Genomic DNA, 91224 nt, shown 5'->3' with positions numbered 1-91224 from the left:
AAGCGTGCGACGCAACAGGAGCGCAATAGCAGCACCACAGCTAAGTACATACACCACACAACCCTATACCCTACGCCCTATACCTTACTCCTTATGCCTCGCAGCTTTTGCAGTTCACCAGGTTCGTGACCATGTCTTTGGAAACACTCTGGCTGCGCTGATAATAGAGCGTTTTAATGCCCAGCTTCCAGGCCTCAATGAGCAATTTGTTAACGTCTTTTACCGGGAGCTCTGCAGGTATGTTGAGGTTAAGACTTTGAGACTGATCAACATATTGCTGACGGATGGATGCCTGCTGAACAATTTCCAGTTGACTGATCTCCTTAAAGGTCTTAAACACTTCTTTTTCTTCCGGGCTCAGCTCTTTCAAATGCTGCACGCTGCCATGGTTGAGCATAATGCCGCGCCAGGTATCTTCATTGTCTATTCCTTTTTGTACCAGCAGCTCCTTAAGATATTTATTCTTACGCATGAAATTTCCTTTAGACAGGCCGGCCTTATAATAGTTGCTGCTAAAAGGTTCTATACCCGGGGAGGTTTGTCCCAGTATCGCCGAAGAGGATGTTGTGGGTGCAATAGCCAGCAGGGTGGTATTTCTTCTTCCATATCCTTTCAGCAGGTCGGGCTCGCCGTAGATCCATGCAAGATCTTTGCTGGCCTTCACCGCTTTTTCCTGGATATCCTGAAATATGGAACTGGTTAATTGCTTTGCCCTTAACCCTTCAAAGGGGATCCTGTTCTTTTGCAGGTAGGAGTGCCATCCTAATACACCTAATCCTAAGGCCCGGTGTCTTTTGGCAAAAGTATTGGCTGCTTTTAAGTAATAGTTATCTTCCGATTTGGCTATAAATTCCTGCAGCACCGCATCAAGAAAAAAGATAGCCAGCTTAACAGCATCGGTGTCTTTCCATTCGTCGTACAGCTCCAGGTTCATAGACGACAGGCAGCAGATAAAGGATTCATCCTCTGAAGAAGGTAACATAATTTCAGAACAAAGATTACTGGCATGAATGGTGAGATTCTTGTCTTTGTATACCTGTGGCTTATTCCTGTTCACATTGTCGGAAAAGAAAATATACGGCAATCCTTTTTGCTGGCGGCTTTCTAACACCTTAGCCCATATTTCCCTTTTCTTCATGTCGCCATCTACCATATCCTGCATCCAGTAATCCGGCACACATACAGCAAAAAAAAGATTCTGAATGGGATGCCCGATATCTTTAATGGAGAGAAATTCGTCAATATCCCCGTGATCAATATCCATATATGCTGCGAATGCACCCCTGCGAACGCCACCCTGGGATATGGTATCCATAGCGGTATCAAACAGGCGCATAAAGCTCACGGCGCCACTGCTTTTGCCATTATCGGTTACCGCGCTTCCCCTTTCCCGTAAGGCGCCAAAATAAGCGGAGGTTCCCCCACCCAGCTTGGTTTGCATGATCACTTCTCCCAGCTTATGCGTAATGCCTTCAATGTAATCGGGAACGTGAACATTAAAGCAGGAGATCGGCAGCCCTCTTTCCGTTCCCATATTTGCCCATATCGGGGAGCTTAAGCTCATCCAGCCACGTTCTACCATCTCTTTAAAAGCCTCCTTCAGTTCCGGCTTGTATAAGCGCTGGGAAGCAGCGGCGCAAATTCTTTCTATGGCGCCTTCAACGGTTTCTCCCTTCAACAAATATCCCCTGTTAAGGATTTGCTCACTTTCTTCGTTCTTCCACCATAATTTCCCGTGTTCATATTTTCCATTGGTATCAAATAGCTGGTCGGTGGCGGGAGCGGTTGCAAATAATGTGGTCATATAAAGTTTATTTTTACAGGTAATGGATAAATGTTAACAGTTGGATCAAAACAAATCGTATGCAGAGATGCTTTTGTCGAATTTGGTATATTCTACCGGACGTTTGGCAAAAAAGTCATCCAGACTGTTGGAGAACACTTCTTCTTCAAACCATAGCATGGCGGCGCCTTCTTTTGCACTGATATTGAAAATGGGGGGAATGCCAATCTGTTTCAGGCTGTCATCGGCTCTTTGCTTCATGAAGTTGGTCAGGTCATTTTTGTTGATGATATCAATTTCACCGGCGCCGAAAATCCATTCTAATATCCGCACTTCCGTAGCGATAGACTGCTGTACAACAGCGCATACATGATCAATCATCTCCGGGGAAAAAATTTCAGGATACTCCTCTTTTAACTTGTTGATAAGGAAGATGCCGGCATTGGCATGGATCTGCTCGTCTACAGAGGTCCACGCAATAATATTACTCACATTTTTCATCAACCCTTTAAATCTTGTAAAAGCAAGGATAATGGCGAACTGGCTGAACAGGCTCACGTTTTCAATGAGCAGGCTGAACAGGATAAGAGAAACGGTATATTCCTTTTTATCTGTAGATTTCGCGTTTTGAAGCGCTGCCGATAAATATTGAATACGCTCTTTCATTACGGGCACTTCAACCAGGCTCTCAAACTGGTTATTATAGCCCAGCACTTCCAACAGGCGGGAATAGGCTTCCGAATGCCTGAATTCGCATTCTGCAAAAGTGGAACCCAGTCCGTTCATCTCCGGCTTGGGAAAATGATGGTATAAATTACCCCAGAAGGACTTCACCGCAACTTCTATCTGCGCGATGGCCAGGAGGCTGTTCTTTATGGCGTTTTGTTCCGCTACCGACAAGTGCGCATGAAAATCCTGAACATCGGCTGTAAAATCTACCTCGGAATGCACCCAAAATGATTTATTGATAGCTGCTGAAAACCGGAGCACCTCCGGGTATTCGAATGGTTTGTACTGTACTCTTTTATCAAAAAGACCCATAGTAAATGAATTTAGATAAGACAAACCTTCCACGCTCCATATTGCTATAAAGTGGAAAGATCAGTATTTTAATAATTGGAATTTTTCGTCCTGTATCTGAGATAAAGTTCACAATTAATTATTTTCCGGAACCCGAAAGAAATTAACAGCATGTGTATAAGTAATCTTTCTTTTTACAAAGTCATGACGGCTGCCAGCTCTTACAGGCAGGCTCTATTACATTAGCAAAGATGCATTCATTTGGAGCTCTCCCGGACAGCAAATGATCGTCATTTATAAATTATTATATACTACTTTTGCGGTATCCTGGCATCCTTAACTACATATAAACAGTTTAGTGTATTCCTTCTTCTTACCGCCCTGCTTGTTCAATCTTTCAGCAGGATGCTGGTTATAGGCGATTATTATATTAACACTACAAGCTATGCCGTTAATTGTGAGAATAAGGCGGTGGTAGAGCTGCATTGTAGTGGTAAATGCCAAATGACCAAAAAGCTTAAACAAGAGGACGAAAAAGATAAAAAGAATCCCCAGAGAAAAATTGAAAATCACAACGAATTCTTCCTTTTTGATTACCGTTCCACCGGTCTTTCACCTGCCGTTTTTTATAGTGATAAACAAAACTTTCCATTGTTACCGGATCCTCAGACAATAGATCGTCCGCACTGCATTTTCAAGCCGCCTGCCGCATAACATTTCATTCATACGCTACAGGATCAACTCTTCCCCGAAACGGACAGGGCATATAAGCCTGTGGCTGCAATTTTTATTTTCACATAAAAAAAGCATGTGCGCGAACACATGCTCCATTTTCAATGAAAGGAGAAAAAATTCAACCTTTCTTAAAAATTGTATTCAATGAAATTACTAAAATATTTGCTGGTACTCCTTACTGTATTTCCCGGCATAAAGGCAAATGCACAATATATTGTTAAGGGTTATATTTACGACCTCCAGGGGCGCCAGGCGTTAAGCGCTGCAACAATAGAAACACCCGATAAGCTTTCTCACGCTATCTCCAATGATGCGGGATATTTTGAAATAGGAGTAGCCAGGGCAGAAGGCACGTTGCAGGTATCTATGGCAGGTTACAGAAAACAAATGGTGCGTTATAACCACCAGGATACATATCTTAATATTCAATTAGAAGCGGATGCGGTTTCGTTAAATGAAGTTAGGGTAACCGCATACAGCGGTAACAAAACCAATAAGGAAACTGCCGGCGCTGTTGCCAGTATCAGCGGCAGCCAGATACGGCAGGGAAATGGCGTGTCGTTACAACCTGCCCTCAACAGTGTTCCCGGCGTTCGGATGGATCAGAGCACATTGTCTGAGTCACGCATTTCTATAAGAGGGAACGGGGTAAGGTCTCCCTGGGGGATCCGCAATATAAAAATTTATGTAAACGATATTCCCGTAACCGAGGCCGATGGCACTTCCCGCATAGAGGCGTTAGACGTAAACGATATTGGGAAGGCAGAAATTATAAAAGGCCCCGCATCCAGCATCTATGGCGGGGGAACGGGGGGTGTGATCAATTTTCAACTGCAGCGTTCGCCTTACCAGGAGCAAAGTTTCGAAATTTCAAGTCTTGCCGGTTCTTACGGCCTGAGGCGTTTGGCCACTACCTATCGCTACGGTGGTGATAAAATGAACAGTTATCTTTCCTTTGGCTGGCAGCAATACAACGGATACAGGGAACACAGCAATGATATGCGGCGTTTTCTCGCGGGCAATTTCCAGTTCTTCCCATCCGAAAAGCAAACCATTACCGTGCTGTTAAACAGAACTACCCAGCATGCTCAAATTCCGGGATCGCTTACCCGGCAGCAGGTGGAAGATAATCCCAAACAGGCCAATCCTTCCAATACGGATAAGCAGGCAGGACGTTACCAGAACTGGACAAGAATAGGAATAGGCCAGCAGTATCTTTTCAACAGCCGGTTTTCAAACGCTACCAGCATTTTTACTTATTTCTATGATCTGAACCATCCCCTTCCTTACGCTTATATCCGCAATTACTACGAGAGCTATGGCGGCCGCACACGGTTTAGCTATGATGCCGGCTTTGCCGTACTCCCTACTAAATTTACCCTGGGAGCAGAGTTTAACCAGGCCAATACCAAAGGCACGCAATATGTGAATGAACACGGCAATGAAGGCGCCATTAACGGAAATACCGATTATAAAAACACGTTGTATTCGCTGTTTTACCAGTCGGAAACTTTTATAAGTTCAAAAACAACGCTGGCAATGGGGCTTAGCTATAATGGCCTTACTTATGATGTTAGTGATTACTTAGTGGCAGCGCAAAGTGGTGTTAAGAAATTTAAACCGCAGGCTTCGCCGCGTATAGCATTAAGCCATAATTTCGGGAACGCGCTTTCTTTGCATGGAAGCATCAGCTCCGGCTTCTCCCCGCCTTCGGGCTCTGAAATAAAAAATGTGGATGGCTCCATCAATACGAGGCTACAGGCAGAAAAAGGGATCAATTACGAGATAAATGCCAAAGGTAATTTGTTCCTGTCACGCTTAGCTTACGATCTTGCTTTATTTAAAATGGACATGAAAGGGGAACTGATCGGTCAGGCGGTGCAACAGGGTATCACCATTTATAACAACTCCGGCCGCACCAGCCATAATGGTATTGAGTTGGCCCTATCGTACCTGGCCATAAAAGAAGAAGATGGGAAAGCGGTCACTTTATTAAGGCCCTATGCGGCGGTAACGTATTCGCATTTCCAGTTTGATGATTATAAGATATTAGACGCACAGAGCCAGGTAAAAGCCACGTACGACGGTAATGAGCTCACGGGAATTGCTCCCTGGGTAGTAAGCGCCGGCTTTAATATGGAAACCAAAACAGGTATCTACTTTTACGGGAGCTATTTTTTTAATGACCGGTTACCGTTAGATGATGCCAATACGGCCTATAATCCTGCTTACCAGGTTTTGAACGCCAAGGCCGGCTTTAAGAGAAGCCTGTCCAAACACGTTGAGATCAACATTTATGCAGGCCTTGATAATATTACCAATAGCCGTTACAGTTCCATGACCGCTTTAAATGCCGTTGCTTATGGCGGGGGATCGCCTGCTTATTTCAGTCCTTCGCCTGCAAGGAACGGCTACGGAGGACTCAATGTCAAATATATTTTTTAACTATCAATTTTTTCTGAATGAAGAAGCTGTTCCTTATTTATATAACTGCGTTCGGTATGCTGTCATCCTGCAGCGATAGCATACCCAGCGGCAAAGAGTCCGTTCCTGTACTGCTCTCCGATACGAGCAATAAGGCATCCTGTGTATTTCTGGCCAAAGATGAAAAGAACAATCCTGTTGTTAGCTGGACAGAGACAGACAGCACGGGAAACAAGCATTTCTATTTTGCCAACTGGGATGCAAAGACACAGCAATTTACCCCTGGTGTGGCTATACCCATAGAACCCAATACCAGCATTCATGAAGAAGGGATGCCTAAAATTGCTGTTAAAGGCGATGGTACGATCGTGGCTATATATGAAACATCAGTTCCCTCAGCAAAAAGCAGGTTCGGGTTAAGCGATATTCAATATGTTATGTCCTTTGATAAGGGAAAAACATGGACTGACCACAGATCTATCCAGGCTGCTGTGCCCCATACCGGTTCACGCTCTTTCGGTAATATGATACGGCTCGACGATGGAGAAATAGGCGTTGCCTGGCTGGATACAGATCCCGGTGACGCTAATAGCGGACGACCGGTGAAATTTGCAAGAACTAACGGGAAAGAAGGCTTTGGGGATGCCATTCTGATAGAACCTTTTGCCTGTCAGTGCTGCCGTACCGCCCTTAGCAGTGACGGAGAGGGTAATATCAGGGTTGTTTTCCGCGACCTCCTTTCGGGTTCGGTAAGGGATATTTCCGTTAGCAGCTCTGCCGATAATGGACAGACCTTCAGCAAGGCTGTGCCTTTCAGCAATGATCACTGGGTGATAGATGGCTGCCCGCATAACGGGCCTTCGGTGGTGAGCCAAAATGAAGAAACTTATGTAACCTGGTTTACCGGCTCCGACCGGAAAGGTGTTTTTTATGCAGCATTAGATAAAAACAATAACATGATCCTAAAGCGGCAGCTTGCCCCCAATGGCCGGTTTGTGCAGCTATGCCTTATGCCCAACGGAACGCGGATTGCCGCCTATAATGCCAGCTACCGGGAAGGAGATACAATGTATAGTAAAATTGTAGTGAACAAAATAGATGGGAATGCGTTTTTAGAAAAGGAAATCACGTTGCCCCGTGTGCATGCGGCTTACCCGGTAATACAGGTTGAAGGGAAGGAGAACGTGATTATTGCATGGACCGACAACGATAAAATTTACTATACACAGCTCAACACAAAAACCATTACTGATATTACAAAAGAAAACGTAGCACAGCCTTTTACCGGTAAGGAAAGTCCTGCCTTCCCTGCGTTAGAAGTTGCTAAAGACCCGGTTTGCGGCATGAAGATAAATGACCAGATGACGGGCGACACTACTTTATTTCAGGGGAAAATAATGGGTTTTTGCAGCCACGGCTGTAAAGAGATGTTTTTGAAGGATCCTCATGCCTATGCAGTAAAGCAGTAAGCACAACAGCGCACAAAGGCAGACACGGGGATGAGTGCGTTGTTTAATTACCTTGTTTGCGGAGTACCCAAAAGCAAAGAGGCTGCACCATTGCGGCAGCCTCTTTTACAATATCAATTGCTGGCAATTATATTTTTCCCGACAATTCTTTACCTGCTTTAAAGCGGGCCACTTTTTTGGCTTTGATTTTAATAACAGCGCCTGTTTGCGGATTACGTCCGTTACGGGCAGCACGCTTGGAAACGGAAAAAGTACCAAATCCTACCAGGGTTACCTTATTACCTTTCTTCAGGGTTTTGGCAACCGCTTCGGTAAATGAATCTAATACGGCGCCGGCCTGTTTCTTGGTAATGGCTGCATCAGTGGAAATTTTTTCAATTAACTCTCCTTTGTTCATAATAGTATGTATTTATTGGGTTAGAATGCAAATATAGCTGAAGTAATTGCTTCTGATCATGCAAAAAATATTTTTTACAGAGAATTTTATGGATTCAGTTTTTCCATGTCAGCCATTGTCCATTTCTGCGGGTATCCCCAGCCGGGTTTGGCTATACAGGCGCCATCTTTATGCAAACTAAAAAAATTTTACTGCTAAGCAGCATAGCGCGGCCCGGGGAACAAATGGCTCTGTTTAAACCGCCCCGGATATGTGCCTGTGTAAAATATTTTGTTTTGCCGGGATCATATTACAACTGTAAAATGGCATAACTGCTCAGTTTCAATACAACAGTTCCTGTATTGTATTACCTGCTTTGTAAAGTAAGCGATTTAAATTTCCGCGTCAGGTCGGTTAAGGATCTTTCAACGCCCATCCGTTCCAGCGAGGAAGCGCCCACAAAGCCATGTACCCCGGTTTTATCTAACACTATACGTACATCTTCAGGCGTGTTAATAGGGCCGCCATGCGCCAGGAAAAAGATACCGGGATTTACTTTTTGCCCTGCTTCCATAATTTCACGGGTACGGGCTATGGCATCATCCATTGTACAGGAAGCGCCGGTAACACCTACCGACCCGCCTACCGTAGTACCCACATGCGAAATGATGGCATCGGCGCCTGCTTCCGCCATCTGCATAGCTTCTTCTGCCTTAGCTACGTATACAATAGAGAACAAATCCATCTTAGTGGCAAGCCTCACCATTTCCACTTCCTTATCAAACCCCATCCCTGTTTCTTCTAAAACCTGCCTGAAATGACCATCAACAATGCAGTGCGTGGGAAAATTATTGACGCCCGAAAAACCCATTTCCTTCACCTTTAATAAATGATGCCACATCCTGCGGCGGGGGTCGGAACCATGCACACCGCAGATCACGGGAATTTCTTCCACCACCGGCAGCACTTCAAACTCTCCGATATTCATAGCTTCTGCATTGGCATCCCCGTAAGCCATTAGTCCGGCAGTAGAGCCATGGCCGGCCATACGAAACCTGCCTGAGTTATATATAATGATCAGGTCTGCACCACCCTTCTCTATAAATTTAGCGCTGATACCCGTGCCGGCACCCGCAGCAATGATTGCCTTATTCTGATCAACTGTTTTTTGTAGCCGTTCCCTCACTTCCTGTTTCGTATAAGGATTTCCCTTTCCAGTCCATTGATTTGCCATAATTATCTGTTTGAGTTATGTATGTTTTTACTTTTCTTCTATTATACGCTTCCATTCCTAATATGCCTGTGTGTGATATTTTTTTCCTCTTCTTTTAAACACATAGGATCATAGGTCACATAGGTTCATATAGATATCACGTAAGGCTTTTTTCTATCTCTATTGTGCTCCTATGTTCCTATTGTGTCTATGTGCTTAATATTTTCTTCAACACATAGGACCATAGATACATAGATGACACATAGGAATTTTTTGGTTTTTCTATTGTGTACCTATGTTCCTACTGTGTCTATGTGCTTAATATTTTCTTCAACACATAGGATCATAGATACATAGATGACACATAGGAATTTTTTGGTTTTTCTATTGTGTACCTATGTTCCTACTGTGTCTATGTGCTTAATATTTTCTTCAACACATAGGATCATAGATACATAGTTGGCACATAGGAATTTTTTGGTTTTTCTATTGTGTACCTATGTTCCTACTGTGCCTATGTGGTTTTCCTCTTCTTTTAAACACATAGGATCATAGGTCATAAGGTGCACATAGGGTCTTGAATTCTCTATTGTGTCCTATATTTCTACTGTGTCAATGTTTTCTTCACCATATAGGAGATAGCTAAACAATATTGAGCTACTCTTGCCGCTTTTTCATCACGCTTAACAATGCACTTACCAGCATAGCCGAAAATTCCGGGTCATTTATATGCGCATCCGCTTCGACAACATCTATCGTTGATTTGGTATTTTCTTTTATGGCATCAAATAAAACCCTGTTAATTTCCGGCCTGTAAAATATTCCTCCTTCCGCATCTACCTGCGAAATGCCTTTTGCCGGCAATAAAACTTTTACCGGCGCAGGCGAACGGTTTATTTTCTGCGCCAGTCTTTCACCCAGTATTTTATTCTCTTCTTTATTCGTCCGCATTAAGGTTACATCGGGAGCCCAGTTATACAATTCCCGCGATTGGTATTGCGCGGGCACGGTATCGGGTTGCGCAAAATTTACCATATCCAAACAGCCGGGCACCACCACCTGGGGAATGCCCATCTCGGCGGCGGCGTTCAGCCTGTCGGGACCCGCGCTGCAAATGCCTCCGCATAAATCATCCGCCAGCTCGGTAGTAGTAATATCTAAAATAGCGTCAAAACATTTTTCCCTGATCAACGACTCCATTGTTTTACCGCCAACCCCATTGGCATGAAAAGCCAGCACTTCATACCCCTGCTTCCTTAATAGCTCGCTGCACTGATCAACACAGGCCGATGTATTGCCAAACATACTGATCGCAATGGTACCTGCAACCGTACCTGTTTTCTCGTCTGTTATTGCTGCCATAGCGCAAATTGCCGCCGCGGCACGCCGGATTAAAAGTTTGCTGATACTATTCAATCCGGCCACATCAACAATGGAGGGCATCAGCACAATGTCTTTACTTCCCATTTGCCTCGACAGGTCTTTGGCGGCCAGGGTGCTCAGGCAAAGCTTGGGTATGCTTAACGGTATTTCCTGCATGGCAGAAAGCGCGATATAAGTGCCGCCGCCACCGCCCATTCCGATTGCCGCTTTTATTTTGTTTGCCGCTACCAGCCCGGCTACCAGCTTTGCCGCTCCCCTGCCCATCACATCTACCGCATGCCCGCGGTCTCCTCCTGTTCTTAATGCCGTTATTACATCACCACCTTCTGATGCCACCTGGTCTGATTCGATATCAACGGGGAAATCTGTTGTAGTTCCCATCACCCCGGTATTCATCGTTATCACTTTTTCTCCCAAGCCTGTAATGCAGTTCCGGAGAAAGGAAAAATCTTCACCCTTCGTATCAAAACAACCCAGTATTAAAATACATTTATTATTGTGAGGCATAATTGATTTCAACTTAAAATTATAATACGGTCAATGTTGAGGCACATCAATATCAAATACAATTACCCGCTCTAATTTAGGCACCACAAACTCCTTCACCTTTTCATGAACAGGATGCGGAAGATAGGCATCGCGCGATGCTAACGTATCGAAGGTCATAACAAACCCGTGGGTAAAATCTTCGTTCAAACCTTCGCTGCTATTGTACGGGCCATATTCCATATCCAATAGCCCGTCAATCTTTCCTACCATAGCTTTCATCGTACGAAAGCATTGATCTACCTGTTCTCCGTTAATCCCCGGTTTAAATTTAAACACGCCGAAATGTCTCACCATAATTATTTTTTATTTAAGGGTACGTATATAAGCAAGCAGATCCGCCACCTGCTTGTCAGAATAGTGATCAATTAACCCCTTCATCATAAAGGAGCGGCCACCCAAAAAGCCCTGGCTTAAAATAGCACCGGCTTCAACAAAGACCTGGGTGCCACCCATAAAAGCAATAGTGGCGCCCCGATCGCTTTTATTAACCAGGTAGCCTTCTACGGTGCTGCCATTTTTTTTGGTAACGCGGTAAACGGCATAATTAGATTCCACGGCTGCATCCGGATCAAGGATAGCGGTAAGCAGGGCTTCATTGTCGCGGTTTGCCGAACCATCTAATGCAGGCGCTATATTTTTTCCTTCGTTCCCTACTTTATGACACAACAGGCAGGTTTGAAAAAGTACCTTCCCCGCTTTTACATCACCCCCTTTCTTTTCAGCGATAGCCATGTATTTGGTGAGCCTGGCTTTCAACGCCTTTTTTTCCGCTTCATACCTGTTGGTAACACTTTCCCAGATAGCAATAGCGCGCTTGTCTTCCTTATTGTAGTTACGGATGCGTTCTGCTGCAGGCAAATCAAACGAAGCCGGTGCAAGCTGTTTCTTTTCATACATGTCTATCAGCAATGCGGCGCCTTCTCCCGATGCAGATAAACCTGTTACCAGATCACCCTTCTGCGCTGCGCTGAGCTGGGGAACCCACTGCCGGGCAATGCCCAGCGCCGATGTTTTGTCGGCCTTTGCCAGGCTGGCGAGTGCAGCGGTTCTGATGCCAAAGCCAAGCTTTTGATTCCTTACTGCGCGGGCGAATATATCTTTGTTGAGCGATGTATTATTTTCTAATGCCTTCAACGCTAACTGCACTGTTTTTTCGGACGACTGATCATTGATCCGGGCAACAACCCCATCGCGTACCTTTTCAATATTAAAACGGCCCACGGCATCCAGTGCCCGGTTAACATCAGCTTCCGAACGGCTGCGCAGCAATACAGCTACCGGCTCCTGCAGCATTACCGCCAGTTCGGGCGACTGTAACTGTGCCTGGTTTTGTAATGCGTAGCTCGTATACACCCCGGCGTTAGCTTTATTATGGATCACCGGTTTTACAGTTTCAAAAATGGTTGCATTGTTCAGCATACCCGCAACAAATACAAAGCCCGGCTCATCCAGCTTACTGATACCGAGGCGGGGCCACAGCTTCAGGAAAGCGGTTTCTTTTTGCCCGGCAGGCAATGCCTGGATAGCCCAAAGCAAATGATCGCCGCTCATTTTTTCTGCAGCAGGGCTATTGAGGTACGCCTGTAATTCATTGGGATATTGCTCTAATGCTTTACGGGCAAGGAATCGCTCAAAGCTTCTTTCATAGGCGCCTCCCATGGCATTACCTTCAAGCGCCGGTTTTGAAGCGCGCACCAGGATGGCAATAATTGCCTCATCTGCCGCTCCCAATTCATCAAGCGTACGAAGCACCTGTGCACGTACCATGGGGTTTTTATCTTCAACTAAGTTTTTTAAATAACCGGCTACCGCTGCTGTGCCGGGCGAAAAGCTGGTTAAAGAACGAACGGCCTCCCGGCGCAGATCATCCGATGAGCTTTGCAACAACGCCTGCAATAAGGCGGCATCGTAATGTTTGATCCCTTCTAATGACCAGAGGGCGTGAATGCGGGTAATTTCATCCTGGCCGGCATCTGCAGCCAACTGTACGAGTGGCTGGGCCAGCTTTTGCGTTTCTGCCAATGGTCTGTCTGCAACCTGATGCCATGCAGCGCGTTTTTCCCAAAGGGACGGCGACTGCAATCCTTTTACCAGGTCTTCTGTTTTAACCTGGTAATAATCCGGGATAACACGCGGTTGCTGACTTTTATGACGGATGCGCCAGATGCGGCCATGCGTTTTATCCCTGTCGGGATGAGTGGTAGGAATTTCATTGTGAGAGATGATCTTATTATACCAGTCGGCTATATACAGGCAGCCATCGGGGCCAAACTCCATATTTACCGGGCGAAACCATTTGTCTTCCGATGTAAGCAGGTCGGGCAGGTGTGTTGCGCTAACGGTTCCATCGGCATTGCGTGTAACCTTAACCGCGTTAACCGTGCTGGTAATAGGGTTGGCCAAAAATGCCACGTTCTTCCATTCGGCCGGAAACGATCCCGAAAGATCATCGGGAAAAGCCAGCCCGGATATACCGGTGCCGCCTACCCTAAATTTGTGCAGCTCGGGCATCCATGGCTGGTAAGGGCGTAAGCGCTCGTTTCCAATACCGGGGTATCCTGTGCCGGGTTCCATAGGAACAATGGAATAGCCCAGGTCATTAGCCTCACAGCCGTACCATTGGCCGTTGTTGCGAAGCTGGTAGCCCCAGATATTATTTAAGCCGGCATTTACCAGTTCCATCTTTTTGGCATCCATTGAAAAACGGGCGATCTTACTGTAATCTATTTTCAGCTTAACATCGCTCACTAAGGAAGACGCTTCTCCTTTATTAAGCGCTCCCTGGCTGAAATTGATCCAGTTGCCCGGCGCTCTTATCAGCACATGCGGCATGGTATGCGTATCCGTGAAGCCGAAGCCCGTAAGCAATGGGATGCGCTCATCGGCTTTACCGTCATTGTTACTGTCTCTCAGGAAAAAAAGTTCCGATCCCTGCGCCACATACACCCCGTCTTTATAAGGTAAAATACTCATGGGAATCGTGAGTCCATCGGCCCAAACCGTTGTTTTTACGGGGCCGTTGCCATACAAACCGGAGAGCACGAGCACCTGGTCGGTACCTTTCGTTTTGCCCTGGTACAGGTCAAGTATGCGTTTAAAGTTCGGGTGATTTCGCTGCGCCTCCGGGTCATCCATCAGCTTCAGCAAATCGTTCCACTGTATATCCGCAATGGGATCCAGCGGATACATCCTGGCAGTTTGCGTCCACAGTCTTCCTGCATCATCAAAGGTGAGGTCAACCGGGTTAATAATACCATCCCGTTCGCTGGCTACCAGCTCTACCACAAAACCTTCGGGCACTTTAAAGCCCGCCAGTTCTTCTTCGGGTGTTTTAACCCTGTCGGGCGGTATGTTTCGGGTGCTTTCTGTTGTTGGTGCGGAAATAAAAAACAGGCTTGTAAATACAAGGAAGAGACCGGGAAATTTCATGTGTTGAAAATTGTAAAAAATAAAAGATCAGGGTAATGTGGTGCTCTTGTGTTATAGGAGCTATTGCTGTGCTAAACGTAATGTGAGAATGGTGAATAGTGAATTCACTATTGCCTGTTCACTTCCTTCAAATCATACTTACAGTTCAGTAATGGTAAGATCCCGGAACTCAACTATGCCGGCGCCTCCGCTGTGTATTTGAACGGCAATCACGCCTGTAGCCGGTATTTTAGGATCTTTCTCCGTGTATTCACAGGTCTTAACGCCGTTAATGTACAGCTCATGATAATTGCCTTTAACGCGGATAATATAACTGTTCCATCCATCCGGTTTTAACAGGCGCTGTAAAATGCTGAGATCTCCCCCAACGAGTTTACCGCGGCGATGCTCATCATAAATATCTCCCCAGTAGCCATTACCGATATCGGCCTGGTAGCCCACAATTTCGCCGTTGATTATTTTTGAACGGTATTGAATGCCACTGTTGATCATGCCTGTTTTTTCATCGCCCGATAAACGAAAGAGGCAGCGGAATTCAAAATCACCGTATTCTTTTTCTGTATGCAGATAGGTGTTGGAGGGTATGTTGTTAATACCATCCCCACACATCATTACGCTGTCTTTAACATACCAGAGCCGCTGATCGGCGGGGTTTACCGTTTTCCAGCCATTCAGGGTTTTGCCATCAAAAAGGGAGGTAGCTTTAACAGATGATTCCTGCGCAGCCACACGGGTATTCAAAAGCAATAGCAGTATAATCATTTGCAGCGATAGAAAGCATGGAAAAAACTTGCTGTCCTTTACATCAAAAATGCATTTTGCCTTCATATTTTATTACGGTTATTTTTTCAGGCTATAATATTACTGAACATTGGCGATATCCCGATGTGTTTAATGCTTTTAATTACCGTTTCTAAAAAATAATGAATACCATAAAAAAAGCCACCCGGTTTAACAGGTGGCCTCAGCTATTTTTATGGAATAAGCCCGGTTAGGCTATGCTAACCGAAGGCTTCCATGAATATACTGCAGATTTCATGAATACCTCCTTTTGTTTGGTGAGTTGGAGTGATGAAAGTACGGAAATTTTTTAATATCCGAATCTGAAAATCGAAGTGGTTCCGCCCCTCACCTCTCCCTTTTCCCCTTTCTCCTTTCACTTTTTACCTCTCACTATTCACTTCGTTACCCTCAACACACCCCGCATTACCACATAATGCCCCGGATAAGTGCATACGTACTGGTAATCACCCGGCTGCGCCGGTGCAGTAAAATAAATGGCTTCTTTTTCAGTGGGGCCCAATAACCTGGTATGAAATAACACATCCGGTATTGATGGCACAAAGCCCAACTTTTCACCATTCAAACCTAATTTTGTTGCCGCTTCCCCCACATTGTCTGCGGCACCCGGCTTGGTAACCACCAGATTATGCAGCATATCGTCATTGTTATTAAAGAGCAGCTTTACCCTGGAACCAGCTTTAACCGTAACAGATTCCACATCAAATTTCAACCCGGGTTTGGTACCTATTATAATCGTGCGGTCGGCGCCTTTTGTCCAGCCTGATGGCTGTTGGGTTACATATTTAGGGTCACTGGTTTTTGATGCTTTTGCAGGAACCGTTGCAGTTTCCTGTTTCATAGTATGCACATGCTGAGGCACAGCCGCTGTTACCCTGTTCTCTGCGGTGATGGCAAGCTTTTCACCATCGGGCAACTGATTAAGCGTATAATAACCGAAGTTATGCAGCAGGGTATTGCGCTCTGCAGACAGCACTCCTTCCGCTTTTATTTCATGAATATAGCCCAGCCTCAGGCTATCCACCACCAAACGTACTTTTAAGCGATCCGGTGAAACGGCTATCGCTTTAATGGGGCAGGAACCCTGGTTAATAACCGGACTGCCATAATTATGATGAAACTTGTATGTGAAGCTTGAAATATGGTAAGAAGCCACATCGCGTGCCGATTGTTCATCTACCGGCTGCGTAAATTCAATTTCAAAACCATCGGGCTTAGCCTGTATTGTTTTCATTTCAAATGCCGTTTTGCCATTCCATACCATCCGTTGCAAACCATATGCCGCCCTGCCTGTAGAACCCCATCCACGGGATGTCATGCCAACAAACATGCTGCCATCTGATCCCCAGTTGAGCCGCAGAATACCTGAAGAAAAACCTTCGCGAAATGGAAATACCACACCCTGGTAAACACCTTTTACTTTTTCGAGATATACCCGCATGATCTTGCTCTGTCCCTGGTCGCCTACAAACAACTGCCCTTCAAAGGGACCCATCTTGCCATTAGTGTCGTAATTGATCAGCCCTGCGGTGGATATACCCAGGATAGTATGCGGGAACCACACCGATGGTGGCTTTAATCCCGGCACCCGTTTGGCTACATCGTATTTGGGTTCGCCCGTATCGGGAATATCTTCTTTTTTAAGTGTAACGGTAGATCCGGGCAGGTGCGACCACACAAGGCTTGCGGGGTTTCCTACAAAATCGCCTTCGGCCACATGCGTAATGCTGCCTGAGCCTACCCAGTCGCCCTGGTTTTCTGCATAAAATATATCTCCCTTATCGTTAAGGGCAAAAGCTGCCGGCGACCGCATGCCCGCAGCAAAGGGCTTCATTTTTCCATCGGGTGCAATTTTTATCATCCATCCATGCCATTTAGATAAGCTTTCACCATGATCGCCTACCCACGCAAGGTTCAGAGTAATTATCATATTGCCTTCCTTGTCTAACACCGGCCCATACGAAAACTCGTGGTAATTGGCTGCTAACGGCCACGAATACACGGTTTCATACTCATCCGCTTCTCCGTCACCATCTAAATCCCGTAAGCGCGTAAGCTCCGACCGCTGCACCGCGTATATATCGCCATTGATATAGTTCAGCCCCAGCACTTCATGCATGCCCTGTGCAAATAAACGGTACTGTGGCCTGGCGCCGTTTTTCATATAGGGGTTGGTAATGATCCATACTTCGCCCCTGCGGGTAGATACCGCAAGCGCATCATCGGGTAAAAAAGTCATGCCGCCCACTTCCAGCAAAATACCTTCAGGAATGGGAACGGTTTGGATGGTATAAAAATCTTCTTCTTTCTGAACCTGTATGGTTGTATCTGCCGGTGCCTGAGCAAACAGGCTCACAGCAGCAGCCGTGCATGCTGCAAGACACAGCATACGTTTTAATGAATGAAATATCGTGAAATATAATGTAATCATGATTGTATAAAAATTACCAGGTAAGGGAATAGGTTATTGTAGCACCTGCTTTATCCACGGGCACAAGCAGTTCCTGTGCGGTGTTTGCCTGCCGTATAAAAGGCTTTAGCTTTTCATCAATAAACAGGTAATACGACTTATCATCAACAGCATATAACCCTTTTTTTATTTGTTCTATCTTTTTAGCAACCGCAATGCGGTGATATAACCCGGCAGATGGATGGGCAACCGTTAATTCCCTTACCAGGCCGGAGCTGCCGGAAGCGAAAATTTTATCGGTAACATTTACATCGTATATGCTATAGCGATAGGAAGGTGCTCTTGCGGCGTCTAAAGTATAGCCTTTCGTTTGTACCTCATCGAAAGATACGCTATCGGGCCAGGCGGTATTTGCTGCATCAGGCAGGATGGCTAATGCCGGCGCATCCGACAAGGTAATCACGCTGCCCAATGGAACAATGCGCTGGTAAGGCTCTCCTCTTGAGTACCACAGGTCTGTAGCATCTGCAAATCTTCCTCTCCATACCTGCAATAAAGCGCCCCGTTTTAAATCGTAAGAATAGTTAACCTGGTTAGGATTACCCACAGAAATGGCATGCGTGATCATCTTATTGTTATAGCTTAAAAAACTGCGCAACAGGTAAGGTTTCGCGGCAGGATCTATAAGTATTGGATTCACCATACTTACTTTTTCAGGTGTGCTGTTATCGCCGCTTAACGCGCGGTATTTCAGATTACGGATCGCCACATTGCCATGATCGCCCTGGATCATTAAAGGACCTGTAGCACGTTCATCTTCAAACAAAGGAGACCTTGTGGGCCCGGTTAGCGCTATTTGCTGCTGCACCAGCGCCCCGTTCAAATACACGGCTTCAAAACGGGCGTTTTCCGTTTTTATACCTCTATCATTAAACCGTGGTGCACGGAATTGTATTTTGAGATGCTGCCACAAACCCGGCGCCCTGGCAACATTTACCAGCGGGGCGTAACCTTCAAAGCCGGTATTTTTACCATTATCCCAGCGCTGGTAAATACCGCCGCAGTCGGAAAAGGCAGGGTGCAGTGTAGTCCAGCTATCAAATAACTGAACCTCATACCGGCCCAGCAGGTAAATGCCGGAATTAGACCCTTTTGCCATCATAAAATCGAGTTCTATTTCCACATCGCCAAAATTTCCTTTTGTTACCAGGTGCGCCCTGTTCTTTTTAGAAACCGCATTTACCAGCACGCCTGTTCCGGGAACCGGTTTCAGGTCACCTTCTTTATTGATATCCCCTACGGCATCTGAAGCAACAACCCAATTGGCCCCGGGATCTGCAAAGGCGTCAAGATTGTTCAGTGAAATTGTGGTAAAGCCTGGTTGGTTCTGTGCATAACCAATACATATAGATAGTATGCCCAGGAAGAGGAGATACATTCGTCTTTTGACCATTCTGATTGTATTATTTGTTTAAGGTTGAAATGATAGAGTTGCAGCCATTCCCATTTTAAAACAGGACAGCGAAGCTATTAAAATATTTTTTTCCGGCGTTCTTCTTTTAAAAGAAGCTCTAAAAGACCAGGAAGGAAGATACCAGTAAGTGGTATAGGAAAAATCAAAAGCATCAGCTCATTATTTGCCCGCCTTCGCTTCATGCTCCGCAACCATCTTATCAAATGCTTCGGCCCTTGCGGCATCAAACTTTGCTTTTTGCTTCCATTCATCCGTACCGTATACACCTGCTTTGGAATAGTCAAAAGGTTTGAACTTTATTTTGCTGATGACCTTTTTGTGTTTAAACCGGAAATCAAAATGTTGAACATCCATAAAACCCGGATCAGCTATTACCGAACGGCTGTCTTTACCTTCCTGCTGCCATGCTGCAAAAGTTTTTTTACCAAAAAGAATGTTATTGCCACGGGTATCCCAATAGCCATTTTCATCGGTTAGCATATTAACCGTTGACCAGTTGCTGCTCAGCAATGTGCCGCTATTGAAATAAACGATGTTACGGGTAAACGAAAAGGAACGATGCGCTTCCACACGGGTTGCCTGCAACTGCGATTTGATGCTATTAACGAAAATATTATTGCGGATGCTGTTTTCTTTCCCGTAATGCTGGTGAAATCCTGCACTCTTGCAATTGTATACCAGGTTATTTTCCATAACAATTCCCTCTGAACCTTCGTCGGTGTATAAGCCCCATCCGCCATAATCGAGTGAATACACATGATGGATAACATTATTGCTTACGGTTGTTCCCTCCGAAGCGCCTAACGTGTATACGCCGCCCATATCGCTTAATACGCCCCATCCCAGGTGATGAATATGGTTATACTCCACACGGTTGCGTTTGGAAGGGCTTGGCGTATAGCCCCACACCCAGCCTACGGATACGCCGGAGTATTTAAAATCTGAGATCTCGTTATGCAGCAGTTCATTATCACTTCCATGAAATATGATCATACCTACCGCACAGGGAAATACATGTCCCCCCGACCGGGCTATGTTGTTCACCACTTTTATATGGTGGGTTACTTCTTCAGGATTGGCACGCAAAATGGTTTCGCCAATTTTAACAGCGCCTGCGCCCAGGTTGTGCAAATAACAATGTTCTATCAATCCATTATCGCAGGCCCTTCTGAACCATATACCACTGCCACCCGTACCCGAAATTTCGCAATTAATGAACGACACCCGGCTGGCGAAATCCATTTCAATGCCTGCAGCCACCGGAGCGGCCGCCTGGGCGGGTTCCACGCCACCCGGGGGCATGCGGTAACCGGCTACCCGGAAAGCAATATTTTCAAAACGGATATCACTCACCTTTTCTCCGGTTTTTTCATTGCCGGATATAGTAACGAACTTATCCAGCAAGGGCGCCATAGCGGTTGTTCCCTCAATGGTTTCACCGGGCTGCGGGCGGTAATACAATGTGCCGGAACGTTCGAGGAACCATTCGCCGGGAGCATCCAAAGCAGACCGCACGTTTTCAATAGCAAACAGAGAGGCGGTAGTAATGGGGTTCCAGGGTTTCATGCCTTCCCCGCTAATATATAAGGAGGTATCGGCGGCGTTATAGTATTGAACAGGTTTTTTGGTATTGTCCCAGTGGTGATAAAAAGTGATCACCACATCTTTCCACGCTTCTTCGCTTATATCTTTCATCTGGTTCGCAGCTTCCGCAGGAATTTTAATTTGCTGAACTGCCAGCTCCGGCGATCGCCCCTCCCCCTTAACAATAACCGTTTCTTTAACCGATACCGGGGAGTAAAATCCTTTATTGGGTGTTTGCGCCCTGGTAACACGAGCACCATTTATATACAATTGCTCAAAACGCCAGCCATACCGCCGCACTTCCGGCACATCGGTTTTCCACAGGCTATCGGATACTTTTTCAAATTTGTTCAGGTAAAACCCGCCATAAAAAACCACGCCTTCCTCTCCTTTAAAAACCAAAGGAGCAGCTTCCGTACCACCATCCTCAACCGACAGCATTAAGGTTTCCGGCATGATGTATTCGCCTTTGCGGATAATGACCTGCCAGGCATGTTGGGCATCCGGGTTTTGTTTCCGCAACAGCCTGATACGGTCTCTCGCAGCGGTAAGCGTTGCCAGCGGCTGTTCAGCAGTGCCGGGATTACCGTCATTTCCGGAGGGTGCTATATAAATATTTTGCGCAACTGCATCAAAGGATAATAAAAAGCTGAAGACAAGGAAAAGGGTAAACCAAAGGTTTTGTTTCACTGGTAGTAGTATTGTTGATTGGTTAAAAATAAGTGTTTTTGGTAAAGGCAGTAGGGAAAAGGTTCAGCCAGCGAGCGCATTCTTTCTCGCTTACTTTTCGGGCGATAAGTGAGACGATTGGGCCTGAATGAGGAATAGTGAATTGACTACTTTCGGTGCTGCTGATACATCATCAATAGCAATTTCGTTCAGCGCCAGGGTCATAGCTAGCCCATAACGGCTGTAGATGAAGACCCCGGCGCGAATCAAAGAATAAATTTATTATTCAAACGGCCGGCATATTCTTTAAATGATTTACAGAAACAAATTTAAATCATTTAAAATTCTTTAGTTTTAATCGCATGATCATCGTTGATCTTACAAAAAAATTAAGCGTTTTTAAATGAACATACTTGAACGTTTTGCATCCGTAACCACATTTGCATTTGACATGGATGGGGTATTGACCGATGGCAGTGTATGGGTATTCCCCGGTAATGAACTTATCCGCCGCATGGATATTAAAGACGGCTATGCGCTTCAACTGGCGGTAAAAAAAGGATACAGGGTAGCAGTGATAACCGGTTCGCATTCCCTGCCTATGGAGGAAAGACTTGCGACTTTAGGTATTACTGATTTTTTTCAACGGGTGCAACATAAAAAAGAGCAACTGGATACATATATAACGCAGCACAAGCTGAGCACCAATGAAGTGTTGTATATGGGAGATGATATTCCGGATTACGAAGTAATGCAGGCTGCGGGAATTGCGTGCTGCCCTGCCGACGCTGTTACTGAAATTAAAACCATAGCGCATTATATTTCTCCCCGCAGCGGCGGCAAAGGCTGCGTGAGAGATGTTATTGAAAAGGTATTAAAGATCAACGGGCAGTGGGAAACGGATACGGAGGTGAGGAATGTGTGAGGGGGAAGATGATTTGAGATGGGTTCAGGTTGCAGGTTTCAGGGCGCAGGGCAGGCTCGGTGCGCATAAGTTGTTCTAACTTCCAGCATTTGTTTACGCCTTGCAAAGACGGTACTTATAAACGTCATTAACGGTAGGGCCCAGGTTACAAGTTGCAGGGGGCAGGGTGTGTAGCTGCAGCGATAGGATAAATACTCCTTTTCTGCCGATAGCTGACTGATAGCCTTCTTCGGATTTCGAAATTCCGGCTTCGGATTTCCCAGTTTGTGGTTTGTGGTTTATCGTTTGTAGTTTATTGTTGAATTCTTCTTCGGATTTCTGTCTTCGGATTTGAATTTTGCCTGTCATGGTGAGCCTGCCCGCCGCGGCGGGGCACGAACCATCTGTATCTATTTGTTTTTTGTGATTTGGCTTTTGGTGCTTTCACATCGGATTTCGGATTTAATGCTTCGGACTTTGTATTTTATTTGGTTCTTGTTATTTGTCTTTTGATGCTTTGTATTTCCCTTCGGATTTCGTCTCCAGTGGCGCAGGTTTGGTAGCATTGCTTTTTGTTCATCCAGGCCTGTGCCCTGGTGTTACTAAATTCTTCATCAAGATACGCTCACTATTTCCAATAGCATCCTTGATTCGCGCCGGGGTTTTCATCACCAGCCGTTGTGGGCCAGCTATGAAACCATGGCGCTGAACGATTCGCCGGGGTCTCACGCTTCACACAGTTGCCTGACTGTGAAGACCCCGTCGGGAAGAAATTTGCATAATTACGATTATTAGTACCATCTCTATAAATCTGCCCATGCATTAGTTCATGACCAAGTGCTATGAAAGGAGAAACCCCAGCCCACTTTCCCGCTTAGTCCAATACCAATAATGCTTTTATCGTTCAGCTTATAGCCGGCGGTAAGCGAATAGCTGTAGTGGTAGGAAAATAATGGTTCGACCGCTGGGTCTGAAAATCAGTGCCCAGCTCTATTCTTTGAAGAAAGCTTTTTGCCCTTTGCCCTTTGGGCTTAAAGTCAGGCATTATCATATCACTGCTGCCGCTGCCACCATTACCTAACTGGTTCAGCTTGTTTTTTATTTTTGATAGCTCACCCTGCGCCTGCTGCAATTTGCTTTGCAGTTGTTTTACCAACTGATACTAAAGATAATAAATAATGACAAATACGTCATTGCTGAAGCGTTGCCTACATCCCATCTTCACATAGTAATGGCACAGCTTAGAGATAAAATATTGCTCAGGAAAATTGCAATTGTAATAAAAGAGCTTCGTGAAAACGAAGGACTCACCCAGGAAGCTGTGTATAATGACATCTATATTCATATTGGCAGGATTGAAACGGCGAAGACTAACCTGAGTATTAGCACACTATCCACTATATGTAAACATTTTAAAATTTCTTTATCGGATTTCTTTAAAAAAGTAGAAAGTCTCTAAATCTGCTCCCAAAGCGTTAAGCATGGCTGGAAACGGACACCCCATATTATATACATTCCGGACTCACCGTAACTTGACTCAGGAGGATGTAGCCGGTGAACTGCAAATATCCCCGGGTGAATATGAAGCAATTGAAGCCGGAGCAGAAAATGTAGATCATAACATAGCGCAAAAGCTTTCTCAATTGTATAATGCACCCACAGTCTTGTTTTTACCTGCCAATCCTTCTTCTCAGCTAAATTTTGAGTACACGAATACCACGTTTAACAGCAGCAATGCCTATGTACATAACCTGTACCAGAACGACACCCGGGTAATTGAAATGCTAATGACTGCCAAAGAGGAAGAAATCAGGTTATTGAAAAAAGAGATCAAACGGCTTCAGGATCAGAACAATCAATTACTGGTTCGTTTATTGGGTAAAAAATAAGGAATATATTTCGCCAAAACTACTTTTTCTATACAGTTTTGGCGAAATATAGAACTCATATTTCGCCAAAATTGCTTTTTTTGTATAGTATCTTAAAAGCAGAAAAGCAGAATTAGACAGGTATCAACTGCTGCAATTGTACATGGTAATGGGCGGTATACCGCAATACCTTAAAGAAATACAGGCAGGGCAAAGCGCCGTTCAGAACATTGACAATATTTACTTTACAAAAGATGGGCTGTTAAAAACGGAATTTGACAATTTATTTTACGCCTTATTTGAAAATGCCGGGAAACATATTGATATTGTAAGAGCATTAGCGAGAAAACCAACCGGATTAACCAGAAACGAAATAATGATATCAGTCGGGTTACAAACAGGGGGCGGCTCTACCCAATTACTAACGGAACTGGAAGAATCAGGCTTTATTACATCTGTCATACCTTTCAACAAAAAAGTAAAAGACAGTTTGTACAGGTTAACAGATGAATACACCTTATTTTATATAAAGTTTATTGAACCTACCCGGAAGCAAACAGGTAAAGGCACATGGAACAGGCTGGCTGAAACCAGTTCATGGAAAACCTGGAGCGGGTATGCTTTTGAAAGCATTTGCCTCAAACATATAGAAGCCATTAAAGCAGGATTGGGAATTACAGGGGTATACACAATTACCGCCGCCTGGCGGTATAACGGAACAGGAATAGAGGAAGGGGCACAGATCGACCTTTTGATTGATCGTTCGGACAGATGTATTAATATTTGCGAAATGAAATTTTGCGGGGATGAATTCATTATTAATAAGACATACGCAGCCAACCTTGAAAAAAAGATAAAAGTTTTTCGCTGTGTGGCACAACCGAAAAAAAATATTTTCCTCACTATGATCACCACTTATGGAGTGAAAGAAAATATTTATAAAGTAAATCTAATACAAAATGAGTTAACGATGTCTGCACTATTTGAATAATTATTTACACTAAGAACGGCTGATACCACTATTTCCTTCCCAAAGCTTTAATCAATTCCTTATTCTGCTGGCGCAGGTATTCGATCTCTTCCTTAAGTGAATTAATTTCGGAAATATTCCCGGGCTGCCGGTAATCATTTTCAACCTGATTAAAATACGCGATATTAGAATTGTCGAATTTAGGTTGGTGAAAGGTAATAACAGGTATTGCCTCAGAGAGCAAATCACCAATACCAACATTATAAAATTCCGCCAGTTTTTGCGCCTGCTCGGCAGTAAGGCTTTTGGGGTCACGCTCCAGCCGGCTATAGGTGTTTTGACTTATGCCCAACACATCCGCAATTTCTTCCTGCTTATAGCCTTTTACTTCTCTTAGTATTTTTAAAGTAGTGGTTGCCATATATAATTATTGGATAAAGATATAAAAAAATGAATACGTCATCCGGGATAAAATATTAAAGGATATGGTTGCCATCTTTGTTTTCCGCAATACAGGTCCGCACAAGCCATTATTCCCCGTTCTACCGCATACCGGGGGCATTACACTATTTTTTAAAATGATCACTGCCATCGTCAAGCCTATACTGGTCTACCCCGATCAGCCTCCATTGCGCATCGAACGTGTTTTTACAGTGCAGATCAGTTTCTTCCTCACTTGCATAGTGAATAATATAGTCGGTAAGCCATCCCTCATTATTATAATTAGTATATGTTCCTTTGCAGACTTTGCCCCTTCGCGTCCTTTGCGTGAAACCATCCGCACGTGCGGGACGCCGGAAAAATTTACTCCCGCATGGCATACAACACAAATTCGTTTACATTTATAGTTCTTTAGCTACATTACTATATTCAGTATTTAAATCATCGTTTATGGCCGGAACACTAAGTAAAATAAGGCAGGCATACCAGCTATTTAAATCCATTGATTTTGACCAGTTGGGAAAGATCTCGAAAAAGGTTGACCTGCAAAAATTAATGGAAGGGTTTTCAAGGCTTGATGATAACCAGTTGAAGGGACTGCAAAAACTGATGGAAAGCAATGGCAAACCCAAAAAAGCATTACCCGAAATAAACGGCGATTTCTATGAGCTGTCGCTCCGGCTCAATGAGGAAGACAGGATCGTTCAATTAAAGGTGAGGGAATTCATGGAAAAAGAAATTGCCCCAATCGTGAACAATTACTGGCTGCACGATGATTTCCCGTTTGAAATCATTCCAAAATTTGCCGCGCTTAATTTATGCGGCGTTACGTATAAAGGCTATGGCTGTCCCGGAAGATCTTTTTTATTAGAAGGCATTATTGCCATGGAAATGGCCAGGGTTGACGCTTCCATTGCTACCTTTTTTGGCGTGCAGAGCGGACTGGCAATGGGCTCTATTTACCTGTGCGGATCGGAAGAGCAAAAAACATACTGGCTTCCGCGCCTGCAGCAGTTTAAAGCCATTGGCGCTTTCGGACTTACAGAACCGGAAGTGGGCTCCGGCGCGGCAGGCGGACTAACCACAACGGCTAAACGTACAGGTGATCAATGGATATTAAACGGGCAGAAAAAATGGATCGGCAACGCCACTTTTGCCGATGTAACCATTATATGGGCCAAAGACGTTGATGACAACCAGGTGAAAGGCTTCCTGGTTACCAAAGACGCACCGGGCTTTAGCGTAGAAAAGATAAAAGGAAAGATGGCATTGCGGATCGTTCAGAACGGGTTGATTACCCTGAACAATTGCGAGGTAATGGAAAAAGACAGGTTGCAGGGCGCCGGCTCCTTTAAAGATACCGCCAAAGTATTGCAAATGACAAGAGCCGGTGTTGCATGGATGGCCGTGGGCTGTGCCAGGGGCGCCTATGAAAACGCGTTGGATTACACCCGCAAAAGAAAACAATTCGGCAAACCTATCGCGTCTTACCAGTTGATCCAAAATCACCTCGTGGAAATGCTCTTTAACCTCACGGCTATGCAGTCGCTGGTATTCAGGCTATCGGAATTGCAGGACCAGGGCTTACTGAAAGATGAACATGCTTCGCTGGCAAAAGTATTTTGCTCTTTGCGCACACGCGACATCGTGAGCAAAGCAAGGGAAGTAATGGGCGGCAACGGCATTTTGCTTGACTATAACGTAGCGCGTTTCGTAGCAGATGCGGAAGCCATTTATTCTTACGAAGGCACCAAAGAAATCAACTCACTGATCGTGGGCAGGGCAATTACGGGGTTCAGCGCGTTTGTGTAGTAGCTGTCGGCTAAGCACCAAATCACAAAAAACAAGAAACAAATAAATTTTAAATCCGAAGCCGTAAGCGCTAAATCCGAAGAAATATAACGGTAAACTAAAAACAATAAATCATAAACTCCCCGTTCCGAAATCCGGGGGGAAGTGAAAGGTGAGAAGTGAAAGAAAGAATGCTCAGCCTGTCGTTAGCTCATACCTCAAATCCATCCGGAATTTCGAAAGGGGATGCGCCGGCTCCGTCTCTTCAAAAAATATCCTTATTTTCAATAAATTTTTAATATGTCTGCCATAATATTTATAAGCATTCGACGCATTGCCCTGCTACTTATTTTTTCTGTTTTAATTGGTTATACCCAGGGTCAACCCGCTGAACAAATGATTAAAGTAGTGGTTGCCCCGGATCATACTGACTGGAAATATAAGCCTGGTGAAAAAGTAAAGTTTACCATTACAGTTTTAAAAAGTGGCAATGTAGTGAAGGATGCTGTAGTGAAATATGAAATTGGCCCGGAGAAAATGGAAGCGATAAAAAAAGATTCCCTCACTATAGCAAGCGGCATACTTAATATAGATGGAGGCACGATGAAAACACCTGGATTTTTACGTTGTATTGCTACTGCAATTGTAAATGGCAAAAGCTACAGGGGATTGGCAACAGCAGCCTTCAACCCCTTACAAATAGATCCTGCCATTCAAAATCCATCAGATTTCAGCACCTATTGGGATAATGCAAAAACAGCGCTGGCAACGATACCCGTTGATGCAAGAATGACATTGTTACCGGAGCGATGCACTGAAAATGTAAATGTGTATCATGTAAGCCTGCAGAATTATAAACCAGGCACAAGATTATATGGTATTTTATGTATACCCAAAAAGGAAGGAAAGTACCCGGCATTGCTGCAGGTACCCGGCGCCGGTGTACGGCCTTATGCCGGAGATATTGCTAATGCAGAAAAAGGGATCATTACTTTTCAAATAGGTATACATGGTGTGCCGGTTAATATGGATGTTTCGGTATATAATAATCTTGCTACCGGCGCCCTGGCCGGTTATTGGAACTATAACCTGGATGATAAAGACCGTTATTATTATAAGCGGGTGTACCTGGGCTGTGTGCGTGCTAATGATTTCTTAACCGGCTTACCGCAATATGATGGGAAGCAGCTTGCTGTGATGGGAGGCAGCCAGGGTGGCGCTTTATCTATTGTAACGGTTGCACTTGATCCCCGTGTTAAGTTCCTGGCTGCATTGTATCCTGCCTTATCCGACGTAACAGGATATTTAAAAGGCCGTGCCGGCGGGTGGCCGCATTTATTTGACAAAAACAATCTTGCATTCAACAACACCAAAGAGAAGATCAATACTGCAGGGTATTATGATGTGGTGAATTTTGCAAGACAATTAAAAGTGCCGGGAATATATACCCTGGGCTTCAATGATGAAACCTGTCCGCCTACATCTATGTATGCAGCTTACAATGTAATTACAGCACCCAAAGAATTATTCATAGTTCCTGAAACCGGGCACTGGACTTTCCCGGAGCAGGGTGAGAAAATGAACAGTTGGATAGTAAGCAAACTGAATGAACAATAAATTTTTACAAATCCGAAGCCGTAAATCCGAAATCCGAAGGAGGGCGCCCCTATGCCCTGTAACTTGTGACTTGCAACCCAAAAGAAATACAAAGCACTAAAAAACAAATAACAAGAACCAAACCTGTCCGCCGGGGCGGATAAATTTCAAATGCCAAATCCGAAGCGGAAAGTCCGAAATTCGAAGCGAAATGCAACCATAAACCACAAACCATAAACCGCAAATTATAAAATCCGAAGCCGGAATTTCGAAACCCGAAAGGGAATGCAACCAAGAGCGCGATGAGAGGCGAGAAGAGAGAGGTGAAAGAGGGAGTACGAATACTATCGTTAGTAGTTACTCACCTGAATCTGATACCTGATACCAACCTTTTACCGCTTCCAGTTGGTATCGGTAAGGTTATAGATTTCCTGTATGTCGCGCAGTATTTTTTCGAAATCAAGGTTCAGATCTTTAAGCAACCCGGTTTTCAAATCAAAAACCCAGCCATGTACAATAGGATACCCCGTTTTTACATATTCCTGCTGCACGCTGGCTAATTTAATTACGTTTACACACTGTTCCTGCACATTCAGCTCAACCAGCCGGTCGTAGCGTTGCTTTTCATCCGTTATAGCGTTCAGCTCTTCTTTATGCAGGCGGTAAACGTCGCGGATATTTCTTAGCCAGGGATTAAGGATACCCATGTCTTTGGGCTGCATGGCGGCTTTTACGCCACCGCAGTTATAATGGCCGCAAACAATAATGTGCTTTATATCTAAGTACCGCACGCCATAATTGATCACCGCCATTACATTCAGATCTGTTGCGCATACAAGGTTGGCTATGTTGCGGTGCACAAACACTTCTCCCGAGTCGAGCCCCATGATCTCATTGGCAGGTACACGGCTGTCGCTGCAGCCAATATAGAGATATTCCGGGTTTTGGTCAGAGGCTAATTTTTTAAAAAAGTCAACATCCAAAGCGGTTTTGGAAGCGACCCATTTCCTGTTGTTTTCAAAAATCTGTCTGTAGGTGGTCATATTAAACGGAGGTGCATCGGGGTTGTCTAAAAAGTAATATTTTGCCACGAAGTCGCTAAGGCACGAAGAAAATAAAACCTGAAGATCAGGACTTTGTGCCCCTGCCCCTGCCTGCAGGCAGGCAGGTTTGAGTCTTAATGGCATATCTTCTATACCGACCTTTTGAGACAGCCTTTTTTGCTTATTGTAGGTTATGAAATACTTTCTGTACATCTTCGTCTTGTTCCAGGCGGTCAACTAATTTCAGCACGTCCTGCGCCTGCTCTTCCGGCAATTCCACCGTAGTGGAAGGGATCCATTCCACTTCGGCGCTTATGGGTGTAAGATGTTTTTCTTCCAGCGCTTTCTGCATATTACCAAAATCCGTGAAGCCGGTGCGCAATACCAGTATATCCTCGCCATTTTCGCCGGTACCTTCACCCAATTCTTCCAGCCCGTGATCAATCAATTCCAGCTCCAGATCCTCCGCGTTCAGCCCTTCGGGCTTCAGCTTAAATACGCCCATTTTTTTAAACTGAAAGGCCACGCTGCCACTGTTGCCCAGCGTGCCGTTGCCTTTATTAAAATGTGATTTTACATTGGCTACCGTACGCACATGATTATCGGTAGCGGTTTCCACCAGTACCGCCACGCCATGGGGAGCGTACCCTTCGTATAATATCTCTTCAATGTTTTCCATTTCCTTGCCCTGCGCTCTTTTAATGGCCGCTTCTACCCTGTCTTTGGGCATGTTTACGCTTTTCGCATTTTGCATGCAACGGCGTAAAGCGGGATTGGTGGTGGGGTCGGGGCCGCCGGCTTTAACGGCAATAGCTATTTCTTTGCCAATACGGCTGAACTGTTTCGCCATGCGGTCCCACCGGGCAAACATGGTTGATTTACGTACTTCAAATATTCTTCCCATAAGTGTTGCAAATGTAAGGTAATGGAGGGAAAAATGTTTGCGGCCCGGTCGTGCTTTATACACAGGAAGTGGTTGCACCCTGCGGAAAACCGGTAAAATAAACACATTTCCGTTTTTAAAATAAAAATACGGGAATCATCTTACCTTAGCGGTATGAGCGAACTTTCCATGGGAGATGCGTTGAAATTGTTTCTTCAGAAAAGCAGGCTGAAGGGAAATATGCAGGCCCTGCAGATAACCGACATATGGGAGCAACTGATGGGTAAAACCATTGCGCGGTATACCGATAAGATACAGATCATGAATCATACCCTGTTTATCGTTACCTCCGTGGCGCCCCTTAAAAATGAATTGCTTTTCCAGAAAGATAAGATCATTCAACGCGTGAACGAAGCCCTTGGAGAGCGGCTTATTACTGAAATCGTGATCCGCTGATCGGGGTAAGCTATTTAGCCCCACCGTTATTTGTGTTATTCTTTTTTACCGGTATAGAATGACAGGCAATAGAATCCGTTCCTAAACGGAATGTATATAACTATGCAGGTGGTCAATGGTTTCCTGCTGCGCAAGTATGGTTTCCTTTACAATATCTAATACCGAGATCACTCCATAAAATTCATTGTTTTTAAAAACGGGCAGATAGCGGATATTATGGGCTGTCATTATACTCATGCATTCTTCAAGCGTGTGCTCGGGGGTAATTTTAGGTAAATGCTCCAGCATAATTTCGCTTACAGGCGTATCACCTGATGATTTACCAAGTAATATCACTTTACGGGCGTAATCTCTTTCCGTTACCAGTCCGCGGTATTTCCCGCCATCATCCATAACAATTACAGATCCAACGTTCCTTTCAGACATGATCTTTAATGCGCCAAGTACGGAAATGCCGGGGTCAACGGTAATATTGTGATGCCCTTTGCGCATAAAAATGTGTGCAACCGTTCTCATATGCTCTGTTTTTGGTTAAAAATGAACTATCACGCGGGCAGGATGAATTATGGTTCAAAAGATACGACAATTGTTTGATATCCGGAAAATTCGTGTAGTTGTCTGTGCTGTACAACCACCGGAAATGGATATTCCCGTTCATTTACGCCGGCTTCCATGATCTTTTTTTGAATATCATCAAAAAAAAATATTGACATACAATAACTTCTGGTGCTATAAGTTAATGTACATAGTAACTTTTGAAGAAAGACCAATATCGTAATCCAATACCTGTTGACAGTAATGAGAAACCAATTTCTTATAGTTTCATTGGTGGCTTGTGCGCAGTTTGCTTTCGCGGGCATCCGGCCGCAAAAAACCAGGGAGATGCATGGCTCTCCGGTTATCGCGAATAATAGGAACGGCAACAATAGCTTTACCGGCCAATCTAAGGCTCAAAACGTATCATGGGCAGCAATAGGTAACAATACCATCGGCAGTGATCAGTCCATTTGTCAGCATACCGCTCCCGCTGCTTTAACAGGCAGCGCTCCTACAGGAGGAAACGGGAGTTTCACTTTTCAATGGCAAAGCAGCACCACCTCGGCAACTACAGGGTTTAGCAATATCAATGACGCAACAAACCAGGGTTATGCTCCCGGTGCATTAAGCCAAACCCATTGGTACAGGAGGATCGTAAACTCCGGCGCTGAAAGTAATACTTCGGCCGCAGTACAAATTGAAACAGACCCCCTGCCGGAAGTAACCATCAGCTATGATCAGTCGCCCTATTGCGGAACGGGCACTGCCACCGTAACGTTAACAGGATTAAGCGGCGGAACCTACAGTTCCGCTTCCGGGTTATCTATTAATGCCGCTACCGGAGCAGTTAACCTTTCAGCCAGTACCCCGGGATCCTATACGGTTAATTATACCTTCAGCAGCGGGGCATGTACCAGCACGGCTACCACCAATATTGATGTAGGCGACCCGCTGCTTGTAATTACCAATCCTTTGCCGGTTTGCGGATCGCCCACGGCAGATATAACAGACCCTTCTATAACATCGGGCAGCACCAGCGGGCTCACCTACCATTATTTTACAGATGAAGCCGGCACCCTGCCGCTCAGCGCTCCAACGGCAGTAGCAGTAAGTGATACATTTTATATTCGCGGTATAAGCGCAGGTGGCTGCTCAACCAACCTGGCGCCTGTGATCGTGGTGCTCAATGACCAGCCGGTTATATCTACCAGCGATACCGTGGTAGCTTGTAAAGGTTTGCCCGTTACCCTTAAAGCATCTTCACCGGGTAACGAAATAACATGGCAAAACACAGGAACAGGCGACAGTATTGTAGTACAGCCTGCCGGTAATGCTATTTATAAAGCCATCGCTATAAATGAAGCAGGCTGTACAGACACAGCTATTGTAAATGTGCTGGTACGGGAATTTTCTGTTTCGCTGAAAGCCAACCCCAACCCTATGCTGGTGGGTTCGCCTGCAACACTTACCACATCTGCCAGCTCCACCTATGAAGTGATTGGATGGAAACCTGAAATCTATTTCAGCAATCAGACGGCCAATACCCAGTCTTTTATTATTAATGATACCACCAGCACCTACTATGTTATAGCCAGGTCGGCAGACGGATGCATAGATACCGCCAGTGTAAAAACGGAGGTAGATAACAAAGACTTTTTTATACCCAACGCGTTCACACCAAATAACGATGGAAAGAACGACCTGTTCAGGGTATACGGATCATCGGTAACCGCAGCTGAAATAAAAATATACAATCAATGGGGTGTAATGCTATATGAAACGAAAGACAACCAGAAAGGCTGGGATGGAACGCATAAAAATAACCCGCAGCCGGTAGGCCTGTATGTATACGTGGTTAAGGTACGGCTATCCAATGAAGATACCTTTATAAAAAAGGGTACGATACGGCTAATACGATAAAAACTGCAATGAGGTATTATAAATTTTTAGAAATGAAGAAAAGCATATTTCAAATATTGCTGGCGGTGATGGCGGTCACTTATGGCTTTCCAGTATCCGGATACGCACAGGCAGACCCGCATTTTTCGCAATATTTTATCCAGCCCATGTTATTAAATCCAGCCCTTACCGGCGCCATTGAGGGCGATTACAGGGTGTCGGCTGTATGGCGCAGCCAGTATGGCAATACGTTTTCTACCAAAGGATTGTCGGCAGAAATGCCTACCAGCAAAAACATTAACCTTGGCGTTAACCTGCTGAACCAGTCTTCGTCCGATAAAGCCTATAACTATACCAATGCCTACCTCAGCATTGCCTATACCGGGGTAAGGTTTAAAGATCATTACGTGGTAATGGCCATGCAGGCGGGTGTATTGAACAGGAGCTTTAATGTAAACAAGCTGCAGTTTGGTGAACAATGGGTATCCGGCATCGGCTACGATCCTTCAGCGCATTCATCCGAAGTATTTTACAAACCGAACGTGTTTTCATTTGATGCCGGCGCGGGACTTGTATATTATGATGCCACAGCCGATAGAAAGGTCAATCTCTTTGGCGGATTTTCAGCTTTTCATATCACCCAGCCAAAGGACCCCTTTATTGCAGGAGGCAATAAGGAAACAATGCCCATACGTTACAGCGTGCATGCCGGGGCAAGGATCATTGTATCTAACCTGTTGAATATTGTGCCGAATGTATTGTATATGAGGCAGGGTGAAACAGAAGAAAAGATGGCCGGCGCTTATGTGCAGGTAAACGCAAGCGAGCAGGTTGACCTGATGTTTGGCGCTAACCTGCGTTTCGGGGATGCCATATCTCCTTTTGCCGGCTTTTATTACAAGGGCATAACCGTAGGAATGAGTTACGATACAAATGTATCTACTAAAGATGCGATGGAAATCAACCGCAACAGCGTGGAAGTATCGCTATCCTATACCTGGTGGCGGAAGAACAGTATGAAAACAAAACCTTTTTATTGTCCCCGCTTTTAAAACGGAGGCATGTAAATGATAATGCATATGCACAATAACTTTAAGCGCCTGGCAGACAGGAAAATGTTTTTACTACCGTGTAGTGCCGGAGCCATCATTCTTTTTTTGCTTTGCGCATTGGCTGCACCTGCCCAAACCGACCAACCCGGTTACTATATTAAAGGGGAAGAACTCTTTAAACAAAAAAGATATTACGAAGCCATTCAGTATTTCGAAAAATACCTCGGCACCGAAATAAAATCAACACCGCGGTCGCAACCCTTTGCGGTAAAAAAGAAAGCACCCGGAAAATCGAATCTGAATATTCATAACGAAGTGGTATACCGCCTGGCAGAAAGCTACCGGCTTATCAATAATTATACCGTGGCTGAAAAATGGTACAGGGAAGCCATGTCCTTTTCTAAGAGCGCTTACCCCGCATGCCCTTACTGGTATGGCGTTTCGTTGCGTGCTAACCAAAAATACGAGGAAGCATTTAATACCATTACCGCTTTCCGCGAATCGTATACCACTATGGATGAATTGCTGGTGGGCGCAGATAAAGAGCTGGAAAACCTTAAATTCATAAGAGAACAATTATTAAAAGAAAGGGATGGCTTTTTTGTTACCCGCAAAGCCATGCCGGCGAATGCTGCTGCCTATGCCCTGTCGGCCTCCCAACCGGGCAATACCGTTTACACCGCTATGCATGAAGATAAAAAGAATGACCTGTTTGTTGCCCGCTTATATGAAGCGGCCGGGGAAGATGCTATAACCGGAAAAGAAAAAATGATTCCGATAGATGAAGCCCCGGGTATCCACAACGGGTTAGCTACCTTTTCAAAAGAAGGAAAGAAAATGTTCTTTACCCGGTGGATGGTAAACAACGGCGTTACCACATCGGCCATCTACAGTTCAGATAAAACGGATACCGGCTGGACAAAACCCGTGCCTTTACCCGAACCTGTAAATATGGGAGGATCGAACAGCGCGCAGCCCTTTATTACTACAGACGGAAAATATCTTTTATTTTCCTCCAACCGTAAAGGAAGCATTGGTAAATACGATATATGGTATGCCGCCTTAGACACTAATTTTAATGCCTTACTGGTTACCAATGCGGGTAATATTGTGAACACTGCCGGAGATGAAACCGCTCCCTCCTATCATCAAACCAGCAGAACGCTTTTGTTTTCGAGCAATGGTCATGTGGGCATGGGAGGATATGATATTTTTTCGGCGAAGGGAGATTTCCAGCTATCCAACTGGAACAAGCCTGTAAATGCCGGTAAGCCCATCAATTCTTCCAAAGATGACCTGTATTTTATAAGCACCGATGATGACAACCTGTGGAATACGGGCTGGCTAAGCTCCGACCGGGCAACAGATTGTTGTCTTGAGCTTTTTGCCGTGCGCCAGGACAACGCGCAATACGTAACCGGTTTAATTACAGACTGCAGCAGCAACCAGCCCTTAGCCGGTGTGACCTTAACCATAAAGGATCCGAAGCAGGCAGGAAAGGTATTGCTCAAACAGCAAACCAATCGTGATGGCAGCTATAGCTTTGAGCTGAAAAACAGTTCCCGCTTTGAGATCACAGCCGAAAAGGAAGGATATTATCCTGCCAATGAAAGCTATAAAGTATATTTTGAAGCCGGAACAGCTACGGTTAATAACAATAACCTATGCCTTTCCTTAGTAACACAAGCTGCAACAGAGCAGGAAGGATCCGGTTTAAGCGAATCCGCCACCTTAGCCAAATTCTCTTTTAACCAGTCATCCCTGGGAAATACCTCTTCGTACGAGCTGGATTCCCTTGCCGCATTCATGCACAAATTCACTTCCGTTGTAATTGAAGTAGGCGGTTATACCGATGGTAAAGGTTCGGAAGCCTACAATATAAAGCTGGCACAAAAACGGGTAGACGCCTGTATCCGTTACTTAGTTAAAAAAGGCATCAGCAAAGATCGCCTGGTGGGTAAGGCATACGGCGAATGCTGCCCGCTGGAACCGGAAAAAATAAATGGTAAAGACAACCCTGCTGCACGGCAAAAGAACAGGAGGGTGGAATACAGGGTGGTGAGGAGTGAATAGTCGGTAGTGAAAAATGAGGCGTGAGACGTGAAAAGTGAGAAACAATCAGCCTGTGGTTAGTATACTTATCTGATCAAGAGCAACTGATAGCTCCTATGATCCCGGCCTTGACGGGACAGGGTTGTCCGGCAGTGCAAAAGTTGCATAGCGTTAACACAGGAGAAGAGTGTGACGCAGGAGCGCAATAGCAGTACCGCAGCTAAGTACACTTACACCTCACAACCCTATACCCTATACCCTATCCCTATACCTTACGCCAGGGGCTGATCGCTCATCGTTTAGTCAATTATACAACATCCCTGTGCCCGCAATGCCGGAAAATCTATTGAGCTATCCCATTCGCTGTTATTTTGTCGTTCTTTCAGTTCACAGTTAAACATTCTGCTTCGCTTCCAGGAGTTTTTCCAATACAAAAAACACAGCAGGACAAAACGTGGCGTTTTTTAAAGTAATCCGGGCGCGGTTTACAAGAACATCTTCATTGGTATATGGAAACCGCTCGCAGTCTGAGGGGCGAACATCATAAATACTACAGCGATTGTCATCACCAAGGAAAGGACATGGTGTTTGCTTTACCACATAATCACCATCCTCATCCAGCCGGAGGTAAGTGTCAATAAACCTGCTTTCTTTCATGCTGAGATGTTTACTGATGCGTTTTATGTCCGGTGTTTTAAAACGGGGAGAGTAATTTTTACAACAGGCGGCACAGTTCAGGCAATCTATAGCGGCAAAAGCAGCTTCATGCAAGTCAGGTAAACGTTTCAATATTTGATTCTTATCGCCTTTTTGCAGCATCCGGGCGTAAGCTTTATATTGGGAAGCAGACTTCTTTTGCCATTCTGCATCCTTCCATTTGCCGGATGTAAAAGCTGAACCGTTTTTTGTATGTTCTTCCATCAATAAAATATCATTAACGCTACACGGCAGGTTAAGCAATTGCCAAACAAAATGCAAGATACGCCAGATTACACCTGCAATCCGTTATTTTTGCAATCATATTACGATGGAACCCATCGTGTTCATCACGCTTCTAATCCTACATACCTGGATAAGAACATGGGTATGTTTTTAATTATATGGGATAAAATGTTTGGCACATTTCAGCCGGAGTTGCACGCGGAAGATTATCTGCCCATCAAATATGGCTTAACGCAACCGCTTACACAATCCAGGCAATAAAGACGTTGAAGATAGCGGAAATCTCAACGTTGTATTGCTTCCCCCTGGGAATAAAAAAAACAATGCGTAAGCTTATCCACAATCGTTTGCCAGCTTTGCACAATCTGCTTCACATCTGATGCTTTCATCCTAAATTTGCACATCTTTTTATAAAAAGTTCAATGCTGTTTATATGAATGTATTTGATTTACAGGCAAATGAGTTTCGTTCCAGGCATATAGGCCCCAATAAAGCTGACCGGAAAAAAATGCTTGGAACCATTGGCGTTTCTTCGATGAATGAACTTATTGAAAAAACGGTACCCTCAGCTATACGCATCCCTTCGGTGCCCGCTCTCCCGGCGCCCCAAAATGAATATGAGTATTTGCAGGAATTGAAGAAAACGGCACAGCTAAATAAGGTATTTAAAACATATATAGGGCAGGGATATTATGGAACGATAACCCCTTCGGTGATACAAAGAAATATTTTTGAAAACCCGGGATGGTATACACAGTATACGCCTTACCAGGCAGAAATTTCACAGGGAAGACTGGAAAGCCTGCTTAATTTTCAAACAGTGATTGCCGATCTTACGGCATTGCCATTTGCGAACGCTTCTCTTTTGGATGAAGCCACCGCCGCAGCCGAAGCGATGTCTATGCTGTTTCATCAGGTAAATAAATCAGGCGCACCTGCCAAACCAAGGTTTTTTGTAGATACAGCCTTATTTCCCCAAACCATTGATGTGCTTATGACCCGCGCTGAACCAATAGGTGTGGAACTTGTATTTGGAGAATATGGAACCGCTGCCATAGATGAGCATTTTTTCGGCGCTATAGTTCAGTATCCTGATAATAACGGATCGGTAAATGATTACCGGAATTTTATTAGTGCGGTACACGCTGTTAACGGATATGTGGTAATGGCTACCGACCTGCTGGCGCTTACGCTGCTCACTGCCCCTGGTGAACTGGGCGCCGATGTGGCTGTGGGCTCTGCACAGCGTTTTGGTGTGCCTGTAGGATTTGGCGGGCCACATGCCGGTTTTTTCGCTACAAAGGAAGCGTTTAAAAGGATCGTGCCCGGACGGATAATAGGTGTAAGCATTGATACCCAGGGCAACAGGGCGCTGAGAATGGCTTTGCAAACAAGGGAACAACATATTAAAAGAGAAAAAGCCACTTCCAATATTTGTACCGCTCAGGCATTGCTGGCCAATATGGCGGCAATGTATGCTGTATATCATGGGCCGGAAAGGCTGAAAGCCATTGCTACACGAATAACGGTTCTGGCAAAAACTTTATCAGACGGATTAAATGATCTGGGCTATATCAACGGCAATAAGCATTACTTTGATACACTTAAAATAGCGGTAACCAGCGCTGCAAAAATAAAATCCATAGCGGAAGCCAATGAAGTGAATTTCAGGTATTTTGATGAAAAGCATCTGGGTATCTCCATAGATGAAACCACTTCGCAAAAAGACGTGCTCGACATCCTTTATATTTTTGCGGAAGCTTCAGGACATAGCGGGGTATCGCTTACCTTTAGTGAAGACGATTTACCCGACAATATACCGGATTATGCCATCCGCAAAAGCAGGTACCTCACTCATCCGGTATTTAATACCCATCACAGCGAAAGCCAAATGATGCGTTACATCAGGTTACTGGAAAACAAAGATCTTTCCCTTATTACTTCCATGATTTCGCTGGGTAGCTGCACCATGAAACTTAATGCCGCCACGGAAATGATGCCTGTAAGCTGGCCGGAGTTTGCGCATATTCACCCTTTTGTGCCGGCTTACCAGGCAAAGGGCTATGCGCATATTATTGATGCATTAAGCGAGTATCTCTGCGCTATTACAGGATTTGATGCCTGTAGTTTACAGCCCAACAGCGGTGCGCAGGGCGAATATGCCGGTTTGCTTACCATAAAAAGATACCATAAAGCCGCAGGTGATGAAAAGCGGGATGTGGTACTTATCCCTATTTCTGCCCACGGTACCAATCCCGCTTCGGCAGTACTGGCCGGCATGAAAGTAGTGGTAATAAAGAGCGATGAAGAAGGACATATAGATGTTGCCGATCTGAAAGAGAAAGCCGCCAAATATAAGGATACACTTGCTGCGCTGATGGTAACTTATCCTTCTACCCATGGCGTGTTTGAAGAAAGCATTAAAGAAATATGCGCGATAATACACAACAATGGCGGACAGGTATATATGGATGGCGCCAATATGAATGCACAGTGCGGCTTAACCTCGCCGGGAACCATTGGTGCAGATATATGCCATCTTAACCTGCACAAAACCTTTGCTATTCCGCACGGCGGCGGCGGCCCGGGTATGGGGCCTATTTGCGCCAAAGCACATCTTGCCCCTTACCTGCCCGCTCATATCAACAATTATAACGGAACAATTAAAGAGAAATATTCCTTACTGCCGGATGCCCGTGGAGCGGTAAGTGCTGCCCCCTATGGCTCAGCATCTATATTGCTGATCAGCTATGCTTATATAAAATTACTGGGAGCGGAAGGAGTGAAAGCTGCAACGGAATATGCCATTTTAAATGCCAACTATATGAGGGCAAGACTGGAAAAGTATTTTGATATCCTGTATCTCGGCGCTAATGGCACCTGTGCGCATGAGTTTATAGTAGACCTTCGGCCTTTTAAAACCAGTTCAGGAGTGGAAGCGGAGGATGTAGCCAAGCGATTGATGGATTATGGCTTTCATGCACCCACCATGAGCTTTCCCGTTGCCGGAACCATTATGATTGAACCTACGGAAAGTGAAGATAAAGCGGAGTTAGACCGGTTCTGTGAAGCCCTGATCAGCATCCATCACGAAATTAAAGCTATAGAATCGGGAAAGATCAGTAAAACAGATAACCCGCTTAAAAATGCGCCGCATACCATGCATACCGTATGCGCCGATGAATGGAAGCAGGCTTACAGCAGGCAGGAAGCCGCTTTCCCCCTTTCGTATATTACCAGCAATAAGTTTTGGCCAAGCGTTTCACGGATAAACAATACATACGGCGACAGAAACCTGGTTTGCACCTGTGAGCCTGTAGAAAGCTATATGGAAGCGGAAAAGGGTTAAGAGATGATGTACAACACATAGTGTTGGGTTAACCATAATATGACGTATCCTTTTGTGAAAAGGTCAATAGTCAGGGTCAATAGTGAATTTCATCTTACCCTTTTTCCTCCCAGATCATTGCCAGGTGCACAATGGTTTCAACACTTTTTTGCATATCCTGCACACTCACATATTCGTGCTTACCATGAAAGGCCATTTCGCCGGTAAAAAGGTTAGGGCAGGGTAAACCCATGAAAGATAAACGGGAACCATCCGTTCCGCCTCTTGCACTGCTCAATACAGGTGCTATTCCCGCTCTTTGTATTGCCTCTATTGCATACTCACTTACTTTCGGATATTTGTCCAGTATTTCTTTCATATTGCGGTACTGCTCTTTTATTTCAAGTGTTGCCGTAACACCGGTAAAATGTGCAAGCGTTTCATCTGTCTTTTGCTGTAACAGGGATGCATACTCCTGCAATTTTGCTGTAATAAAATCGCGCAGAATAAACTGGATGCTTACGCTTTCAGCAATGCCGTTAATATGAACGGGATGAACAAAGCCTTCCCTGCCTTCGGTGGTTTCGGGAGACAGCCAATCCCGGGGTAACGATGCTATGAAAGCGGAAGCCACTTTTATAGCGTTTACCATTTTACCTTTAGCATAGCCGGGGTGTGCGCTCACACCATTAAAAGTAATGGTAACACTATCCGCCGAAAAAGTCTCGTCTTCAAATACGCCACGTTCGCCTGCATCTAAAGTATAGCCGAAATCGGCGCCTAACTTTTTCAAATCCACTTTATCCACTCCCCTTCCGATTTCTTCATCGGGCGTAAATAATATTTTAATAGTGCCATGCTTTACATGAGGATGTGTAGCGAAAAAATGCAGCATATCCATGATCACCGCCACTCCAGCTTTATCATCGGCTCCCAGCAAAGTGGTTCCGGAGGCGGTAATAATATCTTCGCCTGTCTTTTGCTGCAGGTAAGGATGGTCGGCTACGCGCATTACCTGGCTGGTATCGTCCGGTAAAACAATATCTTTCCCATCGTAATTCCGGTGTAAAAGCGGTTTCACTCCCTGGCCGCTGCAATCAGGTGAAGTATCTACATGCGAGCAGAAGCAAATAACCGGTGTTTTTTTCCCGGTATTGGATGCAAGCGTAGCATACACATACCCGTGCTCATCCAGCGCCGCACCGGTAATACCCATCGCCTGCAATTCTTTTACCAGCAAACGTGAAAGGTTCTTTTGCTTTTCGGTTGAAGGAAATGATGATGATTGAGGATCCGACTGGGTGTCGGTTTGAACATAGCGCATAAACCTCTCTGTTACCGTAAACGCATAATCACTGAACATGGCATTGATATTTAATTTGTTATTTTTTGCTTTTTCTTTAACGTATAACACTAAGGCAAAGATCAGCAAAAGACATTTCAATCAGCACATCCGTTATTTCAAACTGCTGCTCTTATTCCAGTATATATCCGGGCGCATATTTGCTATACACCACAAAGGGAATGATCATCAGCATAATCCAAAGTATAGCAATAAGAAGTTTTCCTTTTAAAGTTATTTCGTTTTGTACAGGAGGAACTAATATTTTATTAAGATGTGCCACCACAGCTTCCTCATCAGTTGAAACAATTTCCGGATCATATTGTTTCAGGGCCTTAATATGTTTTATCATCGTTTTCCTAATTGCCATATATGCTTCATCGGTAAGTGTTCCAAAGGTGGTATGATACGACAGGCTTTCTTTGTCCAGCGTGTCCCTCACCCGGCTGATGGTGCTGATGCTCCGGTAGCGTATAACAATGATCCACACAATAAATACGATTAAATAGTTGCGGGTGTATAATGCCAGGTAAAACAAGAGCAGGGCAGATACAATAAGAAAAGCCAGTTGTATTTTTTCTCCTGCGCGGAAAAAGATATTCTCAAGCAACTGTCCTCCATCTAAAGGTGTAACCGGCAAAAGATTAAATGCATTGAGCATTACCAGCACAAACGATAGCTGGTAATATACAGGCTGCTGATTTTGAAGAAAGATCAAAAAAAATACCAGCCCGATGAGCATACCCGGAACGGGTCCTGCCAGCAGGGTTATAATACGTTGCCGGCGCGAAACCACCCGTGGTTCACCCGAAACAAACGCACCGACAAAAGGCACAAAAAACATCTGTACATCTTTATATCCAAAGCTTTTCATAGCAATGAAATGACCGGCTTCATGCAAAAGAATAACGGAGGTAAGTATAATAAGCCATTTTATATTATCATGAAAAAAATAATAATATACGCCAACATACAGTATAAAGCTGATAATCGTCTTCACCCAGGTTCGCCGGGTGCTGATCATTTCTGCCGGTACTGGCTTTTTATGATGCCTGCCGCGATTATCTGTTATTTGATCATTTGCCATTCGCCTGTGTTTCCACGTATATTGCGTGTTAAATCAAAAAATAAGTTATTAATTTGAATAATTAATTAATAAATTTCAGGCTGTGCTGTGTGCCGGTAAATTAATTGTATGAAAGGACGCCCGTTATCAACCGTTCAGGCTGTAGTTATCTTCCTTCTTATAGCCCTGGTATGGATACTCTGTACCGATTATCTCCTGCTACAGGCTTTTGGAAACGATATAAGGCTGTATCACTATATGCAAAGCTTTAAGGGGGTAGCTTTTGTGGGCTTAACGGCAATCGTTATCTATCTTATTATCCGTCGCAACAGTAAATATTTTAAGGAAAAATATGATACCCTTGTTTTTAACCACAACGAGCTGGAAACGATTTTATCGGAAACCAACCTGGGCATAGCCCGCTTAAACAATAATGGCGTATTTCTCTATGCCAATCCTTTCTTTTGTGCGCTAACAGGCTACGAAATAACCGGGCTGCTAAAACAACATTACAGTTTGATTATAAAAACTGAAGATAATGTAGAGCTGGAATACTGGGATATGATGCTGAAGCAGGGGAAGCTCAACAGGATGAAAAATGTTGCGGGCATTACCACTAAAAGCGGGGAAAAGCTGATTTGTAATATCACTATTAATGAAGTAAGAGATAAATCGGGGGTTGCGGTATTTATACTTGTGATGGAGAATATAACAAACAGGAGAAAGGAACAAAAACAATTAGAGGAAAGCCTGAAACGATATAATATTCTGAGTATGGCTACTATGGAAGGCTTGTGGGACTGGAATATACTGAGCGGCCAGCTTTACTATAATACAAACATTAAGCTCCTGTTTGGGTACGATGATGCAGATTTGCAACAGGGCTACGCCTGGTGGAAAGATAATATTCATCCGGAGGATAAAGACAAAATATTAGATAAGATGGATGCCGCGCTGCAAATTCCGCATGTTACAACCATCAACAACGAATATCGGTTTATATGCAAAGACGGGTCTTATAAAATCATAACGGATTGCTTTTCTATTTTGCGCGACAGTGAAGGAAGGGCTTTCCGGCTGATCGTATCCATGCATGACGTTACAGAACAGCGTAACCTGCAGCAGCAACTGGCTGAAAAGGAAATTATATATCGCCGGCAGTTAGCCCGCACGGTTATGGATACACAGGAAAGTGAGCGCAAAAAGCTCGCGGAAGAGCTGCACGATAATGTGAACCAGTTGCTGGGAGTGGTAAAATTGTATATCGAGCATTCCATCGCAAATGACAAGATCAGGGACGGTTTGCTCAGGAAGAGCAATGAATATATTGACAAGGTAATTGAGGAATTGAGGAATCTTTCCAAAAACCTTGCCCCGCCGCTCCTTGCCGAATTAGGCCTTGAGCATTCACTGATCAGTATGGCTGAGGCTATAGAAGAAGTGCAGCCTGTTACGATCCGGGTAGACATAGGACAGTTCGATGAAGCCCGGCTTATGGATGGACATAAGCTGATGCTGTACCGCATTGTGCAGGAACAACTGAATAATATTGTTAAACATGCCCATGCGCATAATGTTACTGTGCATATAGAACAAATGGAAGATAAAGTATTACTGGTAATTACAGATGATGGTGTAGGCGTTGATCTTACACTGGACAACGGTCATGGCATGGGCCTACGGAATATTCGCAACAGGATTGAATTGTACCAGGGAAAAATAAACATGGATACCGCGCCCGGAAAAGGATTTGTGTTAAACGTGGAATTTGAAATATAAGGGGTGTTTGCCCTGATCTTAAGCGTCATCCATCATTTCACTCAATTCCAGCCAGCGCAATTCCTTATCATCCAATAATTGCGACAGCTCGCCGATCCGGCTCGAGAACTGCTGTAATTGCCCGAAGGGGATGCTATCGGTGTTGAGCTTTTCTGTAATAGTTTTTTTCTCCTTTGCCAGCGCTTCTATTTCCTTCTGCAATAATTCAAACTCCCGCTTTTCCTTGTAAGATGGCTTTCTTTTTTGAGGAACAGTATCCGGTACTTTTGTAGCTGCGCTCTGTATGTGGTTTCCTTCAGGTAATCTGTTTGCTGTAAGCTGCAGCCTCGCTTCTTCTTCCTGTTCCTTTTTCCATATCCGGTACTGGGTATAATTTCCCGGAAAGTCCCTTATTTCCCCGTCTCCTTCAAAAACAAACAGGTGATCGGTGAGCCTGTCCATAAAATAACGGTCATGCGAAACGATTAGCAGGCAACCCTGGTATTCACTTAAAAAATTTTCCAGCACACCCAGCGTAGGAAGGTCAAGATCATTGGTAGGCTCATCTAATATCAAAAAGTTAGGGTTGCGGAAAAGGATAGACAGCAGCAATAATCTTTTTTTCTCACCACCGCTTAGCTTTGAAATAAAAGTATGTTGCTGATCGGGGTCAAACAAAAAAAGTTGCAGGAACTGGGCCGCGCTAAGCGACCCTCCGTTGGCCAACGGAAAATTTTCCGCTATGTTTTTTACATAGGCTATCACCCGTATATCTTCCTTTATTTCCAGGCCCTGCTGGGAATAATATCCAAAAATGACGGTTTCCCCGATATTAATTTTCCCGCTGTCGGCTTTTTCAATACCCTGCAGCATATTAAGGAAAGTAGATTTTCCCACCCCGTTTTTTCCTACAATACCAATTCTTTCACCTTTGGCAAATGTGTAATCAAAGCCTTTTAGTATGGTATGGTTCCCGTAAGCTTTATATACTTTTTTTAGCTCAGCTACTTTGCCACCGAGGCGACTCATCTTCACCTGCAACTGCACCTGGTTATCCTGCATCCGCTGTTTGGCTTTGGTTTCCACATCACTGAAAGCATCAATACGGCTTTTCGATTTGGTTGTTCTGGCCTTTGGTTGCTTTCTTATCCATTCTAATTCTTTACGGTAAAGGTTTTTCGCTTTATCAATGCCCGAAGCCTGCTGTTCCAGCCGGGCGGCTTTCTTTTCCACATAGTTTTCATAATCGCCTTTATATACATATAAGTCACTGCCATCCATTTCCCATATCTCGTTGCATACCGCATCTAAAAAATAACGGTCGTGTGTAACCAGCAGTAAGGTTACTTTTTCCTGGTTCAGGTAATGCTCTAACCATTCTACCGTTGTTACATCCAAGTGGTTGGTAGGTTCATCCATAATAAGGAGTACATGCCTGTGCTCAAAACCAATATCAATCAGGGTTCTGGCAAGCGCTACCCGTTTACGCTGGCCACCCGAAAGCGTACCTGTCTTTTGCCGGAACTGGTGAATATTCAGCTTGCCGAGGATCTGCTTTACCTTGCTGTCGAAATCCCAGGCATTCAGCTCATCCATTTTTACAATGGCATCGCCCAATGCATCGGCATCCTCACTTTCGCTTGCCGCTTCATATTGTTTAATAACATTAATAACAGGATGATTGTGATGAAAGATGTTATCAAGCACAGACAATTCATCAATAAAGGAAGGTTCCTGCTCAAAAAGGGCCACGGTTACATCTTTATGTACCCACAATTTTCCTTCTTCCGGCGTTTCTTTACCGGCGATAATTTTAAGCAAGGTAGACTTACCCGAGCCGTTGCGGGCTATTAACGCGATTTTATCTCCTTCTTCAATATGAAAACCCAGGTTTTTAAAAAGAGGCTTTATTCCGTAAGACTTCCCTAATCCTTCAGCAGAAACATAATGCATCCGGCAAAGATAAAAAAGAGTTCAGACAGTTACGCGATTAGCTGGACGATAAAAGCTACACTTTCTTAACTCCGTTAACCACATTCCTTAATCCTCCGTTGAGGAATGTTTTGATATTTTCTGCAGATTCATATAAAAGCCGTTCCCTTGCCTGCCTGGTGGCCCATGCAATATGCGGTGTAATAATGCAGTTCGAAGCCTTTAACAAAGGGTTACCTGCCGGAGGCGGCTCCAACGACAATACATCAACAGCCGCTCCTGCAATTTGCTTATGGTTTAACGCCCCGGCTAAATCCTGCTCATTGACCAGGGCGCCGCGTGCCGTATTAATTAAATAAGCGGTAGGTTTCATCCGTTCTATGAGTTCTTTATTAACCATCTCCCTGTTGGCATCGGTAAGCGGGCAATGAAGGCTAACAAAATCCGCCTGTGCAAAACATTCGTTTACGCTTGCAAAGCTTACGCCTGGCATATCATATTTAGCCGGGTTGCGAACCGTGGCTACGATCTTCATACCAAAAGCCATTCCTATTTTGGCTACCGCAGAACCTATTTGTCCTAAACCAATGAGCCCGAGTGTTTTTCCCTGCAATTCAAAAAGACCTTCGTGTCCGAAACAAAAATCCTTACTCCTTGTCCACGCGCCGTTATGCACTTCGTTCGACCGGCGGTTAATGTTGTACGTGAGTTCCAGTATGAGCGCCCATGTTAGCTGGGCAACCGATGATGTGCTATAGCCCGGCACATTGCATACGGGGATATTTCGTTTAGCCGCGGTCTCAATATCTACATTATCATAACCTGTTGCCAGCTCCCCTATATATCGCAGTTGGGGTAATGCATGAATTACATCGCCGGGAATTTTTGATTTATTGGTGAGCACAATTTCCGCTCCTGCCGAACGCTCCTGCACCTCCTCCGGGGCCGATCTGTCGTAAACCGTTAAATTGCCGAATGTTTCTAAGGAAGACCAGTTCAAATCGCCGGGATTAATGGAATAACCATCAAGTATAACAATATGCATACGTATAATTTATTGTATCTTAGTTAGCCCGAAATTAAGCAGGAATGCCCTAACCTCCCCGTTACAATGAAAAAAAATAAAAACCGCTCCGCGAAATTTATCGTCATTACAGTGCTTGTTATACTGGTATTGCCCGTTCTAACCGGTAAAACTTATTTATACAAAGCCATCGTTTATAATTTTGCAGGCATTGATGATTATACCATTTTTAACAACCGTTCAGTGCCGGCAGCACAACCTGTTCCCTGGCGCTTTTCGGCAGATTATGGTAAAGTAAATATACCCGATACACTGGAGCAATATCTTACAAAGCTGCAATCTGTTGGCCTGGTGGTAGTACAAAACAGGGAAATCGTGGTTGAGAAATACTGGGATGGCTACAACGATAGTTCGCTGTCTAATTCCTTTTCTGTTGCTAAAAGCATTACCGGCATGCTCATAGGTGCGGCTATACATGAAGGTAAGATGGGTTCGGTAAACGACCCCGTGGGCAAATACCTTCCGGAATTTAATGAAGGCGAAAAAGCAAAAGTAAAAATTGCGGATCTGCTAACGATGAGCAGCGGCAGCGACTGGAATGAAAGTTATGCCAACCCTTTCTCGGAAACTACTGAGCTATACTATGGTACTGATGTATATACAACCGCAACCCGTGTAAATATTATTAAAGCCCCCGGCACATACCATGCATATAAAAGCGGTGATACGCAATTGCTTGGACTGGTTGTTGAAAAAGCAACGGGAAAATCACTGAGCGCGTATGCCGCAGAAAAATTATGGCAACCCCTCGGCGCAGAACAAGATGCGTTGTGGAGCATTGATAAACCCAATGGTGAAGAAAAAGCCTATTGCTGCTTTAACAGCAATGCCCGTGATTTTGCACGGCTGGGCCAGTTTATGCTCGACAGCGGAAAAATAAATGGCATGCCTGTTATTGACAGCGCTTTTTTCCGTAAATCCGTTACGCCCTGTAATATTATGGATGAGCATAACACCCCCTGCAATTATTATGGCTATCAATGGTGGATCATACCCGGCCGGCAGAACATATTTTATGCCCGTGGGATATTAGGGCAGTATATCATCTGCATACCAGCCCGCAATATGGTTATTGTTCGCCTGGGTAAAAAAAGAGACGAAAAAATAAATAATGTTCCCATAGAAGTAAATACATTAATAGCATGGGCCGAACAATTGGATGAAAGCAGGCGGTAAGTTGTTTTCTTATTCATCCTCTCCGGCTTAAGGTTGCCCCTCACTTTTCTTTTTTCACTTTACCTTTGTGTTTCATCTACCTATTGTTTTTAAATGAGTAAAATTGTTTTTATTACAGGCGCTACTTCCGGGTTTGGAAAAGCCTGCGCGCTGCAGTTTGCGGAAGCGGGCCATGATATTATTATCAACGGACGAAGAGAAGACCGGTTGCAGCAGTTGAAAAAGGATATTGAAGAACGCTTTTCCGTGCGGGTGCTCCCGCTTCCGTTTGACGTGAGCAGGCGGCAGGAGGTTTTTGAAGCTGTAGATACTATTCCGGGCAAGTGGAGGAATATTAATATTCTTATTAATAATGCAGGGCTCGCGCTTGGCCGTGATTTTTTTGATGAGGCAGACATAGATGAATGGGACACGATGCTGGATACCAATGTGAAAGGGTTATTGTACGTTTCAAAAGCTGTTTTGCCGTTTATGATAGCACAAAACAAAGGACATGTCATTAACCTCGGCTCAGTGGCAGCAAAGGAAGTATATGAAAGGGGCAATGTATACTGTGCCAGCAAATTTGCCGTAGAGGCAATAAGTAAAAGCATGCGTATAGATTTACTGAGGCATAACATTAAAGTAACCGCTATTCATCCGGGGGCCGCTGAAACGGAGTTTTCACTGGTACGGTTTAATGGTGATGCAGCTAAGGCCAACGCGGTATATAATGGCTTTAAACCATTGACCGCTAAAGATGTAGCGGATGTTATTTACTATTGTACTACTGTGCCGGAGCATGTTTGTATCAACGACCTGGTAATATGCCCTGTTCAGCAGGCAGACGCTATTTATTTCCACAAAAAATAATTTAGGCAGCATATTTGCGTTCATTAAAAGCCGGGAAAATTGAACAGTTTCCGTTCTTCAATTCCTTTGATTATCATAGGTTCGTGCAGCCGGAAATCAATCTGAAACCCTGTAAACTTTAAAAAATGAAAAAGCCACTCCTTTCCGCAATATGCGCTCTGCCCTTATTATTCAGCTTTTCATCCTTTGCCCAGTCAGACAATATTATCCGGGTTAGCCCCTGCGATAACCAATCTATTCAAAAGCAGGCCGACAGCGTTAAACATTTACTTGCCGATGGAGGTTTCTCCGTGTTGCGTGAAGCTTCTATTACGATGGAGAGTGAATACGAGATCCCGATTATAGTACCCATGAATGAAGGAACAAAGTACCAGTTTGTATTTATAGGAGATGTAAAGTCAAACCTGTACGAAGTAAGGATGTACGATTACAATGAAAAGCAGGTGGTATACCAGAAAAAAAAATGGGGTGAAGCAGATGGCAACATTATCAGTTATTCCTATGTGCCTAAAATGTCTGAATACCATATGATAAAACCGCTTCAGGTAAACACCAAACAAAAGAAAGACCTGTGCGGCTATGTTATGCTGTTCGGAGAAACGGAAACACAAGGCAAAAAAGCAAAATAACAATACTATATTCTCCTGTTGACAGCAGTATAAAAGACGCCGCAGAGAGGCGTTTGAAAAACGATTAGTTACGCATATGCGGTAATAAAAAATGCCACAGATCCGAAGATAACATCGGCGAATCTGCGGCAAAAAACGACTTTCCTGAATTGCTTCCTATCCTTTCTTATCCTTTTTCATTTTCGATTTCGGTAAAGCCTGTTGTGGCAATACATTCTTTTCACCCGAGATGGAATCGGCCAATTTTACTGCTTCATACACGTTTACAATTCCACCGGCACGGCTAAGCTCTGCCATGCTTACCGCTTCATCTGTTCCGGGCTTTTGTGCCTTTATTCCCGGTGAAGCAGCAGATTTTTCAATTACCTCCTTAATTTGCTGTACCGTAAGGTTGGGATAATACGACATCAATAAAGCTGCCACCCCTGCCACCACAGGGCTCGCCATACTGGTTCCCTGTAAGTTGCCATACTGGTTGCCTCCGGGCAAAGTGGAATATATTTTTACACCTGGTGCAAAAACATCCACTTCTTTTTTACCATAGTTCGAGAAAGAGCCGATAATGCCACCCGCTGCCGGATCGCCGCTTGCGCCTACGGTAATCCAGTTACCCGCTCTTCCAATGCTGTCATTTTTGAAGATGGGATTGGGAAAATTATCATGGATATCAATATCTTTTGCGTCATTACCGGCCGCGTGCACCAGCAATACCCCTTTGGATGCTGCATACTTCACCGCATCATCAACCCAATGTTTCTGGGGTGATACGCTTTTCCCAAAGCTCATATTAATAACTTTGGCGCCATTGTCCACAGCATACCGGATTGCATTCGCTATGTCTTTATCGTGCTCATCACCATCCGGCACCGCTCTCACTGTCATAATACGTACATTGTCGGCAATGCCGTTCATTCCAATATTATTATTACGTGCGGCAGCAATGATACCGGATACATGCGTGCCATGCATAGGCGTACCTGCCATCACGTCATTATTACCATAATAACGGTCATTAATATCGTCATAATTATCCTTAACTATTTCTCCGCGATAATCTTTCGGTTCTTTTACAACCGCATCTGCCTTTGATTTTTCTCCGTTATAAAATTCTCCCGTCATTTCAAGCAGTCGCTTATTCGTCATTTCACTTGCCTGGAAGCCGAGGAATAATGCCATTATCGTACTTTTCGCTTTACTTTCATCTGCAGAAGCCGGTTTAAACTTTTGCAAATCATCGCCACTATACTCGGTCATTTTTAAACTGCTTTGCAAAATACTATCGGCCCAGGGCATTTTTTCTACAATATTCTTTAAGAACATTACATTCAGTGAAGCTTCTTTAGCATCCCCTTCTATAAGGTCTCTTACTTTTTTATACATCCCTATCTCGTCGAGTTCCTCCGGAGTTGCCGTTGCCTCATCCGGCATGGTATCGCCAAATTTCTTTTTTAATTTGTAATACACCCTTGCAGCCTCGTATGAGTCTTTATTTACATTCCTCCCGTCTTTACCTCCCAGAAAGTTCCAGCCATATACATCGTCAATATATCCGTTATTGTCGTCGTCAATACCGTTACCCGGAATTTCACCGGGGTTATGCCATAAAACAGGTTTAAGATCTTCATGTGTGGTATCTATACCAGAATCAATTACAGCTACTATAACAGGAACGCTTTTTTTACCTTTTAAAAGCTCATTGTAGGCTTTTTCAACATCTATTCCGTAATAACCATCTTTTTGCGGGTCAAGCATATGCCATCCCCTGGGAATATCTTTTACTGCGGTTTGGGTAAACCCGGAAAGATACAGCACTGCTCCAATAATTGCGAGTAAGAAAGTTTTCTTCATGTATTATTATTTGATTGGCAAATTTGGCTAAAAATTATTAATTACCGCCACCGGTTAACACAATTTAAAAGAATAGAGATGCAAAAAAAAATGTCAGGGTTGTTTTTCCCTGACATTTTACATGAATCTTAACGATTTAATATCTTATTTGAACTGCCACTCCCCTAACTACAGCATTACTTCCTGTATCTTTTAGTGAAAGGTTTATTTGCGAATCATTAACACCCAGATCTTTTAAATACCGCATAATTGTATTTGTCTGCGCTGCGGCATTAATATCAGCCGATTTGTAGATATCAATTTTTGCACCGGCATTATTAAGAAGCTTATCGGCCAGTTGCAGCACCATGTTAAAATCACTGTTCGACAGCACATCATTATTCTCTTCAAATTTTACCACCGTTGAAAAATCCACCGCATCTGCCTGGTCATTGTTCAAAGCACTTGTATTATTAGTAGTGTTAATATCATTCTCCAGCGGGCAACCGCTTCCGGCAATGGTGCCTGCTTCAAAGGGGCAATAATCTTCTTCATCATTTATGCCGTCTGCGTCGCTGTCCGGAACAGGGCAGCCTTCAAATCTTGCCACACCGGCAATGGCAGGGCACTTATCTTCAAAATTAAACATACCATCAGCGTCTGTATCGGCAAACTGCATATTATCTGCATCAAACTCATCCTTCACTTCAATATTCCCTGCATCGCTTAATGAAGCAAATGAAGCCGTTACGGTTGCCACAGATAAAGTGAGGGTGCTTTCTTCAGCAGCCTGTTCCAGGCTTTCAGGAAGCATAGCCGCTTCTTCCATAAAAGCGTTGGGCATACTGATATGAATAAGCATATTACTATTATCCTCCGGCTGCGTTGCTGTAATGGCGGTTGCAGGATTGATCTTTGCTAAATCGTGATACGAAATATTTTTTGCGGGCGTTGCGTCTAAACCATACAGGTTTAACGGTTCGGTATTGTTTTCCGGGAGCGTATTACTATAACGATCAGTCAAAAACGAAGGATCAACAGGTTTATCCTCCCGGAAGCTATTGTGCTCCGCTATTAAGGAGTTACCCAGGTTAATAATATCACTATCTACCAGGGATTGGGCACTGTAGTCGTAGAGTATCAGCGCAGACAGCAGTACAGCATCTATCTTTCTCATAAAATAACATTTTTAGTTTATAAAGGGCGGATAGGATTTCAGGTATATAACGAAAAAACACTTAGCTGAATTGTAAAACTACTTAGTTGTTCATCGGGGATATTGTGCGGCTCATCGAAAGTGGCTGTAACACGAATCGTTTTCAGATGGCAGGCTAATGCATTTATTATTGTAACACGAAGCCTGGTGGAAGATCACAGGAGGGATGGAATAATACAAAACTATAACAAGTATCTGGTAAATGCAATCATCGGAAACAGATATTGACCCATGTTAATCCGGCATACACCATAACTCTTAAACGAGCAGGCATCTTCTCCTGTTTGAAAAGATGCCTGCCCATCATTTATCCGTTACCGTTAGTATTTGACTTTAAATTCAACGCGCCTGTTCTTAGACCTGCCTTCTTCGGTGCTGTTGCTGGCTATAGGATGTTCCGACCCAAAACCTGATGCGGTTAAACGTTCAGCAGCGATACCTTTTTTAACTAAGTACGTTTTAATGGCAAGCGCCCTGCGTCCGGAAAGCACCTGGTTCAGCCGAACAGATCCGGTATTGTCTGTATGTCCTTCAATATCTAATTTCAATTCGGTATCGGTTAGCAGAATTCCCGCCAGCTTATCTAAGGCGCTGTATGAAGAGGCTTTGATATTGTCACTGTTTACATCAAACAAAATACTACGGGCAGCTTTATTGATATCATCGAGCATATCTTTTCCAATACCCGGGCAGCCGTTGTTCTCTTTTGTTCCTGCTTTCAGCGGGCACCTGTCATTGTCATCATCAATACCATCCCCATCTGTATCAGGCGCCGGGCAACCATTATATTTGGCCGTACCGGCAATACCCGGACAGTTATCCTTGTCATCTGTTACCCCGTCTCCATCACTGTCGGGTGCAGGGCAGCCATTGTATCTGGCAATACCGGCCACATCAGGGCATTTATCCTCATTATCTGCTATGCCATCTTTATCCCTGTCCGGAGCCGGGCAGCCTACCAAACTGCTGATACCAGTCACATCAGGACATTTATCTTCATTGTCTGGTATACCATCACCATCTGTATCAGGACAGCCATTTGTTGCTGCTGTGCCCATTTCCGTTGGGCATTTGTCCATTTTATCCGGCACGCCGTCTCCATCGCTATCTTTCTGATTGGCTTTGATCTTGGTTGTTTTGGAGGCGGTAAGCCATATTACAACCGTGCCGCCCCATAGCTGGTGCTTAAATGAACCCTCATAGCCCGCGGTATAAAAATCAGACATGCTTCTGCTATAATTGGCTGAAAGCATAAGCCGGTCGTTAAAATCAAGCCCTGCCAGCGCATTGATTCCCCAATGCAGCTTTTGGTATGTATTAACCGCATCGCCGGTAGCCATTTTATCATTAAAGGTTTCACGTTCACCGGAAGCATTCACGATTTCATACGCGGTTTTGCTGTTTAGCTGTAATGAAACATAGGGACCGCCACCCAGTATGAACCTCACTTTTGTTGTAAGTGGTATCCGGTATACAAGGTTTACCGGCAGTTCGAGGTAGTTGATCTTCCAGGAAGCATTGATAGCAGAAGTGTCATTAATAAATGATTTTGTGGAATCGTAGGATTTTGAAAACTTCCTTCCTTTATTCGTATAGAGTAAGGCAGGCTGAACAGCCCAGTTTGTATTTTTACTTAAATTGATCTCTGAAAATATCCCAGCATGAAAACCTCCAAGCGGAGTAAAATTTCCCTTGTACTGCTGATCCCAGCCCTGAAGGTTATTTTTTTCAATAACCGTTGTATGATGCGGGCCTCCACCTATACCCCACTTCATTTGGGCGTATATTACATTAAAAAACACAAGGTTGAAGACTAACAGTAAATATGCTTTTTTCATACTAACAGGTTATTTCCAAAGGATGAATTGAATGTATGAAGATTATAACGTGTAATATGCTATAATATTATTGGGATTCAGTTGGTTCCATTTTTGGTAAAATAACGCGGCTGATTAACAGGGCACCTTATGGATTTGTTGTTAAAACGATGGTAATAGCCACGAATGCACGAATGTGCCTTTGACAAAAAATATTCGTGCATTCGTGGCAGTTAACAGACAAGCCCTGTCTATTTATGTATTTGGAATATGCGCTGCGTTACAGGTTGCCGATATCAATACAAAAGAAAGCGGTTTTTTCAAAAAAAAGATATGCACGTTTCACGGGAAACATGTGGATAAGTGGCTCATTTAGAATATCTTTAACAAAAAGATTTAAATATTAAATACGATTCCCTGCGCCAGGGGAAGTTGGGTTGACCAGTTGATGGTATTGGTTTGCCTGCGCATATAACTTTTCCATGCATCGCTGCCGCTTTCCCTGCCTCCGCCTGTTTCCTTCTCACCCCCGAAAGCGCCGCCAATTTCAGCGCCGCTTGTTCCTATATTTACATTGGCAATGCCGCAATCGCTGCCTGCGCCGGATAAAAACAATTCGGCCTCCCTTAAATTAAGCGTCATCACAGCGGATGACAATCCCTGGGGAACACTGTTTTGTATAGCGATGGCTTCTTCCATCGTTTTATATTTCATAATATAAAGGATGGGGGCAAAGGTTTCGTGGTGAACAATAGCGTAATGCGGCAAAACTTCGGCTATGCAGGGTTGTACATAGCAGCCGCTTTTATATGCACTGCCTTCCAGTACTGCGCCTTCTACTATAAAATTACCTCCCTGCTGTTTACAGGTTGCTATAGCTTCCAGGTAGTTATTTACTGCATCCGTATCAATGAGCGGACCAACATGGTTTTCCCCGTTCAACGGGTCACCTATTTTTAGCTGGCGGTAGGCGCTTACCAGCTTGTTCTTAAAGGTTTCATAAACAGCTTCATGAATAATAAGCCGCCGGGTGCTGGTACAACGCTGCCCCGCGGTGCCAACAGCTCCAAACACACTCCCTAATACGGCAATATCCATGTCTGCATCTTTCGATATAATAACAGCATTATTGCCACCCAGCTCCAGGATGCTTTTCCCCAGCCGGGATGCTACTGCAGTTGCCACTGATTTGCCCATACGGGTAGAGCCCGTTGCGGAAATAAGCGGGATCCTGGTATCGGCCGCCATTTTTTCTCCTATATATTTATCTCCAATTAATAAGCAGCTAACTCCTTCAGGAACATTGTTTTGGGCAAATACATCTGCAATTAAATTCTGACAGGCGATTGCACATAAAGGCGTTTTTTCAGAAGGCTTCCAAATGCAGGTATTGCCACATACCCAAGACAACATAGCGTTCCAGCTCCATACGGCAACCGGGAAGTTGAATGCCGATATGATACCCGTAATACCTATGGGATGCCATTGTTCATACATCCGGTGACCGGGCCGTTCGCTCTGTATGGTTAAACCATATAACTGGCGGGAAAGCCCCACGGCAAAATCGCAGATGTCTATCATTTCCTGCACTTCGCCCATCCCTTCCTGCAAACTTTTGCCCATTTCATAAGAAACCAGCTTACCAAGCGGCGCTTTATACTCCCGGAGCTTATTGCCTATTTGTCTTACTACCTCTCCCCTTTTGGGAGCAGGCCAGCTTCTCCATTCCAAAAAGGCCTCCCCGGCTTTTCTTACTACGGTTTCGAAACCGTCATCATCCGCCATATACACGCTGGCAATCAATGCTCCGTCAACCGGGGAGTACGAAGGCTGTATTGCGCCTGAAGAACCGATATAATATTGCCCCGTACACACGCCCTGGTTTACCGACCTGATCCTTAGCTTTTCAATAAAATTACTCATGGCATTTTATTTTACTGCAATATACAGCCTGAATACACAGTTTGCTTTGATATATGCTATTAAATCGGGTATAGCTATGGATTTAACACTGTATAGCTATGCGGTTTCAAAATAATTAACCTTCTTTGCATACCGTTATGTTTTTTATCAAGTATCCCCAATGAGAAGCCTGTAAAATGCAGTTTTTTTTATTTACTGCACTTCCCCACTCCCGTATCATCTGAAAAGCCATACGATTTTAATCGGGTTCCAACTTGTGTGAAACCGTGTATTGTTAACTTGATTAAATCAAACAAAATGGCAAAATTACTTTATACCCGGTTTTACTGTTTATGTATTATAATGACAGTAACAACATTATCTGCTAACGCCGGCAATGGAACAGTGCAGCCCAAACAATTCAATCTCAACGCTTTTATAAGAGCGTCAGTTCAGGTCTTTAATGGAAATGCCGTAAAGGCAGAAACGTTCCCGGAGCAATTAAAAAGCAAAACGGCAAACACCGTTTGTGTTTGTGAAATTATGCAACTGCGCAATAATAATGTACAAATTTCCAATGTAGCAGTTTTTGCGGAAAAAACGAATAAAGGCAATATGGGAGACGGGTATAAAATGGCTGAACGGATGATAAGCAGGGAAAGAAAGCAAATGAAGCAGGTTTATTTTGATGCGGTGAAAACAAATGCCAGGATGGCGGTAGCCACCAATTGCCTGACCCTGTATATGAAGCTTAAAGAAACCACGCCCGAATTGAAGCTGTATGACATTTTGGACGCAAACTCAAAATAATATTAATTATACATGTTTGTCATAATCAATAATATACAAAGTTTATATAAATATTTACTTATGATGTATGAGGATCAATATTGTTCATTTTCACTCGGGAAATCACCTGTTCTCACATCATTAATATATTGCTGAACGGCATGCGTTATTGTTTCATTAAGATTAAGATACTGCCGTAAAAAACGAGGCTTAAACTCAGTTGTAATACCCAACATATCATGCATTACCAATACTTGCCCATCGCAATAATTACCTGCCCCGATACCAATGGTAGGAATATGAAGGCTTTCGCTTACCTGCCTGGCCAGCAAAGCCGGAATTTTTTCCAGTACTATGGAAAAGCACCCGGTTTCTTCCAGAAGCCTGGCGTCTCTCTGGAGCTTTTCGGCTTCCGCTTCCTCTTTAGCCCTTACGGTATAAGTGCCGAACTTGTAAATAGACTGAGGCGTTAATCCCAAATGACCCATAACCGGAACGCCGGCAGATATGATCCTTTTAACGGATTCTATCACTTCTTCCCCGCCTTCGAGCTTAATGGCGTGGGCGCCGGTTTCCTTCATAATACGGATGGTGGAGTTCAGGGCTTCCTTTGAATTGCCCTGGTAAGCGCCAAAAGGAAGGTCTACTACAACCAGGCAACGTTTGGCGCCTCTTACAACAGAAGAAGCATGATAGATCATCTGGTCCAGGGTTACCGGCAGCGTTGTTTCGTGCCCTGCCATTACATTGCTGGCGGAATCGCCCACCAGCAAAATATCTATGCCTGCCGCATCAAATGTTTTGGCAAATGAATAGTCGTAAGCCGTAAGCATGGCTATTTTTTCGCCATTACTTTTCATTTTCTGCAAAGTGTGGGTAGTAATTCTTTTAATTTCCTTGTTGATACTCATAAATGTATAGCCTGTTAAAACGTTATCACCTCCTTATATAAATGTTGAATCAATCCGTCTGCCAATCCAATCCGGGGCACATAGATCTCTTTTGCCTCTGTCCATCGCATAATATTTATATATATCAATAAAGCAGGAACAATTACGTCTGCCCGGTCTTCTCTTAATTTATACACACGCATACGGTCTTCCAGCGTAAAACCACTCAATTCCTTATAATAATCCTTCAGTAATTCAAAGGGTAAGGGCCTGCCCTCCTTTTTTTTGGATAAGGAAAATACCTTATTGATATTTCCACCTGAGCCAATAGCAATAACAGAGCGGTAGTTCCTGATTTTGGCCTTTACAAAATCTTTCATATTGTTCCAATGGGAATCCGTGACCATATTTTTTAATAAGCGAATAGTGCCAATGTTAAATGATTCCTTGAATACCAGCTTTTCATTGCTGAAAAAAGTAAGCTCTGTGCTTCCCCCGCCTACATCAATATAAAGATAAGCATCATCTTTCGACATTTTTTCGGCGATGTGGTTCTCATAAATATAGCTGGCTTCAGCCTCTCCGCTGATCACTTCAATAGTAATGTCTGTTTCCGCCTTTATTTTCCTGATGATATCCGGTGCATTGCGGGCATCGCGCATGGCCGATGTGGCGCAGGCCTTAACGTAAGTAATACCGTAAGCATTCATAAGATGCTTATAGGCTTTCATGGTTTGTATAACCATGTCCGTTTTTTCTTCGGATATTTCATTGTTTTCAAAAACATCAAAACCCAGCCTTAGCGGAACTCTTACAAGGTTAAGCTTATTAAAAACCGGTTCGCCCCCAGCGCTTATTTTTACTTCGCTGATCAGCAACCGGGCAGCATTACTTCCGATATCAATAGCCGCTAATCTCAATATGATATAATGGTATTAATTGATTTAAACCTCAATATTATTAAATAATTACCGGTGCGTAACATAAAAAATCCACACTTGTCAACAACCAGGGTTTGTGAATGCGTTTCTGCAACACATGAAACGTCTTCGCTGCCACCGGGCAACTTCAATTTTATACGGGCTACAGGGAGCGGGACGCCTCAGGATTGCTGATAGGCCTTTTGAAAAAGATAATGATAGGTTTCTTTCTGGGATCTTATTTTTTTTCCTTTGGTTCTCACATAAGCGTTGCTTAATTCATTATCTAACCAGCGGGCTTTTACGTTATCCTGCAACTGTATGAGCAATATATCTTTCAGTTCACTGCAAATAGCAGGATCTGTAATATACACGGCAGCTTCCACCCTGTGATCCAGGTTTCTTACCATCAGGTCGGCTGACGAGATCATCACTTTTTGCTTCCCGCCGTTATGGAAAATCATTACCCTTGCATGTTCCAGGTACTCATCCACAATGCTTATGGCCTGCACGGGAGTTTTGAATTTTTTATTTTCGGTAAGCATGCAGCAAATGCCTCTTACGATCATGCGCACTTCCACGCCGGCAAATGCCGCTTCATATAATTTATTGATCAGCGCTTCATCCGAAAGAGAATTCATTTTTAACAATATGCCGGCGGGTATGCCACTCTTTGCGTTTTTAATTTCATGATTAATAAGTGTGACGAGTTGTTTTCGCATGGTTAACGGACTTACCAGTAATGTTTTACAGGCCTTAAGAAAATGCGCTCCCGTTTTAGGCTGCAGCAGGTAGCTGAAAATACGGTTGATATCAGCCATAATATTACGGTTGGCAGTGAGCAGGCAATGATCGCCGTAGAGGGTAGCCGTTTTTTCATTGAAGTTGCCGGTACTAACGAAACCATATTGGATGATCTTATTTTCCTGTTTTCTTTTGATCACGCATATTTTGGCATGCACTTTCATATTGGGTACGCCCAACAGCACCAGCACACCTTCATCTTCCAGGCGTTCCTTCCATTCTAAATTGGCTTCCTCGTCAAAGCGGGCACGCAGCTCAAGCATTACGGTTACTTTTTTACCGTTCCTCCGGGCATTGATCAGCGCGTTTATAATTTTAGAGGCGGGGGCCAGCCGGTATGCGGTAATTTTTATTTCAAGCACATGAGGGTCCATCGCCGCTTCTCTTAACAGGTCAATTACCGCATTAAATGAATGGTAAGGAAAGTGCAGCATTACATCCTGCTTCAGCACAACGTCTGTAACCCGGTTTACATTTCTAAACACAGGGTGGATGATTGCTTTTTTATGCAGGCTTTTTTGCTCAAAAACAGATTCGGGGAAATCTATGAAATGCCTGAAATTATGTATTCTTCCGCCGGGGATGATCGCATCCTTGGCTTTAAGGTTTAACCTGCGTATAAGATACTCAAGCAATCCCGCGTCAATATCCTTATCGTATAAAAAACGAACAGGCTTGCCTTTTTTTCGTGTTTTTAAGCCCTTTCTTATTTTTTGGGTATAGGAAATGCTCATATCGGTATCCAGGTCAAATTCTGCATCGCGGGTTAGTTTTGTAACATGAGCCGAATACTGATCATAGCCCAGGAACGAAAAAATGTGGGGAATACAAAACCGGATCACATCCTCAAGCAGTATAAGGTAATGGGTTCCCGGTTTAGACGGGAGGAGCACAAACCGGGGGATCACCTTTGTTGGCACTTCAATTAAAGCATACTTTTTTTTGTATGCGGAATCTTTCTTTGATAATACTACGGCGAGAAAGATGCCTTTTTCACGCAGCGAAGGAAAGCTTTTGATATTTTGAATCATCAGCGGAATGATGGAAGACGCCACTTCTTCATCGTAAAAAGTACGAACGAATTTTTGTTGTTCCCTGTTCAGTTGCTTTTCAGTAACCAGGAAAATATGCTGCTTTTTCAGTTCATTGAAAATGGTTTTCCATACCCTGTCAAATTCGCTTCTTTGTTCCAGTACAATAAGATGTATCTGGTTTAATATCTTCCTGGGATCCTGTTCAAGATGCATGCCGGCCTTTTTCCCCAGCTCCTGCATTCTTTTTAATGCCGCTACCCTTATCCTGAAAAACTCATCCAGGTTATTTGAAAATATACCCAAAAACTTTATGCGCTCTTTGATGGGAACGGTGGGATCGGCGGCTTCCTGTAATACCCTTGCATTAAATGCCAGCCAGCTAATATCACGCACAATTGTTTTGCCTTTCGCTTTTATCATATACCCTAACTTATTTGGTAAAAATAAGTAAACGGAATATGAGGCAAATATTAAGTTTTGGTAAAAGTTTCTTTACAGTTCCTGGATCTTTTGTATAAGTGCAGTGGTGGAATATCCTTTTACAAGGGGCACTATTTTTACTTCTCCCCCGTTTTTTATTACATCTTCCGCTCCCACTACCTGGTCAATAGCATAATCGCCTCCTTTAACAAGCGTGTCGGGGGCTATTATCCGGATAAGTTCGAGCGGAGTAGGCTCATCAAACAATACCACAGCATCTACAATGGTTAATGCAGCAAGCATTTTTGCCCTGAACAGTTCCTTATTTACCGGCCTGTTTTCTCCTTTTAGCTTTTTTACGGAATTGTCGGTATTAACGCCCACAACCAGTATGTCACCCAAAGCTGCGGATTGAGACAATATTTCAAGATGCCCTTCGTGCAAAATGTCGAAACAGCCATTGGTAAAAACAATGCTTTTGTCTAAAAGCCGCCAGCGCCTTACCTGGTGCCGCATGCCATCAAATGTTAGCATCTTATTACTGATCAGCCCTGGGTATTTCATATTTGCTCCGGTTTATTATGGGTAATAAAAGTAAACAAAGTATCCCTACAAAAATAATGATTCCCGTTTGGGCGATCCACAATATCCAGCCAAACCCAAGTGCCGGTCCTTCGGCTACCGCATATAGCGGCAAGAGTTTCTGGATAGTGTACTGGTAAGCGCCTATGCCACCCTGTGTAGCAAGCATGGCAATGCTCCCGAAGCTTAATATAGCCAAACACGCTTTAAATCCCAGGTGACTTACCGCCTCCATTGTATACAATCCTATGCGGATGCTCAGCAGGTACATCGTCCATATAAAAAAGGTATGGAATAAAAAAAGCCATTTGTTTTCCATATGCTTAATGCTGGTAATACCTGCCCATATGCCTTTCAGTAACTTTTTTATGGTTTGGATGAATCTTGAGGTAGCAAAGATCTTTGCCAGCCAGAACAAAATAGCAATAACGGCAGCTATAATGCCTATAATAATGGCCATTTTATATATTTTAAACCGGCCATGCGCATCGTACAATATATTATGGAACTGAACAGACGCGTATTGGTGAATAATATCAAACTGGATAAACAGCGTAATGGCAATAATAATGAGCAGGCACAGAAAATCACATACCCTTTCCGTTACCATGGTGCCAATGAGCTTATCGGCGGGAATTTTTTCGTATTTGGCCAAAATGGTACACTTCATTACTTCCCCCAGACGGGGAACCAGGAGATTAAAAAAATAACCCAGTATGGTAGCAAAAAAGGTGTTGGTAACAGACGGGCGGTAGCCGAGCGGCCGGATCAGTATCCTCCACCGTAACGCCCTGCTGTAATGGCTGATCATTAATAATATCATTGCCGGTATCACTAACCAGTAATTGGCATTATGCAATGCGCCGGTTAAATGCTGCCTGTTTTCAGGCGAAAGATTATGCGCGCTTAACCACAGCAGAAAAATGCCCAGGCCTAAAAAGAAAGCATACTGAAGGGCATTTGCTGTTTTTTTTCTCATATTATGAGTAAATGACGGATAAAAAATAGATATTTCCCCTCTACCATTAATGCAGCAGGTTTCCTTCTTTGGGGAACACTATAGCTGGTTTAAACTGTTTGGCTTTTTCAAAATCCATGGTAGCGTAAGCTATAATAATAACGGTATCACCTACGGCGCCCTGCCTGGCCGCGGGTCCGTTGAGGCAGCAAACGCCTGAACCGCGTTTGCCTTTAATTAAATAGGTTTCAATGCGGGAGCCGTTATTTACATTAACGACCTGTACTTTTTCATTTTCAATCAGGTTCGCGGCATCCATCAGGTCTTCGTCTAATGTAAGGCTTCCTATGTAATTCAGGTTGGCCTCCGTAATAACCGCCCGGTGCACTTTTGATTTCAGTATTTCAATTTGCATAGCCTGCAAAATTAAGCGGTAACAGCATATTATCAATCAATCTCACTTCACCCATATAAGCGGCAATCAATGCCACAATTTCAATTTTCCCGTTCCAGCTATCCATAATCCGGAGGTCTCCGGCCGTGGCTATTTTTACGTAGTCTGCCCGCAATTCATGCCGGGTAAGTATATTGCCGGCCTGTACCAGCGTGTCTTCCAGCGTACCGGGTTGTATGTTTTGCCTGATATAGGATAAAGCTTCAAATATCCCGGCTGCTTTTTCTTTCTCACCGGCGCTAAGCCGCATATTGCGGCTGCTCATGGCTAATCCGTTGGGTTCACGCAGTGTGGAACAAATAACAACATCGGTTTGCCTGTGCATGAGTGACAGCAGCTTTTTGATGACCATACATTGCTGGTAATCTTTTTGCCCTATATACAATCTGTCTGGCTCAACAATTTGTATTAAGCGCCGCATTACCTGGCATACTCCCTGGAAATGGCCGGGCCGGTATTTTCCTTCAAGAACTGATTCAAGCTCACCCAGGTCATACCATTCATTATGTACTTTACCGGGAGGGTATATTTGTTCGGTAGCAGGTAAAAAAAGCACATCGCATGCCGCCTTTTCCAACAGGTAAATATCGTTTTCCAGCGTTTTCGGATACAGCTCAAAATCTTTTGGATCATTGAATTGTGCGGGGTTTACAAAAATGCTGCACACCACCAGTTCGTTTTCTTCCCTGGCTCTGTTCACAAGGGAAAGATGCCCCTGGTGCAGGGCGCCCATGGTAGGCACAAAGCCGCATTTTTTGCCCGACCGCCTTTCTTTTTGCAGGTATGCGCTAAGGTCTGCAGGTTGTTTAATAATGAACATAATGGCGTTAAAAGTAGTAATTGCAGGCCTTTCCACCTCAGTTTCGGCAAAAAAAACCTACCTTTGCGCACTCTTGCACATTTCCTTAATACTAACTTAACATAAAAACGGAAGATGTCTACAAAGAAACGAATTCTATTTATTGCCAATGAAATGTCTCCTTACCTTGAACTCACAGAATTCTCTGAGATTGTAAATCACCTGGCAATAAAGTCGAATGATAATGGATTTGAAGTTCGTTGTATAATGCCCCGTTTTGGAACGATTAATGAAAGAAGACACAGGTTACATGAGGTGGTAAGGTTATCGGGGATAAACGTGTCGGTAGACAATGAAGATTTTCCGCTGCAAATAAAGGTGGCTTCCCTGCCCAATGCCCGCTTACAGATTTATTTCCTTGAGAACGAAGATCTGTTTAAGCGGAAGTTCGTTTTTACAGATGAAAATGAAAACTGGTATGATGATAACTGGCTGCGTACCATTTTTTATTGTAAAGGCGCCCTTGAAACGGTGAAAAAATTCGGATGGCCTCCGGATATCATTCATTGCAGCGGCTGGATGACAGGGTTGATCCCGCTATACCTGAAAACCGCCTATAAAAAAGAACCCGTATTCAGCAACAGCAAGGTTGTATTTACTATCGGACCAAATACCTTCAAAGAAAAAATAGGTCCCGATTTCGTAAAAAAGATCTCCATACATGCTTCCATAAAAGATAAAGACCTGGAGCCGTTCAAAGAAAATAACAATACGGCTATGTTCAGGGGAGGCGCTGCTTATGCAGATGCCATTACTTTTGGAGCGGCAAAGGTAGAAAAGAAACTCTCCGATGAATTTTCAAAAGTAAAAGGCAAGAAGATCCTTCCTTTTAAAGCAGATTCAGATTTAACAGACTATTTACAATTGTATAACGACCTTGCGTAAAAGCAATATGCGCGGGTATAAGCCTGTGCCTTGGTTTTGATTGTTAATGCTCGGATACCTTATCGAAAACCCCTCTACTAAAAATACATCAGGTGAAGTTGAAATTTCTGCTGTTCTCCATCGGACTTGGAACATTGGCTATAGTACTGAATACGCATTGCACTAAAATTACCCCAACAGATATTGGTACCGATCTTTTACCTGTGGTAGATAATGTACATACTTTTGAAACCGCTTTGCGGGTATATGCGGATAACTTTTTGATGGACGATTCTTCCATTATCAATTATGCAGACGACCATGCATTGGGCATTATTGAAGATGACCCTGAATTTGGAAAAACCGAATCGGAAATCTATATGGGTATTGCTCCTCCTGTAGACACCCGGTACCCCTTTGTAAATGCAGACAGCATTGTAGGTATGGACTCTGTTATACTGAGCCTTGCTTATACAGGTGTTTACGGCGACAGCAACTCCACGCAGCAATTTAATGTATTTGAGATCAGCGATCCTGCGTTTAAAGACAGCACCGGCTACCTTGTTAGTCATCCCGGCTTTACTACTACATTTAATGAGCTGGGTAGTGCCACGGTAAGCTTAAACACAATAGACGATCCGAAAACGATTGTTATTAAAAGTGATACCCAGGTGGTAAGCAACCTGCTGCGCATTCCTCTTGATACGGCCCTGGGAAAGCGCTTTGCAGCATACGATACCAATACCGTATACGTTTCCTCCAACAGGGATTCTGCTTTTCAAAAAGTATTTAACGGGCTGGCTATAAAAACAGGTGCGGGCTCTCCCCAGAAATCGGCACTAACCTACTACAGCTTATACAACGAAAATACCAGGCTCACCTGTTATTTCCGGGTAAGAAGGAATGGTGGCATTGATACAGTGTCTGCCGATTTTTCTTTGTATATCACCGGAACTTATTATGCGTACAACGCAAATATTATTAAGCGCACGCCATTGCATGGATATGCTGCGCTTGACCCGGTTACCGCTATTCCTGATGCAGAAAATATATACCTGCAATCATCTCCCGGTTCCTATGCCATACTGAATATTCCGGGGCTGGATACCCTGCAGAACAGCATCATTCACCGTGCGGAGCTGGCGTTTGAGCCCATTGCATTACCCGGCAATGAAATATACAGCACACCCGATTTTCTTTTTGTAGACCTTATTGACAGTGCCGGCAGGTACCTTACCGTGCCGGATGATTTCAATTATTCATTCAGTAATTACGTATACGACTACCAGACTTTCGGAGGATACCTGAAGGATAATAAATACTTCTTTAATCTTACCCGTTATGTGCAAAATAAAGTTACCAAGCAAAGTAAAAATTATGCTTTAAGATTATTTGCACCCCAAACCACGCTTGATTATTATACCTATCCTAAAGAGTCTGGCTCTGTTATTACCGCCAGCCGGGTAGCCTTCCGCATTAATCCGAAAATATCCAAAGGCAGAACTATTGTGGGCGGCGGAAGCCATCCTTCCCAACCTATGCGGCTGCGTATAATTTATTCAAAAATTTAATTACCGGCTCCTTATCTTTGCGCCACTCCAAAATATATGCGCTTGTATTCTGGATATATAAAAATTTTAAACATCCTTTAAAATGCCGTATTTATTTACTTCCGAAAGTGTATCCGAAGGACATCCAGATAAAGTTGCAGACCAGATATCCGATGCCTTAATTGATCATTTCCTTGCATTTGACCCCAATAGTAAAGTGGCCTGTGAAACGCTGGTAACAACCGGGCAGGTAGTGCTGGCAGGCGAGGTAAAATCCAAAGCCTATCTTGATGTTCAGGAAATTGCCCGCAGTGTGATCCGTAAAATCGGTTACACCAAAAGTGAATATATGTTTGAAGCGCATTCCTGCGGGGTGCTGTCGGCTATACATGAGCAATCGGCCGATATTAACCAGGGTGTAGACAGAAAGAAAAAAGAAGAGCAGGGCGCCGGCGACCAGGGAATGATGTTTGGCTACGCTACCAACGAAACAGAAGACTATATGCCCCTGGCACTTGACCTGGCGCACAAACTGCTCATTGAGCTGGCCAACCTGAGAAGGGAAAACAAGCAGATCAGATACCTGCGCCCCGATGCTAAAAGCCAGGTAACATTAGAATACGATGATAACAACAAGCCTGTACGTATAGATGCCATTGTTGTTTCCACCCAGCATGATGATTTTGATACGGAAGCTAAAATGCAGGAGCAAATCAAAAAGGACATTATCGGTATCCTTATCCCGCGCATAAAAAAGAAGTACAAAAAATACGCAAAGCTTTTTAACAGCAATATTAAATACCACATTAACCCTACGGGTAAATTTGTAATAGGCGGACCGCATGGCGATACCGGCTTAACCGGCCGCAAGATCATTGTAGACACCTATGGCGGAAAGGGAGCGCATGGCGGTGGCGCATTCAGTGGCAAAGATCCTTCAAAAGTAGACCGGTCGGCAGCTTATGCTACCCGTCATATTGCCAAGAACCTGGTAGCGGCCGGCGTGGCTGAGGAAGTACTGGTACAGGTATCATACGCTATAGGCGTAGCCAAACCAACCAGCATTAATGTAAAAACCTTTGGTACCGCCAAAGTTGCTTTAACAGACGGAGAGATCGGTAAAATGGTGGAAAAGATATTTGATATGCGCCCCTATTTTATTGAAAAGCGCTTAAAGCTGCGCAACCCTATTTACAGTGAAACCGCCGCTTACGGCCACATGGGGCGCAAGCCGGAAACCGTTACCAAAACCTTTGCTTCGCCGGATGGCAGGGTAAAAAAAATAAAAGTAGAATTGTTTACCTGGGAAAAATTAGACAAAGTGAAAGAAGTGAAAAAGGCATTTGGATTATAACAGAACAATGCTGTTGTATTAATAAGGTAATTGCAAATTATCTTAACCCGCTGGTTCAAAACAACCAGCGGGTTTTGTTTTAAGGAGTAGTTGATTTAACCCAGGATTGATATATGGATTAAGGAACTGCTCCTGATCGCCTACCATGTACCTGCTTTGGTACCTGCCATCTATGCTTTTCTTCCCGACGGGGTCTTCACAGTCAGGCAACTGTGTGAAGCATGAGACCCCGGCGAATCGTTCAGCGCCAGGGTTTCATAGCTGGCCCACAGCGGCTGGTGATGAAACCCACTGCGCGAATTAAATATAGTATGCCCACCTGCTAAATACAGTAAACTGAAAAGCCTCTGGTAGTGATAGAATGAGTTATTGGGAAGATGCCTGTGCCATTTTCTTTGCAAGGTGATCCATTACAGGTATAAATTTCCCATCGGGACTTATATCAATGAATTTTACATTTTTCTCAACTACACCTGTATGTGGAGCCGGCCAGTAAAATACTTCTCCTGCATTAACGGTTTCTTCTTTGCCGCCGGGATACCGGACTTTTAAAGCCCCGTCAATAACATAACCCCAATGAGGAGAGCTGCACATGTTGCCGGGCAGCCCTTCAAAAAAGGGGGTAAAGTCGGCGGGACCGGGCACCTCCATATACCCGACAGACATCCCTCCCAGCCCTGAAAGGTTCTGAAATCCGTTCCTGGGATTTTTAGGGAACTTGCTTACCGGCATATGCCAGGAAGCGGTTGACTGCTGATCAAATGAAGACAGGTTAACCACCGTGGAGTGTACGATCTTCCATTCGCCATTGACCTTCCGCAGCGTTCTTGTTTCTTTTTTCTTGTGGTCAGCGCCACCCCAGTTATCCTGCTGATCAAAACCAACAAACGCGATATCATCGCCTATCTCGAAATTATAGTTATCTCTTGCCAGTTTCAGTTCAAAGGGCTCAATTTCACCAATGGCCTGAGCCAACGGTTTAAAACCTTTAAGGGTTTCTACGCCACCCGCGGATGTGTATATAAAAGAGGTGGCATCGGAATCAACCCAGCAGGATGCCCATTGGGCTAAATCACCTTTTGCTGCAAAATGGCTTTCATTATCTAAAAGCTTTGTAATAGCTGCTTCATCCGATTGGCGGTTGGATGTTGAATTGCATGCAAGGCATAACAGCACTGAAGAAATGAACAATTCCGTTTTCATATATTTTAATTTATGTGTTATTTATTTTTTTCAGCGATACCATGCTAAAGCTCCTGTTTTCGTTACCCGGAATGCGCGATGTAACCCTTAAAATCTGGCTATCGCTCCGCTATTAATTTTTATCTATAAACCCAAGTACTACTTTATTAAATTCAGTTGGATTTTCATATTCCAATCCATGCGAAGCATTGGGAAGGATTGCTTTTACTTCGTTTGGTAAACAGCGTTCCAGTTCGCTATTAATAGCATTAAAAAAGGAAGGAGATTTTTCTCCCTGCAACACTAAAACAGGCGTTTTTATTTTCCTAAGCTCATCACAGCTAACAGGAGGAAGCTCGCCTTTTGCATAGAGGAAATGCCCTTTCAATTGTACTGTGTTCGCCATAATACCTTCCCTGATTTCCGGACGATGTTTGGCGAAATACTGGCTGTCATCCATTACAGCATCAATAAAAATTTCAACCGCTTTTTCATCTTCATTCTTTGACAATGCTTCAATTGCAGGCGTTATTGCTTTTCCAAAATTCATACCCAGTGTATCGCCTCCCGGTACATTTGCTAGCAACGACATCACCGGCGCTTCGCCCAAAATGAGGCTTCGAACCAATTCCGGGCTCCCGATTGTAGTTAATAATGATACAAGGGCCCCGGATGAATGCCCTACGAGATGAACGGGCTTCAGCTTAAGCGCTTTAATTAATTCAGTAAGATCCCTGACATTTTGGTTAATCGAAAAATCGGCTGTACTATCCAATATTTGTTTGTTGGGATATCCATGGCGAAGGCTGTAAGCAATTACCCGATGGTTCCCGGAAAAATCATCCATTTGTGCTTCCCATGTACGGTAATCTCCCATAATACCATGCACCAATACAATAGGAGCGCCTTTGCCTGCATCAACATAATGAATGCTGTCGCCATTAATGAATACAGCTTTCACTTCAGGAACAGCATTGGCTTCATTTTGTGTTGTAGTGCCCGTATTGCTGTTATTGCAGGAGCACAAATAAAACAGAAGCAGCAAGGGACTTAGTGGGAAAAAAACCTTTTTCATATCATTCTGATTATTTATTACTTGATTAACACGGTCTTTTGACAGGGTTGCTGACAACGACCGCTGTAGCGCCAGCACCATTAATCTTTCCCGTCCCACTTTCCATTTAAAAACTCAAGTGAGACCCTTAGAAACTCAGGCTGGAATGCAGGTATTAAATGCGGTAAATGTCCCCCGTCAGGAACAATCCAAAGCTGGTTGTTGGGTATGTATTGATGCATTTCTATTGCATTCTGCAACGGAACAGGTTCATCATTATCTCCTTGTACAACCAACCATTTGGCTCTAATCGTACCCAGGATATCTGGTGTAAAGGAAGGGTCGCCATAAAATTTTCTGAATTCCCAGAATACCCTTGCCAGGTACTCCTGTTTTTCCGGGCCGTGATATTTGGCCCATTCCATAAATTCGTTCAACCCTGTTTTTGTTACCCACTCCCTGCATTGCTTACTATAATAAATTTGTGCCCCAATTGTAATAACAGTTTTAAATCTATCCGGCTGAATACAGTTAAGATAAAGTAGTGTCATACCTCCACTACTGGCTCCAATTGCATTCAAGTTATTTAGTTTTAAAGAATCCAGCAACGCAAAAATCATTTTTGCATAGTCCTCATGCCTGAAATGGAGATCGTCTTTTTTATAAATATCCGAACGCCCATGCCCTATCATGTCAACAGCAATTGTCCTGTATTGTTTTGAGTACACTTCCACATAAGGTTTCCAGCAGTCTGCAGTGTTAAAAAAGTTATGGAGCAATAAAAGGGGCTCTCCGGTACCGGTATCTTCATAATAAATGTTGGTTCCGTTATAGTTAAAGAACTTCCCGTTAGGATTAACTTTTACCTGCCCATACGTGGTAAAGCAGGCGCAGAAAACCAAAATTGAAATTGTAAATTGTCTCATGTTTTGATTTTTTGAAGTTGTGACTGCATTGGCGCTAACAAATTATGTGTTAATGATATTAATAAAACCGGTCAGGCTATTGCCGGCTTTATATTCTGATTCACCCTGAACAAATTACCAGGATCATATTTTGCTTTTATCTGGGCCAGTTTGTTGTAATTGTCTCCATAGCTCGCTTTAACGCGATCGGCGCCTTCATCCATCATCATATTTATATATGCCCCGCCCATTGAATACGGGTGTACATCAGACCAGTAATTTTTAGCCCATTCAATAACTTTTTCTTTGTCATTTACATTATCAGCCACACCTACTATTACCATTCCATAATTTGCATCCCGATAATTCCAGGCAGTTTCACCCCTGCCAACTTTTGATGCAGCGCCATTGATGTTGTACATGTGCATAGTGCAGTATCGTGTAGGCATTTGCCGGGCATATTCTATATGCTTTTTAATAGTTTCAGCGGTCAGGTCTTTTACATAATCTGCTTTCCAATACCAAATTAATCCCGGAGGGTACAAGGGGTCAAACAAAGTGTTGAGCGCAGGCACAGTCAATGTACCAACAAAATCCAGCGACGGCGTTTTTTTCGCTCTTATGGGTTTAAATACGGCTTCGGCTTTCTCCATATCACCTGCATAACACCAAACTACCCCGCACATTTTTTTAAGATGTAAATGTTCAGGGAATGGCGCAAAAGGCGGCACAGTCAATAAAGCAAAATAGCCGCTCAGTTCATCCGGCGCTTTATTAATAAATTCATGATGCCATGCAAACATTTCTTCTGCATCATCCAGTTCCCAGAGCATGGGGCCTGCATACACGGTATGTACAGGGCACATTTTAAAGGTGAAGGAAACCACAACCCCAAAATTTCCGCCACCGCCACGCAAGGCCCAGAATAAATCAGTGTTCTCTGTTGAAGATGCTTTTGCAAGTTTACCGTTGGCAAGCACCACTTCCGCTTCAAGCAGATTATCAATAGCCAGGCCAAGGCTCCGGGTAAGGTTGCCAAGCCCTCCGCCCAATGTAATGCCGCCTACACCCGTAGTGCCAAATATTCCCGAAGGCACACACATACCCACTTCATGTGTTGCGGTATCCACTTCTTTCAATAAACATCCTCCCTGTACCTTAACCGTTTTTGCATTCGCATCTACTTTAATTTCTTTCATTAAGGAAAGATCAATCACCAGCGCATCGTCTGCAATACCCAGCCCGGCTGCATTGTGACCGCCGCCTCTTACAGCAAGCAACATATTGTTATCTCCTGCAATATTTACACAGGCAATTACATCATCCGTATTTCTGCATTGCGCTATAGCGGCAGGATGCTTATCAATCATGCCATTGTAAACCTTGCGGGTTTCATTATAAACAGGGTCAGAAGGTAAAATAAGATTACCCTGTAGCCTGCTTTTCAGATCGCCGCTCCAATTACTTTTCATACAACAGTGTTTATTAGTGTGTGAACAAAACTAATATCACAGGGCAGGCATGCGTTTTTCTTAAACGCCCAAAAACTTTTCTTAAAAGTTCATGGCGGCGGTTTTTGAAAAACTTTGTTGTATCAAAATTATATGGCGCGGAAAGCTTTGTGCTAACAATAACTGTTCAAAGAATTGTAAAATATGTTCACGGGAATATATGCTGTCTTATACAGGCAAAGATTAACCGCCGGGAGATGGCTAAACCTGAGTCTTATTACTCAAACCTATAAAAGGATATATCCTGCGCCAACTTCGGCCGCTACAGATAATAAGAGTGTTGTACTTTTTTTAAAAACGCAGAGGGCGTGCAGCCGAACTTTCCCGTAAAGCATTTTGAAAAATAAGAAGGACTGCTGAACCCTGTTCCATAAGCAATTTCTGCTATATTCAGCTTTTGTTGTTTCAGCATGGCTATTGCCTTGTTCATTCGCAGGTCCCTCACAAAATCATTAGGAGAAAGCCCGGTAAGCGACACGATCTTCCTGTACAACTGCGTACGGCTTACGCTTACTTCGGAACAAAGCGTATTCAAATCAAAATGTTCATCACACAATCTTTTCTCAGCTACATTAATCAGATTTGAAATAAACTCTTCTTCTCTTATGTTTAACGATCTTATAGAAGAACTATCTTTCAATAACTGTTCATTAGTGCAGAGTTTACTCACAAGTGAAGAGGTAAGAATCCGGTTGGGTAATGCAATCAGGCAAAGCCCGTGTGCCAGTTTTATTGCCTGCTGAAAAAAATCGCCTTCGGCAGTTACAGGCTGTGCTGCACTGATGCCTGATCTGAAAATGATACCGGGCGTTTTTTCTTTTTCATTCAATAATTGCTGCTGTATTTGCAATGCACACGCTATGGCTTGGGCAGTGTCGTCAAACACCCCGATCATGCTGTCATCACGCTCCCATTTCAGCTCTCTCCCTTTATACGCATTAATGTTGTGGTACACTATCTCCCTTGCCCAGTTGGGTTGCTGAAGCTCCGGCAATTGCTTTGAGTTTGTTGCTTTTGTTATTCCTGTTACCGAAGTTAATAAGACCGTTCTGTAGCCGGTATCCGTTGTGCCATCCTGGTGATGCACATGGCCGTCGTCTATCTTATGTCCGGCACCCATCATCTTTTCATAAAAGCCCGTTTCCACTTTTGTTAAAGCACAGGCAATATTACCATGCGCCATTTTATGTACCATCTCGCAGGTTTCAGCGTTCGGGCCTTCTACCAGACAAAATACAGCGCCGGCTTCCTGGTTCACCCAAAACTGGTGATACCGGACGCCATACTTCTCCTGTATAGCCACATCTGCTATATGTGCCGCCTTTACGTCTTCAACGGTAACATTTTCAATTTTATGAAAGTCCATATACAGCGGCATAACAGGTATATTAGATTATTAAAATAATTTTTCCGGTACTTGCATTCTTAACTGTTTTCGGAATTGCAATGGAGCAGTTCCATATTTTTCTTTAAACACCCTGCAGAAGTGAGAAACGTTTTCAAAGCCACTGTCATAAGTAATTTCATTCACATTCTTTGCACTCGTTTCCAGTAAAGCTTTTGCATAATTCAGCCTTTTTTCCGTAAGCCATTTGCCGGGTGTTGTATGATAATGTTCCCAAAAATCCCTTTTAAACGATGAAACACTCCGTTGTGCAATGCGTGCAAATTCAGCCAGGGACAGATTGAAACAGAAATTGGTTTCCATAATATCATTCAATGGCAGCTTTTGAAAATCGCTCAGGTAATTTACATACGCCAGTAAGTCAGTATTTTCGGGGTTGGAAAGAATGTTAAACAACAGCTCTTTGAACTTGAGTTCCAGCAAACTTTCCGGAGGAGAAGGGTGCTGCGAAAAATAAGGCAATACACTGTAAAAAAAAGCTCTTGTTATATCGTTTATTTTTATCCTGATAAGCAACTCGCCCGGAGAAGCGGGCAGCGGCTTTACCAGCAAAAGCTGTCTGTTTTCATTATAAAAGCGACAAAGAAATTCATCCGGGAAATAAAATGCCAGCAGTTCCCATTGCAAATCTGCATTTTCCTGTTTCCAGGCGCCCTTCTTTGCAAAATGAGTGGTATGTTCTGTCATGCTCCATGACCTTGTGCCGCAATGAAAAGTTTTGGTTCCCTGCAGGGTGAAAGCGATTTGATTAAAGTGGTTATATACATACACATATTTATCTTCCTGCGGGCACTTATAGTGTAAAAAGAGCAGGTTGTTTACGGCTAATTGCTTAAACTCCCTGGGTCTGCTGGTTATATAGTCATATGTATTGTTCATTTGATCAGCAAAATGTTCATAAAGCATTCAATACATAGCATGAATTTAATGTCTGGGTTCCGGACAAACGCATCAGAAGATATACAAGCTATATTAATTCCATTCAGCGGAGGTAAGTATTGCGGGAAGTTTTCTATAAAATACCAGAAAGGCTGTTTAAAGTTAGATATTATATATTAAAAAACATACACTTGTGGAAATTTTCATTCATCCTGCTATCTGCGCACAGCCGTGCCAATAGCGTGGCCAACTCCGGCAGATGACAGGTAGCAGTTGCTCACCATAGCATAATGCTGGTTTTGTTTTTTTGTATAATTTCATCCGGTTTTCTGTTTATAATTTTTTTGGTTTATGAATGAACAACACGACCCATGGCAGATTATTGATCAGCGGCCTATCTATGATAATTCATGGATACAGGTAACAGAGTATGATGTGATCAACCCGGGTGGAGGCAGGGGTATTTACGGCAAAGTATCTTTTAAGAACATAGCTATTGGTATTGTGGCGCTTGATGAGGAAGGCAATACCTGGCTTATCGGCCAATATCGCTTCCCTGTTAATGCCTATAGCTGGGAAATACCGGAAGGCGGCGGAGATTTGCATACCGACCCTTTAATTTCGGCGCAGCGCGAGCTGCTGGAAGAGGCCGGTATTAAAGCAGAAAAATGGGATAAGGTGCTGGATATGCATTTGTCTAATTCTGTAACAAATGAAACCTGTGTTGTGTATCTTGCACGCGGCTTATCGTTTCATGAAGCGGCGCCGGAAGAATCGGAACAATTAGTTATAAAGAAACTGCCTTTTACAAAAGCGTTCGATATGGTTATTAGCGGAGCGATAACGGATGCCGTATCTGTTGCCGCCATTTTTAAAGTAAACTATCTTTTAGAAAATCATCTCATATAATTATTCAGCATTGAAAAAATCATCACTGATCATAGGCCGCCAGCCGCTCATTGAAGCGTTTGAAAGCGGTAAGGCTATTGATAAGATATTCATGTATAAAAATATCAACGGCGAAAACATCCAGCATATCCGTCAACTGGCAAAAGACAATCATGTTCCCATACAGATGGTGCCGGTTGAAAAGCTGAATAGCTTTACCCGGGGCAACCACCAGGGTGTTGTGGCTATCGCCGCTGTAGTGCAATACACGGAGCTGCAGCAGGTTATTGATCATATTGTAAGCAAGGGCGAACATCCATTATTTATTATGCTGGATGGCGTAACCGATGTAAAAAATATCGGCGCCATTGCCCGCACAGCGGTATGCTGCGGGGCCCAGGGCATTATTATACCCGACAAAGGCGTAGGGGCGCTGAATGAAGAAACCATGAAGGCATCGGCCGGCGCGCTTGAAATGGTACACATATCAAGGGTAAGCAGCCTGGCGCACGCAGTTGATACCCTGCACTTAAATGGTATAAGCGTGATGGGGTCTGAAATGAAAGCGGCGCAAAAGGTATATGAAATGGATTTTAAACAACCCTGCTGTATTATTATGGGTAGCGAAGAGAAAGGAATACAGCGGTTTTTAAGTAAGGCGGCGGATGCTCATTTTGCCATACCCATTGCCGGCAGCTTCGATTCCTATAATGTATCTGTTGCCGCAGGAATCATTTTGTACGAAGCGATGAAGCAACGGATGGCAGTACACTGATAAGATACAAATTATTAAATCCGAAGCCGGGAATCCGAAATCCGAAGGGAATACAAAGCATCAAAAGACAAATAACAAGAACCAAACCTGTCCGCCGGGGCGGATAAAATACAAGTCCGAAGCATTAAATCCGAAAGCCGATGTGAAAGCACCAAAAGCCAAATCACAAAAAACAAATAGATACAGATGGTTCGTGCCCCGCCGCGGCGGGCAGGCTCACCATGACAGGCAAATTTCAAATCTGAAATTCGAAGCCAATCCCAACGGTAAACCACAAACTATAAACGATAAACTACAAATTAAATCAGCCACAATCTTAAATCTCAAATCTCAAATTTATCTGCTCCCGGCAAAAACTGTTGAATTCATTTTCATTTACATCCTGGTGAATAATTTCCCTCTGGAGCATTTTATTATTCTTAAAATCCAGTGTCAATAGGCCATCTTTAAGCACCACATTTGAAAATACATTCCATTCATATCTTTTACGGAAAAAAGTATTGATCACAATTCTTTCATCCGATACGCCTATTTCCAGCGGATGGCGCGACTGGTGGTCGAATAAAATAAATAAAATGAACAGGAGCGCAATCCAGCGCATACCGGGAAACAATAGCCACAGGCAGCCGGTAACAAATAAAGGATGTTTGTATGTTACTGCTGTTTTGAATTTTCTTTTTACACGTATTGTCCATACCAGCACAACCGGGATAAGCCAGCTTGCCCAGAACAGCACAGAAGAAAACCAGTTATGGGTATAAACGTAATACAAAAAAAGCACCCAGGAAATAAAGCAAAGCAGGAAGCTGATATAATTAATGTTTTCCGGGTTTTCCTTTTTCAGGATCAGTACATACTGAAATAATTCACTTTTCTTTTTCGCCATGGTGATCAGTTGCTTGCTACCATCAGGTTACACAATTTGAACAATACCCTTGCGCCTACATTTTCATCCCACTCATTGCTGCTGATACCCACTTCACATAAATCGAAGCCGATAAGATGCCGCCCGCTTTCTATTATTTTCCGGAACAGGTAAAAGACCTGCTCTGCTTCAAAACCCCCCGGAACAGGGGTGCCGGTATGAGGGCACAAGGTTCTGTTCAACCCGTCTATATCGAAACTGATATACACTTTTTGCGGAAGGTGATTTATGATCTCATCTGCCAGGTATTGCCAGCTCAGCCCTTCAAACTGCCGTTCCTTTATTTGCTTATCAAAATAAGTAACCACCCTGCTATTGCTGTTACAAATATAATCCCACTCACTCTGGCTGTAATCCCTCACGCCAACCTGCACAAGCCGCGTAAGCTGGGGAATTTCGTTCAACGCATTATACATAATGGAAGCATGCGAGTGGGTGAACTGCAAATACGCTTTGCGCAGGTCGCAATGAGCGTCAATCTGTAAGATGCCGAAATCGCTATACTTTTCTGCTATGGCTTTATAAAACCCGATAGGTGTGCTATGATCGCCGCCCAGCAAGCCTACCAGCTTGCCTTTATCCAGCAAGGCCTTTGTTTGGTCGTATACCCATGCATTTAAAAATTCACTGCCTTCGTTTACTTCTTTAAGCGCCTTGCACATGAACCTGTTCTCCTCAATCTTTTGTCCCTGCGAAACATAGTCAATAAAAAGCTCTGATTCTTTGCGCAAATAATCATTTTTAAAGAGTATTTTCTTATCCGGCTCACGCAAAAAGAACCCCTGTTTCCAGCCATCGCTTACATCGGGATCAAAAAGATCAACATGCAGGCTGGCTTTTTTTATGCGCTCAGGAGCTCTTGCCGTTCCTGCCAGGTAGCTCACCGTTACCTCCCAGGGCACAGGCAGCACCACCAGCTTCGCATCTTCTTCCGTAAAAGGCAAACCAAAAATATTGTAATTAGGGTTTCCCGAACTGTTGGGGTCAAACTTTGAAAGGTCCATGATCAAATAATATGATACTTCAAAAAGCGGTGCAAGTTATAGCAGTTTTTTACAACAACGAACTTAATAACGTTATAATTGCAAATAAGGTTGCACGGGAGAATTTGAAAATGTGGGAATTTGAGACCTCCCTCCCGGCAGGCAGATGTGAATGAAAGCGGTCGGCACGCAACGAAGAGCGTCAGACCGCGGATTAATGGAAACTATAATTGTTTATAAAAAGTTAAATGCAATATAATAACCGGAAGGAGATGGAAAACGCCTGTTATCTTAAAAACAATTAACAACCGCGTTGTTTTTTGGACTAATTTCGCTGCGTGATAATACGTATTTTATTATGAAAAAAATCCATATAGTTGCGTTGGTCATTATAGCTGCCGCCATTGCGTATATGCTGATCACTTTATCCAAAGATCTTACTACTTATGATACGATAGCCTCTGCAAAACAAAAGCAGGGCAAATTCATACATCTTATAGCCAAATTAGACCGGTCGAAAGAAATCGAGTACAATCCTGTTACAGATCCCAATTTTCTTGCATTTTACGCGGTGGATTCTTTGGGCGGACAAACCAAAGTGATCTATCATAATACCAAGCCCCCGGAATTAGAAATGAGTGAACGCATTGTAATGAAAGGAAAAATGAACGGCGACGTGTTTGAATGTAAAGAAATTTTGCTGAAATGTCCCTCCAAATACAAAGACGATCCGTTACAGCAGGAAAAGGCTTTAGAATATAAAATGCAGGATTAATTTAACATGATTTACCAGGGTGAACATTTATTTATAGGACAATTCGGCCACTTTTGCGTTCTGTTGTCTTTTGTAGCTTCTATTGTTGCCACTTTCGCCTATTTTAAGGCAACGCAAACTTCCATACCCAACGACCATGCAACATGGAAAAAATTGGCCCGTACGGCATTCATTATTGAAACTATTGCGGTAATAGCCATTTTTGTTAGTCTTTATACCATTATTTATAATCACTATTTCGAATACAAGTATGCGCACCAGCACTCCAAGCGCAGCTTACCTACCAAATATTTGCTGAGCTGCCTCTGGGAAGGACAGGAAGGCAGCTTTATGCTCTGGAATTTCTGGCATTGCATTTTGGGGCTGGGTATAATGCTTAAAAGCAAAAAGTGGGAAGCCCCGGTAATGACGATTGTTTCCTTAGTACAGATTTTTTTAGCTACATTTTTACTGGGTATTTATTTCTTTGATCTTAAAGTGGGTAACAGCCCCTTTGTTTTAATGAGAAATGAATTTCCCGGCGCCCCTGTATTCCAGGATCCTTTGTACCTGCAAAAATACCTGCGTGATGGAAATGGACTGAATGTGCTGCTTCAAAATTACTGGATGGTTATTCATCCTCCTGTATTGTTTCTGGGATTCGCTTCCGCCATTGTTCCCTTTGCTTTTGCTTTAGCCGGGCTATGGAAAAAAGATTTTACCGGCTGGATAAAAGCAGCACTGCCCTGGACTTTGTTCAGTTGCGCCATGTTAGCCATCGGTATTCTGATGGGCGCTGCCTGGGCTTACGAATCACTTACTTTTGGAGGCTACTGGGCATGGGATCCTGTTGAAAATGCATCGCTTGTTCCATGGCTCTTAATGGTAGCCGGACTGCATACCATGCTCATTAACAAATCTACAGGCTATTCATCCAAATCAACTTACTGGTTTTTGTTCCTGGCCTTTTTGCTGCTGATGTATTCAACCTTTTTAACCCGCACCGGCGTTCTGGGCGATACTTCCGTACACTCGTTTACCGGCGAAGGCAATTCCCTGTTCTGGCACCTGATTATAATGATGGCCACATTTTCGGCCCTGTTTTTAACTGGTTATTTCAGGAACAACAAACAAATACCTGTAATTCATAAGGAAGAAGATATCTCTTCCCGGGAGTTCTGGATGTTCGTTGGCGCGTTGGTGTTGCTGATCTCGGCGGTTTATATTTCCTTCTTTACCTCCCTGCCTGTTTTTAATAAAATTTTCGGAACGCATAAAGCCATTGGCGAAGACCCCGAATATGTATATAACAGGGTAATGATCTTAATTGCGGTAGTAATAGGATTGCTTACTGCCATTACACAATACCTGAAATATAAAAAAACACCCCGCTCCTTCTGGGTAAAAAAAATCATTACCCCTACGGTTGTTGCGCTTATTATTTCCGTTCTGATCAGCGTGCTGGGAAATGTTGATTATAATAAATACGGAATCGGCTACTTAGGCGCTATTCATTTGGCCATTTTCGCGGCTACCTATGCCGTTATCGCCAATGCCATGTACATATGGACGGGCGCAAAAGGAAAATTAAGCCTCGCAGGAGGATCTATCACACATTTAGGATTTGGGATGATGCTGGTAGGCATTCTGTTTACTTCTTCAAAGAAAGAAGTGATTTCCATTAACCGCACGGGCATTATGATACCGGGATTAAAAGACCCTAAAGGCCGTGACGACAGCGGACTGGAAAACGTTACCCTTATTATGGGCGTACCTACTCCTATGGGTAAATACACGGTAACTTATGCAGGAGATTCTTCTCACCCGGTAGATGAAAAAATGTATTTTAAGGTGAATTACGAGCGTAAGGATGAGGTTACCGGTAAAGTGCTTGAAAATTTCACTTTATACCCCAATGCTTTTTTGATGAAGGCGGAAGAAGGAAAAACCGCATTGTCTGCTAATCCGGATTCAAGGCATTACTGGCATAAAGATGTATTTACTTTTATTACCTCCATGCCTGATCCCGAAAGCATAAAAGACACCGCTACTTTCAGGGATCACCCGGTGCAGCAGGGCGATACAGTATTTTATTCAAATGGTTATATTATTGTAGACCAGCTAATTGAAGCCAATAAAAGCACCAATAAAGACCTTCCGTTAGTAGACAGCGCCTGGCTGGCTGATGTAACAGTATACAGCAATAATGGTATGACGTACAAAGCCCAGCCTGCCTTGTTCTCAAAAGATAATATGCCTATTGCAAAAAGAGATACCGTTATATCGCAAAGCCTTGTGCTGGAGGTAAATAAAACAGGAAATGCGCTTGCGCTGGGTGTAAAGGAATCGAACGCGATAATGAAATACATTACTTTAAAAGCATTCCAGTTCCCGTTTATCAATATCCTCTGGTTAGGCATTCTTATTATGTCGGCAGGTTTTTTCATCAGCATGTGGCACCGGTTTAAAAAGAGCAATTAATCCTCAATCATTTTTTAAGCTGTGGCAGCGGTTGAGCCGGGTTTCCTGTCTACATATATTAATTGTGATGCAAAACCCGTTAATATAGTAATTAGTAGCGCATGAGCAGCCGCAGGAAGCCATATTATATATTCATCTTTTCCGTACTTTGCTGCACCCTCCTTCATCCGGCAGTACAGTCTCAAACCCAATATGGTGTAAATGATACCATTACAGTACCTGCTATCATTTACAAAGGCGACACGCTTTCCTACAAAGAGCTTTCCGAAGTACATATTTACCTTAAGTTAACTGCGGCGCAAAAAAGGGCATTGCGGGAATGGACCCGGCTGCGCAACGCGGTATATGTTACCTATCCTTACGCCAAAAAAGCGGGGGCAGTATTCAATGATATTCAGGCTCACTTAGAAAATATACCCGATAAGGAAAAAAGAAAGGACTATGTAAAAAGCCGCGAAAAAGACCTGCGCAACGAATTTACCAAGCCGCTTACCGATCTGTCTGTTTACCAGGGAAAAGTGCTGATGAAGCTTATTGCGAGGGAAACGGGCAATACCTGCTACGAGATCATCCATGACTATAAGGGTAGCTTTTCTGCCAGTTTCTGGCAGAGTGTGGCCTGGATCTTCGGCAGCAGCCTGAAACAAACCTATAATTCCCGGGCAGAGGACGCCCAGATTGAAGACATTGTAATGGAAGTAAGGCGAATGTATGGGTTGTATTAATTTAGCGTTTGGGAGTTTAGGATTTGTGGTTTGTTATATGCAGATTACAGGTTTCAGGGCACAAGTTGTAGAGTGTACAGGGTTTTCGGCTTTAGATGATTTTACACAAAGGAGCAACGAACACAATTAAATTTATGGATTTTCAGTTTTTGGATCCGACCCGACTGACAGGTTTGAAATTTATGATTTGAATTTTATCCGCCCTGGCGGACAAGCTTGCCTGCCGCAGGCAGGTTTGTTTCTTGTGATTTGGTTCTTCCTTTCGAGTTTCAGTCTTCGGTATTCAGGTGCGGTCTGACCCTCCTTGCATCGGGTGCCGACCGCGCGTTCGGATTTCGGATTTTTGCTCCTTCGGATTTAACTTTTTCATACCATCATATCCACAAACTCATTCACCGGCAAAGCCGTTAGCCTTTTATAATCTAATGATTCATGCAAAACCGTTTGCTGCTGCTTAACGGAAAATTTTCTTGCCAGGTTGGTTTTGTATTTCTCTATCAATACCGGTATTCCTTCTTCCCGGCGGCGTTTATGCCCTATCGGGTATTCAACGATCACTTCAGGCAAAACCGTACCGTCATTCAGCTCTAGTGTTAGCGCATTGGCTATAGATCGTTTTTCCGGATCGTGATAGTCTATTGTAAACTGCGGGTCTTCTGCTGTAACCATTTTGTCACGTAATATATCAATGCGCGGGTCGGCAGCAATATGATCTTCATAATCCCCGGCGGTTAAACGGCCGAAGATCAATGGAATGGCTATCATATACTGAATACAATGGTCGCGGTCGGCGGGGTTATGCAGCGGCCCTTTTTTATCAATAATGCGAATGGCGGCCTCATGGGTGCGTATGCTTATTTTTTTGATGTCGTTTGTTGTTTTTCCGAGCGACTGCAATTGCTTATGTAAAGTCATTGCTGCTTCTACCGCTGTTTGGGAATGAAACTCTGCCGGGAAGGATATTTTAAAAAGTATGTTTTCCATTACATAAGCGCCGTAATCGCGCTGGAAGGTAAATGCATTGCCTTTAAACAGCACATCATAGAACCCCCAGGTTTTGGCGGTGAGTACGGAGGGATATCCCATTTCTCCGGTTTTAGCGATAAGTGCCAGGCGTACGGCCCGTGAAGTGGCATCGCCTGCCGCCCATGATTTGCGGCTGCCCGTGTTGGGTGAATGACGATAGGTGCGCAGGGAATGACCGTCTACAAAAGCGAGGGAAATGGCATTGATCAGCTCATCGCGGGTTAAGCCGATGAGCCTTCCCACCACTGCCGTGGAAGCTAATTTTACCAGCAGCACATGATCGAGCCCTACCTTGTTGAACGAATTTTCCAGCGCCATCACGCCCTGTATTTCATGTGCACGGATCATGGCATCCAATACTGCCTTCATGGTTAATGGCGGCTTTCCGGCGGCAACGGCTGTGCGTGAAAGCCAGTCGGCTGTAGCCAGTATGCCACCCAGGTTATCGGAGGGATGACCCCATTCCGCCGCCAGCCACGTATCATTAAAATCGAGCCACCTTATGATGGTACCAATGTTAAAGGCCGCCTGCACAGGATCTAATTGAAAAGAGGTGCCGGGCACTTTAGCACCGTTGGGTACAATGGTGCCGGGTACGATGGGGCCTAATAATTTTGTACATGCGGGATAGGTCAATGCTTCCAGCCCGCAACCTAAAGTATCCAATAAGCAATAATGCGCGGTTTTCCACGCCAGCTCATTTTTTATTTCATAATGCAGCACATAATCCGCAATGTCTGTAATTACTTTATCAGTTGGCGGACGTTCGTTGGAGATGGAAGACATAATAAAATTTATAATTTCTGATTAGTTGATTTCTGATTTACTAAAGCCTGCTTCGATAGCAACAGTATCATATCTGAGACCAGGAAAATCAAATGGTTATTTATTTTTGTTCTTTTTTGCTGTAATATCTGTCGCGTTAAAAATACTTACTAATTCGTTGGCTTCTTTCATTAAGATATCAATATCAGAGCCTGCTGGGACCAACATCGCTTCTTTTGCCACTTCCAGCCAATATAAAGACTCATCTGCTTCTTCAACAACAATTTCAATTTTATAAATAAAATCAGCTTTTGATTTTCCTCTGCAGGCAGCACGGTAATTAGCGCCAACCGACCCCGCTGATCTTATCAATTGTTTGGCTGTTTCAAAGCCCGCAGCATTTCTTGGAAAATCTCCGCACAATTTAATGACTGCAACATGAAAATTTTTAGTGCGCAATTGGAGGTCTTGCTTATTCATAGTTTAGCTTTAAATTAAAAGATCAAACACCAATTAAATCAGACATCAAAAAATCACAGATCACAAATATCTCCTTATCTTTTTTCTATCGGCACAAACTTCCTGTTCTCCGGCCCGGTATAATTAGCGCCGGGACGGATAATCTTTCCATCCTGGCGTTGCTCAATAGCGTGTGCGCTCCATCCTGTAACCCTTGATATAACAAACAGGGGTGTAAAAAATAAAGTGGGCACGCCCATTAAATGATAGGATACGGCCGAAAACCAATCTAAGTTGGGAAACATTCTCTTTTCATTCCACATCAGGGTTTCCAGCCTTTCTGCAATGTTAAACAACTGCATATCTCCTGCTTCTTCCGACAAATGCCGGGCAACTTTCTTAATGACCTGGTTCCTTGGGTCAGACACGGTATATACCGGGTGACCGAATCCAATGATCACTTCTTTTTTTTCCAGTCTTGATTTAATATCCGCTTCCGCTTCTTCCGGTGACGCGTACCTGCTCTGGATGTCGAAGGCCACTTCATTGGCACCCCCGTGTTTCGGTCCGCGCAAAGCGCCGATAGCACCGGTAATGGCCGAATACATATCTGAACCGGTTCCTGCAATTACCCTTCCCGCAAAAGTGGAGGCATTAAACTCGTGCTCAGCATATAAATTCAGTGATACCTGCATCGCCTGCTGCCAGGAATCGTTTGCTTTTTTGCCATGCAGCAGGTGCAGGAAATGAGCGCCAATTGTTTCATCATCAGTTTCTACCTCAATACGCCGGCCATTGTGCGAAAAATGATACCAGTATAATAAGGCTGAGCTGAAGGAAGCCAGCAGCTTATCGGCAATAGCTCTTGCGCCTGCAATATGATGATCATCCTTTTCAGGACTCACCGTACCTAACGCCGAAGTATAGGTGCGCAACACATCCATAGGATGAGCCGCGGCAGGAATTTGTTCTAATATTTGCTTTACCACAGCAGGAAGCCCCCGCAGGCCGGCGAGCTTTGTTTTATAGGCAGCCAGCTGGGCAGCGGCAGGCAATTGCTCATGGATCAGTAAATGAGCCACTTCCTCAAATTCCGCACCTTCTGCCAGATCAAGAATATCATAACCCCGGTAATGCAGGTCGTTCCCGCTTTTTCCAACAGTACACAGGGCGGTATTACCGGCCGCTACGCCCGAAAGTGCCACACTTTTCTTTGGTTTAAAACCCGGTATTGTACTATCTGCCATAACTTCTATTTATTTTTAGAAAAAAGCGTGTCTAACTTTTGTTCATAGCCGAAATAACCAATGCTTTCATATAGCTCGGTGCGGGTTTGCATCCTGCTTATCATATTTTTTTGAGTGCCTTCGGTGCGGATGCTGTGAAATACCTGTTGCGCCGCTTTATTAGCCGCACGAAATGCGCTAAGCGGATACAGGATCATACGCACACCCGCGTTTTTTAATTCTTCAACCGTCCACAAAGGCGTCATGCCAAATTCGGTTATATTGGCTAACACAGGAATACCGGTAGCATCAGCAAATTGTTTATACTGCGCCAGTTCATTCACCGCTTCCGCAAAAATAAAATCGGCTCCTGCTGCTTTATAAGCCACTGCCCTTTCTAATGCTTTATCCAATCCTTCACCGGCTAATGCATCTGTTCTGGCGCCTATAACAAACTGGTCATCGGTACGGGCATCGGCTGCCGCCTTAATCCTGTCGGACATTTCCTCAAGACTTACGACTTCCTTACCGGGCCGGTGGCCGCAGCGTTTGGCGCCTACCTGGTCTTCTATATGTAAAGCACCTGCGCCTGCTTTTATTAATGACTTTACAGTACGTGCTATGTTAAAGGCCGATGGGCCAAAGCCTGTATCCACGTCTACCAGTAAGGGTGTGGCCGTAACATTGGTAATACGGTAAATATCGGTAAGCACATCATCGAGGGTGGTAATGCCCAGGTCGGGTATACCTAAAGAACCCGCGGCTACTCCCCCACCCGATAGATAGATGGCCTTAAATCCTTCCTGCACTGCCAGTAAAGCATGATTAGCATTAACAGCGCCCACGATCTGTAAAGGATTTTCTTCGGCCATTGCCTGCCGGAAAAGCATTCCTGCCGATACTGTATTGGATGTCATCATCATTTGATCTTTAGAAATCAATGCAAAGTGCCGCTCATGCCCGGTTCGGGTATTGTTTTTTGCCTGCAGAAAAGAAAATGATCACTTACAAGAGGCAGGCAATAACAATGTGCAAACCTACATGAAAATTTGCACTTTATTTCTCCGGGGTTTGTTCCAAGCGGAGCATTCCGGTTGTGTGCTTTCTCAAACACAAACACATAGGATCAGAGGCACATAGGTACCATATAGGTTTTTCTTTTTTCTATTGTGCTCCTATGCTTCTACCGTGCCTATGTGTTTATCTTCTTTTTGTTAAACACATAGGATCATAGGTACATAGGTGTACATAGGATTTTGCTCCATTCTATTGTGTCCCTATTGTGTCTATGTGGTGATCTTCTTATTGTTAAACACATAGGATCATAGGTATATAGGTGCACATAGGGGTTTGCTCCATTCTATTGTGTTCCTATTTGTCTATGTGGTTGTCTTCTTATTGTTAAACACATAGGATCATTGGTATATAGGTGCGCATAGGGGTTTGCTTTCTTATATTGTGTTCCTATTGCGTCTATGTGGTTGTCTTCTTTTTGTTAAACACATAGGATCATTGGTGCATAGGTGCACATAGGGGTTTGCTTTCTTCTATTGTGTTCCTATTGTGTCTATGTGGTTGTCTTCTTTTTGTTAAACACATAGGATCACAGGTATATAGGTGCGCATAGGGGTTTGCTTTCTTATATTGTGTTCCTATTGTGTCTATGTAGTTGTCTTCTTTTTGTTAAACACATAGGATCATAGGTATATAGGTGCGCATAGGGGTTTGCTTTCTTCTATTGTGTTCCTATTGCGTCTATGTGTTTGATCTTTAACATCCAGCCGGAAAACATGAAAATATGAACTGTCATTCTTCTTTACATTATTTTTGCAACCTATGAAATTAGATATACTTGCTGTTGCCGTACATCCCGATGATGCAGAACTGGGCTGTGCAGGCACTTTACTGATGGAAAAGCTGCGAAACAAAAAAACAGGTGTAATTGATCTTACCCGTGGCGAACTGGGTACAAGAGGCAGCGCAGCATTGCGGGCAAAGGAATCTGCCGCTGCTGCCGCTATTATGCAATTGGATGTACGTGAAAACTTAGGCATGGCCGATGGTTTTTTTAAAAATGATGAAGACCACCAGCGCCTGCTTATTAAGGCTATTCGCACATACCAGCCCGAAATTGTTTTGGCCAACGCGTTGGACGACCGCCACCCCGATCACGGAAGAGCAGGACACCTGATCAAAGACGCCTGCTTCTTAAGCGGTTTGCGAAAGATTGAAACGCTTGATAATAACGGTAAGCCGCAAGCGCACTGGCGGCCGAAATATATTTTTCATTACATACAGGACAGGTATTATGAGCCCGGCTTTGTGTATGATATCAGCCCGGTATTTGAAAAAAAGCTGCAAGCTGTAAAGGCGTATTCATCACAATTTCATTCTGACGAATATGCCAATGAGGAACCCCAAACCTATATCTCCACTCCCGGTTTTTTAAATTCGATTATAGGAAGACATGCCATGTTTGGCAAGATGATCGGTGTACCTTATGCTGAAGGGTTTATTACCGAAAAGATGATCGGCATAAATAGTTTTGACGCGTTTATACAGAAGGATACGTAAGGGAAGTTTGTGGTTTGTGGTTTATAGTTTCTGGTTGCATTTGGCTTCGGATTTCGAAATTCAGACTTCGGATTTGATTTGATATTTATTTGTTTCTTGTGATTTGGCTTCCTGGTGCTTTGTATTTTCTCCGGATTTCGGATTTCATGCTTCGGACTTTGTATTTGTATTTTATCCGCCCCGGCGGACAGGTTTGGTTCTTGCTATTTGTCTTTTGGTGCTTTGCATTCCATTTACCTGATAAGCAGCAAAGTACCCTTCTTTTCAATTACCCTGCCCAGGTAATCCGTTCCGCGCGCCATCCACACAAAGGTATCACTGGCCTGCTCTTTTCCTTTAAAAGTGCCATCCCATCCTGATTCCGACGTATTGGAGGAAAACATGAGCTGACCCCAGCGATTGAATATTTTAATATAATCAAACTGCTTTAGGCCAACGGGCGTGGCCCTGAAAACATCATTCAGTCCATCGTTATTGGGTGTAAAAGCATCGGCTACAAATATATCCGGAGCTGTTCTGAATACCTGTACATGCATAGTATCGTAAGCAAAACAGCCCTCGGGCGTGCTTACTTTAACCGAATAGGTGATCTTGTCGCTTACTTCAGAAACAAAATTAGCTATGGGATCAGCAATATCCGTATTACTCAGGTAGTTTGGCGGAAACCACTTGTATATTTCCGCTCCCGTGGCCTGCAGTTGCAGGGGCTGGCCCACCACCACAACAGTGTCGTTTCCGGCAAATGCAGGAACAGGTGGTATAACGGTTACCACTACGTCTTTTAACGTGGGTTTGGGACAGCCTAAGGTATCGGTTACGCTTACGGTATAGGTTGTGGTTACGGGTGGTGAAACAAAAGGATCGGGAACATTAAAGTTACTCACCGACAGCGCCGGCGACCAGCGGTAAAATGCCCCCCCTTCTGCAAACAATTGTATCCGGTCTCCATAACAAATAGAAGAGTCGTTGATTACACGCACCTGGGGGTAAGGCACAGTACTCACCCTCACATTATCCGTAGCGGAGCATTTACCAATATGGGCAGTAACGTTGTAAACGGTATTTACCTCCACAGGTGTGGCCACTGGTTGCTTTAGGGTAGGGTCATCAAGCGTTCCGGCAGGCGCCCACATGTAGGTTAACCCATCGCTGAATGGATTGAGCTGTATCCCGTCGGTTAAGCATATAGTGGTATCGGGGCCTGCATTGAGCGTAACAAAGCTCACCACTTTTACCCGAACCGTATCGGTAGAAGTGCAACCCGGAACGGTAGTGAGGCTTACCGTATACGTGGTGGTAACATCCGGGCTCAGTGTTGCTGTTGCGCCTGCAGCGCGTATGTTAATATCCGGCGCCCAGGTGTAGGTTCCGGGAGGGCCTGTGGCGGAAACGGCAATGGTATCAATATTGCACATTAAAGTATCATGCGGTACACTTAAAAGCGGCTTATCTCTTACCACAAGATCGGTTCTCACCGTGCTCATGCACCCCTTACTGCTACTAACGGTAAGGGCTACTGTATAAGTTCCTGACTCCGTAAAAGTAAA

75 protein-coding genes (1 of these 75 cut by a window edge) are annotated in these 91224 nt (G+C 43.9%); 29 read left to right on the top strand and 46 right to left on the bottom strand.

Annotated features, from left to right (window positions below):
- Positions 1-91: 91 nt before the first annotated feature.
- Both PLE34_RS06820 and PLE34_RS06815 read right to left on the bottom strand, forming a co-directional pair.
- Positions 92-1804, bottom strand: a complete 1713-nt coding sequence (locus tag PLE34_RS06820) for a ribonucleoside-diphosphate reductase subunit alpha (RefSeq protein WP_324555238.1) — start codon at positions 1802-1804, stop codon at positions 92-94.
- A 45-nt stretch (positions 1805-1849) separates the two neighbouring features.
- The gene (locus PLE34_RS06815) at positions 1850-2824 is read right to left on the bottom strand and encodes a ribonucleotide-diphosphate reductase subunit beta (RefSeq protein WP_324555236.1); all 975 of its coding nucleotides are present in this window, start codon (positions 2822-2824) and stop codon (positions 1850-1852) included.
- Between the two features lie 483 nt (positions 2825-3307).
- Here PLE34_RS06815 and PLE34_RS06810 point away from each other — a divergent pair, with 483 nt between their 5' ends.
- The 3 genes from PLE34_RS06810 to PLE34_RS06800 all read left to right on the top strand — a co-directional run bounded on the left by PLE34_RS06810 (position 3308) and on the right by PLE34_RS06800 (position 7431).
- Positions 3308-3517, top strand: a complete 210-nt coding sequence (locus tag PLE34_RS06810; RefSeq protein ID WP_324555234.1) for a hypothetical protein — start codon at positions 3308-3310, stop codon at positions 3515-3517.
- 165 nt (positions 3518-3682) lie between these two features.
- On the top strand, positions 3683-5983 hold the full coding sequence (locus PLE34_RS06805) for a TonB-dependent receptor (RefSeq protein ID WP_324555232.1): 2301 nt from the start codon (positions 3683-3685) through the stop codon (positions 5981-5983).
- A gap of 17 nt (positions 5984-6000) precedes the next feature.
- Positions 6001-7431, top strand: a complete 1431-nt coding sequence (locus PLE34_RS06800) for a YHS domain-containing protein (RefSeq protein WP_324555231.1) — start codon at positions 6001-6003, stop codon at positions 7429-7431.
- Positions 7432-7558: 127 nt separating this feature from the next.
- On the opposite strand, the gene PLE34_RS06795 is transcribed toward PLE34_RS06800, so the two are convergent.
- The 9 genes from PLE34_RS06795 to PLE34_RS06755 form a co-directional block, all read right to left on the bottom strand.
- Positions 7559-7828, bottom strand: a complete 270-nt coding sequence (locus PLE34_RS06795) for an HU family DNA-binding protein (protein ID WP_324555229.1) — start codon at positions 7826-7828, stop codon at positions 7559-7561.
- Between the two features lie 346 nt (positions 7829-8174).
- Positions 8175-9041 carry a phosphoenolpyruvate hydrolase family protein gene (locus tag PLE34_RS06790; RefSeq protein WP_324555227.1) on the bottom strand — a complete coding sequence of 289 codons (867 nt, stop codon included), beginning with the start codon at positions 9039-9041 and terminating at the stop codon, positions 8175-8177.
- A gap of 636 nt (positions 9042-9677) precedes the next feature.
- The gene (locus tag PLE34_RS06785) at positions 9678-10910 is read right to left on the bottom strand and encodes a Tm-1-like ATP-binding domain-containing protein (protein WP_324555224.1); all 1233 of its coding nucleotides are present in this window, start codon (positions 10908-10910) and stop codon (positions 9678-9680) included.
- Positions 10911-10940: 30 nt separating this feature from the next.
- Positions 10941-11246, bottom strand: coding sequence for a Dabb family protein (locus PLE34_RS06780; protein WP_324555222.1), 306 nt, complete (start codon positions 11244-11246; stop codon positions 10941-10943).
- Between the two features lie 9 nt (positions 11247-11255).
- Positions 11256-14381, bottom strand: coding sequence for a DUF7133 domain-containing protein (locus PLE34_RS06775; RefSeq protein ID WP_324555220.1), 3126 nt, complete (start codon positions 14379-14381; stop codon positions 11256-11258).
- Positions 14382-14519: 138 nt separating this feature from the next.
- Positions 14520-15209 (bottom strand): 3-keto-disaccharide hydrolase, encoded by a 690-nt coding sequence (locus PLE34_RS06770; RefSeq protein ID WP_324555218.1) that lies wholly within the window; start codon positions 15207-15209, stop codon positions 14520-14522.
- Positions 15210-15558: 349 nt separating this feature from the next.
- Positions 15559-17571 (bottom strand): plastocyanin/azurin family copper-binding protein, encoded by a 2013-nt coding sequence (locus PLE34_RS06765; protein WP_324555216.1) that lies wholly within the window; start codon positions 17569-17571, stop codon positions 15559-15561.
- A 55-nt stretch (positions 17572-17626) separates the two neighbouring features.
- Positions 17627-19045 (bottom strand): 3-keto-disaccharide hydrolase, encoded by a 1419-nt coding sequence (locus tag PLE34_RS06760; protein ID WP_324555214.1) that lies wholly within the window; start codon positions 19043-19045, stop codon positions 17627-17629.
- Between the two features lie 180 nt (positions 19046-19225).
- Positions 19226-21340 (bottom strand): right-handed parallel beta-helix repeat-containing protein, encoded by a 2115-nt coding sequence (locus tag PLE34_RS06755; RefSeq protein WP_324555212.1) that lies wholly within the window; start codon positions 21338-21340, stop codon positions 19226-19228.
- A 382-nt stretch (positions 21341-21722) separates the two neighbouring features.
- Between PLE34_RS06755 and PLE34_RS06750 the strand changes: the two genes are divergently transcribed.
- Positions 21723-22244 carry a KdsC family phosphatase gene (locus tag PLE34_RS06750; protein ID WP_324555210.1) on the top strand — a complete coding sequence of 174 codons (522 nt, stop codon included), beginning with the start codon at positions 21723-21725 and terminating at the stop codon, positions 22242-22244.
- Positions 22245-23127: 883 nt separating this feature from the next.
- On the opposite strand, the gene PLE34_RS06745 is transcribed toward PLE34_RS06750, so the two are convergent.
- Positions 23128-23379 carry a hypothetical protein gene (locus PLE34_RS06745; RefSeq protein WP_324555208.1) on the bottom strand — a complete coding sequence of 84 codons (252 nt, stop codon included), beginning with the start codon at positions 23377-23379 and terminating at the stop codon, positions 23128-23130.
- Positions 23380-23454: 75 nt separating this feature from the next.
- Between PLE34_RS06745 and PLE34_RS06740 the strand changes: the two genes are divergently transcribed.
- From PLE34_RS06740 to PLE34_RS06730, 3 genes are all read left to right on the top strand, one after another.
- The gene (locus PLE34_RS06740) at positions 23455-23682 is read left to right on the top strand and encodes a helix-turn-helix domain-containing protein (protein ID WP_324555206.1); all 228 of its coding nucleotides are present in this window, start codon (positions 23455-23457) and stop codon (positions 23680-23682) included.
- 22 nt (positions 23683-23704) lie between these two features.
- Complete coding sequence (locus tag PLE34_RS06735; RefSeq protein ID WP_324555204.1) at positions 23705-24112, top strand: helix-turn-helix transcriptional regulator; 408 nt, start codon at positions 23705-23707, stop codon at positions 24110-24112.
- Positions 24113-24260: 148 nt separating this feature from the next.
- Complete coding sequence (locus PLE34_RS06730) at positions 24261-25082, top strand: ATP-binding protein (protein ID WP_324555202.1); 822 nt, start codon at positions 24261-24263, stop codon at positions 25080-25082.
- Positions 25083-25110: 28 nt separating this feature from the next.
- On the opposite strand, the gene PLE34_RS06725 is transcribed toward PLE34_RS06730, so the two are convergent.
- Both PLE34_RS06725 and PLE34_RS06720 read right to left on the bottom strand, forming a co-directional pair.
- On the bottom strand, positions 25111-25482 hold the full coding sequence (locus tag PLE34_RS06725; RefSeq protein ID WP_324555200.1) for a helix-turn-helix domain-containing protein: 372 nt from the start codon (positions 25480-25482) through the stop codon (positions 25111-25113).
- Positions 25483-25627: 145 nt separating this feature from the next.
- On the bottom strand, positions 25628-25882 hold the full coding sequence (locus PLE34_RS06720) for a hypothetical protein (RefSeq protein ID WP_324555199.1): 255 nt from the start codon (positions 25880-25882) through the stop codon (positions 25628-25630).
- 70 nt (positions 25883-25952) lie between these two features.
- Between PLE34_RS06720 and PLE34_RS06715 the strand changes: the two genes are divergently transcribed.
- On the top strand, positions 25953-27314 hold the full coding sequence (locus PLE34_RS06715; RefSeq protein WP_324555198.1) for an acyl-CoA dehydrogenase family protein: 1362 nt from the start codon (positions 25953-25955) through the stop codon (positions 27312-27314).
- Positions 27315-27593: 279 nt separating this feature from the next.
- Positions 27594-28910 (top strand): acetylxylan esterase, encoded by a 1317-nt coding sequence (locus PLE34_RS06710; RefSeq protein WP_324555196.1) that lies wholly within the window; start codon positions 27594-27596, stop codon positions 28908-28910.
- A 371-nt stretch (positions 28911-29281) separates the two neighbouring features.
- Here PLE34_RS06710 and PLE34_RS06705 read toward each other — a convergent pair whose 3' ends face one another.
- Together PLE34_RS06705 and PLE34_RS06700 are read right to left on the bottom strand one after the other, a co-directional pair.
- A complete protein-coding gene (locus PLE34_RS06705) occupies positions 29282-30076 on the bottom strand; it encodes a carbonic anhydrase (protein WP_324555194.1) in 795 nt (264 codons plus the stop codon).
- 37 nt (positions 30077-30113) lie between these two features.
- Positions 30114-30836 carry a YebC/PmpR family DNA-binding transcriptional regulator gene (locus PLE34_RS06700; RefSeq protein ID WP_324555192.1) on the bottom strand — a complete coding sequence of 241 codons (723 nt, stop codon included), beginning with the start codon at positions 30834-30836 and terminating at the stop codon, positions 30114-30116.
- A 153-nt stretch (positions 30837-30989) separates the two neighbouring features.
- On the opposite strand from PLE34_RS06700, the gene PLE34_RS06695 reads away from it, so the two are divergent.
- Positions 30990-31271: a DciA family protein gene (locus PLE34_RS06695; RefSeq protein ID WP_324555190.1), complete on the top strand. Its 282-nt coding sequence runs from the start codon at positions 30990-30992 to the stop codon at positions 31269-31271.
- Between the two features lie 81 nt (positions 31272-31352).
- Here the strand turns inward: PLE34_RS06695 and PLE34_RS06690 are convergent, their stop codons facing one another.
- On the bottom strand, positions 31353-31787 hold the full coding sequence (locus PLE34_RS06690; RefSeq protein ID WP_324555188.1) for a CBS domain-containing protein: 435 nt from the start codon (positions 31785-31787) through the stop codon (positions 31353-31355).
- A gap of 282 nt (positions 31788-32069) precedes the next feature.
- Here PLE34_RS06690 and PLE34_RS06685 point away from each other — a divergent pair, with 282 nt between their 5' ends.
- Genes PLE34_RS06685 through PLE34_RS06675 form a run of 3 tightly spaced genes read left to right on the top strand, consistent with a single transcriptional unit; the run spans position 32070 to position 36832 of the window.
- Positions 32070-33728 carry a T9SS type B sorting domain-containing protein gene (locus tag PLE34_RS06685; protein WP_324555186.1) on the top strand — a complete coding sequence of 553 codons (1659 nt, stop codon included), beginning with the start codon at positions 32070-32072 and terminating at the stop codon, positions 33726-33728.
- Between the two features lie 32 nt (positions 33729-33760).
- The gene (locus PLE34_RS06680; protein WP_324555184.1) at positions 33761-34759 is read left to right on the top strand and encodes a PorP/SprF family type IX secretion system membrane protein; all 999 of its coding nucleotides are present in this window, start codon (positions 33761-33763) and stop codon (positions 34757-34759) included.
- Between the two features lie 27 nt (positions 34760-34786).
- Positions 34787-36832 (top strand): OmpA family protein, encoded by a 2046-nt coding sequence (locus tag PLE34_RS06675; protein ID WP_324555181.1) that lies wholly within the window; start codon positions 34787-34789, stop codon positions 36830-36832.
- A gap of 372 nt (positions 36833-37204) precedes the next feature.
- On the opposite strand, the gene PLE34_RS06670 is transcribed toward PLE34_RS06675, so the two are convergent.
- Positions 37205-37732, bottom strand: a complete 528-nt coding sequence (locus tag PLE34_RS06670) for a YkgJ family cysteine cluster protein (RefSeq protein ID WP_324555179.1) — start codon at positions 37730-37732, stop codon at positions 37205-37207.
- A 51-nt stretch (positions 37733-37783) separates the two neighbouring features.
- Here PLE34_RS06670 and PLE34_RS06665 point away from each other — a divergent pair, with 51 nt between their 5' ends.
- Both PLE34_RS06665 and gcvP read left to right on the top strand, forming a co-directional pair.
- A complete protein-coding gene (locus PLE34_RS06665) occupies positions 37784-38014 on the top strand; it encodes a sterol desaturase family protein (RefSeq protein WP_324555177.1) in 231 nt (76 codons plus the stop codon).
- Between the two features lie 172 nt (positions 38015-38186).
- Positions 38187-41102 (top strand): aminomethyl-transferring glycine dehydrogenase, encoded by a 2916-nt coding sequence (gene gcvP / locus PLE34_RS06660; protein WP_324555175.1) that lies wholly within the window; start codon positions 38187-38189, stop codon positions 41100-41102.
- A gap of 94 nt (positions 41103-41196) precedes the next feature.
- On the opposite strand, the gene pepT is transcribed toward gcvP, so the two are convergent.
- Positions 41197-42525 (bottom strand): peptidase T, encoded by a 1329-nt coding sequence (gene pepT, locus PLE34_RS06655; protein ID WP_324555173.1) that lies wholly within the window; start codon positions 42523-42525, stop codon positions 41197-41199.
- Positions 42526-42556: 31 nt separating this feature from the next.
- A complete protein-coding gene (locus PLE34_RS06650) occupies positions 42557-43510 on the bottom strand; it encodes a site-2 protease family protein (RefSeq protein ID WP_324555171.1) in 954 nt (317 codons plus the stop codon).
- Positions 43511-43618: 108 nt separating this feature from the next.
- Between PLE34_RS06650 and PLE34_RS06645 the strand changes: the two genes are divergently transcribed.
- A complete protein-coding gene (locus PLE34_RS06645) occupies positions 43619-45268 on the top strand; it encodes a PAS domain-containing sensor histidine kinase (protein WP_324555169.1) in 1650 nt (549 codons plus the stop codon).
- An 18-nt stretch (positions 45269-45286) separates the two neighbouring features.
- On the opposite strand, the gene PLE34_RS06640 is transcribed toward PLE34_RS06645, so the two are convergent.
- Both PLE34_RS06640 and PLE34_RS06635 read right to left on the bottom strand, forming a co-directional pair.
- On the bottom strand, positions 45287-47200 hold the full coding sequence (locus PLE34_RS06640; protein ID WP_324555167.1) for an ABC-F family ATP-binding cassette domain-containing protein: 1914 nt from the start codon (positions 47198-47200) through the stop codon (positions 45287-45289).
- A 55-nt stretch (positions 47201-47255) separates the two neighbouring features.
- On the bottom strand, positions 47256-48224 hold the full coding sequence (locus PLE34_RS06635) for a D-2-hydroxyacid dehydrogenase (protein WP_324555165.1): 969 nt from the start codon (positions 48222-48224) through the stop codon (positions 47256-47258).
- A 66-nt stretch (positions 48225-48290) separates the two neighbouring features.
- Here PLE34_RS06635 and PLE34_RS06630 point away from each other — a divergent pair, with 66 nt between their 5' ends.
- From PLE34_RS06630 to PLE34_RS06620, 3 genes are all read left to right on the top strand, one after another.
- On the top strand, positions 48291-49439 hold the full coding sequence (locus tag PLE34_RS06630) for a serine hydrolase domain-containing protein (RefSeq protein WP_324555163.1): 1149 nt from the start codon (positions 48291-48293) through the stop codon (positions 49437-49439).
- Positions 49440-49532: 93 nt separating this feature from the next.
- Positions 49533-50291, top strand: coding sequence for an SDR family NAD(P)-dependent oxidoreductase (locus tag PLE34_RS06625; RefSeq protein ID WP_324555161.1), 759 nt, complete (start codon positions 49533-49535; stop codon positions 50289-50291).
- Between the two features lie 125 nt (positions 50292-50416).
- On the top strand, positions 50417-50920 hold the full coding sequence (locus tag PLE34_RS06620) for a hypothetical protein (RefSeq protein WP_324555159.1): 504 nt from the start codon (positions 50417-50419) through the stop codon (positions 50918-50920).
- 156 nt (positions 50921-51076) lie between these two features.
- Here the strand turns inward: PLE34_RS06620 and PLE34_RS06615 are convergent, their stop codons facing one another.
- From PLE34_RS06615 to amaB, 4 genes are all read right to left on the bottom strand, one after another.
- A complete protein-coding gene (locus PLE34_RS06615; protein ID WP_324555157.1) occupies positions 51077-52768 on the bottom strand; it encodes a S8 family peptidase in 1692 nt (563 codons plus the stop codon).
- 136 nt (positions 52769-52904) lie between these two features.
- Positions 52905-53924, bottom strand: a complete 1020-nt coding sequence (locus PLE34_RS06610) for a hypothetical protein (RefSeq protein WP_324555155.1) — start codon at positions 53922-53924, stop codon at positions 52905-52907.
- Positions 53925-54283: 359 nt separating this feature from the next.
- Entirely contained in the window at positions 54284-55801 is a 1518-nt protein-coding gene (locus PLE34_RS06605; RefSeq protein ID WP_324555154.1) for an OmpA family protein, read from the bottom strand.
- A 375-nt stretch (positions 55802-56176) separates the two neighbouring features.
- A complete protein-coding gene (gene amaB, locus PLE34_RS06600) occupies positions 56177-57703 on the bottom strand; it encodes an L-piperidine-6-carboxylate dehydrogenase (RefSeq protein ID WP_324555153.1) in 1527 nt (508 codons plus the stop codon).
- A gap of 297 nt (positions 57704-58000) precedes the next feature.
- Between amaB and PLE34_RS06595 the strand changes: the two genes are divergently transcribed.
- A complete protein-coding gene (locus PLE34_RS06595) occupies positions 58001-58492 on the top strand; it encodes a hypothetical protein (RefSeq protein WP_324555152.1) in 492 nt (163 codons plus the stop codon).
- 74 nt (positions 58493-58566) lie between these two features.
- Here PLE34_RS06595 and panB read toward each other — a convergent pair whose 3' ends face one another.
- The 7 genes from panB to panC all read right to left on the bottom strand — a co-directional run bounded on the left by panB (position 58567) and on the right by panC (position 65389).
- A complete protein-coding gene (panB, locus tag PLE34_RS06590; protein WP_324555150.1) occupies positions 58567-59382 on the bottom strand; it encodes a 3-methyl-2-oxobutanoate hydroxymethyltransferase in 816 nt (271 codons plus the stop codon).
- A gap of 14 nt (positions 59383-59396) precedes the next feature.
- Complete coding sequence (locus PLE34_RS06585) at positions 59397-60281, bottom strand: Ppx/GppA phosphatase family protein (protein ID WP_324555148.1); 885 nt, start codon at positions 60279-60281, stop codon at positions 59397-59399.
- Positions 60282-60463: 182 nt separating this feature from the next.
- Positions 60464-62539 (bottom strand): polyphosphate kinase 1, encoded by a 2076-nt coding sequence (gene ppk1, locus PLE34_RS06580; protein ID WP_324555146.1) that lies wholly within the window; start codon positions 62537-62539, stop codon positions 60464-60466.
- A gap of 72 nt (positions 62540-62611) precedes the next feature.
- Positions 62612-63103: a D-glycero-beta-D-manno-heptose 1-phosphate adenylyltransferase gene (gene rfaE2 / locus PLE34_RS06575; protein ID WP_324555144.1), complete on the bottom strand. Its 492-nt coding sequence runs from the start codon at positions 63101-63103 to the stop codon at positions 62612-62614.
- The gene (locus tag PLE34_RS06570; protein WP_324555142.1) at positions 63078-64100 is read right to left on the bottom strand and encodes a lysylphosphatidylglycerol synthase transmembrane domain-containing protein; all 1023 of its coding nucleotides are present in this window, start codon (positions 64098-64100) and stop codon (positions 63078-63080) included. Before PLE34_RS06570 ends, rfaE2 begins: the two co-directional genes overlap by 26 nt.
- A gap of 46 nt (positions 64101-64146) precedes the next feature.
- Entirely contained in the window at positions 64147-64494 is a 348-nt protein-coding gene (panD, locus tag PLE34_RS06565) for an aspartate 1-decarboxylase (RefSeq protein ID WP_324555140.1), read from the bottom strand.
- Positions 64484-65389: a pantoate--beta-alanine ligase gene (gene panC / locus PLE34_RS06560; RefSeq protein ID WP_324555138.1), complete on the bottom strand. Its 906-nt coding sequence runs from the start codon at positions 65387-65389 to the stop codon at positions 64484-64486. Before panC ends, panD begins: the two co-directional genes overlap by 11 nt.
- Positions 65390-65467: 78 nt before the next feature.
- Here panC and PLE34_RS06555 point away from each other — a divergent pair, with 78 nt between their 5' ends.
- The 3 genes from PLE34_RS06555 to metK all read left to right on the top strand — a co-directional run bounded on the left by PLE34_RS06555 (position 65468) and on the right by metK (position 69160).
- Positions 65468-66277: a glycogen/starch synthase gene (locus PLE34_RS06555; protein WP_324555135.1), complete on the top strand. Its 810-nt coding sequence runs from the start codon at positions 65468-65470 to the stop codon at positions 66275-66277.
- Between the two features lie 92 nt (positions 66278-66369).
- On the top strand, positions 66370-67827 hold the full coding sequence (locus PLE34_RS06550) for a DUF4270 family protein (protein WP_324555133.1): 1458 nt from the start codon (positions 66370-66372) through the stop codon (positions 67825-67827).
- An 82-nt stretch (positions 67828-67909) separates the two neighbouring features.
- Positions 67910-69160 (top strand): methionine adenosyltransferase, encoded by a 1251-nt coding sequence (metK, locus tag PLE34_RS06545; protein ID WP_324555131.1) that lies wholly within the window; start codon positions 67910-67912, stop codon positions 69158-69160.
- A 366-nt stretch (positions 69161-69526) separates the two neighbouring features.
- Here the strand turns inward: metK and PLE34_RS06540 are convergent, their stop codons facing one another.
- The 6 genes from PLE34_RS06540 to PLE34_RS06515 all read right to left on the bottom strand — a co-directional run bounded on the left by PLE34_RS06540 (position 69527) and on the right by PLE34_RS06515 (position 76096).
- Positions 69527-70363 (bottom strand): hypothetical protein, encoded by an 837-nt coding sequence (locus PLE34_RS06540; protein ID WP_324555129.1) that lies wholly within the window; start codon positions 70361-70363, stop codon positions 69527-69529.
- A gap of 112 nt (positions 70364-70475) precedes the next feature.
- On the bottom strand, positions 70476-71417 hold the full coding sequence (locus PLE34_RS06535; RefSeq protein ID WP_324555127.1) for an alpha/beta fold hydrolase: 942 nt from the start codon (positions 71415-71417) through the stop codon (positions 70476-70478).
- An 80-nt stretch (positions 71418-71497) separates the two neighbouring features.
- A complete protein-coding gene (locus tag PLE34_RS06530; RefSeq protein ID WP_324555125.1) occupies positions 71498-72322 on the bottom strand; it encodes an alpha/beta fold hydrolase in 825 nt (274 codons plus the stop codon).
- A 71-nt stretch (positions 72323-72393) separates the two neighbouring features.
- Entirely contained in the window at positions 72394-73773 is a 1380-nt protein-coding gene (locus PLE34_RS06525; RefSeq protein ID WP_324555123.1) for an FAD-binding oxidoreductase, read from the bottom strand.
- 301 nt (positions 73774-74074) lie between these two features.
- Positions 74075-75190, bottom strand: coding sequence for a nickel-binding protein (locus PLE34_RS06520; RefSeq protein WP_324555121.1), 1116 nt, complete (start codon positions 75188-75190; stop codon positions 74075-74077).
- 18 nt (positions 75191-75208) lie between these two features.
- Positions 75209-76096, bottom strand: coding sequence for a helix-turn-helix domain-containing protein (locus tag PLE34_RS06515; protein ID WP_324555119.1), 888 nt, complete (start codon positions 76094-76096; stop codon positions 75209-75211).
- 351 nt (positions 76097-76447) lie between these two features.
- Here PLE34_RS06515 and PLE34_RS06510 point away from each other — a divergent pair, with 351 nt between their 5' ends.
- Both PLE34_RS06510 and rlmB read left to right on the top strand, forming a co-directional pair.
- Positions 76448-77005 carry an NUDIX domain-containing protein gene (locus PLE34_RS06510; RefSeq protein WP_324555117.1) on the top strand — a complete coding sequence of 186 codons (558 nt, stop codon included), beginning with the start codon at positions 76448-76450 and terminating at the stop codon, positions 77003-77005.
- 10 nt (positions 77006-77015) lie between these two features.
- Positions 77016-77759, top strand: coding sequence for a 23S rRNA (guanosine(2251)-2'-O)-methyltransferase RlmB (rlmB, locus tag PLE34_RS06505; RefSeq protein WP_324555115.1), 744 nt, complete (start codon positions 77016-77018; stop codon positions 77757-77759).
- 316 nt (positions 77760-78075) lie between these two features.
- Here rlmB and PLE34_RS06500 read toward each other — a convergent pair whose 3' ends face one another.
- Both PLE34_RS06500 and PLE34_RS06495 read right to left on the bottom strand, forming a co-directional pair.
- Complete coding sequence (locus tag PLE34_RS06500; RefSeq protein ID WP_324555113.1) at positions 78076-78645, bottom strand: hypothetical protein; 570 nt, start codon at positions 78643-78645, stop codon at positions 78076-78078.
- Between the two features lie 5 nt (positions 78646-78650).
- Positions 78651-79688 carry an agmatinase family protein gene (locus PLE34_RS06495; protein WP_324555111.1) on the bottom strand — a complete coding sequence of 346 codons (1038 nt, stop codon included), beginning with the start codon at positions 79686-79688 and terminating at the stop codon, positions 78651-78653.
- Between the two features lie 337 nt (positions 79689-80025).
- On the opposite strand from PLE34_RS06495, the gene PLE34_RS06490 reads away from it, so the two are divergent.
- The 3 genes from PLE34_RS06490 to PLE34_RS06480 all read left to right on the top strand — a co-directional run bounded on the left by PLE34_RS06490 (position 80026) and on the right by PLE34_RS06480 (position 83627).
- Complete coding sequence (locus tag PLE34_RS06490; RefSeq protein ID WP_324555109.1) at positions 80026-80442, top strand: cytochrome c maturation protein CcmE domain-containing protein; 417 nt, start codon at positions 80026-80028, stop codon at positions 80440-80442.
- A gap of 6 nt (positions 80443-80448) precedes the next feature.
- Positions 80449-82902 (top strand): cytochrome c biogenesis protein CcsA, encoded by a 2454-nt coding sequence (gene ccsA, locus PLE34_RS06485; protein ID WP_324555107.1) that lies wholly within the window; start codon positions 80449-80451, stop codon positions 82900-82902.
- Positions 82903-83003: 101 nt separating this feature from the next.
- Positions 83004-83627 carry a DUF4294 domain-containing protein gene (locus PLE34_RS06480; RefSeq protein ID WP_324555105.1) on the top strand — a complete coding sequence of 208 codons (624 nt, stop codon included), beginning with the start codon at positions 83004-83006 and terminating at the stop codon, positions 83625-83627.
- Between the two features lie 366 nt (positions 83628-83993).
- Here PLE34_RS06480 and PLE34_RS06475 read toward each other — a convergent pair whose 3' ends face one another.
- The 4 genes from PLE34_RS06475 to prpB form a co-directional block, all read right to left on the bottom strand.
- On the bottom strand, positions 83994-85442 hold the full coding sequence (locus tag PLE34_RS06475) for a bifunctional 2-methylcitrate dehydratase/aconitate hydratase (RefSeq protein WP_324555242.1): 1449 nt from the start codon (positions 85440-85442) through the stop codon (positions 83994-83996).
- Between the two features lie 93 nt (positions 85443-85535).
- Positions 85536-85898: a four helix bundle protein gene (locus PLE34_RS06470; protein WP_324555103.1), complete on the bottom strand. Its 363-nt coding sequence runs from the start codon at positions 85896-85898 to the stop codon at positions 85536-85538.
- Positions 85899-85972: 74 nt separating this feature from the next.
- Positions 85973-87124, bottom strand: coding sequence for a bifunctional 2-methylcitrate synthase/citrate synthase (gene prpC / locus PLE34_RS06465; protein ID WP_324555101.1), 1152 nt, complete (start codon positions 87122-87124; stop codon positions 85973-85975).
- 5 nt (positions 87125-87129) lie between these two features.
- On the bottom strand, positions 87130-88020 hold the full coding sequence (prpB, locus tag PLE34_RS06460) for a methylisocitrate lyase (RefSeq protein WP_324555099.1): 891 nt from the start codon (positions 88018-88020) through the stop codon (positions 87130-87132).
- 919 nt (positions 88021-88939) lie between these two features.
- Here prpB and bshB1 point away from each other — a divergent pair.
- Entirely contained in the window at positions 88940-89677 is a 738-nt protein-coding gene (bshB1, locus tag PLE34_RS06455) for a bacillithiol biosynthesis deacetylase BshB1 (protein WP_324555097.1), read from the top strand.
- A gap of 233 nt (positions 89678-89910) precedes the next feature.
- Here bshB1 and PLE34_RS06450 read toward each other — a convergent pair whose 3' ends face one another.
- On the bottom strand, positions 89911-91224 hold the 3' portion of the coding sequence (locus tag PLE34_RS06450) for a T9SS type B sorting domain-containing protein (RefSeq protein WP_324555095.1). 1308 nt of this gene lie beyond the right edge of the window; the window shows 1314 of its 2622 coding nt (coding positions 1309-2622); its start codon lies off the right edge, out of view; it ends in the stop codon at positions 89911-89913.

The organism is Agriterribacter sp. (genome assembly GCF_035445465.1).
GTDB lineage: Bacteria > Bacteroidota > Bacteroidia > Chitinophagales > Chitinophagaceae > Agriterribacter.
The sequence above is the reverse complement of the archived record's forward strand: the minus strand, read 5'-3'. Positions and strand labels throughout refer to the sequence as shown.

Bases quoted from the DNA above. Each gene is read 5' to 3' on its own strand.
- PLE34_RS06820 (WP_324555238.1), bottom strand. From the start codon at position 1,804: ATGACCACATTATTTGCAACCGCTCCCGCCACCGACCAGCTATTTGAT.
- PLE34_RS06815 (WP_324555236.1), bottom strand. From the start codon at position 2,824: ATGGGTCTTTTTGATAAAAGAGTACAGTACAAACCATTCGAATACCCG.
- PLE34_RS06810 (WP_324555234.1), top strand. From the start codon at position 3,308: ATGACCAAAAAGCTTAAACAAGAGGACGAAAAAGATAAAAAGAATCCC.
- PLE34_RS06805 (WP_324555232.1), top strand. From the start codon at position 3,683: ATGAAATTACTAAAATATTTGCTGGTACTCCTTACTGTATTTCCCGGC.
- PLE34_RS06800 (WP_324555231.1), top strand. From the start codon at position 6,001: ATGAAGAAGCTGTTCCTTATTTATATAACTGCGTTCGGTATGCTGTCA.
- PLE34_RS06795 (WP_324555229.1), bottom strand. From the start codon at position 7,828: ATGAACAAAGGAGAGTTAATTGAAAAAATTTCCACTGATGCAGCCATT.
- PLE34_RS06790 (WP_324555227.1), bottom strand. From the start codon at position 9,041: ATGGCAAATCAATGGACTGGAAAGGGAAATCCTTATACGAAACAGGAA.
- PLE34_RS06785 (WP_324555224.1), bottom strand. From the start codon at position 10,910: ATGCCTCACAATAATAAATGTATTTTAATACTGGGTTGTTTTGATACG.
- PLE34_RS06780 (WP_324555222.1), bottom strand. From the start codon at position 11,246: ATGGTGAGACATTTCGGCGTGTTTAAATTTAAACCGGGGATTAACGGA.
- PLE34_RS06775 (WP_324555220.1), bottom strand. From the start codon at position 14,381: ATGAAATTTCCCGGTCTCTTCCTTGTATTTACAAGCCTGTTTTTTATT.
- PLE34_RS06770 (WP_324555218.1), bottom strand. From the start codon at position 15,209: ATGAAGGCAAAATGCATTTTTGATGTAAAGGACAGCAAGTTTTTTCCA.
- PLE34_RS06765 (WP_324555216.1), bottom strand. From the start codon at position 17,571: ATGCTGTGTCTTGCAGCATGCACGGCTGCTGCTGTGAGCCTGTTTGCT.
- PLE34_RS06760 (WP_324555214.1), bottom strand. From the start codon at position 19,045: ATGGTCAAAAGACGAATGTATCTCCTCTTCCTGGGCATACTATCTATA.
- PLE34_RS06750 (WP_324555210.1), top strand. From the start codon at position 21,723: ATGAACATACTTGAACGTTTTGCATCCGTAACCACATTTGCATTTGAC.
- PLE34_RS06740 (WP_324555206.1), top strand. From the start codon at position 23,455: ATGGCACAGCTTAGAGATAAAATATTGCTCAGGAAAATTGCAATTGTA.
- PLE34_RS06735 (WP_324555204.1), top strand. From the start codon at position 23,705: ATGGCTGGAAACGGACACCCCATATTATATACATTCCGGACTCACCGT.
- PLE34_RS06730 (WP_324555202.1), top strand. From the start codon at position 24,261: ATGGGCGGTATACCGCAATACCTTAAAGAAATACAGGCAGGGCAAAGC.
- PLE34_RS06725 (WP_324555200.1), bottom strand. From the start codon at position 25,482: ATGGCAACCACTACTTTAAAAATACTAAGAGAAGTAAAAGGCTATAAG.
- PLE34_RS06720 (WP_324555199.1), bottom strand. From the start codon at position 25,882: ATGCCATGCGGGAGTAAATTTTTCCGGCGTCCCGCACGTGCGGATGGT.
- PLE34_RS06715 (WP_324555198.1), top strand. From the start codon at position 25,953: ATGGCCGGAACACTAAGTAAAATAAGGCAGGCATACCAGCTATTTAAA.
- PLE34_RS06710 (WP_324555196.1), top strand. From the start codon at position 27,594: ATGTCTGCCATAATATTTATAAGCATTCGACGCATTGCCCTGCTACTT.
- PLE34_RS06705 (WP_324555194.1), bottom strand. From the start codon at position 30,076: ATGCCATTAAGACTCAAACCTGCCTGCCTGCAGGCAGGGGCAGGGGCA.
- PLE34_RS06700 (WP_324555192.1), bottom strand. From the start codon at position 30,836: ATGGGAAGAATATTTGAAGTACGTAAATCAACCATGTTTGCCCGGTGG.
- PLE34_RS06695 (WP_324555190.1), top strand. From the start codon at position 30,990: ATGAGCGAACTTTCCATGGGAGATGCGTTGAAATTGTTTCTTCAGAAA.
- PLE34_RS06690 (WP_324555188.1), bottom strand. From the start codon at position 31,787: ATGAGAACGGTTGCACACATTTTTATGCGCAAAGGGCATCACAATATT.
- PLE34_RS06685 (WP_324555186.1), top strand. From the start codon at position 32,070: ATGAGAAACCAATTTCTTATAGTTTCATTGGTGGCTTGTGCGCAGTTT.
- PLE34_RS06680 (WP_324555184.1), top strand. From the start codon at position 33,761: ATGAAGAAAAGCATATTTCAAATATTGCTGGCGGTGATGGCGGTCACT.
- PLE34_RS06675 (WP_324555181.1), top strand. From the start codon at position 34,787: ATGCACAATAACTTTAAGCGCCTGGCAGACAGGAAAATGTTTTTACTA.
- PLE34_RS06670 (WP_324555179.1), bottom strand. From the start codon at position 37,732: ATGGAAGAACATACAAAAAACGGTTCAGCTTTTACATCCGGCAAATGG.
- PLE34_RS06665 (WP_324555177.1), top strand. From the start codon at position 37,784: ATGCAAGATACGCCAGATTACACCTGCAATCCGTTATTTTTGCAATCA.
- gcvP (WP_324555175.1), top strand. From the start codon at position 38,187: ATGAATGTATTTGATTTACAGGCAAATGAGTTTCGTTCCAGGCATATA.
- PLE34_RS06650 (WP_324555171.1), bottom strand. From the start codon at position 43,510: ATGGCAAATGATCAAATAACAGATAATCGCGGCAGGCATCATAAAAAG.
- PLE34_RS06645 (WP_324555169.1), top strand. From the start codon at position 43,619: ATGAAAGGACGCCCGTTATCAACCGTTCAGGCTGTAGTTATCTTCCTT.
- PLE34_RS06640 (WP_324555167.1), bottom strand. From the start codon at position 47,200: ATGCATTATGTTTCTGCTGAAGGATTAGGGAAGTCTTACGGAATAAAG.
- PLE34_RS06635 (WP_324555165.1), bottom strand. From the start codon at position 48,224: ATGCATATTGTTATACTTGATGGTTATTCCATTAATCCCGGCGATTTG.
- PLE34_RS06630 (WP_324555163.1), top strand. From the start codon at position 48,291: ATGAAAAAAAATAAAAACCGCTCCGCGAAATTTATCGTCATTACAGTG.
- PLE34_RS06625 (WP_324555161.1), top strand. From the start codon at position 49,533: ATGAGTAAAATTGTTTTTATTACAGGCGCTACTTCCGGGTTTGGAAAA.
- PLE34_RS06620 (WP_324555159.1), top strand. From the start codon at position 50,417: ATGAAAAAGCCACTCCTTTCCGCAATATGCGCTCTGCCCTTATTATTC.
- PLE34_RS06615 (WP_324555157.1), bottom strand. From the start codon at position 52,768: ATGAAGAAAACTTTCTTACTCGCAATTATTGGAGCAGTGCTGTATCTT.
- PLE34_RS06610 (WP_324555155.1), bottom strand. From the start codon at position 53,924: ATGAGAAAGATAGATGCTGTACTGCTGTCTGCGCTGATACTCTACGAC.
- PLE34_RS06605 (WP_324555154.1), bottom strand. From the start codon at position 55,801: ATGAAAAAAGCATATTTACTGTTAGTCTTCAACCTTGTGTTTTTTAAT.
- amaB (WP_324555153.1), bottom strand. From the start codon at position 57,703: ATGAGTAATTTTATTGAAAAGCTAAGGATCAGGTCGGTAAACCAGGGC.
- PLE34_RS06595 (WP_324555152.1), top strand. From the start codon at position 58,001: ATGGCAAAATTACTTTATACCCGGTTTTACTGTTTATGTATTATAATG.
- panB (WP_324555150.1), bottom strand. From the start codon at position 59,382: ATGAGTATCAACAAGGAAATTAAAAGAATTACTACCCACACTTTGCAG.
- ppk1 (WP_324555146.1), bottom strand. From the start codon at position 62,539: ATGATAAAAGCGAAAGGCAAAACAATTGTGCGTGATATTAGCTGGCTG.
- rfaE2 (WP_324555144.1), bottom strand. From the start codon at position 63,103: ATGAAATACCCAGGGCTGATCAGTAATAAGATGCTAACATTTGATGGC.
- PLE34_RS06570 (WP_324555142.1), bottom strand. From the start codon at position 64,100: ATGAGAAAAAAAACAGCAAATGCCCTTCAGTATGCTTTCTTTTTAGGC.
- panD (WP_324555140.1), bottom strand. From the start codon at position 64,494: ATGCAAATTGAAATACTGAAATCAAAAGTGCACCGGGCGGTTATTACG.
- PLE34_RS06555 (WP_324555135.1), top strand. From the start codon at position 65,468: ATGTCTACAAAGAAACGAATTCTATTTATTGCCAATGAAATGTCTCCT.
- metK (WP_324555131.1), top strand. From the start codon at position 67,910: ATGCCGTATTTATTTACTTCCGAAAGTGTATCCGAAGGACATCCAGAT.
- PLE34_RS06540 (WP_324555129.1), bottom strand. From the start codon at position 70,363: ATGAAAACGGAATTGTTCATTTCTTCAGTGCTGTTATGCCTTGCATGC.
- PLE34_RS06535 (WP_324555127.1), bottom strand. From the start codon at position 71,417: ATGAAAAAGGTTTTTTTCCCACTAAGTCCCTTGCTGCTTCTGTTTTAT.
- PLE34_RS06530 (WP_324555125.1), bottom strand. From the start codon at position 72,322: ATGAGACAATTTACAATTTCAATTTTGGTTTTCTGCGCCTGCTTTACC.
- PLE34_RS06525 (WP_324555123.1), bottom strand. From the start codon at position 73,773: ATGAAAAGTAATTGGAGCGGCGATCTGAAAAGCAGGCTACAGGGTAAT.
- PLE34_RS06520 (WP_324555121.1), bottom strand. From the start codon at position 75,190: ATGCCGCTGTATATGGACTTTCATAAAATTGAAAATGTTACCGTTGAA.
- PLE34_RS06515 (WP_324555119.1), bottom strand. From the start codon at position 76,096: ATGAACAATACATATGACTATATAACCAGCAGACCCAGGGAGTTTAAG.
- PLE34_RS06510 (WP_324555117.1), top strand. From the start codon at position 76,448: ATGAATGAACAACACGACCCATGGCAGATTATTGATCAGCGGCCTATC.
- PLE34_RS06500 (WP_324555113.1), bottom strand. From the start codon at position 78,645: ATGGCGAAAAAGAAAAGTGAATTATTTCAGTATGTACTGATCCTGAAA.
- PLE34_RS06495 (WP_324555111.1), bottom strand. From the start codon at position 79,688: ATGGACCTTTCAAAGTTTGACCCCAACAGTTCGGGAAACCCTAATTAC.
- PLE34_RS06490 (WP_324555109.1), top strand. From the start codon at position 80,026: ATGAAAAAAATCCATATAGTTGCGTTGGTCATTATAGCTGCCGCCATT.
- ccsA (WP_324555107.1), top strand. From the start codon at position 80,449: ATGATTTACCAGGGTGAACATTTATTTATAGGACAATTCGGCCACTTT.
- PLE34_RS06480 (WP_324555105.1), top strand. From the start codon at position 83,004: ATGAGCAGCCGCAGGAAGCCATATTATATATTCATCTTTTCCGTACTT.
- PLE34_RS06470 (WP_324555103.1), bottom strand. From the start codon at position 85,898: ATGAATAAGCAAGACCTCCAATTGCGCACTAAAAATTTTCATGTTGCA.
- prpC (WP_324555101.1), bottom strand. From the start codon at position 87,124: ATGGCAGATAGTACAATACCGGGTTTTAAACCAAAGAAAAGTGTGGCA.
- prpB (WP_324555099.1), bottom strand. From the start codon at position 88,020: ATGACATCCAATACAGTATCGGCAGGAATGCTTTTCCGGCAGGCAATG.
- bshB1 (WP_324555097.1), top strand. From the start codon at position 88,940: ATGAAATTAGATATACTTGCTGTTGCCGTACATCCCGATGATGCAGAA.